This is a genomic window from Hymenobacter negativus (assembly GCF_016056375.1).
GTDB classification, from domain to species: domain Bacteria; phylum Bacteroidota; class Bacteroidia; order Cytophagales; family Hymenobacteraceae; genus Hymenobacter; species Hymenobacter negativus_A.
The window spans coordinates 229,038-344,380 of the sequence record NZ_JAEDAE010000004.1 but is presented as its reverse complement, the minus strand read 5'-3'; the positions used below and the strand labels follow the sequence as shown (position 1 = coordinate 344,380).

Sequence of the window (115,343 nt, the reverse complement as noted above, 5' to 3'; positions counted from 1 at the left end):
TTCCTAGAGCCCACCGTGTTCGAAAACCTTCCCTTCGACTGCCGCACCAACCAGGAGGAAATCTTCGGCCCCGTGGTTACCCTCACGCCCTTCGACACCGACGAGGAAGCCCTGATGATGGCCAACAGCACCGACTACGGCCTTTCCGCCACCCTCTGGACGCGCGACTTGCAGCGCGCCCACCGCGTGGCCCACCAGCTGCACAGCGGCATCGTGTGGGTAAACACCTGGCTGCACCGCGACCTGCGCACGCCCTTCGGCGGCATGAAAAATTCCGGCGTGGGCCGCGAAGGCGGCTTGGAGGCGCTGCGGTTTTTTACCGAGGCGCAAAACGTGTGCGTGAAGCTTTAGAATTCAACGCCCGCATATACTTCAGCCAGTGGCACCTGGCAGGCTATGCTGCTCAAATCCAGCACGGCGCTCATGTCGCGGGTTTCGGTGAGCACCCAGCGGCCCAGGTCGTCCAGCGTGTGTAGCTCGGCATGAATGGATTGGGCGTCCAGTGTCAGGTACTGGCGCAGGCTGGGCACCTGGCGATAAAGCATGAATTTCTCACTGCGGTCGTACTGGCTGGTGGTAGGCGACAGCACTTCCACCAGTAGCGTGGGGTTCAGCAGCGTGTCGGGTTTTTTTTCTTCGTTGAATTCCGGCTTGCCGCACACCACCGTCAGGTCGGGGTACACGAAGGCGCTGCCGCTCATGATTTGCAGGCGTTGGTCGCTACCTACTACCGAGCAGCCCTTGCCGCGCAATCGGCTGCCAATTTCGATGGTCAGGTTCGCGCAAATCAGGTTGTGCGCGTAGCCGGCCCCGGCCATGGCGCGGATTTCGCCCTGAAAATATTCGTGTTTGAATTCCGCCTCGCGCTCCAAGCGTAGGTATTCTTCGGGCGAAACGTGGCTGATAGGTTCGGTTTGGAAGGCGGGCTGAGCCATAATACAAGCACAATAAGGGAATTACCCAAAAGTACGAAGCCAACCCCGCCCTTGTCCTTACCTTTGCGGGCTGAACCGCTTGACTGCCCCGAATGCCCCACGCCACCCCCGATTATTACGCCCATCCCACGGCCATCCTCGACGAGGGATGCCAGATAGGCCGGGGTAGCCGCATCTGGCACTTTTGCCACGTGTGCGCCGGGGCCGATATCGGCGAAGACTGCAACCTGGGCCAGAACGTATTTGTGGCCGACGGCGTGACCCTGGGACGTAACGTGAAGGTGCAGAACAACGTGAGCCTGTACGGCGGAGTGGTGTGCGAAGACGACGTGTTCCTGGGGCCTTCGGTGGTGTTCACCAACGTGAAAAACCCGCGCAGCGCCGTGCCCCGCAAGGGCCCCGGCCAATACCAGACCACTTACCTGGAGCAGGGCGTTACCATTGGGGCTAATGCCACCATCGTGTGCGGCACGCGGCTGGGCCGCTACGCCTTTGTGGGCGCGGGCAGCGTGGTCACGCATGACGTTCCGGCCTACGCCCTCGTATACGGCACGCCCGCCCGCCCGCAAGGCTGGATGAGCGCCTACGGGCACCGCCTCACTTTCGACCAGCACGGCCACGCCACCTGCCCCGAAAGTGCCGAAAAATATGAACTGAGTCCCGACGGCCGTGCGGTTCGTCCGCTGGGGCACACTACTAATAAGTTGCCGAAAATCAGCAACTAACCGTGAAAATTAGCAACTGAACATTACGCTCGTGTACGACCAACTATTGCGCAAAGAGGCCACCCTGGCCGTCATCGGCCTCGGCTACGTGGGCCTTCCTATCGCCCTCGAATTTGCCAAGCAACTCAAGGTGATTGGCTTCGACATCAATGCCGGCCGTGTGGCCCAGATGAAAGAAGGCATTGACCCCAGCGGCGAGCTGGATAAAGAAGCATTCGAAGGCTGCGACATCACCTTCACCGATTCGCTGGAAGTGCTGCGCCAGGCGCAATTCTACATTGTGGCCGTGCCCACGCCCATCGACGAGCATGCCCAGCCCGACCTGAAGCCCCTGCTTGGCGCGTCCGGCTCGGTAGGCAAAGTGCTGAAAAAAGGCGACTACGTGGTGTTCGAAAGCACTGTGTATCCCGGCTGCACCGAGGAGGACTGCATTCCGGTGATGGAGCGCCTCTCGGGCCTGAAGTTTCCGACCGATTTCAAGGTCGGCTACTCGCCCGAGCGCATTAACCCTGGCGATAAAGAGCACACCCTCACGCGCATTGTGAAAGTGGTGAGCGGCTGCGACGAAGAGTCGCTCGATACCATTGCCAAAGTTTACGAGCTGGTGGTGAAGGCCGGCGTGCACCGCGCCAGCAGCATTCGCGTGGCCGAGGCCGCTAAAATCATCGAAAACACCCAGCGCGATGTCAACATCGCCCTGATGAACGAGCTGTCGATGATTTTCGACCGCATGAGCATCAACACCTACGAAGTGCTGGAAGCTGCCGGCACCAAGTGGAACTTCCTGAAATTCTCGCCCGGTCTGGTGGGCGGCCACTGCATCGGTGTCGACCCGTACTACCTGACCTACAAGGCGAAAGAACTGGGATACGACGCCAAGGTGATTCTTTCGGGCCGCACCACCAACGACAACATGGGCGCATACATCGCCCGCAAAACGGTGCAGATGATGATTAAGAAGGGCAAGGATGTGGCCAAAAGCCGCGTGCTGGTGATGGGCGCTACATTTAAAGAGAACGTGGAGGACATCCGCAACTCCAAGGTGGCCGACGTAATTCAGGAGCTGAAAAACTTCTCGGTGAATGTTGACATCATCGACCCGCACGCTGATTCGAACGAGCTGCACCACGAGTACGGCTTCCGCTTGACCCACAACGACGACGTGCGCAACGACTACGACGCCGTGATTGTGGCCGTGAGCCACGCTCCTTACGCATCAAAAGACGAAGCGTACTTCCAGTCCATCACCTCCGACAATGCGGTGCTGGTCGACATCAAAGGCCTGTACCGCGGGAAAATGAAGGACCTGCAATACTGGAGCCTGTAGTAATTGACTGAGCAGTATATGAGCAAGATACTCGTTACCGGCGGCGCCGGCTACATTGGCTCCCACGCGGTGGTGGCGCTCCAGCAGGCCGGTTACCAGCCGGTTATCGTGGATAACTTCAGCAATTCGGAAGAGTCGGCGCTGGCCGGCATCGAGTCCATTCTGGGCGTGAAAGTGCCAACGTACCGCATCGACTGCGCCGACGCGACGGCCTTGCGCGGCGTGTTTGAGACCGAGAACGATATTCAGGGCGTCATTCACTTTGCGGCTTACAAGGCCGTGGGCGAATCGGTAGCAAAGCCGCTGATGTATTTCCAAAACAACGTGGGCTCGCTGCTGACGCTGCTGGGCGTGATGGCCGAATTCAAGGTGCACAACCTGGTGTTCTCGTCGTCGTGCACCGTGTACGGCATTCCCGACGCGCTGCCCGTAACGGAAAATACGCCCACCAAACCGGCTTCGTCGCCCTACGGCCGCACCAAACAGATGTGCGAAGACGTGGTGCGCGACGTATCGGCCGCGCCGACCAACGAGCTGCACACCATTCTGCTGCGTTATTTCAACCCCATCGGCGCCCACGAATCGGCCAAGATTGGTGAGCTGCCGCTGGGCGTGCCCAACAACCTCGTACCGTTCATTACCCAGACGGCGGCCGGCATTCGCGAGCAACTGACCATCAACGGCGGCGACTACGACACCGTGGATGGGACCAACATCCGCGACTATATCCACGTCGTGGACCTCGCCAAAGCGCATGTAGTGGCTGTACAACGCCTGCTGGACCGCAAAGGCAGCGAAACGGTGGAAACCTTCAACGTGGGCACCGGCCACGGCAACTCGGTGCTGGAAGTGGTGCAAACCTTCGAGCGGGTGAGCGGCCAGAAGCTCAACTATCGCATCGGCCCGCGCCGTGCCGGCGATGTGCCCGCCATCTACGCCGACGCCACCAAGGCCGCGGAAGGGCTGGGCTTCAAAACCGAAACTTCTCTGGCGGATTCGTTGGCCAGCGCCTGGAAATGGCAGCAGGCATTGGCTAAGAAATAAATAGATTATATAGACCTCGGCGGCGCATGGCGCGCCCGAAAAACAAGCAACACCATGAAAATCCTCATCACTGGCGGCGCCGGTTTCATTGGCTCTCACGTAGTTCGGCTCTTCGTAACGAAATACCCGAACTATCAGATTATCAACCTCGACGCGCTGACCTACGCCGGCAACCTGGAAAACCTGCGCGACATCGAGAATGCCTCGAACTACAAGTTCATCAAAGGCGACATTGCCGACCAGAGCTTTATCGACCAGCTGTTTGCCAACGAGGAGCCCGATGCGGTAATTCACCTTGCGGCCGAGTCGCACGTGGACCGCAGCATCACCGACCCAATGGCTTTCGTGAAAACCAACGTCATTGGCACGGTGAATTTGCTGAATGCAGCCCGCCACCTGTGGCAGCCCGGCGGTTACGACGGCCACGTGTTCTACCACGTGAGCACCGACGAGGTGTACGGCTCGCTGGACTTCGGACCCGAGATGTTCACTGAGGAAACCAGCTACGACCCCCGCTCGCCCTACTCGGCTTCGAAAGCCAGCTCCGACCACTTCGTGCGGGCCTGGCACCACACGTATGGTCTGCCCATCAAGCTGAGCAACTGCTCGAATAACTACGGCCCCAACCACTTCCCCGAGAAGCTGATTCCGCTGGCCATTCACCGCCTGCGCACCGGCCAGCCGGTGCCCGTGTACGGCAAAGGCGAAAACGTGCGCGACTGGCTCTTCGTGAAAGACCACGCCACGGCCATCGACGCGGTGTTCCACAAGGGCAAAAACGGCGATACCTACAACATTGGCGGGGTGAACGAGTGGCAGAACCTAAAGCTCATCGAGCTGCTCTGCGACGTAGTGGACGAGAAAACCGGCCAGGCGCAGGGCACCTCGCGCAAGCTCATCAAGTTCGTGACCGACCGCGCCGGCCACGACATGCGCTACGCCATCGACTCCAGCAAAATCATGAACGAGCTGGGCTGGAAGCCGTCCGTAACCTTCGAGCAAGGCCTGGCCCAAACCGTGGACTGGTACCTCGCCAACGAAGAGTGGCTCAATAGCGTAACGAGCGGCGCGTATCAGGAATACAACGCGAAGCAGTACGCGGGGCGCTAGCGCTTTAATTAAGAGTTAAAAGTTAGGAGGTAAGAGTTGATACTATAAGCAACTCAAGCTGCCAGGACTCAACTCTTACCTCCTACCTTTTAACTCTTAACTCGACGAAGTGTACGAACACCCTTTTCACGAGCAGCCGCTCGATAACCTGACTTTTCTCGTGACTGGCGGCGCGGGCTTCATCGGTTCTAACATCGTGGAGTACCTGCTGAAGTACGGCGTGAAGAAAGTGCGGACGCTGGACAACTATTCCAACGGTTTCCGCAAGAACCTGGCGCTATTTGCGGGCGATTCTCGCCTGGAAATCGTTGAGGGCGATATCCGCGACGCCGCCACCTGCGCTGCGGCCTGCGAAGGCGTGGACGTGGTGCTGCACGAAGCCGCGCTTGGCTCGGTGCCGCGCTCCATCAAAGACCCGGTGCTGACCAACGACGTGAACGTGGGCGGCTTCGTGCAGATGCTGACGGCCGCCAAGGACACTGGCGTGAAGCGCTTCGTGTATGCCGCTTCGTCCTCAACTTACGGCGACCACCCCGGTCTGCCCAAGGTGGAAGACCGCATCGGCAAGCCGCTCTCGCCCTACGCCGTGACGAAATATGCCAACGAACTGTACGCCGACGTGTTTGCCAAAACCTACGGCATGGAAATCGTCGGCCTGCGCTACTTCAACATCTTCGGCCCGCGCCAGGACCCCGGCGGAGCCTATGCAGCAGTGATTCCGCTGTTTATCGATGCCATTCTGCGCAACGAGCCGCCCACGCTGAACGGCGACGGCGGCCAGACCCGAGACTTCACCTTCGTGGAAAACTGCGTGGAAGCCAACATCCGCGCCGCGCTGGTGCAGAATCCCGAGGCCCTGGGCCAGGTGTACAACATTGCCGTGGGCGACCGGACTTCGCTGGTGCAGATGTACGACATCCTGCGCGAAGAAGCCGGTTCGGATTTGGCTCCGAAATTCGGCCCCAACCGCGCCGGGGATATCCGCGATTCCCTGGCCGATATCTCGAAGGCTAACCGGTTGCTGGGCTACCAGCCGCAGGTACGCATTCGTGAGGGGTTGAAGAAGACGCTGGAGTGGTTCAAAGCCAATCAGGAGTTTATTCAGGAGCGTAACTAAATCATTGTCATGCTGACGAAGGAAGCATCTTATCACGGCTGCCTGCGTCAGAATTACTAACCCACTGCGGCGCGAACGTGATAAGGTCCTTCGCTGCGCTCAGGATGACAGAAGTACTATGAAAGGAATTATCCTCGCCGGCGGCTCCGGCACCCGCCTGCACCCGCTCACGCTGGCCGTATCGAAGCAACTCATGCCCGTGTACGACAAGCCGATGATTTATTATCCGCTGTCGATTCTGCTGTCGGCAGGTATTCGGGAAGTGCTGATTATCACCACGCCTCACGACCAGGAGCAGTTCAAAAAGCTACTTGGCGACGGCAAAAGCCTGGGCTGCGATTTCCAGTACGTGGTGCAGGAGGTGCCCAACGGCCTGGCTCAGGCTTTTGTGCTGGGCGCTGATTTTATCGGTACCGATAGCGTGGCCCTGGTGCTCGGCGACAATATTTTCTACGGCGCTGGCTTGGAAGAACTGCTGAAATCGAACAACGACCCGAAGGGCGGCGTGGTGTTCGCCTACCACGTGCACGACCCCGAGCGCTACGGTGTGGTGGAGTTCGACGCCGATAAAAGAGCCCTTAGCATTGAAGAAAAGCCGGCCAAGCCTAAGAGCAACTACGCCGTGCCCGGCCTTTATTTCTACGACAACGACGTGGTGGAAATTGCCAAGAACCTCGAAATGAGCCCCCGCGGCGAATACGAAATCACGGACGTGAACAAGGAGTACCTGCGCCGGGGCACGCTGAAAGTGGGCATCCTCGGCCGCGGCACGGCCTGGCTCGACACCGGCACGTTCGAAAGCCTGATGCAGGCCGGCGAATTTGTGAAGGTGATTGAGCAGCGCCAGGGCCTGAAAGTGGGCTCGATTGAAGAAGCCGCATACCGCCAGGGCTTTATTGACGCCGACCAACTGCGCGCCATTGCCGCCCCGCTGCGCAAAAGCGGCTACGGCGACTACCTGATGAATCTGCCCGAGCAGCTACTGATGGAGGGGTAGTCGGCTGTCGTTGCGAGGCGAAGCCGAAGTAATCCGTCCTGTGCTCAGCGACCAGCCTGATAATGTGAAAAGCCCCGACACTACATAGTGCCGGGGCTTTTTGATGAAAGGGTGTGTCTGGATGTGATAGGTCGGATTAGCTACGCTGAACTTCGTTTGCCGCGCTTCACTACGTTTCGCTCGCAATGACAGGCGATGTCCTATGCCTTACTCGTCTAGGTACTGGTGCACAAACTTGATGGCCATGCTGCCCTCGCCCACGGCGGAGGCTACGCGGGCCATAGCCCCGGCGCGGCTGTCACCAGCTGCGAAAATGCCGGGTACGCAGGTTTCGAGCAAGTAAGGCTCCCGGTCTTTTTTCCATACTTCGGCGTAGCGCGGGTCAGTCACGAGGTCGCGGCCGGTGAGAAGGAAGCCCTTGCCGTCGCACAACACCTGGTCGCAAATCCATTCGGTGCTGGGTTTGGCGCCGATGAAAACAAACAAGGCGCGAGCCGGGCGTTTTTCGACGGTCCCGTTCACGTCTACCATCACGGCTTCGAGGTGGTCCTGGCCGCAGGCTTCCTTGATTTGGGAATGCGGCAAAAGCTCAATATTGGGCGTAGTACGAATCTGCTCAATAAGATACGCCGACATGCTGGCAGCCAAATTGGCGCCGCGAATGACGATGAACACCTTGCGGGCGTAGGTGGCCAGGTACATGGCTGCCTGCCCGGCCGAATTGCCGCCGCCCACAATGTACACGTCCTGCTCGTCGCAGCTGCGGGCTTCGGTGCGGGCCGCGCCATAATACACACCCGCGCCGCTCAGGCGCTCCATGCCGGGCACGTCGAGGGTGCGGTAGCTCACGCCGGTAGTGAGGACCACAGCTTTGGTGCTGATTTCGCGGCCGTCGCTCAGGGTCAGGACTTTGTAGCCGTCCTGAATGCAGAGGTCGGCCACTTCCTGCGGTGCCAGAAACTCGGCCCCGAGGCGCACGGCCTGGGTCCAGGCGCGGAAAGCCAGCTCGGCCCCGCTCAGGCCGGTGGGGAAGCCCAGGTAGTTTTCGATGCGCGAGCTGGTGCCGGCCTGCCCGCCGGGCGTCTGCCGCTCCACGATGAGGGTTTTGAGGCCTTCGCTGGCCCCGTACACGGCAGCGGCCAGCCCAGACGGCCCGGCGCCCACCACCACCACGTCGTACAGGTCCTGCAGGGGTTGGTTGGCGATGTTCAGGTGCTCGGCCAGGGCGGTTTTGGTGGGGTTGGCCACGGCTTTGCCGTCGGCGCAGATAATCAGTGGTAAGTCACTAGAGGTGAAGCCGCGGGCTTTTACTAACTCTTTGGCTTCGGGGTTGGTTTCGTAGTCGAGCCACTGGTAGCCCACCATGTAGCCGCTCAGGAAATCCTTGAGTTCGTGCGAGAGCGGCGACCATTGAAAACCGATGAGCCGGATGCCGCCAAACTTGGGCTTGTGCGTGACCTGCCAGGCAGTGAGCAAATCGTGCAGAATCGGATAAAGCAGATTTTCGGGCGGGTCCCAGGGCTTCATCAGGTAGTGGTCGAGCCGGGCCGAGTTGATGGCGCGCACGGCGGCTTCGGTATCGGCGTAGGCTGTGAGCAGCACGCGCTTCGCATCGGGAAAAAACTCGCGCGAAGCCGTAAGCAGCTCCACGCCTTCTAGCTCGGGCATGCGCTGGTCTGCCACGATGAGGGCCAGCGGCTCTTCCTTTTCGTGCAGCTCCTTAACGGTCGTGAGCGCCTCGGGGCCGGAGTTCACGCGCAGAATGCGGTAGTCCTCGCTGAACTCCTGGCGCAGGTCGCGGGCAATGGCGGCCAGCACTTGCGGGTCGTCATCAACAGCGAGGATTATGGGTTTTTTGTCGGGCATGATGGAAGGGCTGAGTTAATTAGCGACTGGCAGCCAAGCGCAGAATTCGGTGCGGCCGGGTTCGGAATGGACTTCCAGCCGGCCGTTGTGCTGGCGGATAATCTGCTGCGCAATATCGAGGCCCAGCCCGGAGCCGTCGCCGGCCTGCTTGGTGGTAAAGAAGGGCTCGAAGATGTGCGGCAGCACGTCGGCCGGGATGCCGGTGCCGTTGTCAATCAAAAATACGCGCACAAAGCCGCCTTCCCGCTGGGTGCGGATGGTAATTTCACCGCCCTGCGCGGGCAGTGCATCAATGGCGTTATCAAGTAGATTGGTCCACACCTGGTTGAGGCTGCTCACCTGCCCGCGAATGGACGGCAGGCCGGACGCGAAATCGCGGACAACCCGAATATTCTTCTGCCGCAGCTGGAAGCCCAGGATGTTGAGCGTGCTTTCTAGGCCAGCAGTGACGTCAATGGGCTCGAAACCGCTGGCCCGGTCCATGTGCGAGTAAGTTTTCACATCGGACACCAGCTTGCTGATGCGGCTGCCGGCTTCCTGCACATCGTGCACCAGCTGCATGGTGGTGAGCTGGCCTTCAAGCCAGGCAAACGCGGCCGGGCGGGCGGCGGGCGGCAGTAAATCGGCCACGGTGGCCAGGGCGGCGGGCGTCACGCCGGCTTCGAGCAGAGCCGGGGCCAGGTGGTAGCCATTGGGCACGTTGTGCGATGCGAGCCAGTCGGCCAGCTCGTCTTCGCGGTCAGCGCGGGCCAGGGCGCTTTGCGGGGGCTGGGCCTCGGCGCTGGGCACGGCCAAGCCGGTGAGGGCCAGCATGGCTTCGGGCGAAGGGCAGTGGCTCACCAGCTCCACAAACAGCGCTGGCTTGGCCCCCACGCGGTTGGCCAGGGCCTGGGCGGCGCGGGCAATGGCGGCGGCGGGGTTATTCAGCTCGTGGGCCAGGCCGGCCGAGAGCTTGCCCAAGGCGCGCAGCTTGTCGTCGCGCTCCTGGCCGCGCACCTGGTCGCGGCTGCGGTCGTTCATGATGCCCACCAAGCGTTGCACCAGTTCGGGGCTGGTTTGCTCCAGGGCGGGGAAATGGTCGCGGTGCAGCAGGTAGAGTACCGTTTCGCCGGCCGCCACGCCCTGGCCGGCAATGATGCGAAGGCGCGAGTAGGGCAGCACCCCGGATACCTGGGCGGTATCAATCCGGAATATTGGGTCGTGCTGGGCACCCTTCACGGCGTAGAATTGAATACCGCCCTGCACCACCGCCGTCATAAATTCGGCGGGTGCCCCGGGCTCGAAAATGGTTTCGCCGGCGGCATAGGTGCGGCCTTCGCCGTGCGCTATCAGCCAGGCCAGCGTATCGGCGGGCAGGCCGGCGAAGGCGGTGATGGTGGAGAGGTCGGCGGTGGTGAGCGTAGTAGAAATAGCCATGTTTGAATAACCCCGGGGCAGGCGGAAAGTTGGTGCGGGCCAGTGCGGGGCCGGGTGTATTTTCGCCAATTCGTTAAGTCGAAGCCGTGCTGCAAGCGGGTTCAATAGTATTTGTTCTGATGAAAGAATTTCTGCAAAAAACCTCCCGCCTGCTCGCGGCCGGACTGCTGACCGCCGGCAGCGTAACGGCTGTGCACGCTCAGCGTCCGGCGCGGGTAGCCACCCGGGTCGACTCGCTTCGCGCGGCTCGCAACGCACCTATTACGTACTCGCCGGTGGTGTTTACCATGGTTAGTGGCAAGCAGGTACGCGGTTACGTGACCAGCTACGACCTGTTCATGCACGACAAAGTGGAATGCTACGAGCAGCCACCCAACCAGCTGCCGCCTCCGCCCATGAAGGAGATGGCCGTGGAGCGCATCAAAACCATGGTAGTGGAAGGCCACACCCTGGATGCCCTCACGAAAAACGGCAAGCCGCTGGGCATGCTGGCCGAAAACATGACACCCGCCGCCGGCGCCAAAATCTACGGCTACTCCATCACCAAAGCCAATATGTACATTCCCATTCCGCTGCTGGTAGGGGCAGCATTCATCCCGGTGGGGTCGCACGATAAGTATTTCTGGTACGTGCAGCCGGCCGGGGGCATTATCCAGGAAGTGCCCCGCTCCGACAAGGCGTTCGCCACACTGATGGCCACCGCCTTTGCCGATTACCCGGAGCTGGCGGCCCGCGTCCGGCAACAAGCTCCCAATGCCGGCTACAAGAATATGCCGCAGCTGGTGTGGGATTACAACGCGCACTTTACCGGGGGTAAATAGCCCATGCAAACCCATTAACCAAGCAACTTTTTCGGGCAGATTGGCCTTGTAATCACAACCTATTAATCCCCGGAATCTACCCCTATGGCCAAAGCCAGAACCGTCTTTTTCTGCCAGTCCTGCGGCGCCCAATCGGCGAAATGGATAGGCCGCTGCCCTGTCTGCGGCGAGTGGAATACCTACGTCGAGGAAGTTGTTCAGAAAGAAACCGCCGCTACCACCACCGGCCAGTGGAAGCCCGCCAGCACCGTGCCCGGCGGCAGCCTCACCAAAGCCGCCAAACCGGTTCCGCTTAACAGCATTCAGGCCGAAGACGAGCCCCGGATATTGACCCCCGACGGCGAGCTGAACCGCGTGCTCGGCGGCGGCATGGTGCCGGGCTCCATCACCCTCATCGGCGGCGAGCCGGGCATTGGCAAAAGCACGCTCATGCTCCAGATTGCCCTCAGCCTTAGGAATATGAAAGTGCTGTATGTGAGCGGTGAAGAAAGCGAATCGCAGATAAAAATGCGGGCCGAGCGCATGGCCGACGGCCAGCATTCCGGCTGCTACATTCTGACGGAGACGAACACCCAGAACATCTTCCGGCAGATTGACCAGGTGCAGCCCAACATCCTTGTTATCGACTCCATTCAGACCATGCACTCCACGCTGGTGGAGAGCGGGGCGGGCAGCGTGAGCCAGGTGCGCGAATGTACCGCCGAGTTCCTGAAATTTGCCAAGGAAACCAGCACGCCGGTCCTGCTCATCGGCCACATCACGAAGGACGGCAGCATTGCCGGCCCCAAAATTCTGGAGCACATGGTGGATACCGTGTTGCAGTTCGAGGGCGACCGGCACATGAGCTACCGCATCCTGCGCACCACCAAAAACCGATTTGGAAGCACTTCGGAGCTAGGAATTTATGAAATGCAGGGCGACGGCTTGCGGCAGGTGAGCAACCCCTCCGAAATCCTGCTTTCGCAGCGCGGCGAGAGCCTGAGCGGCATGGCCATCGGGGCCACGCTGGAAGGAAACCGCCCGCTGCTGGTGGAAGTGCAGGCGCTGGTTTCGCCCACGTCCTACGGCACGCCGCAGCGCAGCAGCACGGGCTTCGACGCCAAGCGCCTGCAAATGCTGCTGGCCGTGCTCGAAAAGCGCGCCGGTCTGCGCCTGGGCCAGCACGATGTGTTCCTGAACATCGCCGGCGGCCTGCGCCTCGACGACCCCGCGCTCGACATGGCCGTGTGCGCCGCCGTGGTCTCCTCCCTCAACGACCTGCCCATTCCCGGCAACGTCTGCCTAGCCGCCGAGGTAGGACTGAGCGGCGAAATCCGGGCCGTAAGCCGCCTCGACCAGCGCCTTGCTGAGGCCGAGAAACTCGGCTTTCAGCAGATGTATGTGTCCCAGTTTAATGGCAAGGGATTGGATTTAGCCCGGTTTGGCTTAAAAGTACACGCCGTGAGCCGGCTCGATGAAGTGCTGAACGGCTTATTCGGGTAGCGAAAAGCCGCTTGATTATCAGTCGGTGGCTGCAAAGGTTTGCAGTGGGATGGGCGTACATCACCTGGCCCGCCGCAAAAGGCCGGAATTTTGATTTGGATTTTATAAACGAAAAAGCCTTATCTTCGGATTGCTGATAGGCTTTTACCGCGAATGGCCTGGTAAACGGCGTCAGTTCTATCCATTGTCCAATTAGCTTCTGGAGTTGTTCCTAACTTCCCGACGCTGGTTTTTATTGTCATGAAATTATCTTTCGTCACTTGTGCGCGCCGGCTGGTCGGAGCGGCTTTGGTTTTGGCCCCGCTGCTGGGGCACGCCCAGGGCCGAACCACGGTGGTGGGTGCTGCCGCAAAAACGGCTGCGGTTGCGGCTGCTACCTCGGCGGGCACGGCTACGCTCACCGGCCGGGTGAGTGGCCCTACCACTGATTCCGTGGCGGTTTCGCTGCGCGAAAACCCGCTCGACCCCAAGGAAAAGCTGTTTCGGGTGCCGCTCAACGACAAGGGCGATTTCAAGATAGTGGTGCCCGTGAGCGGTGCCACCAAGGCCGACCTCGTGTACGGCGACGACGTGGCTCCGCTGTTTCTCGACCCCGGCACCGACATGGACGTGCGCTTCAAGGGCAGCGATATGTCGGGCACGCTGCGCTTTAAGCCCAACGACGTGCCTTCGGGCTTTGCTACCAAGCTGCGCAACCGCTCGAACCTGACCGACGAGCAGCGCCACCGTCAGCAAGCCGCCAACGCCAACAACTACCTGGTAGAAGCCGATGCACAGTTTGTGGAAAACGATGGTTTCCAGGTGCTGCCCGATAACATCCAGCTCTACGAAGCCCCGTTCCTGTCCTTCCTAGAGTACCGCCGCAAGCACGAATACGAGTTTCTGGAGGACCACGCAGCCAAGCAGTCGTTTACGCAGGAATTTTACAATTACGCCCACGCCGAAGTGGTGTATGCCTACGCCAACGATAAGCTCACTTTCCAGGACCTGCGCGAGCAGGTGGTGAACACCGAAGGCCGCCTGAAAATGGCCCCCGACTACTACAATTTTCTGCGTGAGCCGGGCCTGCTAAACGAGCCCAACGCCGTGCAGAGCGAGCTGTACCACGAGTTTCTGCTCAACTACGTGCACTTCACCGTGAGCCAGGACCACCACCAGCGCTCCGACCCCGATTTTTACCCGGCCTGCTATGCGCTGGCCAGCAAAAAGCTCTCCGGCCCGTCGCGCGCCATCATTCTGGGCCGCGTGCTGCAGGAGTCGTTCCGGTTCGGGCACGTGAAGCAGTCGGCGGCCATGCTGGCTGATTTCCGCAACTACGACCCCAAAAATCAGTATTATCCCACCCTGCAGGCCGATTTTAATCAGCACAAGGATTTCGCCATCGGCGCGCCGGCGCCCGATTTCAAGCTGCCCTCGGCTACTGGCGACACGGTGCATCTGCACGACTTCGCTGGCAAGCTGGTGTACCTCAACTTCTGGAAAAGCACCAACGGTCTATGTCTGCGCGACCTAGCCTACGCCCAGGAATTGATGCGCAAGTTTGAAGGCAAGAACATCACCTTCATCAACATTGCGCTGGATGAGAACGAGCAGGCTTGGAAGCAGCTGGTGACAGTGAAAAAGCTGCCCGGCGTGCAGGTGCGCGTACCCGGCGGCGGCCTGCGCTCGATGGTAGCCAAGGAATACGCTTTGCAGGAAGTGCCCACGTATATGCTGGTTGGGGAGGACGGTACCTTCCTCAATACCAAGCCCAAGCGCCTGAGTAGCCGCGCCGCCGTGGATGAAATCAATCAGTCGTTCGGCAAAGCTAGCACCTACACCAGCGCCATCGATTTCCCGGCTACCAAGAAGTAGCTACCGCATTCCTTGTCATCCTGAGCGTAGCGAAGGACCTTGTCGCGTCAGAGAAGCCGTTAGAACAATTCTAACGCTAACTGTTCTGACGTGACAAGGTCCTTCGCTACGCTCAGGATGACCTATTTTTAGCGCTTTCGTTTTCTTCCTATGTCCGTGCTCACCGATAGCCTCAATGTTTTGTCGAAAGCCACCCCACTGCGGGTCTGGAATGCAACGCAAATCATCGGCTCTTATATCTTGAGCAAGATTACGGGCAAGGCCCGGCTGCGTGGCCTGCCCATGGCGCTCAGCTTCGAGCCCACTACCAGCTGCAACCTGCGCTGCCCGGAGTGTCCCAGCGGCCTGCGCTCATTCACGCGGCCCACGGGCATGCTGCAGGGGGAATTGTTCAAGAAGACAATTGACGAAGTGGCCAGCCGGCTGTGGTACCTAATTTTCTATTTCCAGGGTGAGCCGTACCTGCACCCGCAATTCCTGGAGTTGGTGAAATACGCGGCCGACAAAGGCATTTACACCGCTACCAGTACCAACGCCCACTACCTCAACGACCAGAACGCCCGCAAAACGGTGGAAAGCGGCCTCGACCGTCTCATCATCTCCCTCGACGGCACCACACAGGATGTGTACCAGCAGTACCGCGTGGGCGGCAAACTGGAAAAGGTATTGGAAGGTACCCGTAATGTGGTGAAATGGCGCAAGGAGCTGAAGTCGAATACGCCGCGCATTATCTTCCAGTTCCTGGTAGTGCGACCCAATGAACACCAGATTGGCGACGCCAAGCAGCTGGCCGAAGCGCTGGGTGTTGACGACGTGTGGTTTAAAACCGCGCAGATTTACGACCACGCACAGGGCTCGCCGCTCATTCCCACCATCGACTATTATTCGCGCTACCAGAACAATGGTAACGGTACCTGGAGCCTGAAAAACAAGCTGGTTGACCATTGCTGGAAAATGTGGCACTCCTGCGTCATTACCTGGGACGGCCTGGTGGTGCCCTGCTGCTTCGATAAAGACGCAGAATACCGCCAGGGCGACCTCAAAACCGAAACATTCCGCCAGCTCTGGCGCGGCCCCAGGTATCAGCAGTTTCGTGGCAGCCTCCTCAAGGGCCGCGACCAGATTGAGATGTGTCGCAACTGCTCGGAGGGCACTAAAGTCTGGGGGTAATTTAGAGTTAACGGTTAGGAGTTAAGAGTTGACGTTCTGCCAACTCTTAACTCCTAACCGTTAACTCTTAACTCTACTTGTCCTTCTTCGTCAGGTTTTTGCCGAGGTCTTCGACCTGTTTGAGGAAGTCGTCGGTATCAGAGTCAGCATAGGTGCCGTAGGCATTCGAGATGGTGCCACGGGTGCCGTCGCTGGCCTCAATGGCGTAGAGGACGGACATATCATCGGGGTCGCTTTCGCCCTCGAAGCGGTAAAAATCCACGATGGTCACTTCGTCAGGAGCGTAAGTCTTGTTGGAGTCGCTGCCGATGGTATGCAGGCGGCCATCCACGACGTTGAAATCCTGGGTGAAGCCGTCCTTGGTCAGTTTGCTCTCAACGTTGACAAGTGACCGTTCTTCTTCTTTGTCCTGCATGGCGGTGGGGTGTTTGGGTAAGGATGAAGCGGGGCGAGCCAGCTCAAATGCCAACCGCCCCCGCTCCGGCTATACGCAGCCAGGGCGGGGGCGGGTTATATCAAACCCATAGAAAAAATGCGGAAATGCTATGCCTCAGCGGGCCGTGCTATTTGGCGGCGGCCCGCGCCTCAATGGTGCGTTGCAAGCTGTCCACATCGAGCTGCCCGCAGGCGCCGCCGCAGCCCTTGGCGCAGCCAGCCGCCGTCTTGCTGAAAAACGCCCGGTAGAAAATGCGGCCCACGTAAAACGCCGCCGCGATGAACAGCGCGCCAATCAGCAGGTACTGAATTTCGACGGAGGTAATGGCAAGCAGGAGCATGGTGGGTAAACCGAGTAGAAAAAAGAATAGTTTGCACCCGTCTGTCATCCTGAGCGCAGCGAAGGACCTTATCACGCTCCCAACGCATTGTTTAGCGGTGGTAAGGTCCTTCGCTGCGCTCAGAATGACAAACGATGCGAGTGAACCGACTACTGCCAGAACTCGCCAATTGTCGCCTGCATCTCGCGATGAATCAGCCCATTGCTGGCCACTATTTCGCGACCAAACAGCGGGTCGCCATCCACCAGAAACTGGGTGACGTGGCCGCCCGCCTCGCGCACCAGCAGGATGCCCGCCGCCACGTCGTAGGAGTTTAGGTTGAATTCGAAGAAGCCCTCACAGCGCCCGGCGGCTACGTAGGCCAGGTCGGCGGCGGCGGAGCCCAGGCGGCGCACGCCGTGGCTGCGGGTGAAAAACGCCCCAAGGATTTGTAGGAAGGCATCCATCTTGCCGAAGTCCTTGTAGGGAAAGCCGGTGGCGATGAGCGAGCTGTTCAGCTCGGCTACGTCGGTGACGCGGATGGGCTGGTCGTTGCAGAACGCGCCGCCGCCGCGCACGGCCCGGAAGCTCTCGTCGCGGCCCACCTCGTGCACCACGCCTACCACCAGCTCCCGGTGCTGCGCCAGCGCCACGCTGATGCAGTACACCGGCAGGCCGTGCACGAAATTGGTGGTGCCGTCAAGCGGGTCGATTATCCAGACGAATTCTTCGGTGTGGGCATCGGGGCCGGCGGTGCCTTCCTCGGTGATGAAGCCGGCTTCGGGCAGCAACTGGCGCAGGCCGGCCACAAGGCGGCGCTCGGTTTCCTGGTCCACATAGCTCACAAGGTCGTGCAGACCCTTGTGCTCAATCTTGGCGCGGTCGAACGTAGCAGCTTCTTCGCGAATGAATTCGGCCGTGCGGCGGCACAGGGTGGCGAGGTCGTGGGATAGTTGGGTGAAATTGAGGGGCATGTGAACTGAAACAGAACAATGTAGAGACGCGCATTTGCGTCTCGTCGTTGAACGAGAAAAGATTGATTACTTACGTAGCACAAGCCGTTCAACGACGAGACGCAAATATGCGTCTCTACAGCTCCACACTACTTTTCCGCTGCCAGCCCATCACAATAGCCCACACCAATAACAGCACCGCCAGCGCCTGCGCGCCGCGCCCAATCAGTTCGCCGAAGCGCACATAAAACGTCACCTCGTCATTGAGGTGCACCGTAGCGCGGCTGGCGGTCGGAATCCAGGCTTTTTCGCGCTGCGTAATTTCGCCTTTCTGGTTGATGAAGCCGGTGAAACCGGTGTTGGCCGAGCGAGCCAAATCGCGGCGAGTTTCGATGCAGCGCAGCTGGCCGTAGCTTAGCAACTGGCGGTAGCCGGGCGAATCGTGCCACCAGGCATCGTTGGTGACGAGGCCCAGCAGCGTGGCCCCGTTGTGGGCGTATTCGCCGATGAAGTCGCCGTAGATGGATTCGTAGCAGATAACCGGGGCCACGCGCAGGGCCGGCACGTTGGCCGGCGCGGGGTACACGGTGCGCTCGGGCTGGCTGCCCACGCTGCCCACAGTGCCGCCCAGGTCGATGTGCGAGATGAGCGAAGCCAGCACGGGGGGAATCTTCTCCACGCCGGGCACGAGACGCGATTTGTGGTAAAACACCACGGGCGCGGTAGCATCGGCGAAAAAGGCACCGGTATTGAAGAAATCGTAGTAGCCGAGGTCGTCGCGGTAGCGGGCAGTTTCGCTGGCTGCCTCCTTGCTGGGGTAGGAGCCGAGGGTGGTGATGCCCGTGAGCAGCGCCACGCCGGGGTGCCGCCCCAGCCACTCGCGCACGCGGCGGATTTTGGGGTTGCTTTCGAAGGTGTTTTCCCAGTAGGGTTCCTCCAGCGCGGTTTCGGGCCAGAGCACGAGGCGCGTGGCGGGCGTGAGGTGCTGCTCAGAAAGCTGCATCAATCGCGTGAGCTGCTCGTCGTAGGGAATGAACTTGGGGCCGCCCTCAAATTTTTCCACATAAGGGTCGAAGTTGGGCTGGACCACTACCACCTCGGCCGTGGGGCCTTTTTCGGTGTAAGCGGCCCCAATGAGGTACGACAAGCCAATTGGCAAGGCGATGGCTAGTAAAGGCACTGCCAACGAAGTCCGCAGTTTAATAAACGAACCGGCCGCCGCCTGAATATTTGTCGGCATTTCCGTTTCCTGAAGCCCGGCGGCTGACTTCGTGTAGAAGGTGGTCACCGTTAAGCGCTTTAGCACCTCGTTGAAAAACAGCAAGTTCACCACCCACACCCACACCGAGCCGCCCAGAAAGCCCGTGTACTCGTACCACTGCACCCACTGCGGCGCGGCCGCGAAGCCGTTGCCCAGCGTGAGCCAGGGCCAGGTGATGTCCCAGTGCAGGTGCAGCTGCTCAAACGCAATCCAGTAGATGGGCAGCGACAGGTAGCCCCAGCGGTTGCCCAGTCGCTTCTTGGTCTGGCGAAAGGCCATGAGCGGCAGGCACATCAGCAGCGCATTGAGCACCACGGCGGCAATGCCCGCGGCCAGGTCGGCGTAGCTTACCCACCAGGTGGTGAGGGCGTTCCAGAGTACCAGCATCAGGTAAGTGCTGGCAAACACGCGGCCTTTGCGGGCCCCGGTCAGTGTGAGCTGCCGCTCCAGCAGCAGGTAGGGCACCCAGCCGATGAGCAGCAGCGGCGCCAGCCAGGCCGTGGGCCACGGCGCCCAGCCGCCGCTTAGCAGCAACGCGCCCAGCACGGCCAGCACCAGCGGCTGTTGCAGCAGCGGGCTAGTCCTCGTAGGCGGTGTCATCGTCGTCGGCAGCGCGGCGGTAACGGTCTTCGCGGCCGGGGCGGGGCTCGCGGGGGGGCGGGGCAAGGTTTCCTTCGACGACAACGACAATTTCTCCTTTAATAGCGGTCCGGGCCGCGAAATCAGCCTCCAGGCTGGCCAGCGTGCCGGTCACGGTTTCTTCAAATAATTTGGTGAGCTCGCGGCTGACCGAAGCCGGCCGCGTCGGCCCCAGCACTTCGGCCAGTTGGCCCAGGGTTTTCACAATGCGGTGCGGCGACTCGTAGAAAATCATGGTTCGGGTTTCCGAAGCCAATTGCTGCAGGCGCGTTTGCCGGCCCTTTTTCACCGGCAAAAACCCCTCGAACGTGAACCGCTCGGCCCCAAAGCCTGATTTCAACAGCGCTGGTACGAAAGCTGTGGCGCCCGGCAGGCACTCCACGCCCAGGCCCCGCGCCAGGCACTCGCGCACCAACAGAAACCCGGGGTCGGAGATTCCCGGCGTGCCGGCGTCGGAGACAAGGGCCATGGTTTCGCCTTTCTCCAGGCGGTCCAGCAGGCGCGGCACCTGCTGGTGCTCGTTGTGCAGGTGGTAAGAGAGGAGGGGCTTTTTGATGTTCAGGTGCTGCAGGAGGCGGCCGCTGGTGCGGGTGTCTTCGCAGAGCACGGTGCCCACTTCGCCCAGCACGCGGATGGCCCGAAGGGTAATATCTTCCAGATTGCCAATGGGCGTGGGCACGAGGTACAGAACCGTGTTGGGCATGGAGCAAAGGTAGCGGGTTGGTGGAATGAGGAGCCGGGAGCGGCTCCTCATTCCTCATTGAGCGAAGCGTGATACCGCGCCGCCACGGCATCAATGGCCGCCGCCAGCCGGTGGTCGCGCGGAGTCACGGTGTTGCCCGCGTCGTGGGTGCGGAGGCGGAATTCCACCACATTGTATTCGTTGCTGAACCACGGATGATGGTCGAGCCGCTCGGCCTCGGCAGCCACTTCGGTGAGAAAGGCGAATGCCGTTTTGAAGTTGCTGAACCGGAAGCTGCGACGCAGGCTATTATCGATGTTGTTCCACATGAGTTTAAGGCAGGAGGATGGGGGGAGGAGGGCAAGGGGCGGACAAGAGCCAGGCACAACCCTAACGGCCAAACCAAAGTAAACCAATCCCACACACTTCCCGCCCTCATACCCCCATACCCTCATCCCCTAAAAACATGGCCATCGACCCCAACAACCGCCCCATCCGCGTTATCAACGACGACACGACCAACGAAGAAATGGAGGCCGGCCACCACATTCCCAACGCCGACCCGCCCAAGAATGAGGCAGCGCGCGGCGGCTTTGGCAACCGCGACGGCAAAGAAGGCTTCGGTTCCGACACCGCGGGCGGCGAAACCGCCGTGGGCGTGAACGAAACCGCCGACAACATGAGCCCGCCCAAGGACAACATGCGCTCGCAGGACGAGGGCCGCGACGACCGCGCCAACCAGGACATGCCGCCCCTCGACGATTACACCGACACCATTGTGCCCAGCGGCCGACCCGTCGATGAGCTCGACGTGCACGACTTCCGTCCCGGCGTGGATGAGATGTTGAACCCCAATTCCCGGGTGGGAATGGGCCAAATGGAGCCCCGCCCGATACAGCCCATTACCGGGACCGATACCAACGCCGAACTCACCGACCCCAACGCGGTAGACTCGGCCATCGACCAGTAAATACCCCGGCCGTCGGCAGGGTTTTCCTTTTTCTCCACCTTAATTTTCTTTCGCTATGTCTACGCACCATAATGACCAGAAAACCGGCGAACATCCCGATAAGCGCAACTTGGAAGGCAAACCCAAAGCCGATGCGCTGCCAGTAAACTCCGCCGACGACCAAGCCGAGGACCAACTCGAACAGGATGCCCTCGATGCCGGCCAGCGCCACCCCAACCGCAGCCACGACAAGCCTGACCTGGACAAGCCGGCCTACGGCGGCGGCCACTAGCCGCGCCAGTGTGGCGTAAGTTGCTAATTAAGAAGAAACGTCATGCTGAGCGAAGCCAAGCATCTCTCCCGCGCAAGTAATCTATTTACTATTGCGGTGAAGATGCCCCGGCTCCGCTCAGTATGACGTTCTTTTTGTAAATCGCCAATCTCCGACAACTTTGAGCCGCTACGCCACTACCGACCTGCACGGCTGCCTGCACACTTTTCGCTATTTGGTTGAAGAAGAACTCAACCTTAGCCGGAAAGATGAGCTGTACCTGCTGGGCGACTACGTGAACAAAGGCCCCGACAGCCGTGGCGTGCTCGACTACCTGATGTGGCTGCAGGCCGCCGGCTACCAGGTGCACTGCCTGCGCGGCAACCACGACCAAGCTCTGCTCGATGCCGCCCGCCACCGCTGGCGCTGGGACTGGCTGGGTCCCCGCGGCCGCCTGCCCACGCTGCGCAGCTTCGGCGTATCGCGCCTCTCCGACATCCCCGCGCCCTACCTCAACTGGCTGGCCACGCTGCCTTACGAGATTGAGCTGCCCGATTTCATGCTCGTGCACGCCGGCTACAACTTTGCCCTGACGCCCGCCGAGATGCGCCAGGACCACAGCACCATGCTCAACACCAAGAGCTACGTGTATGACCCCGTGCGACTAGGGGGGCGCCGCCTGCTGCACGGCCACGTGCCCACCCCCACGGCCCAGGTGCGCGCCAAAGCAGCCCTGCACCCCGGCGCACTGGGCCTCGATACCGGTTGCGTGTACCGCCACAACCCTGAGCTGGCCCACCTCGCCGCCCTCAACCTCGACACTTGGAAACTGACCCTGGTGCCCAACCGCGAGCCCGCCTACACCATTGGCAAGCGCTAGCTCCGGCCAAACACGGATACTGTCGTTCCAAACCGCCTCTGCCCGCCTCGGTAGAGGCGGTTTTGCATTATGACTATATGGAGGAAGCAGTTTTGTAGATGCATGGGTGAGGGTATGATATTTTTGGCTTTGTCGATATTTAAATAATTATAAAATATGGGTTTGTGCTCGGCGATGTGCTGTACGTTTTATAAATGCTGGCTTGATTTATTAAAAGAGGCAAATAATTGAAATGATAAAAAAATAATGTCACCAATATTTGATATTGATAGGATGATAAGCAGAAAATAGCACTCAATTTGCATTATGCCTTTGAGCAATTGATTACGTCGTTGCGAAGCGTGGCAGGCTAGTTTACGTTTGATAAATTCTATTTGTGGTAATTGCTCATAGGGTGCGAGACCTGTGTCGGTTGGGCCAGGATTAAGGCTGATAATATGGTTATCCAAGGTTCGCGTTATGGGCGCCAGTTACGCAGGACCAGATGAACGCCGGGTAACTCGTCAAAAAGATTTCCTCATTTTTTATTCTGCTATATGAAACACTTCGTCTCCTCTTTTCCCCAGGCGCATACATTCGGGACGTTGCCGGCGCAGCCGTGGTGGGTGCGCCGACGTTGGCAGTTGGTAGGCCTGCTGCTGAGCGCCTTGCTGCTGCTGGGTGTGCGGGCGCAGGCCGGCGTCATCATCACAGTGGGCAGCAGTGGTAACTATTCCACCATTGGCGCGGCACTGGCGGCCGTGCCCTCGCCGCTGCCGCAGCCCTACGAGCTGCGCTTGCTGGATGCGGCGTACACCGAAGACGTGCTGCTGACCAAAACCGGCACCGCCGAAAACCCGCTCATCATCGAGCCGGCGGCGGGCGTCAGCACCGTGCTTACGGGCACGCTCACCTTTGGGGCGGGCAGCGCTTTCACCAGCCTCAATGGCAACAACGGCACCATCTCCCGCGCCCTCACGCTACGCCAGCCCAGCCTCTCGGCCCCAGCTGTGGTGTTTGGCAACGACGCTTCCAACAATGAGGTGCGCGAGGCCATCGTGCTGGGTTCGAACACGCTGCTAACCAGCGGCGTGGTGGTAATAGGCAGCGGCCTGACCAGCGGCAACGACAACAACACCATCATTCAGAGCTTCGTGGGCAATGCCGACCCGGCCCTGTTGCCCGCCAATCTGCTCTACGCCGCCGGCGCGGGCGGCGGCACCAACGACAACTTCAGCCTGCTGAACAGCCAGCTATTCAACTTCAGCCGCACCGGGGTGCTGGTGGGGGCTGGCAACGGCGACCAGTGGACCATCAGCGGAAATAGCTTTTACTACAACGCCACAGCCGTGCCCATTACGGCCCAGACAGCCATCGAGTTCCGGCCCGGCTCCGGGGCCAACGGGGCGCTGGTGAGCAGTAATTTCATTGGCGGGCGCACGGCCGGGGCCACCGGCGGCATCTGGGAAAACGCGGGTACCCAGAACTTCAAGGGCATTGTGCTGAGCTGCGGCAACAGCACCACCCTCACCAACCAGGTGAGCGGCAACACCGTGCGCCAGGTGAGCCTGACCGGCGCGGGCAGCAGCGCCGCCCTCACGGCCCTGGGCGTGGCGGCGGGCCGCGCCGAGCTCACCGGCAACTCCGTCACGAACGTGACCAACACCGGCACCAGCGGCGTGAACAGCCTCGTGAGCCAGGCCACTACCATCCTGAACTCGTTTTCGGTGAGCAGCGGCCAGCTCATGGTGGTGGAAAACGGCCTGACCGTGGTGCTCGGCGACCTCACCAACGCCGGCATCCTCAACCACACGGGGGGCGACATTCTCATCAACGGCAACTTCACCAACACCGGCACCTTTGCCCAGACGCTGGGCGACCTGGAGGTGAAGGGCAACATGCTCAGCACGGGCCAGTTCACCTGTTCCACGGGCAAGGTGAAGCTGACCGGAGCCGGCAACCAAACCGTGAGCGGCGGCCTCTACTTCAACCTGGAAGTGAACGGCGGTGGCGTGAAAACCTTCACCGACGACGCCGAGGTGTACAATGGCGTGCAGATGCTGAGCGGCATCCTGGCCACAGGCCCCTACCGCCTCAAGATTGACCCGTTGGCCAACCTCTCCGAAACCGACGCCAGCTACGTGCTGGGCCGCGTAGACGTGCGCCGCCTGCCTGCCGAGGGCGTGCTTGAAGACTTTGGGGGCGTGGGCCTGACCATGCTACCGGCCGTGGGCTCCACGCTGCCGGGCCTCACGCAGGTGACGCGCATCACGGGCTCCGCGCCGGTGGGCGTGGCCGGCCACCAGGGCATTCTGCGCTACTTCGATATCAGCGCGCCCACCATCACGGGCCTCAACCTGGGCCTGACCATGAGCTACTTCGCCCACGAGCTGAACGGCATCACCCCATCCAACCTGCGCTTTTATAAGTCGGTGGACAACGGCGTGACCTGGCAGAACAAAGGCATCAGCAGCGCCGGTAGCGGCTTTGCCACGCTAAGCAGCGTGAACGGCTTCTCGCGCTGGACGCTGGGCGACCTCACCGCGCCGCTGCCGGTGGGCCTCACCGCCTTCCGGGCCGAGCGCCAGGGCAATAACGCCGTCCTCACCTGGGCCACCGCCACCGAGCAGAACAACTTGGGCTTCGGCCTCGAAGTCTCGACGGATGGCCACGCCTTCAAGCAAATCGGCTTCGTGGCCGCCGAGGGCAGCAACAGCAGCGCCCCCCGCGCCTACCGCTTCGTGGATGCCGCCGAGGGCAAGGCCGGCCCCCGCTACTACCGCCTCCGCCAGGACGACCGCGACGGCACCGCCCACTACTACGACCCCCAGTTGCTGCGCTTCGACGCGGCCCCGGCCACGCTGGCCGCCTATCCCACGCAGTTCGGCCCCGAGCTGACCGTGGCCCTGAATCACCCCACCGCCACCACCGCCACCCTGCGCCTGCTCGATGCCATGGGCCGCGAGGTGTGGCGGCAGGAGCAGGCCCTCGCGCCCGGCGCGGCCCCCGTGCGGGTGCAGCCCATCTGCGCGGCTGGCCCCTACGTGCTTACGGCTACCGTGGGCGGGCAGGTGTTGCGCCAGCACGTGGTGAAAGACTGAGGCGAGGGCCGCGCCCCGCGCGTTTCCGCCTGTTTCCCGGAGCCCCGGCTGCGTTTGCGGCCGGGGCTTCTTGTCGAAGTTAAATCTGGTGAAACTTCTGAATTTGGCGGCGCTGCATCAGGTCAGCGCACCCTATTGCCCGTCCAGCACGCCCGCCGCCACCGCCCGGTGGGCCGAGGCGCGGTAGGGACTGAGCGAGTCGGCGGCTACGGCGCGGAGGGTGGCCAGGGCGGGGGCCAGCTCCTGGGCCTGCCAGTAGGCCATACCGAGATGGTAGCGGGCGCGGCGGGCCAGCTCGCTGCCGGAAGCGGCGCTGTCGTCGCTCACGCGGCGCAGGTAGAGCTGGGCGGCGTTGCCCTGGCCCTGGCGCAGCAGCATCAGGCCGCGCAGGTAGAGCAGGGTGTCGGCGCCCACGTTGCCGGGGTTCACGCGGCCCAGCGAGTGCAGGGCGGCCGGGTAGTGGCCAGACTGGTACTGGTCGAGGGCTTCGGCCAGCAGGGGGCGGCTGTGCAGCAGGCCGGTGGTCACGGCGGGGCCGGGGTCGGGCTGGTAGTAGGCTTCCCAGCTGCGGGCGGGGCGGGCCGGGCCGGGGCGGCCCAGGTACCAGGAGGCCACGCCGGCGGCCAGCAGCAGCACCGCGCCCACGGTGCCCCACACGGCCCAGCGGCGCTGGCGGCGCTGGGCCAGGTGGTGGGCGCGGGCCAGCGCGGTGCCGCGCTCGTTCATGCGGTCGTCGAGGGCTTGCAGGCGCTGGCGCAGGGTGTCGTGGCCGGCCGCCCAGCGCAGGTCGGCGGTCAGCTGCTCGTAGGCGGCGTGGGCGTCGGCCAGGGCCTCGTCCTGCTCCAGCCGCAGCTCGAAAGCATCCTGCTCGGCCGGGCTCATCTGGCCGTCGGCGAAGCGTTCGAGCTCATCGAAGTAGGGGCGGAGGTCTATGGGCACGGGGCGAAGGGGAAAGAGAGTGTGGGAGGAGACGATTAATTAAAAGCCCGTCATGCCGAGCGCAGCGAAGCATCTTTACCGCAATAGTAATCCAATCGATTCAACGAAGCGGTAAAGATGCTTCGCTGCGCTCGGCATGAGGGATGTTTTCCGTTGTGCTTGTTTCGTTCAGCCTCCTCACGCCACCTCGCCCGTTATCGGCTCATAGCCGCCGCGCACCAGGTCGTATAGCTTGCGCAGGCAGGTGCTTTTCTGGCGGCGGGCCACGGTGGCGTTAGGAAAGCCCATTTTGCCGCCCATCTTCTCGAAATGGTAGCCCCGGAAGTAGAAGTAGGTGAGCACCTGCTGGCAGTCGGTGCTGAGCTGGTTGAACTGGGCCAGCAGGCGCTGGCGGCGGCTGGCCTCGGCGGCGGGCAGGGGCTGGTGGGCGGGCACCTGGGCCGCAATGCGCTCCTGGGCCATGCCGTAGAGGTAGGCGCGCAGGTCCTCGGGCATGCGGGTGATGCGGCCGTCGGCCACGTGGTCGTAGAAATCGAGTAGTGTGTCTTGCAGCAGGCCGTGGGCCTTGTCGGGCGGCAGCCGGTGCTTGCGCTGCGCCCAGCGGGCAAACAGGTGCCGGCTGCGCTGGTAAAAGTCAATCAGAAATTTCTGATTGCCGATGCGCAGCTGAGTAAGGGTTTCGGCAAGAGGAGTGGACATAGCAGACAGTAAAGGCCATAGCAAGTAACGACGGAAATGGGGAATAAGGGATAAGGGTAAGAGGGAATAGGGCAAAGGGGTACTTGTCGTCCTGAGCGCAGCGAAGGACCTTCTCATTACAGAATGGTTGGCTGCAATCCAATTGGCGCAACAGTGGTAAGGTCCTTCGCTGTGCTCAGGATGACAAGCACCCCTATCCCCTCCTCGCGTATTCCCTATCCCTTATCCCCCCTTACCTTTACGTCCATGCAAACAGCCGCCCCCGCCCGCCTCCTCGATACCGCCGTTTTCGACCTCATCGCGCAGGAGAAAACCCGCCAGACCCACGGCCTCGAACTCATCGCCTCCGAAAACTACGTGTCGGAGCAGGTGATGGCCGCTCAGGGCTCCGTGCTCACCAACAAGTACGCCGAGGGCCTGCCCGGCAAGCGCTACTACGGCGGCTGTGAAGTGGTGGACCAGGTGGAGCAGCTGGCCATCGACCGCATCAAGCAACTGTTTGGTGTGCAGTGGGCCAACGTGCAGCCCCACTCCGGCGCCCAGGCCAACGCCGCCGTGATGCTGGCCTGCCTGCAGCCCGGCGACAAAATCCTTGGCTTCGACCTCTCGCACGGCGGCCACCTCACCCACGGCTCGGCCGTGAACTTCTCGGGCAAACTCTACCAGCCCAGCTTCTATGGGGTCGAAAAAGAAACCGGCCTCATCGACTGGAGCAAAATCAAGGAAACTGCTCGCCGCGAGCGCCCCAAACTGATTATCTGCGGCGCCTCGGCCTACTCGCGCGACTGGAACTACAAAGCCCTGCGCGAAGCCGCCGATGAAGTGGGCGCCCTGCTGCTGGCCGACATCTCGCACCCCTCGGCCCTCATCGCCACGGGTTTGCTCAACTCGCCCTTCGAGCACTGCCACATCGTGACCACCACCACGCACAAAACCCTGCGCGGCCCGCGCGGCGGCCTCATCATGCTGGGCCAGGACTTCGACAACCCCTTCGGCCTGAAAACCCCGAAAGGCGAAATCCGTCCCATGTCGGCCCTGCTCGATTCGGCCGTGTTCCCCGGCACCCAGGGCGGCCCGCTGGAGCACGTCATCGCCGCCAAGGCCGTGGCCTTCGGCGAGGCGCTGACCGACGACTTCAAAACCTACACCCAGCAGGTGGCCCGCAACGCCCAGGCCCTGGCCAAAGGCTTCGTGGGCCTGGGCTACGACATCATTTCGGGCGGCACCGACAACCACCTCATGCTGATTGACCTGCGCTCGAAGGGCCTCAGCGGCAAGCTGGCCGAAAACACGCTGGTGAAGGCCGACATCACCATCAACAAAAACATGGTGCCGTTTGATGACAAGTCGCCGTTTGTGACCAGCGGCATCCGCATTGGCTCGGCCGCCGTAACTACCCGCGGCCTGGGCGAAACCGACATGCACCGCATCGTGGAGCTGATTGACGAAACCCTGATGAACCACGACAACGACACCCGCATCGGGCAGGTGCGCCAGCGCGTGAACACCTGGCTACAGGACTACCCGCTTTTTGCGTAGGTTTTTACGTATAGGACTAAATCGTTTGTCATCCTGAGCGCAGCGAAGGGCCTTATCACCGCTAAACGGTTTGCAGTAATCCAGCTGCTGCGAGCGTGATAAGGTCCTTCGCTGCGCTCAGGATGACAAACGGTTTTATCCCCTTCCCTTTAATTTCCCCGTTCCTCTTCCGTGCAACCTCAACAAACAAACTCCTCGGGCGACCAGCACGAAATGTCCTTCATCGACCACTTGGAGGCGTTGCGCTGGCACATCATCCGGGCGGCTATTTCGGTGGTGGTGTTTGCCACCGGTGCGTTTTTCGCCAAAGACTTCCTGTTTCACACCCTGATTCTGGGCCCTTCGCGGCCCGATTTCTGGACCTACCGCATGTTTTGCAAGTTCGGGCAGTGGGTGCACGCGCCCGATTTGTGCATCAACGACGTGGGCTTTGTGATTCAGAACCGCGAGATGAGCGGGCAGCTCACCATGCACATCAGCACGTCGTTCATCGTGGGCATTCTGCTGGCGTTTCCGTATTTGTTCTGGGAAATCTGGCGCTTCGTGAAGCCAGGCCTCTACCCGCATGAGCGGGCCAACTCGCAGGGGGCCGTGTTCTTCGTGTCGGTGCTGTTCATTTGCGGGCTGCTGTTCGGCTACTACATTGCCGCGCCGCTCAGCATCAACTTCCTGGCCGGCTACGTGGTCGATGCCAGCATCGAAAACCAGATTGACATGCAGAGCTACCTGAGCACGCTCACCACCATGAGCGTGTCGTGCGCTTTCGTGTTCGAGCTGCCTATGATTGTGTTCTTCCTAGCCAAGGCCGGCATCGTGTCGCCCGAAATCATGCAGACCTACCGCAAGCACGCCATTGTGGTCATCCTCATCATTGCGGCCGTTATCACCCCGCCCGACATCTCGGCCCAGATTATCGTCACCATTCCCATCCTGTTGCTCTACGAGCTCAGCATTCACATTGCCCGCGTGGTGCGCCGCGGCGACGCCGCCCGCCTCAACGCCAAGCTGGCCCGGCAGGCCGAGCGCGACGCCGCCCAATAACAAGCGCTGCCAGTAGCCGGGCTGATGGCCGTGCCGTTGGCCTGGCAGTTCGTTGAACTGCTGTGTTAAAAATTGTATCATCGTGCCCAGAGTCCATTTTTGGAGTTGGCAGCCCGTAGAATTAATCAGATAAAATCAATTGTTATCCCGCCTGTGCGCCTTTTATACCTGGCGTAGCGTTTCAAATTGGGAATATATGGTCATGCTGAAATAGCATTAAAGCGTGAAAGTTAACGGCGCAGTGCTTATCTTTGACTAGCACTATGCAGCCATTTATGACGCGGCCCGGTTTTTTGCTGAGATGGCTGATAGCCCTGGGGCTGCTGGTGCAATTAGTGCCTGCCCAAGCCGGGGCCGTTGTGCCGGCCAGCACCGAGGTTTTGCGCCGGCAGCTGGCCACCCGCCTGCCCGATACCACCCGGCTGCGCCTGCTCACGGCCATGTGCTACCGGCTGCACGACGAGCAGCCCGCCCGTGCCCTTCCCTACGGCGAGGCTGCCGTGGCCCTGGCCCGTACCCTGCCCGCCGACGAACAGGAGCCCGGCCTGCTGCGCAGCCTGCTGAGCTTGGCCAGCTGCTACGCCAACCTATCCAACGGCCCGGAGACCCTGAGCCTGCTGAACGAAGCCGAAGAGCTGGCCCGCACCCAGCATGACAGCGATGCCCTGATGCGCGTGTACACCGCGCAGGGCAGCATCTACCACGAGCGGGGCGACTCCACCACGGCCTGGCGGCACTACCAGCGGGCGCTCCAGCTCAGCCAGCGGCCCGGGGTGAGCGGCCATACCCGCATGAAGCTGCTGGGCAATGTGGGCAGCCTGTTCTTTTTTCGGCGGCAGGTGACGCAGGCCTTGCATTTCGATTCGCTGGCGCTGGCTTTGGCCCGCCGCGAAAGTGACTCCACGGCCGAATCGACCTACCTCTCCAGCCTGGCAACTTACCAGATGCAGCTGGGCCGCCTGCCCCGGGTGAAACGGCTGCTCACGCAGGCGCTGGCCATCAGCCGCCGCCAGCACGCAGCCCGCAACCAGGCCGAGCAGCTGATTCTGTTTGCGATGTACTACATCCAGACCGACCAGCCCGACCGGGCCGACGCCGCCGTGCGCGAAGCCCTGAGCCTGGCCCGCCAAAGCGGCTACCTGGAGCGCGTGCTCGACGCCTACAGCATTCTGGCCGCCGAAGCCGCTGAGCATGACAAGTACCGCGAAGCCTATGAGTGGAACAAGCGCTACGTGGACCTGAACGACACCCTGAATAATCGTCAGACCATGCAAACCCTGGCGGCGGCCCAGGTCAGCTACGAAACCCAGGAGCGCGCCCGCCGCCTGCGCCAGCTCACGGCGCAGCAGGCCGAGCAGGGCTGGCACAACCGCGTGTTGGCGGCCGCCGTGGCTATTCTGGCGCTGGGGCTGCTGGTAGCCGTGTACCTGCACCGCAACCTTCGCCGCAGCCGCGCCGCCCTGGCCGCCAATAACCGCGCCCTGGAAAAAGCCTCCGAGGAGCTGCGCGCCGTGGCCGTGTTCAAGGACAAGCTCTACGCCATCGTGGCCCACGACTTGCGCGGCCCAGTCACGGCCTTTGCCGGCGTCACCAGCCTGATTGACTCGTACATTGCCCAGAACGACCAGGCCGGCCTGGCCCGGCTGCCCGCACTGGTGCGCCAGGCCTCCGACAGCCTCAACCACTTGCTCGACAACGTGCTGAACTGGGCCGTGAGCCAGACCGGCGAGCTGGACTGCCGTCCCGCACCCTTGCTGGTCACGGAACTGTTTGCCGAGTGCCAGGCCCTGTACCAGACCACAGCCGCCGCCAGCTGGCAGCACATCACCATGGCCGCCCCGCCCGATTTGCGCCTGCTGGCCGACCGCAACATGACGCGCACCATCCTGCGCAATCTGGTGGGCAACGCCTTGAAATTCATGCCCGCCGGCGGCCACGTGCACCTCGAAGCCGCCCGCGACCCCGATGACCCCCGCATGGTCCTGCTCAGCTGCACCGATACCGGGCCGGGCATGAGCGCGGCTACCGTGTCGTCGCTCATGAGCGGTCCGGCGCTGCCCGAGCCATCACCCGTGCCCCAGGCTACCGGGCTGGGCTTAGGCTTGGCTTTGTGCCGGGCCTTTGTGCACCGCCACGGCGGCACGCTCGTGATTCAGAGCCGCCCCGGGGCGGGGACTAACGTAACGGTGAGTTTGCCAGCGGCGAAGTAGTGGATTGGCGGGTTAGTGAATTGGTGGGTTGTTACGGCTTCGTTCGCAACAATAATTCACCCATCCACTAACCCGCTAATATGCCGGTTACCAGATAACCACCCGCGTCGAATCGGAGCGGTAGAGCTTCTGGCCGGGCTTGATGCCAAAGGCTTCGTAGAAGGCGGGCACGTCGGCCATCGGGCCGTTCACGCGGTACTGGGCGGGCGAGTGCACATCGGTGAGCAGTTGTGAGGCCAGGCTTTCGTCGCGCACGTGCATCTGCCAGCCCAGGGCATAGCCCAGGAAATAGCGTTGCGTGGGCGTGAGGCCGTTGATTTTCTTGCCTTCCTTGTACTGCTTGGTTTTCTTGAAAGCATCCAAACCAATGACGATGCCGCCTAGGTCGGCAATGTTTTCGCCGGCCGTGGCCTTGCCGTTGATGTGCAGCGAATCCAGCAGGGTGTAGCCGTTGAACTGCTTCACGATGCCGTTCACACGCTCATTGAAGCGCTTGCGGTCTTCTTTGCTCCACCACTCGTGCAGGTTGCCGTGGGCGTCGTATTGGCTGCCTTCGTCGTCGAAGCCGTGGGTCAGCTCGTGGCCGATGGTGCTGGCCCCGGCGTAGCCATACACCAGCGCGTCGTCGGCATCGGCATCGAGCAGGCCGGGCACGGCAAAGGCCGCGGCAGGCAACACAATTTCGTTGTTAGAGGAATTGTAGTAAGCGTTATAAGTTTGGGGCGTCATGTCCCACTCGGTGCGGTCCACGGGCTTGCCCAGCTTGTTCAGCTGGTAGTTGTACTGCCACTCGTTGGCGCGCATCACGTTTTCGGCCAGCGAGCTGCGGTCAATTTTCAGGTTCGAATAATCTTTCCATTTGTTGGGGTAGCCTACTTTAGGCGTGATTTTGTGGAGCTTATCCAGAGCCACCACTTTGGTAGGCGCGCTCATCCAATCCAGTTTCTGGATGTGCTGGGCGAAGGCTGCCACCATGTTTTTCACCAGCGTATCGTAGCGAGCTTTGGCCTCGGGCTTGAAGTATTCCTTCACGAAAAGCTGGCCCAGTGCATCGCCCAGGGCGTTTTCCTGCATATCGAGCACCCGCTTCCAGCGCGGGCGAATGGCCGTGGCCCCGCGCAGCACCGTGCCGTAGAAATGGAAGTTCTCATCCACGAACGGGCGGCTGAGTGTGGGCGCAAACTCGTGGGCCACGTGCCAGGCGAGGTAGGCTTTCCAGGTATCGACCGGCTGGGTTTTCAGGAGCTGGCCCACGGTCTGGTAAAACTCGGGCTGGCCCACAATCACCGTATCCGTTTTGGCGCTGCCCATCTGCCCGAGCCAGGTTTTCCAGTCGATGCCGGGCGTGAGCTTGTCGAGCTGCGCAATACTCATTTTGTGGTAGTTGGCGTAGGGGTCGCGCAGGGCTTCAAGCTTGCGCGAGGACTTGGCCAGCGTGGTTTCCAGGGCCATTACTTTGGCGGCGTTGGCCTGGGCCGTGGCGGCGTCCTGGCCCAGCAGCTTGAAGGTATTGGCGACGTGCTTCAGGTACTCGGCGCGGATGTTTTTGGTGCGCGAGTCGGTGTTGAAGTAGTAGTCGCGGTTGGGCAGGCCCAGGCCCGCCTGACGCAGGTAGAGGGCCATTTTGTCGCTGTTCTTATCGTCCTGGCCCACGCGCGGGCCGATGAGCGCATTCACGCCCAGCGGAATTTCGTGGGCGATGACGCCCGGCACTTCGGCCACCGTTTTCATTGCCGCGATGCGGTCCAGTTCCGTTTTCAGGGGCGTGGCCCCCAGCTTATCAGCCTTCACCGAATCCATGCCCACGGCCCAGAAATCGCCGATTTTCTGTTGATTGCTGCCGGCCGTAGCCTTGGCGTCGGCGGCCTCAATGCTGGTCTGGCGCAGGCGGGTGTAAATCTCGTCCTGCACCTTTTTGCCGATGCCCATATTGCTCTCCGAGGCCGGAATGGGGTTGTTCTTCAGCCAGGTGCCATTGGCGTAGGTGAAAAAGTCGTCGCCGGGAGCCACGGTCGTGTCCAGGGCCGCGTGCAGGATGTCGGGCTTATCGGCCGTGCTGGCCGTTTTCAGGGAGTTCGAGGGGCAGCCGGTGACGGCCGCGGCCAGCAGAGGAAGCAAGAAGAGGGGTTTTTTCATGCGGGAAAAACGGCGGCGTTTGATGATGAAGTGAGTTGCAAAGTCAGGCCATGAGCCAGCAAGCAAAGTTGGCAGGCAACGACAATTACCAATCTACAAAGGATGCTTGTGTGCCCACTGAGTTTAGGAGGACATTACTAAATTATTTTTCGATTAAACAATTCTAACAATGAATATTGATAGTATAATTTGCATATTTGGTTCATGAAGCCGTATCCATTGGTTGCCTGCCTGTTATTCGCGCTAAGTGTTGCTTCCTGTGAGACGGACGAACACATTTATATTTCGGATAAGCTGAAGTTCGGGAGGGTCGCATCAGAGGAATTTCAGTACGCCACTGATGCCGCGTGTACGAATGCCGCAACTAAATACAACAAAGGAGACAAGCCAATTCCGGTAAGTACCGCCCCATTGGCCTATTCCTTTAAAGATAGGAGGTGGCTCCTTGGTAAGAAGTATGAGGTACGCTTCATTACCCAGCCTTCGGTGCAACCGGACGGAAAGAAAATCCCCTATTTCGAAATAGATGGGGGCTCTGAAACCGATGATGCCTCGAATGCCGCCATTATCGGGGCCGCAATTCTTGAACTAAAGCAAAAGGGGGCTACAATCATCCAAGACACGGTTCTGGACAGCCCGATTAATGGAAAAAGGGCTTGGCGAGTTGTGATGCATACGGATACCCCGATTAATGACAAAGACAATAAGTTTACTCAGGTAAAAGATGATTTCGGGATGATTATAAATCCTCCTTATCCTCCATAAGTTGGGGTAGAAGGATGGATTTGCACTTCTGTATCGCGCACGCTTAGCATTTTTGCCCGTGAGGTGCTGGCTTATTTTATTTTTCAGTTGTGTCTTGCGGCCCGGGTTGCTGATAGCGCAGCCGCGCACCGCTGACAGCCTACAAGCGGTATTGCGGGCTAGCCCCCGCCCCGACACCACGCGCGTGCGCCGGCTGCAAGCCCTGAGCCAGGCCTTGTTTATGGACGACGCGCCCCGGTCAACGGCGGTTCTGGAGCAGGCGCTGGCCCTGAGCCGCCAGCTGCGCGATTCCGTGGGAATGGGGCAGGAACTGCTGGGGCTAGGCACGCGCTATCGCCGCCGGGCCGACTACGGCCGCGCCCGGCAGCGCACGCAGGAGGCGCAGGCCCTGTTTGCCACGCGCCGCGACATGGTGGGGCTGGCCAATACGTTCCTGCAGTGGAGCCTGATTGAGAACGAGCAGGCTAACCCCGCGGCCGCGCTGCGGGCGGCGCTCCGGGGGCTGACCTACGCCGAGAAGTCGCGTAACCTGAAGATTGTAAACCGGACGCGGGTGGCCATTGGCGGGGTGTATGTGCAGCTCGGTAATTATCAGGATGCGCTGGATGTGCTGCTGCCCATTTTTCGCAATGCTGCTGCGTTGCGCGATGAGCACATGGTGGCCTCGGCCCTGAATATGGTGGGCAATTGCTACCGGCAGCTCAACGACCAGCCCAAAGCACTGCGCTACCTACGCCGCTCTGTGCAGCTGAACCGCAAAACGGGCGATGTGCTGAACGCGCTTAGCGACGAAATCAGGCTGTCAGAGCTGTACGCCGGGCAGGGCAAATTGCCGCAGGCCCTGTACTACGCCACCCAAGCGCGCGCCGAGGCCAAGGCCACCAAAGACAATTACAACCTGCCGCCCGCCGAGCTGGCCGTGGCGCGGGTGTACCTGCTGCAGGGCCGCACCGACAGCGCCGTGGCGCTGGCCGAACACGCCTTCACGCTCAGCCAGCCGTCGCGCAGTAACGAGAATCTGCGCAACGGCAGCGACATTCTGGCCCAGGCATACGCGTGGCGCGGCGACTTTGCCAACGCCTACCGGTACCAGCGGCTGTGGGGGGCGTACAAGGATTCGGTGGCGGGCATCGAAACCCAGCGCCGCACCAGCGCCCTGCGCTACGGCTACGAGCTGGCCCGCAAGCAGGACCAGATTGCGCTGCTCACCCAGCGCCAGCAATTGCAGGAACAGAAGGCCCACCAGCAGCGCCAGGAAATGCGCGGCCTGCTGGCCGGCTTGGCGGGCCTGTTGCTACTGGCCGGCCTGCTGGCCCGCAATATTTTCCTCAAGCAGCGGACCAACCGGGCGCTAAACGAGAAAAACGAGCAGATTGCCCACCAGCGCGACCGCCTCGACCAGGCCCTTACTAAACTGAAAGTGGCCCAGAGCCAGCTGGTACAGAGCGAGAAAATGGTGGCCCTGGCCGCCCTCACGGCGGGCGTGGCCCACGAAATCCAGAACCCGCTCAACTTTGTGAATAACTTCTCCGAAGTGAGCCTGGAAATGCTGGCGGAGCTGGAGGAGGCGCGGCAGGAGCCTACCCGCGACCCTGAGCTGGAGGCCTCGCTACTGGATGATTTGAAACAGAACCTGCTCCGCATCAACCAGCACGGCGGCCGGGCTGCGGGCATTGTGCGCGGCATGCTGGAGCACGCCCACGCCGACCCCGGCCAGCGCCAGCCCGTCGACCTGAACGACCTGGCCCAGGACTACCTGCGCCTGGCCTACCACAGCCTGCAAAACACCCACCGCGACTTCACCGTGGCCCGCACCCTCGACCTGGACCCCGCCCTGGGCCCCCTGCACGTGGTGCCACAGGAGCTGGGCCGCGTGCTGCTCAACCTGTTCACCAACGCCTTCTACGCGGTGCACCAGAAGGCCCTGCTGCTGGGGCCGGCCTACACGCCCTCGGTGCGGGTGCGCACCCGGCGCGTGAGCGGCGGCGTGGAGCTGCATGTGCGCGACAACGGCACCGGCATCGCCCCGGTGGTGCTGGACAAAATTTTTGACCCCTTCTTCACCACCAAGCCGCCCGGCGAAGGCACCGGCCTGGGCCTGTGGCTGAGCTACGACATCATCACCAACGGCTACGACGGCACGCTCACGGTGCGCTCCGAAGAAGGCGCTTTCACGGAGTTTGTGGTGACCCTGCCGCAGGACCAAGGGATGCCTGTAGTTGCGGCGGTCGCTGGTGCATCGGAAGAGGCGTAATGAAAAACACAAAAGCCCGTCATGCTCAGCATGACGGGCTTTTGTGCCAAATGCCGCCCTTACAGAATAAAGCGGGTGCTGAGGAAGCTGCTTTCCTGGCCGTCCACGATTTCGTTGAAGAGGTGCTTGTTGGCCTCGGTCTGCTTGGTGGCTACTACGGTGCGGATGCTGAACGAGCGCAGCGCGTCGTACACCGAGAGGGTTCCTTCGGCCGAGTCCTTGCGGCCGGTGAAGGGGAAGGTGTCGGGCCCGCGCTGGCACTGGGCGTTGATGTTCACGCGGCTCACCTGGTTCACGAGCTGGTCGATGAGGTCGGCCACCTCCTGCGATTCCGAACCGAAAATGCTCACCTGCTGGCCGTGGTCGGAGTCGATGATGTACTGGATGGCTTTGTCGACGTTGGCGAAGGAGGCCACCGGCACCACCGGGCCGAACTGCTCCTCGCGCCACACCTTCATGCCGGCCTTCACGGGGAATAGCAGAGCGGGGTACACCAGCGGGCCGGCCGTGGTGCCACCGCCTTCGTTCATCACGCGGGCGCCCTGGGCCTGGGCATCGGCAATGACTTCGGCCAAATAATTGGGTTTTTGGGGCTCGGGCAGGGGCGTGATGTTCACGCCCGCGTCCCAAGGCATGCCGGGTTTCAGCTTGTTGATTTCGGCGGCGAAGCGCTGCACGAAATCTTCGGCAATGCTTTCGTGCACCATAAACAGCTTGAGCGCGGTGCAGCGCTGGCCGTTGAAGCTGAGCGAGCCGAGCACCGATTCCTTCACGGCCACGTCCAGGTCGGCATCGGGCATGACGATGGCCACGTTCTTGGCATCGAGCCCGAGAATGGCGCGCAGGCGGTTGCTCTTGGGGTGCATTTTCTTGAGCGAATCGGCCACGCGGCTGCTGCCGATGAGCCCCAGCGCGTCAATCTTGCCCGAGGCCATAAGGGCCGGTACCACCGCGTTGCCGCGCCCGTACACGGTGTTCACCACGCCTTTGGGGAAGGCTTCGGCAAAGGCGGCCAGCAGCGGGAAGTGCAGCAGGGTGCCGTGTTTCGGAGGTTTGAAAAGGACCGTGTTGCCCATGATGAGGGCCGGAATCAGCATGCAGAACGTCTCGTTCAGCGGGTAGTTGAAGGGGCCCATGCAGAGCACCACGCCCAGCGGCGAGCGCCGAATCTGGCCGATGATGCCTTCGGTGATGGTGAAGCGCGACGAGTCGCGGTCCAGGTCCTTGAGAGCGTTGATGGTGGCATGGATGTAGTCCACAGTACGGTCGAACTCCTTCTCCGAGTCAACCGTCGACTTGCCGATTTCCCAGAGCAGCAGCTTCACGATTTCGGCCTTGCGGGCCACAATGAGGCGGGTGAATTTCTCGACGGCCGCGATGCGTTCGGCCACGCTCAGCATGGGCCACTCGCCCCGGCCGAAGTTATAGGCGCGCACGGCGGCATCGAGGGCTTTGAGGGCTTCGGCCTCGTCAAGCAGTGGGTAGGAACCGATGACGCGGGGCGCGAGCGAGCCGTCGGGCCGGCGCTCAAACATGGGCGAGACGACTTCCTGGGTGGGGCCGGCCCACTCGCGCAGCTCGCCGTCGAGCAGGTACTGGCGCTGGTGCAGCGGCTCGGCGAGGCGCCAGGCTTCGGGAATGGCCGCCGCGTCGGGCGGAAAGAGTTGGGTCAGGGTTGAGGTGCTTACAGCCATGGTAATGGGCAAAAAGTGCGGTGCGAACCTACGCAACAGCGTATGGGTACGGAAATATTGGCCCGCCGTGCTGATTTCGGCCCCTTCTCACGGGAACGTTTGCGTACCGCGCATGCCCCCGAAAACCGCTATGTTTCCGGCGAAATTATTTTTCTGCTCATGTCGCTACGCCTCCTGCTTTTGCTCAATTTCGCCGCTGCCGCCTACCTCACCGGCCTCATCTGGACGGTGCAGGTGGTGCATTACCCCAGCTTTGGCAAGGTGTCAAAGGAGGCGTGGGCAGCCTTTCACGCGGCTCACACCCGCCGCATGAGCTACGTGGTGATGGCCCCCATGGTGCTGGAGCTGGGCCTGGCCATCTGGCTGGCCTGGGCCGGCCGCACCGCGCTGCCCCACGGGGCCGGCTGGTGGAGCCTGGGGCTGGTGGGGCTGGTGTGGGCGGCCACGTTCTTCATCGCGGTGCCCTTCCATAACCGCCTCGAACAAGGCTACGACTACATTGCCATCGACGGCCTCACGCGCACCAACTGGCTGCGCACGCTGGCCTGGACGGCGCGGGCCGGGCTGCTGGGCTGGCTGCTGATATAGAGAAGCAATATTTTGCGTCTCGTCGTTAGGGCGATACAATGCGGACACGGTTCTAACAACTCAACGACGAGACGCAAAATATTGCGTCTCTGCATCCCTAACAGGCCCTATTTGCCGGCCCTGCTCTTCTCCCGCGTGGCCTTAAACTCCGAGCCATTCTTCCAATTCGGAAAAGTGGTTTCGCTGGCCAGCTGCTGGCCTACGCGGAACATGAAGCGGGCATCTTCGGCCGCGCCGCGCAGGTCCCAAGCTGGGTCGAACTGGTCGGCGGGCTGGTGGTAGGCTTTCTCTTCGAAGTCTTTGCGCTGCTTTTCGGCGAAGGCTTTGCCGTGCAGGCGGCTGTCGAACTGCCCGCTGGCGTAGAGCGCCGGAATGCCCACTTTGGCGAAGCTGAAGTGGTCGGAACGGTAGAAGCTGCCGGTTTCAGGGTGTTGAAAAGGGATGACGTAGCGGTTCTGCTCCTTAGCGGCGGCGCGGGCGTAGTCGTCCAGATCCGACTGCCCGTAGCCCACGATGGTCACATCGCGCATCGGCCCGAAGGCCAGCAACTCGTCCATGTTAATATCAGCAACCGTGCTGGCCACCGGAAACAGCGGGTGCTGGGCGTAGTAGTCCGAGCCCAGCAGGCCCTGCTCTTCGCCCGTCACGGCCAGGAACACGATGCTTCGCTGCGGTTTTTCCTTGGCCTGCTTGAAGGCATTGGCAATGGCCAGCAGGCCGGCGCAGCCGCTGGCGTTGTCGAGCGCGCCGTTGTAAATCGAGTCGCCCGCAATGGGCTTGCCAATGCCCAAGTGGTCCCAGTGCGCCGAGTAGATGATGTACTCCTTCGGGTGGGTGGTGCCTGGCAGCACGGCCACCACGTTTTTCGAGGTTTTGCGCGTGATTTTGTTGTGGATAGTGGTGCTCAGGCGCAGGTTCATGGCCCGGCCGCGGAAGCCGGGGCGGTTGGCAGCGGCGTAGGCTTCGTCGTAGTTCTGGCCGGCGGCCGTGAAGAGGCGCTTGGCCGCGTCGAGGGTCATCCAGCCTTCGAGGGCCACTTTGCTGGCGCCGTGGTCGGGCGTCTGGGGGTGCAGCTTGGCCCCACCGTTGCTGCTTTGCACCACCGTCCAGGGGTAGGAGGCGGGCTGGGTGTCGTGGATGATGAGCAGGCCGGTGGCCCCGTGGCGGGCGGCCTCCTCGTATTTATACATCCAGCGGCCGTAGTAAGTCATGGCCTTGCCCTTGAACATGGTGGTGTCGTTGCCCGCGTTGCCGGGGTCGTTGATGAGCACCACCACTGTTTTGCCTTTCACATCGAGGCCGGCGTAGTCGTCCCAGTTATACTCGGGGGCCGTCACGCCGTAGCCGGCAAACACCAGCGGTGAATCCTTGATGCTGACCACTGGCTTTTCCTGCTCGGTCAGGAACATAAAATCCTGCCGGTACTTCAGCTGCAGGGTCTTGCCGTTGCCCGTTACCGTCGCAATCGAGTCGGGCTGGCCCGCAATTTCCACCAGTGGCACCGCCTGGAAATACGAGCCATTAGCCCCCGGCTGCAACCCCAGTTTTTTAAACTCCGAAGCCAAGTAAGCCGTGGCTTTCTCTTCGCCCGCCGTGAACGGCCGTCGGCCCTGAAACTCATCCGAAGCCAGCACCTTGATATGATGCGCCATGAGGGCGGGCGTGATGCCGTCGTTGGGAGCTGGCACGCTGGCGGTATCAGTGGGCGCAGCTTCGGTTTGGGCCGTGGTTTGGGCCGTTTCCGACGACGAGGTTTTGCCCTGGCAGCCCGCCAGCAGCAGGCCCGCGGCGGCCGGCACCAGCCAGCCGCTCAGTATTGGTAAACGCATCGGTACAGAGAGTTACCCCCGGCCGCGACGCCGGAGCTGCCTACAGCCGGGCAAAATGCTCGGCCGCAATCCGCGCGCCTTCTTCGGTGCAGATGCCCCGAATGTAGTACAGGAAAATGCTGCGGAAAACTTCGCGCATGTTGTAGCGGTCGGGCGGGAACACCTGCGGGTTGAGCAGCATGTTCAACTGCTCCACAATAATCTTGGTAACCAGCTGAATGTTAATGTCCGAGCGGAACATTCGGTTGCGAATGCCGTCATTCAGCAGCTGTTGAAGCTGCGGAGCCGAGTAGGTGTTTACGTTGTCCATGGCCGCTTCCCACGTCTTGGGGAACCCAGTTTGCAGGTCGACGTAAAATTGACCCGGCACGGCGGCCAAGTCGCGCAGGCCCAGCTGCAGCAAGCCGTACAGGCGCTCCACGGCCGACGAGTATTGGGCAAACAATTCCACGTGTTCGCGCTTCTGGCGCTCTATGTCGGCCAGAATGGCGTGGTGCACCAACAGCTCGCGGCTGGGAAACTGGGCCGCCAGGTCGGCCTCGGTGGTGTGCAGGGTGGTGGCCAGTACGGCATCGGGCGCGGTGTGCAGGCCGTAGCGGTAAAAGACCGGCATGGCGGCTTCCAGAGAAGCCGTCGGCAGCGTAAAATCAGGCATCCAGGGAAAGCGTAAGTCTGTTTTCAGAAGGGAAAGTGCGAGCGAGAGGGGGGCTGGCGTCGGGCCGAACGCTGTCGCGCCGGTTAGAGTGCCCCGAGCAGAAAGAAAAATAGCAGTTGCGTGATGTACACCAGCGGCACCAGCGGGTTGCGCTTGGTGAAGGTGGTGCGGTTGAACAGCATCTGCAAGATACAGGCAAAGATGAACCAGTCGCGGAAATTTTGGAACGGAATCACGCCCGCCGACCAGTGCCAGAAATCGAAGCGCCCGGCCACCGGCTCCAGGCAGGCATCGAAGCCCACCATAAGCCCGGCCGCCAGCAGGATGCGCGGCAGCTCGCCCAGCGGCAAGTAGCGCACCAGCATGCCGCATAGGTAGGTGAGCACCAGCCAGTTCAGGCCAATCATCGGCGGTACGCCTTTGAAGGGCTGGGCATCGAATAGTTTAAAGCCCAGCGTATCGCCGTAGGTGTAGTGCCCGAAAAACCGGCCCGTGTTCACGCCCACAAACTCGGCCCCGAAACCCAGCAGCACCACCGTGAGGCAAAAGCCCCAGAAGCTGGCATCGCGCTTCGGCTGGAACCACAGCAGCAGCAGCGCCGTGAGCCCCAGCGTGAGCGGCGTAAAGCGCAGGTAGAAATCGGGGTTTTGGGAAAAAGCCAGCCCCACAAAACCGGTGAAATGAAACAGCAACACCAGGCCCTGGGCCACACGCAGCCGGCGGTTAGTCGCGGCCGGGAGCGGCTCGGTGTAGTCAACCATGGAGGGAAAGCGGAATAAGGAAAAGGGGATAGGTCGGCAATGGAAATCAGGAAGTTGAGCAATCGCAACAATATTCGGTCGCCGCTCCCTTTTCTTATTCCCTATCCCTTATCCCTCATTAATTAAAGACGAAACGATTTTGGCCGACAGCAGGCACAGCGGAATACCGCCGCCCGGATGCACCGAACCACCGCAAAAGTACAGCCCTTCGAGCCGCCCCGAAAAATTGGGGTGCCGCAGAAAGGCCGCCAGCGCGTTGTTGCTGGAACTACCGTAAAGCGCCCCGCCAAACGACGAGGTATCGGCGGCAATGCCGGGCGGCGTCCAGATTTTTTCGGTGGCAATCAGCGGCCTGATGTCGGTGCCCAATGCCTGGCTCAGCTTACGCAGCACGGCGGCGCGGGTTTGCTGGGTGAGGGCCGGCCAGTCCTGGCCCTGGTCGTGGGGCACGTTCACCATCACAAACCAGTTTTCGTGGCCGGGCGGGGCATCGGTAGGCGTTTTTTTGGAGGTGATGTTCACGTACACCGTCACATCATCGGCCACGGTTTTCTGCTGGAAGATGGACTTGAGTTCCCGCTGGTAATCAGCCGAGAAGAAAATGTTGTGCAAATCCAGCTCGGGAAATTCGCGGCTGATGCCCCAATAAAAAATCAGCGCCGATGAGGAACGGGGCTGGCTTAGGGTGCGCTCGGGAGCGGGCTCGCGGGGCAGCAGGCGGCGGTAGGTAGGCACCACGTCCATGTTGCTCACCACGCGGCCGAAGTCGTACACGTCCTGCGCTGTGCGCAGACCCGTCACGCGGCCATCAGCCACGATAATTTCCTCCACGGCTTCGTTGTAGCGGAATTTCACGCCGAACTCGGTGGCCAGCCGGTTCAGGCTTTCGGCAATGGCATAAATGCCGCCTTCGGGGTAAAAAGCGCCAATGCCGTGCTCCAGGTGCGGAATCATGCTCAGCGTGGCCGGGGCTTGGTAGGGGTCAGAGCCATTGTAGGTCGCGTATCTGTCGAATAGTTGCACGAGGCGCGGGTCATTGCCAAAGGCCTTTTCGTGGCGCTGGTGCATGGTGCCCAGCAGGCCTAGCTGCGGCAGGGCGGCCACAGCTTTCAGCGTTTCGGGGCTGAAATAGGTGCCGGCTTTGTGCAAAGACTTGTGCAGGAAGGTACCCGCTGTAGCATCATACGCCCGCCCGGCGCGGGCCAGAAACTGCGTAACGGCCGCCGCTGGCGTGCCTAGTTTCTCTTCCACCTCAGTCGCAAATTTCGTCGCCTCAGCCCAGGCCGTAAGTTGAGTGCCATCGGCAAAAAAGTAGCGGGTGATGGGGTCGAGCCGCTCGTAGCGGAAGTAGTCGGCGGGTTCGCGCTGGGCCAGCCGGAAAATATCATCCACCAGCTGCGGCAGCGTAAATAAGGACGGCCCGGCATCGAACCGGTACCCGCCGGGCAGCGCAAACTGGTGCATCTTGCCTCCGAATGTGGCCCCGGCCTCAAATACCGTCACGGGGTGCCCGGCCACCGCCAGCCGCGCCGCCGTGGCCAGCCCCGCAATACCCGCGCCGATAACGGCCACCGGCTGGCGGGAAGGTGCTATTTTGATTTTCTTTCTGAACACTGGACTGCTAACCGCCGCAGCGGGGGGAGAAGTTTAGCCGAAGCGGCCAAAAATAAAGCGGCGCTCCGGAGCGAACATTTGCTGTCTACTCCGGAGCGCCGCTTTATTTCTTAAGTCAGCTTATTCCACGGCCAGTACCAGCCCTTTCAGGTACGCACCTTCCGGATGGAATAGGCTCACCGGGTGGTCGGCGGGCTGGGTGAGGCGGTGCAGAATGCGCGCCGGCCGGCCCGCTTCGATAGCCGCCGCCAGTACCGCGCCCTCAAATAATTCGGGGCTAACAACTTGCGAGCACGAGAACGTGAACAGCAGCCCGCCGGGCGCGAGGTGCGCAATGCCAGCCATGTTCAGGCGCTTGTAGCCCATCAGGGCGGCGTGGCGGGCGCCCATGTGCTTGGCAAAAGCAGGCGGGTCGAGCACCAGCAAATCGTACTGGGCCGAGTGGTTTTTGAGGAAGCCCAACACGTCGTCGGGGTAGGCGGCGTGACGGTCGGCGTGGTTTGATAATTCGGCGTTGCGCTCGGTGAGGGCAATAGCTTTTTTGCTCGAATCGACGGAGTGAACCAGCTCAGCGCCAGCCTCCAGCGCATATACCGAGAAGCCGCCGGTGTAGCAAAACGTGTTGAGCACCTTGCGGCCCGGCGAGTAACGGGCCAGCAGTTCGCGGTTGTCGCGCTGGTCGATGAAGAAGCCGGTTTTCTGCCCCGTTTCCCAATCCACGGCAAACTGATGGCCGTTTTCGGTTACAATATGCTCGCGGCCCGAGCTTTCGCCAAACAGGTAGCCATTCTGAGCGTCGGGTACGGCGTTGCCGGGCACGGTTTCGGCGCTCTTATCGTAAATGGCGCGCAGCTTATCGCCGAACACCACTCGCAGCGCGGCCGCGATTTCAGGCCGCGCGCGGTACATGCCCACGCTGTGGGCCTGCACCACGGCCGTGTCGCCATACACATCGATGATGAGGCCGGGCAGGCCGTCGCCCTCGGCGTGCACCAGCCGGAACACGTTGGTATCGGCCGTGCCGGTCAGGGCCAGGCGCTGGCGCAGGCGGTAGGCATTGCCCAGCTTGCCTTCCCAGTACTTGGCCGTCGGCAATTCAGCTTCGGGGCCAAAATCCAGCATGCGCACGGCAATGGAGCCGCCACTGGAGAAATGGCCCACGCCCAGCAGCTCGCCGTTGCTGGCTTCTACGCGCACGGGTTCGCCCTCGCGGGGCTCGCCCAATACGCGGGCAATGGCGCCCGAAAACACCCAGGGGTGGCGGCGGCGCAGGCTGTGGTCTTTTCCGTTTTTGAGGACGATGGTGGCGGGGTTCAGCATAGTTTGCAAAGGTACGGCCCCGCGCCGGGCCGGCTGGTTCCGCCTACCGGAACCAACGCCGGTAAATGGGCCGCCGCCAGGCAAACTGCGCCCACATGGCTGGGTATATCACCACATCGAGCAGGCGCGAAGCCGTGCGGTATTCCAAGGCATCCACAATCACGCTGCCGCCCTTGGGGCCGGGCTGAATAAGGTGGCGGTGCCGCCAGAACCGCAGCGGTGGCGGCAGAATCTGGCCTTCATCCACGAAAAAATGAGTGCCGTCGGGCTGCACGCCGTCGTCCACAATCAGCGAGGTCCACGGCAAACGCTTCACCAGTGTATCAAGCTCAATTTCAACCCGGTCGCCCGTGCGGCAGCCATCGAACCGAAGCAGCCGCAGCCGCGGAAACGGCGGGGCCAGGGCCACAAATAATTCGCGGGTGAAGCCAGCCATGACCGCGGCCGGGGGCTGCGTAACGGCGGTGCGTAAGGTGACGTGCATGAGCTTTGCTAACCTCGGCCAGTGGCGGTTTACCCCAGCAGTTCCTCAATATCCTCGCGGGTGAGATGCTTAATTACCGCCTCATCGGTGGCAATAAGTTCACTCACCAGCGCCAGCTTGCGGCGCTGCAGGGCCAGGATTTTTTCCTCCACCGTGTTCTGAGTGATAAACTTGTAAGTGAACACCGGGCGCTGCTGACCGATGCGGTGGGCGCGGTCCACGGCCTGGGCCTCCACGGCGGGGTTCCACCACGGGTCGAGGATGAAGACATAGTCGGCGGCGGTGAGGTTGAGGCCCACGCCGCCGGCTTTGAGGCTGATGAGGAAAATTTTCAGGTCTTCGTTTTCCTGAAAGCGCGCCACTTCGGCGGGCCGGTCGCGGGTAGCACCGTCGAGGTAGGCGTAGTGCATCTGCCGTTCATCAAGCGCCGCCCTCACCAATGACAAGTGCTGCACGAATTGGCTAAATACCAATACTTTGTGGCCTTCGGCTACCACGTTGCGAATCATGCGCAGCACTTCGCGCAGCTTGCCCGATTCGTGGGTGTAGTTTTCGTCGGCCAGGCGTGGGTGGTTGGCAATCTGACGCAGGCGCGTGAGGCCCTGCAGCAGCAGAAACTGCGTGCTGGCCGGGCCGTGCTCGTCGAGGTTACGCAGGATTTTATTGCGGTAAAAGCTCTTGGTTTCCTCGTAGGCGTGGGCCTGCTCGTCCGTCATCTGGCAGTAGCTTAGCTGCTCGGTTTTGGCAGGCAGTTCCTTAGCTACCTGTGCTTTGTGCCGGCGTAGGATGAACGGCTTGATGAGGGCGTGCAAGCGGCGGGTGCGGCCTTCGTCCTGGTCTTTCTCAATAGGCTTGAGGAATTCCTTGCGGAAAAACGCCTGCGTGCCTAGCAGGCCCGGGTTGATGAAGGACATCTGCGACCACAAGTCCATCGTGCTATTCTCCACCGGCGTGCCCGTGAGGATGAGCCGGTGCTTGGAATGCAACTGCCGCACGGCCTGCGAGGTGGTGCTCGACGGGTTTTTGATAGCCTGCGATTCATCCAGAATCACGTAGTCGAACTTGTAGCCGGCCAGTAGTTCGGTGTCCAGCCGCACGATGCCGTAGCTGGTCAGCACCACGTCGTAGTCGGCGAAGCGGTCGGGGTTTTTGTCGCGGTAGGTGCCGGTGTAGGCCAGTACGCGCAGCTCGGGTGTAAACTTCTGAGCTTCATTCAGCCAGTTGAAAACCAACGAGGTAGGCAGTACCAGCAGCGAGGCCGCGCCCTGCGCCTCCCCGCTTTCGCGACGGTGCTGCAGCATGGCCAGCGTCTGAATCGTCTTGCCAAGCCCCATGTCGTCGGCCAGGCAGCCGCCGAAATGGTAGTCCTGCACGAAGCGCAGCCAGTTGTAGCCGGCCTTCTGGTAGGGGCGTAACTCGCCCAGAAACCCGGCAGGCAGCGGGTGGTCTTCCACTTCGGCAAAGTCGCGCAGCTTTTCCAGCTTGCGGCCCATGCGCACGGTGGCCAACTCATTGCTTTGCAGGTCGGCCACCAGGGCCAAGTGGTGGCGGCGCAGGTTGAGTCCGTCCTCGGTTTCTTCGCCGAAAGCAAACAGCTCTAGGTAGTCGGTAAACCACTCGTCGGGGATGATGGCAATCTGGCCGTTGGGCAGTTTGAACTCGCGCCGGCGCTGCAGAATGTGCCCCCGAAGCCGGATAAACGGCACTTCAATGTCGCCGAAGCGCACCGTGCCGCGCACATCGAACCAGTCGCCGGCTTCCTGAATGCCCACCTGCACGCTGGTTGGGCCAATGAAGTAGTTTTTGGTAGCCGTAGCGGCGGCTTCCACCGTGTAGCCCAGCTCCGTGAGGGCCGACGAGTTGTCGTGCAGCCACTTGAAGGCTTCGGCTTTAGGCAGCGAGGCGTGGCCGTTGGCCACCACGAGGCGGCGGGCCTGCAGCTCTTCCACAGTGGCTTGCTCCTGCTCCGGGTTGCGCAGCAGGCGATGGAATACGTAGCTGTCGGCTGTTTTTTCGAGGTGCACGCTCACGGGCTTGCTGGTGCCCAGCGGCATGAGGTGCGGGCCGTAGCGAAAGCTCAGCTCGAAATGAATCTGCTCGGTTTCGGCCCCGGTGAGTAGCGGCGCAATGGGCTTGGGCAGCGGAATGCGGCCCCGGCGCGGCGGGCCGGGCGGCCGCACGGGTGCTTCGGGCGCGGGCAAGGCGGGCTGGGCGTCGCTGAACGTGAGCCGCGGCCGCGCCACGTAGCGCTCCGAACGAATGTCAAAGCCCCGGGCGTGCACCTCGAACGCCTCCATGAGCGGGGCCACGAACTTTTGGAAATAGCTTTCCTCCACGTTGCGGGGCACCACAATAAATTTCTTCTTCAAAAACGGCAGCAACTTCTTGCCGTCCACCTCGGTGCGGAAGGAGTAGAGCAGGTCGTTGAGCAGCAGCCAAGCTGGCTGCAGGCACACCAGTACCGCATCTTTGTATTGAAAATCAAGCTTCTGCCCTTGGTACTGAATGGTGGGGAAGTAATGGGTGCCCTCCTCGTTGCGACGGAAATGGAAGAGGATGGATGCCTTGGCCGGGGCCATACCAATTTCCTTCCAGGTCGGCTCGCCGTCGCGGCCCATGATGAAAACCTGCTTGCCCGCCAGCCGCGCCAGAATGCCGGCCATGCGCGTTTGCACGTACTTGGAAATAACCTCCTGAAGTGGTTTGTCGCCCTTTTCGGCGTTGTAGGTCTTGAGGAAAAACTCGGCCGTGGCAATCTTGCGGGGCCAGAATTCTTTCACCACTGTCTCCTGCTGAATCTGGTCGCAAAGCTCCACCAGCTCGAAGTCGGTGGCATCGAGCCCGGCCGCGAATTCATGGGCATTTTTCCCCGAAACGGTCTGGTGCTGAAGCGTTAGCTGGCCGCGCGGGCCGAGCTGGACCACGTAGGCCGCGAACAAGTGGCCCAGGAACTCGTGTTCGAAGAGCGAGTAGACGATTTGAAACGGTTCAGCGGTAGATACTTTCATAGCCGGGCACGCGGAAAGCGCAAGGTAGGGCAGAAAGCGGAAATTAGCGTAGCCGAGCTTTGCTGCCAGGGGCGAATGTTAGCCCCTTACGACATAAAAACTCCCAAGATACCGGAAATTCGATAAACGCTATAAATTCTCTCGCAAGTCCAACTTGCTCGCATTCAGCGCCGGGCGAATGCTCACGGCCAGCGTGATGAGGATGATGGAGAGGCAGGTAAAAATCAGGTCCGAGGCCTGCATTTTTACGGGGTAGGCGTCCACCACGCTCGTGGCCATGCCCATGCTCACGAAGCCGAACCTCTGCTGCAGCCAGCACAGCGTGACACCTAGAATGAGCCCGGTGGCCGCGCCCACCAGCGCCACAATGGCCCCCACGTACAGAAACGTGCGCCGCACCGTCTTCTGGCTAGCGCCCATGGCTAGCAGCACCGCAATATCCTTTTTCTTATCGATGACCAGCATCGAGAGCGAGAAAAAGATGTTGAGCGAGGCAATGAGCAGGATGAGCGTGAAGGTGATGAACACAAACAGCTTCTCCACTTTGATGGCCTTGAACAGGCTGACGTGCTGTTCGTCGGAATCCTGCACCTTAAAATCGGGCCCAAGCTGCTTGCGCAGCTGCTCCTTCACCTGCTCAATCTCGAAGCTCTGGCCCACCTTCACGTAGAGGGCCGTGCGGCGGGTGCCATAGCCCAACAGGCGCTGGGCAAAGGCGAGCGGCACGAAAATGTAGCTGTCGTCGATGTGCTGCTCGATGAGGAAGACGCCGCCGGCTGTCAGGTTCTGCTCGTTGAAGGCATTTTCGGGGTTGAAATCGAGGGTCTTTTTGCCGGGCGTGTTGCGCGGGTACAGCAGGCGCATGGGCGCCAAGCGGTTGTTGAGCGTGATGCTGAGCTCGTGCTGCACGCCGGCGCCCACCAGGGCCAGCTCCAGGCTGTCGCGGCGCAGGCGGTGGTCGCCTTCGCGGATGTTGGCATCAATCTGGCTCTGGCCAAAGTAGTTATCCGAAAGACCGCGCATTTTCACCACCATCTGGCGGTCGTGGTATTGCAGCAGGGCGTTGTCCTCGATTACCTCCGTGAGCAGGGCCACGCCAGGCGTGTTTTCCAGCTTCATCAGGAAGGTGCGGTCGACGGGGAAGGCCTTGCCTTTGGCGGCGGAGATGACAAGATTAGGGTCTGACTTGCCGTAGAGCGTACGCACCAAATCCTCCAGCCCGTTGAACACCGACAGCACGATAATCAGCGCCATGGTGCCCACCGCCACCCCAATCATCGAAATGTTGGAGATGATGGTGATGATGTTGCGCTTGTTCTTGGAACGGAAGTAGCGCCGGGCAATGAGGATGGGTACGTTCATAAATCACGGATTCGTCGGATTTCACGCGGTTTGGGCGGATTTCGTGGACGACTCCTCAGGTGATAGGAGGGTGGCTGCGCAGGAGTTGCGAACGGAAAGCTACGCTAACGGAGCTGTAAATGGAAAGTTGACAGAACCCAACGAACAGATAACGGCCCCAAAACCCAGCGAATCCGCGCCAAATCTGACGGAATGAGGTTAGGCGCAGCCAATCCGTGATTTATTTCCAGGCTTTCACAATAAGGCCCGTGCCGGAGTCGTGCGCTGTGCGGGCGTCAAACCAGTTCAGCAGCAGGCAGAACGGGAACACCACGGCATAATAGAACGGCAGTACGATGAAAAATGCGCGCGACTTGCCCAGCATCAGAATAGGGTATTTCATGCTCAGGCGCCACGAAATCTGGCCCGGCTCGCCGTAGCTGTAGCGGGCCTCGATGCGCTCAAAACCTGCGGTGCGCAGCTTCTGCTGAATCTCGCGGATGTTGTAGCCGTCGCGCACGTGCTCTTCGATGAAGCTGGTTTCGCCGTCATCGTGCACGTCGGAGCCGCCCTGGTCGCTGGGAGTCGAAATCAGCAGCATGCCGCCGTCTTTCAACGAAGCGTGGATGTTGCGAAACACTTCCACGTCTTCCAGAATGTGCTCCATCACATCGACGGACAGGGCCAAATCGAAAGAATTCGGCTCCTGATACAGCACCAAATCCTGCACGGCAAACTGCACGTTCTTGCGGCCAATCTGGCGGAAGAACTGGTTGGAGTCGGCCACCTGGTCGTCCTTCACGTCCACGGCCAGGATGTTCCACTTCGAACTCAGCCCGCTCAGCCAGTAGGTGTATTGCCCGTAGCCGGAGCCGGCATCGAGGATGTGCAGGGGCTCCTGGGTACGGCCTTTGGCCCAGCGGCGCAGCTCGCGGTGCACGTGCCAGGTGCGCAGCAGCAGCAAGTCGAGCAAATGATAAAACAGCCGGCGCAGCCACGGCGTGCGGTTGAATACCTGGCCGAGCGTCTTCTTGATAGGGTCGTAGTACAAAAGAGTGACTGAGTGAGGGAGTGACTGAGTAACGAGTGGCTGAGTGAGGGAGCAACTGAGTGGCTGTTTAAATCATCACTCAGTCACTCCTTCACTCAGTTACTCATTGTTGAAAAGGCGCGGGCGGGCGGGCTTGTCGTCGTCCGAAGAGTCTTCCTTCGGAGCTTCCGGAATATGGAGCGTGCCGAGCACCTGGTCCATATGGGCCGCATAAGCGGCGCTGTCGTCGTGGAAAAAGATGAGCTCGGGCACTACGCGGGCTGTTTTGCGGATGCGCTTGGCCAGGGCGTGGCGGATTTCCTTGGCGTTATCCTTAATGATTTCGAGGCGCTCGTTGGCATCATTGCCCAGCAGCAGGCTGAGGTACACACGGGCCTGGCCCAGGTCGGGGGTTACCTTCACCATGCTGATGCTGGGGGCCAGCCCGCCGCCAAACAGGTGTGGTAAGTCGCGCTGCAATACGGCCGCGAGCTCCTGTTGCAGGAGGCTGGCCATTTTTTGTTGTCGTTTGCTATCCATAATGACTAGCAAAGGTACGGGATAGGGGAGAAGGGTGTAGGGGATAGGGAATAAGGAAAACGGGATAGGGCCTTCAGCAGGGTTAGGCCGGCGAGTCCATTGCCAGTCAGTGGCGGCAGAACGCATCCTCCCGATACCTTTGCCTTCTCCCATTTCCCTTATTCTCCCGCGCTTTGCTTCGCTTTTTTAAAAGCTCGTTGTCCACGCAGCTGCTGGCCTTGGTGCTACTGGTGCTGGCGCTGCGCCTGCCGCTGCTCTGGCTGGGCCTGCCCCTGACGGCCGCCGAGCTCCGGGCTTTGCTGGTGGGCGAGCGGCTGCACGGCGGGGCCATGCCCTACCGCGACCTCTACGACGGCACCGCGCCGCTGGCCGCCGCCGCCTTCGCCGCCCTCGATGCCGTGCTGGTGCGCCCCGTGTGGCTCTACCGCATGGTGGCGCTGGGGCTGCTTTTTATTCAGGCCTTGCGCCTGAACCTGGTGTTCAACCGCTACGACGTGCACCCCGAGCGCGGCTACGTGGCCGCCCTCACCTACCTGCTGGTGGGCAGCGTGAGTACCGATTTGGATGCTCTCTCGCCGCTGCTGCTGGGCAATACCTTCATCGTGTTTGCGCTGAGCGCGCTGCTGCCCACCTCCCGCGAGGGCTACGACAACCGCCGCCTGTTCCGGGCCGGGTTTCTGATTGGGCTGGGCGCGCTGTGCTACCTGCCGCTGAGCCTGTTTGTGATAGTGGGGCTGTTTGCGGTGGTGATTTTCGCAGCCAACTCTTTCCGCAGCTCGTTGCTGCTGCTGTGCGGGTTTTTCTTCCCATATGCGTTGGTGGGCACGTTTTTCTTTTACACCGATGCGCTGCCGGGTTTCGTGCAGTTTCACTTGCAGCCGGGCCTCACCGACCTCATAGCCAGCGGCTTGCCCGCCGGCCTGCAGCTGCGCCTGCTGATTGTGCCCATGCTGGTACTGGCGCTGGCGCTGCTGCGGTCGTTGGGCACGTCGCTGGGGCTGGTGTTCCAGGTGAAATTCCGCCAGATGATGCTGGTGTGGCTGGCCGTGGCCGCCGTGGCCGCCGCCGTCGAGCGCGGCGCGGCCCCTGGCGCACTGGTGCTATTGCTGCCGCCGTTAGCGTATTTTAGCCTGTTCTTATGGCAGCGCAACCGCCAAAGCTGGTTGCTGGAGCTGTTGTTGCTGCTCATCATCAATGCCGTGGTAGTGCTGCGTTACCGCGCCCATGTGCCACGCCTCGAAAGCCTGCTGCACATGCCTGCCGAAAGCCGCTTCGGCCTCGAGCCCGACCCGCGCTATGCCGCCCTGCGCGGCCAGACGCTCCTAATCCTCGGCCCCGACGACCGCGCCTACTTCAATAACCACCCCGCCACGCCCTACCTCGACTGGACCTTGTCGCAAGTTGATTTTGGCCACCTCAACGAGTACGCCGCTGTGGTGCGCGTAGCCCAGAAAATGGGCCCCACCCCGCCCACCTACCTGCTTGACCAAAGCCGCTCAGTGCCCCGCCTGAAGCAATTGTTGCCCAGTATCTTTAGCGCTTACAAGCCAACGGACACGCCTGGCCTGTATAAACGGAAATAAGGGCTACACCCAGCACCACGCCTTGGTGCGCCGGTCTGTGGGCAGGCTGCGCAGAAAAACGGCCAGCGGCTCCAAATCCGTGAGTAGGGAGGTGAGGGTGATGACGCGGCCATCATATAAGCGCAGCGTCAGGTAGTCATATTTCGCCCAGAACGTGCGGCGGGCGCTACACGTCACGCGCTCCACGCGGGCCAAATCCCGCCGCTCAAAGGGCACCCGCTGCCCGGCCTCGTACACCTCAAACCGATTGTCGACGGGCTGAAAAACCAATGTAGTTTCGTGGTTTATCACCCAGTAGCGCAGGTGCAGCAGCAGCGCCGGTCCGCTCAGGGCCAGCGTAAATAGCATGAACCCCGCCGTAAGCAGCCACTCGAAGGTACTGGCTTCGGCCCCGCTCATGGCTACGGCGGGCAGCACGCTCAGCCCCGCGCCCAGCGCCAGCAGCGGCCAGAACAGCAGCCGCAGCTGCCGCGCCGCCGTGCTCTGGTACACGTAGGTGCGCTTCGAAAACAGCCCCGTGACCCAGCGCGCCGCCCCCAGCACCAGAAAAATCACCACTGCCGCTTCAAGCAGCGGGCGAAAAAAAGTTGATTTCATGCTTAAAAACCCGGCCCCGCGCTAGGCTTGCACCTGCACCCAGGCTTCGCCATCGGTGTGCGCCCGCAGGTGGCCGAAGGGCTCCAGCGCCAGCCCGTGCTTGGCAAAAATGGCTTCCACGGCCGCGCGGCCGCTGGGCTCCACGCACACCAGCAGGCCGCCTGACGTTTGCGGGTCGCACAACCAGGCGCGCTGCTCGTCCGTCACCGGGCCAATTTTATGGCCGTAGCTGGCCCAGTTGCGGCCCGTGCCGCCGGGCACGCTGCCCTGCTTCAAATAGCTTTCGGCCGCCGCAATGCGCGGCACTTTGCTGAAGTCAATTTCGGCCGTCAGGTGGCTGCCTTCGCACACTTCGGCCAGGTGCCCGAGCAAGCCGAAACCAGTCACGTCGGTCAGGGCCGTCACGGCGGGCAGCTTGCTCAGCTCCGCGCCAATTTTATTCAGCTGCATCATCTGGGCCGGCGCAATGTTGGCGTCCTCATCCCGCAACAAACCCTTTTTCTGGGCCGTCGTCATAATGCCCACGCCCAGTGGCTTGGTCAGGAATAATTCTGAGCCCGCCGTGGCCGTATCGTTCTGTTTCAGGTCTTTGATATCAACCATGCCCGTCACCGCCAGCCCAAAAATGGGCTCCGGCGAGTCGATGCTGTGCCCGCCCGCCAGCGGAATTCCCGCCTCGGCGCAGATGCTGCGGGCTCCTTCCAGCACGCGGCGTGCCACCTCGGGCGGCAGCTTATCCACGGGCCAGCCCAGCACGGCAATGGCCAGCAGGGGCCGCCCGCCCATAGCGTACACGTCCGAAATGGCATTGGCCGAGGCAATGCGCCCGAAATCATAGGCATCATCCACGATGGGCATGAAAAAGTCGGTGGTTGAAATCACCGCCTGGCCCCCGCCGATGTCGTACACGGCCGCATCGTCGCGGCTGGCATTGCCCACCAGCAGTTTTTCGTGGTGCGGCTGGGCAATGCTGGTGTGCAGCATCTGGTCGAGCACGGCCGGCGCGATTTTGCAGCCGCAGCCCGCGCCGTGGCTGTATTGGGTGAGCTTGTATTCCATGAGGTACGTATGTCTGGCGAAGGCACAAAAGTAAGCGGGCGGTCCACCCGGGCCGCCCGCCGCCATTCCGGCCAAAAATCAGCGCTTAGCTTACTTGATAGATACCGGCAATTCTACATTCTCCCAGCGCAGCACCAGGGCCTTGGGCGTCACCTCATACGCCAACCGCTCGGTCACGGCTGCCGTTTTGCGGGGCGTCACCATCACGCGCAGCGCGTCCTGCTTCTCGTCGTACTTAAACGCACCCCACTGGTTCGGCACCTTGTTAAAGATGGCCGTCCACGGCCCACTCTCGGCCGGAATCACAAAAAAGCCGTACTTGCCCGCCGGCAGCGGCTTGCCTTCCACCGTCACCGCTTTGCTGAATTCCACCGTCGTGGCCTCGTTGGCCCCGGCGCGCCACACCTTGCCATAAGGCTCCAGCCCGCCAAAAATCTTGCGGCCTTTCACGCCCGGGCTGCTGTAGTTCACCGTCACATCCGCCGCACCAATCTTGCCGGTAGCGGTGGCCGCCGGGCTGGGCTTCGCGGCATCTTTGGCGGGCGCCGGCATGGTGGCGGGCGTCGTCTGGGCGTGTGCAGCGGTGCCGGCCAATGCCAGTGTCAGGCCGAAAGCGGCAGAGCGAAGGTTCAGGAGTGATTTCATGATAATTAAAGGCTGAAAATGAGAGTGAATGTGGCCGTGAATATCGGCTGCCGACTCGCAAACTCCGCACCAGCCGTTACGGTTTACTAAAGACGCAACTTGCCGCCGGAGTTGCAGCCGGTACCGATTTCAAATACAGACCCTGTGCACCCCCTAGAATGGCTCAGGTTCTGCGGCCTCGCTTGGGCATACCGGCCCCATCTTGCATTCCGTAGCCAATTGTCGTACCTTTGCCCCGAAGTTGGTATTCAATCTGATAAAGAGGGGACGCGCAGTCCCCTCTTTTTTTGCCCGCTTTTTCCAAATCCTATGCGTTTCGACCGTAACCTGCTGCTGGAAATGCTCCACGACGCCATCGGCGCCGAGGAGCTGTTCGTTGTGAGCCTCACCGTGTCCGATTCGGTGCTGCCCAAGGTCACCGTCACCCTCGACGGCCCCAACGGCCTCGCCATCCAGTCCTGCGCCACCATCAGCCGCCGCCTGGGCCGCCGCATTGACGAACACTACGGCGAAGAATCCGCGTACTCCCTCGAAGTCACCAGCCCCGGCGCCGACCAGCCCCTCACCGACCCGCGCCAGTACCCGCGTCACATCGGCCGCTCGCTGGCCCTGAAGCTGAACGACGGCACCGAAAAAACCGGCGTCCTCACTGCCGCCACCCCCGAAGGCGTGGAAATCGAAGAAGTTATCAAACAGAAAACCAAGAAAACCACCCTGCCCGCCGCATTTTATTCCTTCGGGGACATTAAAGAGGCCAAGGTTGTTATCTCTTTCAAATAAATACAGTTCTGCCTCTATGAATAGCCACGAACTCATTGAATCCTTCGGCGAATTTGCCCGGAGCAAGAACATCGACCGGCCCACGATGATGAGCATCCTGGACGACGTGTTTCGCACCATGATTCGCAAGAAGTACGACCAGGACGAAAACTTCGACGTCATCATCAACCCCGACAACGGCGACCTCGAAATCTGGCGCAACCGCGAAATCGTGGACGATAACTCGGAGGATATCTGGGACCACGACAAAATTCCGCTGGCCGAAGCCCAGAAAATCGAACCCGACTTCGAAGTGGGGGAATCCGTAGCCGAAGGCGTGAAGCTAGAGGATTTCGGCCGCCGCGCCGTGCTCATGGCCCGCCAAACGCTGATTCAGCGCGTGAAGGACCTCGAGCGCGACAACCTGTACCAGAAATACAAGGACCAGGTGGGCGAAATCGTGACCGGCGAAGTCTACCAGGTATGGAGCCGCGAGGCCCTCATCATGGACAAGGACGACAACGAGCTGGTGATGCCCAAGGGCGAGCAAATCCCCAAGGACCGGTTCCGCAAGGGCGATACCGTGCGCGCCGTGGTGCACCGCGTGGAAGTAATTAACGGTACGCCGAAAATTATCCTGTCCCGTGCCGCGCCCGCTTTCCTCGAGCGTTTGTTCGAGCTGGAAGTGCCCGAGATTTACGACGGCCTCATCGTCATCAAAAACGTGGTACGCGAGCCCGGCGAGCGCGCCAAAGTTGCCGTAGAAAGCTACGATGAGCGCATCGACCCTGTGGGTGCCTGCGTGGGCATGAAAGGCAGCCGCATTCACCCGGTGGTGCGTGAGCTCGAAAACGAGAACATCGACATCATCAACTACACCGATAACCTCGAACTCTATATTGCGCGGGCACTATCGCCGGCCAAGGTGGGTTCTATGAAGATAAACCAGGAAAACGGCCGGGTTTCCGTATTCATGAAGCCCGACCAGGTGAGCCTGGCCATTGGCCGCGGTGGTGCCAATATCAAGCTGGCCAGCCGCCTGGTGGGCATGGAAATCGATGTGTTCCGCGAAGCCATTGACTACGAGGAAGACATTTCGCTGGACGAGTTCCAGGACGAAATCGAGCCTTGGGTGTTGGCCGAATTGAAAAAAATTGGTCTGGACACCGGACGCGCCGTATTGGCCGTGAAGAAAGACGACATCGTGCGCCGCACGGAGTTGGAAGAGGAAATGGTGGACGATGTGTACCGCATTATCCGCCAAGAATTTGCCGACGACGAAGACCTCGACGAGAGCTCGCTGGAAACGGCTAAAAACAGCGCTACCGCTAGTAAAAACGCCGGTGCCGCCGACGAAGAAGCTGCCGTAACGCACGCCTCGGCCACCGAAACGGCCGCTGAACACACGCCCCTGGCTGATGCCACCGAGGACAAAACCACGACCACGACTGAGGAAGCGGGCGCGAGCTCTCCCGCCGAGCCAGCCCAATGACGGCCGCGCGGCCGGTACGGCAAGGGTAACAAATCGAGCCAGCAGGCGCGGTTTGTGCCCTGCTGGCAAGATTTAATGTAATACCTTTGCAATTAGAAGCGTATCGTACGCGAGAAAAGATAGAATGGCGGAAGCAACCCCGAAACGGCTACAACAGGCGGCCAAAGACCTGAATATTGGAATGGACAGGGTGGTAGAAGCCCTGGCCAAAAAAGGTATCCAAGTAGAGAACAAGCCGACCACGAAGCTCACCGGTGAGCAAGTGGCCTCGCTGGAGAAGGAATTCGCCGCCTCTGCCCACGACCGTCAAGAAGCCCAGAAAGTCATTCAGGCCAAGCGCCAGAGCGACCTCGACGCGGCTCCGAAACCGGCTGCCCCAGCCCCGCGCCCCGCGCCGGTCGCTACGCCTGCCCCGGCTCCCAAGCCAGCCGCACCGGTTGCGCCAGTTGCCGCTGCTCCGGTGGTAGCTGCGCCAGCCCCGGCTGCTCCCGCAGCGCCAGCAGCCCCTGTGGCCGCTACTCCGGCTCCTACGCCGGCAGCCGAAGCACCCAGCGTACCTGGACTGAAGGTGCTGGGCAAAATTGAGCTGGATAGCAAAGGTCGAGTGGTTCCGCCCCGGCCGGCTACGCCGGCTCCTGCGCCGGTAACTGCGGCGCCTGCTCCGGCCGCACCAAAAGCGGAAGCTCCCGCAGCTCCAGTTCCTAAAGTTGAAGCTCCGGCTGCTCCAGCACCGGTTGCTGCTCCCGTAGCCCAGCCCGTCGCAAAAGCCGAGACGCCAGCCGCCGTTGCTCCGACTGCGCCCGCCGCCCCGGCAGCTCCTGCGGCTGCTTCGGCAACTCCTGCTGCTCCGACCCCCGCAGCCGCTGTTCCAGCCGCTCCGGCTGAGCCTACGGCCACGCCCGAAGACACCAGCACCATCGTTGCCAAGTCGGACACGCTGAAAGGCCTGACCGTGCTCGGCAAAATTGATTTGTCGTCCATTAACAACGACCGGCGTGGCCCAGGTGGGCGTGGCCCCCGTCCCATTGCTTCGTCGGATGTGAGCAAGCGCGGCCTGCCCGCTGGCCCCGGCCAGAAGAAGCGCACACGCCTGCCCGGCCCTCCTGGCAGCACTACTTCGCCCCCCAGCCCCGGCTACCAAGGCAACCGCCCCGCCGGCGCTCCCGGCCAGGGTGGTGGCTACCAGGGCAACCGTCCCGGTGGCCCCGGGCAGGGCAACCGCCCCGGCCAGGGTGGCAACCAGCGTACCGGCCAGCCCGGTCCGAAACCGAATGCACCGGCGCTCACGCCTGAGCAGGCTGAAAAGCAGATTCAGGAGCAGATTAAGGCCACTTTGGCCAAACTCGGAGGCAACAAGGGCGGCAACAATCAGAACCGCGCCAAGTACCGCCGCGACAAGCGTAGCATGCTGGCCGAGGACCGCGAGGCCCTGCGTGCGCAGAACGAGCTCGACGCCAAGACCCTCAAGCTCACCGAATTCATCTCGGCCAATGACCTGGCCTCGCTGATGGACGTGAACGTGAACGAGGTTATCAAGGTGTGTCTGAGCATGGGCATGTTCGTGTCCATCAACCAGCGCCTCGATGCCGAAGCCATTACTGTGATTGCCGACGAGTTTGGTTTTGACGTGGAATTCCTGTCGGCCGAAGAAGAGGAAATCAGCATTGATGCCGGCGACGCAGAAGAGGATTTGCGTCCGCGCGCCCCCATCGTGACTATCATGGGCCACGTCGACCACGGCAAAACGTCGCTGCTTGACTACATCCGCGATGCGAGTGTAGCCAAAGGCGAGGCCGGTGGTATCACGCAGCACATTGGTGCCTACGAGGTACGCACGAAGTCGGGCCAGCCCATTACCTTCCTTGATACGCCTGGTCACGAAGCCTTTACGGCTATGCGTGCCCGTGGTGCCAAGGTGACGGATATCGCCATCATCGTGGTGGCAGCCGACGACTCGGTAATGCCGCAGACCAAGGAAGCCATCAACCATGCGCAGGCCGCCGGGGTACCGATTATCATCGCTCTCAACAAGATTGACAAGCCTGCGGCCAACCCCGAAAAAATCCGCGAGGAGCTCTCCCAGATTAATATTCTGGTAGAAGAATGGGGCGGTAAATACCAGAGCCAGGAGGTTTCGGCCAAATCGGGCATTGGCGTTGAAGACTTGCTGGAAAAGGTGCTGCTGGAGGCCGAATTGCTTGACCTGAAGGCCAACCCCGACCGTGGTGCCATCGGTACTGTGATTGAAGCCTCGCTGGACAAAGGCCGTGGCTACGTGACCACCGTGCTGGTGCAAACCGGCACGCTGAGCGTGGGCGACGTGATTCTGGCCGGCCCGCACTTCGGCCGTGTGAAAGCCATGACGGACCACCGCGGCAAGAAAATGAAGTCGGCCCCGCCCGCCACGCCGGTGCAGGTGCTCGGCCTCACCGGTGCCCCGCAGGCCGGCGACCGTATCCAGGTAATGGAGACGGAGCGCGAAGCCCGCGAAATTGCTACTCAGCGCCTGCAGCTGGCCCGCGAGCAAACCATCCGCACCAAGAAGCACATCACGCTGGACGAAATTGGTCGCCGCCTGGCTATCGGTTCGTTCAAAGAGCTCAACATCCTGGTGAAGGGCGACGTGGACGGTTCGGTGGAAGCTCTTTCCGACTCGCTGCTCAAGTTGAGCACGCCGGAAGTGAAGGTAAACATCCTGAGCAAAGGGGTGGGTGCCATCTCCGAAAGCGACGTGCTGCTGGCTTCGGCTTCCGACGCCATCATCATCGGCTTCCAGGTGCGGCCCTCGCAGAGCGCGCGCAAGCTGGCTGAAAACGAGCAGATTGACATTCGCCTGTACTCCATCATTTACAATGCCATCAACGAGGTGAAGGATGCCATGGAAGGCATGCTGGCCCCGACGGTGCAGGAAGTGGTGGTGGCCAACGCTGAGGTGCGTCAGGTATTCAACATCACGAAAGTGGGCACCATTGCCGGCTGTATGATGACGGAAGGCACTATGACCCGCAAAACCAAGGTGCGGGTGGTGCGCGACGGTATCGTGCTACACACCGGCGATATTCAGGACCTCAAGCGTTTCAAAGACGACGTGAGCGAGGTGCGCCAGGGCTACGAGTGTGGTATCTCTATCAAGGGCTTCAACGAGTTGCAAGAAGGCGACAACATTGAGGGCTTCGAAGAAAAGGAAATCAAACGCACGCTGTAATTTCAGCATCATTGATAAAAGCAAAAGTGGCGCAGGCTTCGGTTTCCGAAGTTTGCGCCACTTTTGCTTTTAGTCTTAACATCAACAATGGAAAATTCTGCTGAGAACGAAGAGCCACAGAGCTATTCGGTTCAACTCCGCCTGCGGCGGGTGACGTATGAAGATTCTTACGTAGCCGTGCCGATTGACGAGAAGGTATTGCTCCGGCACGAGGATGGTACCGATAGAATTGACTTTGAAAAACTTGTGGCCGAAGCCATACGCATCAGCAACGTGCCTGGTACAGACTGGCAGGTAGAAAGCCGAGAAATTGACGCACACCCGACGCAAGCGGCACGACCGGAAAACCGGGGAATTGTGGACAGCTTCTTCCTATCGAACGAGCAATAAAAAATCTCCGGCACTTGAGGCACCGGAGATGAGTAAAATAAGCCGAATGAATCCGTGGTCTAGAAAAACAGGAATTTGTGTTTGGTTTTGTGCTTGTGTACCAATGGCTTGCCGGCGGGGTTGGAACTGCCGGGGGTGTGGCCCGAGCCGCGCTTGCTCACGTAGCCGGGCTTGCCGGGCGAGGCCTTGAACTTGCGCACCATGAAGCCACTGCCGCTACGGTTGGAATCGAACTGACGCTCGGGACCGTGGGCACCGAAGCTGGTGTTGCCGGTGCGGGCCTCCAGAAGCTCAAGCTGCTGGTCGCGCTTCACTTCGTCGGGCGTCATGGCGGCGCGGCGCTGGTTGCGGGCCAGCTCTTGGGCGTTGGTGGCCGAGGTGACGCGGGCACCTTCTTCGCTGGTGGCTTTGCCGGGCATGGGGAAGGCGGGCCCGGTCTGGGCGTGGGCCGCCGAAGCAGCTCCAAAACTCAGGCCGCCAAGAAGTGCGGCAACAAACAATACTTTCATAGGGCGCAATGGGGTGAGGGGAGCAGGATAGCGGCCTAACGATTGAGCGAAGTGGGTGGTTCAATGCGGGCATTCAAAAGGAAGGCCTGCGGCGTTAGGTGGCCCCTAAGTTCGCAACTTATTTTGAATCGAACAATTAACTGGTTTGAATAAAACGACTGGTTGAAGCAAAAAAGCGAAAACCGTGGCCTGCCACTCGGCAAACCACGGTTTTTTCTGGTTGAACGGAACGAGCGGCTTAGGCGCGACCAGCGCGCAGCGAGTCGCGAATTTCGGCCAGCAGGAGCTGGTCTTTGGTAGGAGCAGGCTCGACGGCCACAACTACTTCGGCGGGCCTCTTGAAACGGTTAGCCAGCTTCACTACCCAGAAGATGACGAAGGCGATGATGAGGAAGTAGATGACGGCATTGATGAAGTTGCCGTAGGCGATGGTGGCGGCTTTGGCATCCTGGGCGGCTTTCAGGGTGTCGTAGTGCTTGCCGTCGAGGGTAATGAACTTCTCGTTGAAGTTGATACCGCTGGTGAATACGCTGAGAATGGGCATGATGATGTCGTCGGTGAGCGAAGACACGATTTTGCCGAACGCACTGCCGATGATGACACCGACTGCCAGGTCGAGCACATTGCCTTTGGAAATAAACTCCTTAAATTCGGAAACAAAGCCCATAGTAGTAAGGGGGTTAGGTGTGAAAAAAGAGTAGGTATGGCGCTAAAGCTACCTATTTAAATTCAAATAGCTATACCTGATTGCCGGGGCAAAGCTGGCTGGTTTTGGCTTGGGCCGGCCGATGCTTTCGTTCGGAAAGGCTGCCGAGACGTTGAACCAGGGCACTAGCCCGACCAGCACGGGGCGGCGCATGTCCTATCTTTGGCGCTGCCAACCGCATTTCGGGGCTTCTTCTCTGCTTATGTCTGCTTCTTTCGAAAACCTGCTCTACGACCTAGACGCCGCCAGCGGCATCCTCACCATCACCATCAACCGGCCCACCAAGCTCAATGCGCTGAACGCAGCCACCATCGCCGACATCGACGCGGCCGTGCAGCAAGCGCTGGCCGAGCCGCAGGTGCGTGGCATTATTCTGACGGGCAGTGGCGAGAAAGCCTTTGTAGCCGGCGCGGACATTGCGGAGCTGGCGGCCCTCACGCCGGAGCTAGCCGGCCGGGCCTCACTGGCGGGACAGGAGGCGTTTGCGCGCATTGAGGCCAGTCCCAAACCGGTGGTAGCAGCCGTAAACGGCTTTGCGCTGGGCGGTGGCTGCGAGCTGGCCATGGCCTGCCACATGCGCGTAGCATCGGACAATGCCCGGTTTGGGCAGCCGGAGGTGAACCTGGGCCTGCCCCCCGGCTACGGCGGCACTCAGCGCCTGCCGCAGCTTATCGGCAAGGGCAAGGCCATTGAACTGCTGCTGACTGCCGATATGGTGAAGGCCGACGAGGCCCTGCGCCTGGGCCTGGTAAACCACGTAGTGACGCCGACCGAGCTGCTGCCCTTCTGCACGCAGCTGCTGACCAAGATTCTGGGCAAAGCACCGCTGGCCGTGGGCCTGGTTCTGGACTGCGTGAACGCACACTACGCCAAAGGTGCCGATGGCTACGAAACCGAAGCGAAGGCTTTCGAACAGGCTTTCAACACTGAGGATTTCAAAGAAGGCACCACGGCATTTGTGGAGAAGCGCCCAGCGGTGTTCACTGGTAACTAATGCCGATGGTGGTTACGGTAAAGGAGAGGGTATTTACCTGGACCAGTGTACTGCCATTGGTATCAGCTGTTGCTCTTGGAATTTATCTGCGATTGCACCACCTGAACTTGCTCCATACAACAGACGTGAGTCAAAATGGGAGAGGCCGGTTCACCGACTATAAAGCGTTGTACGAGGTAGCTTATTTCGGGCCTTTTCTATTGCTTCTCCTGATAGGCCCGTGGTTAGTGGCGTTAGTCGGAATCGCATTGGAAACGCGTAAAATGCCTAGACTGGGGCTTTTAATGATGGCCAGTGGTGTCATCTTGTATTGCCTTATAGGTTATTACGACCGTGATGGATTTGCTTGGTTTATCTACTAGGCTGCCTTTTCTTTTGAATACAGAATGAGTGTAGCCAAAAAGTTAGCCTCCCAAACGGCCGTGTATGGCGTGAGCAGCATCGTGGGCCGGGTGCTCACGTATCTGCTGGTGCCGATATATACGGCGGCGTTTTCGGCGGCGGAGTACGGGGTAGTGACAGGGCTGTACGCCTACGTGTCGTTTCTGAATGTGGTGTTTACCTACGGCATGGAAACCACGTTTTTCCGCTTCGCCAACCGGGCGGGTACCGACCGCAAGGAGCTGTACGACCGGGTGCTGAGCCTGCTGCTGGTAAGCACGGCCGGCCTCACGGTGCTGCTGATGCTGCTGGCGCGCCCGCTGCTGAGCCTACTGGAAATTCCGCCCGGGCACGAGCAGTATGCGGTGTGGGTGGCCTTGATTCTGGGGCTGGATGCACTGACGGCCATCCCGTTTGCGCGGCTGCGGCTGGAGAATAAGGCGCGTAAGTTTGCCGGTATCAAGCTGGCCGGCATCATCGCCAACGTGGCGCTAAACCTGTTTTTTATCGTGCTCTGCCCGGCCGTGATGAGCGGTAAGTGGCTGGCCTCTTTGCAACCGCTGGTGGCGCGGGTGTACGACCCCGCCATGGGCGTGGGCTACGTTTTCCTTTCCAACCTCTTTGCCAGCGGCCTCACGCTGCTGCTGCTGGGGCGCGAGCTGCTGGACTTCCGCTTTCGCCTGAATCTGTCGTTTCTGCAGCCGTTGCTCAGCTATGCTTTTCCGCTGATGCTGATGGGGCTGGCCGGCATGGTAAACGAAACGCTGGACCGGATTCTGCTGCCCAAGTGGTTGCCGGATAATTTCTATCCCGGCCAGAGCAGCCTTACAGCGGTGGGCATTTACGGCGCGTGCTACAAGCTGAGCATCTTCATGTCGCTGGTTATTCAGGCGTTCCGCTACGCGGCCGAGCCATTCTTCTTTGCCCAGAGCACGGAGAAGAACTCGCCAGCCACGTTTGCCATGATTTTGAAGTGGTTTACGCTGTGCTGCGCGGTCATTTTTGTGGGCATCAGCCTGAACGTGGAGGATTTTGGGCAGTTGTTTCTGCGGAGGCCGGAGTATTTGCAGGGATTGGTGGTAGTGCCCATTCTGCTGCTGGCCAACCTGTTTCTGGGCGTTTATTACAACCTGTCGGTGTGGTTTAAGCTTACCGATAAGACGTACTATGGCACCTACATCGGGGCGGGCGGCGCGGTGCTCACCATTGCCCTCAACTTCGTGCTGATTCCGCTGCTGGGCTACCTGGGCTCGGCCATTGCCACGCTGGCCTGCTATTTTACGATGGCCATTCTGTGCTGGCGGCTGGGCGAGCGGCACTTCCCGGTGCCGTATCCGGCGCTGCGGTTGGGGCTGTGGCTGGTGTTTGCGGCAGGACTGGTGGCGCTGGGCTGGTGGGTGCAGCCGGCGGGCTGGTGGGTGCGCCACGCCTGGCACGCGGGCCTCACGGTAGCCTTCCTGCTGGCGCTGTATGGGGTGGAGCGGCCCCGGTCCGCCGTGAGCATTGCCCAGGGGTAGCGGCACGGCTTGCAATCCTGCACGGTAGTTGCCGGGGCGAGGAGGCCCGGCCGGAATATTTGTCTTTTATGTAGAAATGCTTTATATCACCTTGGAATTGTTTTCATTTGTGGCCTACCCAATCCCTTTCCATAATGAAAACTTACCAAGACGACAAGTACGAGAGCTTTATGGCCGACCTACTTGCCTCGTGGCCCGTGCTAACGGCCTTCACATACCATTTCTCTTGTTCTCGTCTAATAGCTACAACTTCTGTTGATACATTTCGTCGGGGCCTATGGCTATGGTGCCGCGTAGCGCTGGCCCTGCTTGGGGGCGGCAGTTATGCAGCCTCCGCTGCTGGTTTACCGCCCTCTGCCAAGCCGCGAAAGGCTTACGACGCCGCTGTGGTTGCCATTCACAGCTACGGCAAACTGGCCACGCTGGCAGCGCAACCTCATATAGTGCAGGCCATGGTGGCCAACACGGGCTCAATGCTTATGGAAGATGTACACGTAACGTTGACCGTGACAGGAGCCAATACTTTTACCGATACCAAAACGTTGCCATTTCTGCCTATGGGTAGCCCGGTAGCGGTTGTGTTCAACGCCTATCCTGGCATACTGAACCCCGGCACCAACTTGGTGACGGTAAGCGTGGCAGACGACGACGACTGGTCCAACGATGCGCTCAGCATTACGCAGGTGGTGTCGACCAACCACCTCGCGTATGTGGACACCACAGCAGCACTCAATACCACCGGGGTCAGTGCGGGCGCTATGGGCGGGGCCTTGGCGGCAAAATTTACCATACCCTCGACAGCCAATTACCTCAGCAGCATCCGGGCCACGTTTGCGGCCACCACAGCGGGGGCTACTCACTTCCGGGTCGAAATCTATAGCCCTGGACCCAACGGGCTACCCAATGCGCTGCTCTATACCTCGGCCACGCAAACACGGCCGGCGGGAACTGGAACCGTAAGTGTGACTCTGCCCACCGTGCAAGTGGGTGGTGGGTTCTACGTGGTCCTGCGGGAGCTTGACAACGGCTTAGCGCTAGCCACCCAGCCCGAGGAGCCGGTGCGGCCCAACAAGTTTTATTACCAAACGGCGAACGGCCCCTGGACCGTAAGCAGTTCGCAAACCCGCTGGGCGCTAGAACTGGTCCTGACGACTTCGCCGTGCCCCCCACCCACTAATCTGGTGGTGAGCAGCACTACCCCCACTACGGCCACGCTGACCTTTACAGCCCCCACCGCCGGCGTGGGGAGCTACGAAATCATCTACACCGATGAGCTATCCGCCGGTGGGGCCTTGGTGAGGGCCACTGGCTCGCCGGCTACACTGAGTAGCCTGGTGCCCAACGTGGCCTATTGCGCCACCATAAACTCTTGGTGTAGCGGGGGCTATACCAGTCCATTGGCGGGGCCGGTATGTTTTACCACGCCTTGCGTGAGCACGGCGGCGATGCCCTATTTCGAGAACTTCGACGCGGTATATCCCTCGGTACTGCCCTGTGGCCTCACAGTGCTCAACGCCAATAACGACGGCAGCACTTGGAAAGTGGTGGCCAACAATCCCAACTCGGTCCCCCAAGCGATGCGCTACGGCTACAGCGTTGCCGGCAAGCGCGCCGACGACTGGTTTTTCACGCCGGGCCTGCCCCTCACAGCCGGCACTACTTACCAACTCCAATTCAAGTACCGGGGCTTTGGCATGCCCTACCCCGAGGCGATGGAAGCGAGAGTGGGCCGTGCTGCCACCCCGGCCGGGCAGTCTACGGTGCTGTTTTCTAATACGCAAATCACCAACGCGAATTATGTAACAACTACGGCCGGCATCGCCGACGACCAAGTTTCCAGCTTCACGCCCACTGTTAGCGGCCCCTATTATTTTGGTTTTCACGTCACCAGCCCTGCCAGCTCCTATTACCTCTATGTAGACGACATTGAACTCGTTCCTACCGGTACTGGTCTAAGCACGGGCAGTCACGTCGTTGATGGCTTCCGGGCCGAGGTCTCACCAGTTCCCTTCAGCGAGCGCCTGACCGTGACGGTGAATGCGCGGCAGGCAGGGCCGCTACACCTGCTGCTGAACGATGCTGTGGGCCGCGTGGTGCGCGAAACTATCGCCGCCATACCCGTCGGGGCCAGTGCCGTGCCTCTGCCTGGGGCTAACACCCTGCCCGCTGGCGTTTACCTACTCACCGTGCAACAGGGCGGCAGTACCCGGGTTATTCGGGTAGCGCGCGAATAACTCCAGTGGAGGTAGGGTAAGCATAGGGGCGTTCCTATCTTTGGCGCGCTGGCCCACCTAAGAACTGTTACCCGCCTATGCACATCCCTGTTATCAATCATTCGGGCCACCCGCTGCCCGAATACCAAACGCCCCACGCCGCCGGTCTCGACCTGCGTGCCCACCTGCCCGAAGGTGCTATCACGCTCGGACCGCTGGAGCGCCAACTCATTCCCACGGGTTTGAGCCTGGAAATTCCGGTGGGTTACGAGGCCCAGGTGCGCCCCCGCAGCGGCCTAGCCGTGAAACACGGCATCGGCATCGTGAACAGCCCGGGCACGATTGATGCCGACTACCGGGGCGAAATCCGGGTGCTGCTGGTGAATTTATCCAATGAACCCTTCGTAGTGAACGACGGCGAACGCATTGCCCAGTTGGTAGTTGCCAAACACGAAACCATCAGCTGGCAGCCCGTTGAGACGCTGAGCGCAACCCAACGTGGCGCGGGCGGGTATGGAAGCACAGGAATTGGCTAAATCCTGAAACGCGCCTATATTTCTTCAAAAAAGTAATTCTCACCTCACAATATTTCCACTGTGAAAATCATCGTCCCGATGGCCGGCATGGGCAAACGCATGCGCCCCCACACCCTCACCGTTCCCAAGCCGCTCATTCCCATTGCGGGCAAGCCCATTGTGCAGCGCCTCGTGGAGGATATTGCCAAGGTCTGCGGCGAGCCGGTGGACGAGGTGGCTTTCATCATCGGCCGCTTCGGGTCCGAGGTAGAGAAAAACCTGGTGAAAATTGCCGAATCGGTAGGCGCCAAGGGTACCATTGTGTACCAGGACGAGCCGCTGGGTACGGCCCACGCCATTTTGTGCGCAAAGGAGAGCTTGACCGGTCCGGTGGTGGTGGCGTTTGCCGATACCTTGTTTAAGGCCGATTTCACGCTGGATTCCAGCGTGCCCGGCACCATCTGGGTGCAGAAAGTGGACGACCCCAAACCCTTCGGCGTGGTGAAACTAAACGAGCAGGGTCAGATTACGGAATTCGTGGAGAAACCGCAGGAATTCGTGTCGGACCTGGCTATCATCGGCATCTACTACTTCCAGGACGGCGAATACCTGCGCAGCGAGCTGCAATACCTGCTCGACAACGACATCAAGGACAAAGGCGAGTACCAGCTCACCAATGCCCTCGAAAACATGAAGAACAAGGGCACCGTTTTCGTGCCCGGCCGCGTGACCGAGTGGCTCGACTGCGGCAACAAGGATGCCACGGTGTTCACCAACCAGCGCTACCTGGAGTATTTGAAAGAGCGCGGCGAGTCGCTGGTGCACGAATCGGCTAAAATCACCAACTCCGTCATCATCGAGCCGGTTTACATCGGCGAAGGCGCTATTATTACCGATTCGGTAGTAGGGCCGCACGTTTCGCTGGGCACCAGCGCCAACGTGCGCGACTCGCGTTTGTCGAACTCCATCGTGCAGCAGTCGGCTTCGGTGCTGAACGCGGTTATTACCAATTCGATGATTGGCAACTTCGCTACCGTGGCCGGCACCCCCGACGACTTGAGCCTCGGCGATTATAACCAGTTGCGGGTGTGACATTTTAAGTCCGAAATGCGTTAGCACGACGCGGCCTTCTTGCGGGGGCCGCGTCGTTGGCTTTTATTCCCCGTAATTTCGTGGGCCGGGCCTCAGGTCCGGTTTTCTTGTGTATGCGTCAAGTTGTTCTAAGTCTGCTGGTTTGGGTGGGGCTGACGGCCCCGGGATACGCACAGGCCCCGTCAGGGGCACCTGAGCCGCCGGCCAAGCTGAGCCGCCGGGAGCAGCGCGTGCTGGAAAAAGAACAACATGAACTGGAGAAGCGGGTGGCCGAGCTCCGTGCGAAGCGTGCCACCATGCCGGGCCTCTCAGAACGGGAGAAGGAGCAGAGCGAGGCGCTGTTTGTGGAAGGCGTGAAGTATGTGATGCTGGAGGATTATCCCAAAGGCCTCGAAAACCTGCTGAAAGCCTACTCGATGCGCCCTGACAACGCGGCCATCAACTACAAGATTGCCGAAGCCAACCTGCTGAGCGGCAACCTGCGCGACGCTACCAACTACGCCGAAGCCGCCACCCGCCTCGACCCGCAGAATGCCTACTATTACCTGCTGCTGGCTCAGGCACAGGCCAGCCAGAAGCAGTACGATGCGGCCACCAAAACCTACGCCACGCTCATCAAGCAGGTGCCCAACTCGGGTAGCTACCTCTTCAACCTGGCCGACCTGTACCTGGCCCAGAACCACCTGCCCGAAGCCCTGACCACGCTGGACCAGGCCGAAAAGGAATTTGGGCAGGTGGATGAGATTTCCTTCAAGAAGCAGCAGATTTACCTTAAGCAGAACAAGCTGGACTTGGCGCTGGCCGAGGGCGAAAAGCTCATCAAAGCCAACCCGACCGAAGCCCGCTACGTGCTGGCCCAGGCCGAGATGTACGCCAGCAACAACCGCCTGCCCGATGCCGTGCGCGTAACCCAGCAGGCCCTGCGCCTCGACCCCGACAACCCCCAGGCCCACCTGATACTGTCGGAGGTGTACCGCCAGCAGAAGCTTGATACCGAGGCCGACCAGCAGCTGCGTCAGGCCTTTGCTAGCCCCGCGCTGGACATTGATGCCCGGGTGCGCATTCTGGTGGGCTACATTAAGCAGCTGCCCAGCCCCAAGGAGCCCACCAACCAGTTGGTGCGTGACCTGGCGGCGGCCACCGTCAAGAGCTACCCCAAGGATGCCAAGGCCTACGCCATATCCGGCGATGTGCAGACCCTGACCGACCACAAAAAAGAGGCCCGCAATACCTACCTGCAAGCCTTGCGCTACGATAATTCCAAGTTTCAGGTGTGGCAGCAGGTGGTGCTGATTGATGCCGAGCTGAACCAGACTGACTCGCTGCTCGTGCATTCGGGCCGGGCACTGGAGTTGTTTCCGAATCAGTCGTCGCTATGGTTCTACAACGGCGTGGCCTACGTGCTGAAAAAGCAGCCTCAGAAAGGCGTGAAAGCCCTGGAGCACGGCCGCAAGCTGGTGGTGAACAACGCGCCGCTGCTGGGCCAGTTTGATGCGCAGCTGGGCGATGCCTACCACGAGCTGCACGAATACGAAAAGTCGGATGCGGCCTATGAATCGGCGCTGGTGAGCGACCCGGACAATGTGCAGGTGCTGAACAATTACAGCTACTTCCTGTCGTTGCGGGGCGAAAAACTGGACAAGGCCAAGCAGATGTCGGGCAAAGTGGTGAAGCAGTTCCCTGACAACGACACCTATCTGGATACGTATGCCTGGGTGCTGTATAAGCAAAAGGATTATGCCGGGGCCAAGACTGCCCTGGAAAAAGCGCTGCAAACCAGCAAAGACGGCTCCATCATCGAGCACTACGGCGACGTATTGTTCCAGCTCGGCGAAAAGGACAAAGCCGTGGTAGAATGGCAGCGGGCCCACAAAATTGGAGGCACTTCCGACCTGCTGGAGCGAAAATTGAAAGACCACAAACTGTATGAATAAAGTCACTTTGCTGCTGGCCCTGGGGCTGCTGGGCAGCTGCGCCCGCAAGGCCGTACCCACTACCACGTCGGCGGCCGGGCCGGGTACCTCCACCGTTGCGATGGAGCCGGCGCTGCCCTCGGTGAAAGCGACCAATACCACCTTCACTTACCTCAATGCCAAGGGGAAAGCCCAGGTAAACCTGAAGGGGAACAAGCAGGGCGCCAACCTGTCGTTGCGTATGCGCCGCGACAGCATCATCTGGGTGTCGGCGGGTTTGGCGGGCATTGAAGGCGTGCGGGCTGTGCTCACCCACGACTCGGTGCGGGTGATGAACCGGCTCGATAAAACCTACTTCTCGGGCGGCTACGACTACCTGAGCAAGCTACTGAACGTGCCCGTGAGCTTTGCCCAGATGCAGGCTCTGCTGCTCGGCGACTACCTGCCCGCGCCCAGCGGCACTACGCCCAAAGTGGCCACCGAAGAAGCCGGCCGCCAGCGCGTGAGCTACCCCCTGGCCGATGTACTGGTGGAGCGCCTGCTGCAAGCCGGCACCGGCCGCGTGCAGCAGCTCAAAATGAGCGACGAAGCCACCAAGCGCAACCTCACCGTCGATTACACCGATTTTCAGCCGCTCGAGGACGCCGGTTTGCCGTTTGCGCATTCCACTTTTATTCAGGCGCAGCAGCCGGCGGCGGGCGTGGTCACGGCCGCTATCAACTACAACAAGGTGAATACCGGCCGCGAGCGGCTAACGTTTCCGTTTGCCGTGCCCAAGGGCTTTCGGCGCATCAGGTAGCGGGGGCGCAAGCGCGATGGCGCGAAACTGATTCGGGGCAACAATTAACAACCACTCACCCGATTACCTTTGCCCCGCCATAGTAGTGGCGGGTTTTGAATGGCGCACGTTGAATAAGCAGGTAGTACAGGCTGAGAAAGCACTTGTTTCGGAAGTAAAAGCTGGCGCGCTGGCCCTTCGCGGCCGGTGGTGGCTATTCGTGCTGCTGGGCTTGCTGCTGGCCGGGCCAGCGGGTGCCCAGCACCGCAAACCCAAACAGACCGCGAAATCGGCTCGGCAACCTGCCAAGCCGAGCCGTAGTGCAAAACAGCCCGTTCGTACCCGCACAAAAGCTGCGGCCAGCACCCGGCCAGCCCGCGCCAAAAGCAAGGAGCAGCTGGAACGCGAGCGCCAGGCCAACCTCCGCCAGATTCAGCAAACCAGCCAGGCCCTGAACCAAACCCAGGAAAAGAAAAAGGTGAGCTTGGGCCAGCTGCACGTCATCACCGAAAAACTGACCGAGAAAAAGCAGGTTATCCAAGGGATTTCGACGCAGCTGCACGGCATTGAAACCAACGTGCACCAGACCGCCAAGCAGGTTATCCAGACCCAGCAAACCCTAGCCCAGCTAAAGGCAGAATACGCCCGGCTGCTTTACACGGCCTCGAAAACGTCCAATGCCTTCAACCGGCTGATGTTTTTGTTCGCCTCGGAGTCGTTCAACCAGTTTGCGCTGCGGCTGCGCTACATCCGGCAGTACACCGAGGAGCGGCAGCGGCAGGCGGCCCGCATCATGGGCACGCAGTACCGGTTGCACGAGCAACTGTCGGGCCTCACCAAGCAGCAGCAGCGCAAAAGCAGTCTGCTCAACAGCCAGCTGGCGGAGAACAAGAACCTCATTACTCTCAAATCAAAAGAGGATGAGATGGTGCAGCAGCTCAGCCAGCAGGAGCAGGGCCTGCGCCAGGAGCTGGAGGAGCGCCGCCAGGCCGTCAACCGCCTCGACAACCTGATTGCCGAGCGGGTGCGGGAGGAAATAGCCCGCGCCGCCCGTGCTGCCCGCCTGGCCGCCCGCCGCGAAGCCGCCCTGGCCGCCGCCCGCGATGCCCGCCGCGCCGCCGCTGCCCGCAACAATGCCAGCGGTAACGCCGGCCCCGCCCGCACCCGCCGCAACGAAGAAACCGCAAGTTCCGAATCCAGCTCCGACGCCAATAACGACACGGCCAACCCGGAAATGGACGCGCCCGAAACGGCTGCCGAAGCCGCCGCCGACCGTCGCGCCGTGCGCATTGCCCTCACGCCCGAAACGGCGCAGCTGTCGTCGTCGTTCTCGGGCAACCGGGGCCGGCTGCCCTGGCCCGTGAGCCGCGGCTTCATCAGCCAGCACTTTGGACGGCATCCGCACCCGGTACTGAAAAACGTGACCGTGGAAAACCGGGGCGTGGATATTCAGACCGCGGCCGGCGAGGCCGTGCGGGCCTGCTTCGATGGCAAAGTGCAAACCGTGACCAACATCGCGGGCATGAACACCATTGTCATGATTCAGCACGGCGACTTCTTCACGGTGTATGCCAAGCTGCGCTCCGTGAACGTGAGCGTGGGCCAGCGCGTGAGTGCCCGCGACGTTATCGGCACGGTGGCGACGGATGCCGAGGGCACGTCCGAAGTGCAGTTCCAGGTATGGCACAACTCGTCTAACCTGAACCCGGAAAACTGGCTGGGCCACCGCTAACAGGCAGAGTCGATTCAAGCCTGTACGGCCGAAGATGACAGGCTGGCTCTAACCAAACCGGCCTAAAATAAAAAAACACCGCGCAAAGCACGGTGCCTTTCTGAGCTATGAAAACAAACTTAGCTGTCGGCAGCAGCGGCTACTAGCCTGCTGCAACCGATAACCGTATCAAATATGCAGGGTGGGGTGGCCCTTTAGCTGGATAATTCGGCGAAGGAGGCCATTGGCGCGGCGAACGTCGGCTTTGCCGGGGTCTGAGGTTCGCAGGGCCGCTTGGGAAGCCTTAAACCAACGTGAGCCGATTGAGCAGCCCTGCCTTGTAGGAGCTGCCAATGGGCACGCGCATGGGCGTCCGGGTGGGGCCGGTGCTGGCACTACCATCGAGCAGGGCTGCATCGGCCTCAATGGCCACAATTCGGTCGAGCCGCACAATGTACTTGCGGTGAATGCGGGCGAAGTCTCGGCCGGGCAGCTTGGCTTCAAAGTCCTTCATGGTGCCGTACACGGTGAGGCGCTCGCGGGTGGTGTGCAGGTTCACGTAGTCGCCAAGGGCTTCTACGTATTGCAAATCGGCGGTAGCCACGCGCACTAGGCGTTGGTCCTGCTTCACGAAGATTTCGGCGCGGCCGTTGGTGAACAGCGAATCGCCGGTGCTGTTGGCCATGCGCAGCACGCCTTCCATCTTTTGGCGCTCGTCTTCGAGCTGGGCGCGCACGCGGCGCAGCTCCATGTGGGCCATCACCTGGCGGGCCAGCACGCGCAGCGCCTCGCGCTGGTCGGACGTGAGCTGCCGCGGCACGGTGTCGAGGGTGCACAGTGTGCCCAGGGGCTGGCCGTCGGGCGAAAGCAGGGGCGCACCGGCGTAGAAGCGGATGTTAGGGTTGCCCGTTACCAGCGGGTTATCGGCAAACCGGGGGTCGAGGGCCGCATCGGTCACTTCGTACACATCGGGGGCCCGCATGGCATACTGGCAAAAGGCATGCTCGCGGGGCGTTTGCCGGGCTTCGAGGCCCACGCGGGCTTTAAACCACTGCCGCTCGTCATCAATCAGCGATACCAGCGACATGGGGGTGCCGCAGATAAAGGCCGATAGCTGCGCCAAATCATTGAATACCTGTTCCGGGTCGGTGTCGAGGATATTATAGCTATAGAGCGTTTCCAGACGTTCGGGCTCGTTTACCTGCCGTAAGGGCAGGGCGGCGGAATTTGTGGTCTTGGATGATTTCACAACTAATTGGGTTAAGAAAGTACAGTCTAACTCACTCGAAATGAGAAAGCCCGGTTGAAAGGAACAACAAAGCTAATTGGTTGCGACAAGAAGAAGATACAATGCCGTCCAACCATGACACTTGCCCGTTAAACCCCGGTAAATTATCCCCCGAAGCCGCGCTTCATCATCTAAACAGCTCTATCGGGTATCTTTGATACTCCAAAAGGCGTTCGGCTGCGTATATCCTCTTTTCTCACCCCTCACTGGGCCCAGGTGCCCCCCTATCCATGCTTCACTCCCTGTTTCTGATTGGCAGCTTCGGCACAACCGAAATGCTGCTTATTCTATTCGTAGTTATTCTGTTATTCGGCGCCAAGCGTATTCCGGAGCTGTTTCGGGGCATGGGCCAGGGCGTGCGCGAGTTCAAAGACGCCAGCACCAAGCCGGAAGACCAGCAGCCGCAGTACCGCGACCAGCCGGCTCCGCCCTACCAGCAGCAGTACCCGCAGCAGGGCTACCCCCAGCAGGTGCCCCCCGCGCAGGGCTACCCGCAGCAAGGCGGCTATTCCCAGCAGCCCCAGCACAACCAGTATGCACAACCCGGCCAGCCTGGCTACCAGCAGCCCGCCCCACCGGCCTACAACCCCAACGACCCCAACCAGCAGCGCGGCTAAGCCGCGGCCCGGTTCTTTTATTTATCCAGATTTAACGCGTAGTTAGAAATCATGCAAACCCCACTCATCCTATTTCTGGGCGACATCGGCGGCTCGGAGCTGATGCTGATAATGGTTGTTATCCTTATTTTCTTCGGAGCCAACAAAATTCCGGAGCTGGCTCGGGGCCTTGGCAAAGGCATCCGCGAGTTCAAGGACGCTAGCACGGAAATTCGCCGTGAGTTTGAGCAGGCCGGCCAGCCCGGGCAGCCCAACTACAACCAGCAGCCCAACCCCAACTACGCCCCCCAGAACCAGTACCCCACGCCCCAGCCCTATGCCCCGGCTCCGGCTCAGGCAACGGAACCCGGTTCCGGGTTCGACCCGTGGGCTACGCCCGCCGCGGCGGCTGTAACCACCGCTCACCCCGAGCCCACCAGTTACCCCACGGCCGATGCGCCTTATGTGGCCCCCTCGCTGCCACCTAACCTGGCCCCCGAAGGTACCCAGCCCCGGCAGCCCTATATTCCGGCCAACCCCGACGCTTAAGTCCTGAATCGGTCACCTAAAATCTGCAAATAGTTTGAAGCGTTTTCAGTCTTTATCCGAAGTTCGTAGCGAGCTGACGGCGGGCACCACGTCCTGCCGCCAGCTCGTTGAGTATTACCTGGGCAACATCGAGCGCCAGAACCCCACCCTCAACGCTTTCTTAGAAGTGTGGCCCGACGAGGCCCGCGCCCAAGCCGACGCGGTGGATGCCCGTCTGGCCGCTGGCACGGCCGGCCCGCTGGCCGGCATGGTCATCGGCATCAAGGACGTGCTGGCCTACGCCGGCCACTCGCTGCAAAGCAGCAGTTTGATGCTGGATGGCTTTAAGTCGCTCTACACCGGTACGGCCGTGCAGCGTTTGCTCGATGCCGATGCCATCATCATCGGCCGCCAGAACTGTGACGAGTTTGCCATGGGTGGCTCGAACGAAACCTCGTATTTTGGTCCTGCTCGCAACGCGTTGGATTCCAGTCGCGTGCCCGGCGGCTCGTCGGGTGGCTCGGCCGTGGCCGTGCAGGCCGATATGTGCCTGGCTTCGATTGGGTCCGATACGGGCGGCTCGGTGCGCCAGCCGGCCGCATTTTGCGGTGTGGTGGGCTTCAAACCGACGTATTCGCGCATTTCGCGTTACGGGCTGGTAGCTTTCGCTTCGTCGTTCGACCAGATTGGTCCCATTACCCGCTCGGTAGCCGATGCCGCCTTGCTGCTCGAAGTAATGGCCGGCCCCGATGGCATGGACAGCACCGCCAGCCAGCGCGAAGTGCCCGCCTACAGCCAGCAACTCACGCCTGCCGCGCACTACCGCATCGGCTACATTGCCGACGCTGTGAACAGCGAAGGCCTGAATCCCGAAATCAAGGCGGCGATGGAAGCCCAACTCGACTCGCTGCGCGGCCAGGGCCACGTAGTCGAGGCGGTGGAGTTTCCCTATCTCGATTTCATGATTCCGACCTACTACATCCTCACCACTGCCGAGGCCAGCTCCAACCTGGGCCGCTTCGATGGCGTGAAGTACGGCTACCGCGCCCCGGATGCCACCGACCTGGAGTCGCTCTACAAAAAGAGCCGCGCTCAGGGCTTTGGGGCTGAAGTACAGCGCCGAATTCTGCTCGGCACCTTCGTGCTCAGCGCCAGCTATTACGACGCCTACTACACTAAAGCTCAGCGTGTTCGTCGCCTGATTAAGGAAAAAACCGACGAGCTGCTGCGCCAGTACGATTTCCTGGTGCTGCCTACTACTCCCACCACGGCCTTCAAAATCGGGGAGAAACAGGACCCGGTGAGCATGTACCTGGCCGATATTTTTACGGTGCAGGCGTCGTTGGCGGGTGTGCCCGCCATTTCGGTACCGGTAGGGGAGGATGCGGCCGGCTTGCCCATCGGCTTGCAGGTGATGGCCGGCGCTTTCCGCGAGGCGGAGTTGCTGGCTTTTGCCAGTGCCCTCACCGAAGAAGTAGTGGCTTAAAGCTTATTATTTAGGCGCTGAGCGGCGTATCGCCGACTGGTTGCATAGAATGCCCCGGCCTGCTGGCCGGGGCATTTTTGTTGGCAGGTCAGCCAGAAAGCGGTGGGCTGCGTATCAGAACTTTTTTGAGAGTATCTCTACAAGTTCTTTACCTATGTTCTATCTTAGTGCTATGAAGCAAGGGTTTAAGCAAGCGAAAACCTATCGGCCCCGCCCTTTGTGGCTGGGGTTGGCGCTGCCTTTTCTGTTGTTACAGGGCACCGCTGCCAAGGCGCAGCAAATGCCGCAGCGCGATTCGACGGGCCGGGTAATTTCCACAATGCCAGCGCTGTTAGGCGACACCGTACGCGTGCGCCTGGAACTGCAGCCCGATTCGTTGGTGGCCGTGCCCGTGACGCCCGGCGTCATCGACTCGGCCCGGCTGGAGTGGCTGCGCACGCCGCCCACCATGCGCGACCTGGTGTGCGACCGCGTGGGCTGCTTCGAAACCGAAGCCCCGCACCAGTTCAACAACTCGGTGATGGCCTACGTCACCCTATTCACGGCCCGCAACCGCAGCTACATGCAACGCGTGCTGGAGCGCGAAAACCTGTACTTCCCGATTTTTGAGAAATACCTGGCGCAGTACAACCTGCCCCTCGACCTGAAATACCTGGCCGTGGTGGAGTCGGCCCTAATTCCGACGGCTAAGTCGCCAGTGGGCGCTACTGGCCTGTGGCAGTTCATGGGCCCCACGGCCGGCGACCTGCGCTTGAAGCGCGACGAATGGATTGACGAGCGCATGGCCCCCGAAAAAGCCACTGAGGCTGCCTGCAAGCACCTGCGCTACCTCTACGGCGTATTTCACGACTGGGAACTGGTACTGGCTGCTTACAACTGGGGCGCGGGCAGCGTGCAGCGCGTGATGCGCCGCACCGGCAAAAAGACGTTCTGGGACTTGTATCCGCACATGCCAGCCGAGACGCGCAACTACGTGCCCACGTTCACAGCCATCATGTACAGCATGAAGTACGCGGAGGCCCACGGCCTCCGCACGCCCACGCTGCGCTACCAATACGCCGAGCCGATGGATACCCTCAGCCTGCGCGGCCGGGCCTTCGACCTGCGCCGTTTGAGCCGGGCCTGCGGCTACGAGGATTCGCTCTACCTCACGCGTTTCAACCCGGAGCTGCGACGGGCGGCGCTGCCGGCCGGCTACCGGCCCTACGTGGTACGGTTTCCGGCGGCAGCGGCCGTGCATTTCGGCGATGCTGACCGTAATACGCTGCTCGATTATTGCCAGCCGGCTACCGAATTGCCCCGGCCGCTGGCCTTCCTGCCGCCCCGCCTCGACGGTGTGGAGCCGTGGGTGAACCGCTCGCTGCTGGCTGCCACCACCGGCCCACGGGCCGAGTCCGCTGAAGCTGCGCCCCGCTTCCGGCGTGTGCCGCACAAGGTGAAGCGTGGCGAAACCCTGGCCAGCTTGGCCGAACGGTTTGAAGTGAGCCAGAGCCAGTTGCGGCGGTGGAATGAACTGCCCAAAGGCCGGCCCCTGAAGCCTGGGCGCGAGTTGGTGGTATTTGTGCCCATTCCAACGGCGGCTCCCAGCAAGGCGATAGAAACGGTAGTGGTACCCACCGTTGCGCTGGCTCCGGCCGCGCGCGTCCGCCCGACGGTATCGGATGAGGAAGCGGCTGCCCGCCGCGAGCAGGCCGAGGCTAACGCCCGCGAAGTAGCGCGGCTGCAGGAGCTTGCCAGGCAGGAAAAACTACAGGATGTGCGCCTGGCCGCCATCAAGCAGCGGCAGGCGGTGCAGCAAGCCGCCGCAGAGGCACAGGCCCGGATTGCGGCCCGCCGCCTGGCGCAGACGCAAGCCGCCGAAACCAAGCGCAGCGAAGCCAAAACCACCGTTGCAGCATTAGCGCCGGAAGCCGACGAAATAGACGAACCGACCTCAGCTACCGACGCCGAAATCGGCCCTTACACCGTGCGTAAAGGCGACAACCTCACCAAGCTGGCCCGCGAGCATAACGTCACCGTGGCTCAGCTAATGGCGTGGAATAAAATGAGTTCGACGGACGTGGTGTTGGGCCAGCGGTTGGTATTCCGTGCGCCCGCCGGGGCAGAAGAAGCCAGCGAAGCACCGCGTAAATCGACTAAGTCGACTGCACTGGCGGCCGCTGCCAAGCCAGCCAGGACGGAAAGCCGACTGGAAACGCATAAAGTCCACTTGGTGCAACCCGGCGACACGCTGTTCAATATTTCGCGGCGCTTCGGGGTGAGCGTGCAAACGCTGCGCGAATTCAACCACTTGGCTTCGGATGAGGTGAAGCTGGGCCAGAAGCTGCTGGTGCCGCAGGGGTAGGGCGCCATCGCGGACAATAAATTAAAAAGTAAACCCGGCCTTGCTGCGCTTTTCGCGGTAATTTCGCCTTAGACGGCCGCGCTGCCCGCGCGGCCGTTTTCATGTTTGAAGAATTCCCGATGCTCAAAATAAACAAGCAAGACGCCCTCAACTACCACTCGCAGGAGCCCGCCGGCAAGCTCGAAGTGGTGCCCACCAAGCCCATGAGCACCCAGCTCGACCTCGCGCTGGCCTACTCGCCCGGCGTGGCCGAGCCCTGCAAAGCCATTGCCGAAAACCCCGACGATGTGTACAAATACACCGCCAAGGGCAACCTGGTGGCCGTTATCTCGAACGGCACGGCGGTGCTGGGCCTCGGCAACATCGGCCCCGCCGCCAGCAAGCCGGTGATGGAAGGCAAGGGTGTGCTGTTCAAAAAGTTTGCGGGCATCGACTGCTTTGATATTGAGATTGACGCTACCGACCCGGACGAGTTTATCCGCATCGTGAAGTCGTTGGAGCCCACGTTTGGCGGCATCAACCTGGAGGACATCAAGGCGCCCGAGTGCTTCCGCATCGAAACCGAGCTGCGGGAGAAGATGAACATTCCGCTGATGCACGACGACCAGCACGGCACGGCCATCATCACCTCGGCCGCGCTGCTGAACGCGCTCGAAATCGTGGGCAAGAAGATTGACGAGGTGAAGCTCGTGGTGAGTGGGGCGGGCGCGGCGGCCGTGTCGTGCCTGCGCCTGTACCTGGCGTTGGGCCTCAAAAAAGAAAACATTGTGGTGTTTGATAAGGACGGCCTCATCCATGAGCGCCGCACCAACCTGGCACCCATTCAGATGCAGTTTGCCACCAACCGGGCGGTGAACAATCTCGAAGAGGCCATGGAAGGCGCCGACGTGTTCTTGGGTTTATCGGCGGCCAACGTGCTGCCCGCCGGCCTGTTACTGAAAATGGCCGATAACCCCATCGTATTTGCCCTGGCCAACCCCGACCCCGAGGTGAGCTACCAGTTGGCCATGGCTACCCGCGACGACCTGATTATGGCCACCGGCCGCTCCGACCACCCCAACCAGGTAAACAACGTGCTGGGCTTCCCCTACATTTTCCGGGGGGCGCTGGACGTGCGCGCAACCGAAATCAACGAAGCCATGAAGCTGGCCGCCGTGCACGCCCTGGCCGAGCTGAGCAAGGAGCCCGTGCCCGAGATGGTGAACAAAGCCTATGGCGATAACACGCTGGCCTTTGGTCGTAATTACTTGATTCCAAAGCCGCTCGACCCACGCCTCATCACTACTGTGAGCCCAGCCGTGGCTAAGGCCGCGATGGAAAGCGGCGTGGCCCGCGTGACGATTGAGGACTGGCACGCCTACGAGGACCAACTCCGCGCGCGCCTCGGCGTGAACCAAAAACTGATGAACCGCATCACCTCGGCGGCCCGCGCCAACCCCAAGCGCGTGGTGTTTGCCGAAGCTGATAACTACAAGATTCTCAAAGCCGCTCAGATTTTGCAGGACGAGGGCGTTTGCATGCCCATTCTGCTGGGGCCGCAGGAGAAAATCGAAGCCATTGCCCGCGAAAACAGCCTCGACCTCGAAGGCTGCGAAATCATCAATATTCTGAAGCAGGACGCCAAGCGCGATGAATTCGCCAACCTGCTGTACCAGAAACGGCAGCGCCGCGGCATGACGCTCTACGAAGGCCGCCGCCTGATGCGTGAGCGCAACTACTACGCCGCCATGATGGTGGAAACCGGCGAGGCTGACGCCTGCATCACCGGTCTCACCAAGGACTACGGCAAGAGCATTATCCCTTCGCTGCAGGTTATTGGCACCGAGGATGGCGTGAAGCGCGTGTCGTCGATGTACATCATTCAGCACAAAAAAGGCCCGTACTTCTTCGCCGATACCACGGTGAACATCAACCCCACGGCTGAGGAAATGGTCGAGATTATTGGCCTCACGGCCCGCGCCGTGCGCTTCTTCGACGCAGTGCCGCGCGTGGCCGTTATCAGCTACTCCAACTTTGGCTCGAACGCCGGGCCACTGCCCGAGAAAACCCGCCGCGCCACCGAGCTGGCCAAACAGCGCTTCCCCGACCTACTCATCGACGGCGAGATGCAGGCCAACGTGGCCCTGAGTCCTGCGCTGCTGCAGGAGCACTACGGCTTCTCACCACTGGCCGAGAAAGGCGCCAATACCCTGATTTTTCCGAACGTGGAGTCCGGTAACATTGCCTACAAGGTGCTGCAGGAAATCAGCGGTACGGAGGTAATCGGGCCAGTGCTGATGGGCATGCGCAAGCCGGTGCACATTCTGCAGCTCGGCGCGAGCGTGCGCGACATCGTGAACATGGCCGCCATTGCGGTGGTGGACGCCCAAACGGGCAGCCGGGCGCTGTAAAGCAGCCGCTGAATACAGTCCGAACGTCATGCCGGGCGTAGCCGAGGCATTTTGCGTGCAATAGTAAACCTCCTTCGATTGGATTGCTGCTGTCCGCGGGATGCCTCGGCTACGCCCGGCATGGCCGTTTTGTGGGGCCTACTTTTACGGCCTCATATCTTCTTCATTTCACCCAATATTTTTGGCCGAAAAGCCAGTAAATTTGGGAGATAAAAACTGGAAACTAGTGTTGCCAAAGCAGCATTATTATCCCTCTCTTCCTTCTTTCGTTGGCTTATGATTGCCTACCTCGACGGTAAACTCGCATACAAAGACGCCACCCTCGCCATTGTCGACATTCTTGGCATCGGCTATGAAGTCCGCATCTCGCTGGCCACCTATTCCAAGCTTCCGGCCGAGGGTGCGGCCACCAAAATCTACACCTACCAGCACATCAAGGAAGACGGGCAGACGCTCTATGGCTTCCTCGACCCCAACGAAAAAGCGCTGTTTATGCAGTTGATTTCGGTGTCGGGCATTGGGCCGGGCACGGGCATTGTGATGGTGAGCAGCATGAGCGTGGGCGAAATCCGCGACGCCATCGTGAACGAAAACGTGCGCGCCATCCAGGCCATTAAAGGTGTGGGGCCGAAAACGGCCCAGCGCGTGATTTTGGAGCTAAAAGACAAGCTACGCAAGGACGAACTGCTGGCCAAAGCCGGCGTTGATACCGTGCCACTGGCCCGCCAGCACAATACGCACCGCGCCGAAGCGTTGCAGGCCCTGGTGACCCTCGGCTTTGCGCGGGCCGCTGCCGAGAAACAGCTGGACCAGATTCAGCACAAACACGGTGGGGAGCTGAGCGTGGAGGAATTGATTAAATTTGCTTTGAAGTCGCACTGAGTCGTGACGCGGGTTTTTAGCCCGCGTCGTTGCACGGGTTGCCTCAGCTGGCTTGCTATTGTATTTGAAATGCCGTGCCTGACGCGGGCCGTTTGGCCGGCGTCATTATCCACCTATCCTGCTTGAAATCCGGACAGAAATTACTCCCCACTTCGGTTGTTGTGGTTGCGTCGTTGCTGGCGTGGTGGGCCCAGGCCGCACCCATTGCCGGCCGGCGCGCGACCGGCCTGTGGCTACGCGCCAGCCGGGCCCTGGCCGCCGATACGCCCCGACCCATCAAGGCACTGGCGGATACCACGGGCCCGTACAAACCGAGCCGCCGGCCCCGCGTGCGGGCGCATGACCGGCCGGGCAGCCCCTTTGGGCCACACCGCCGCGAATCGCCGCTGGTGTTGCCCTTGCCCAAGAACGTAAAACTGAACGTTGCGGTTGACGACAGCCTGAAACAATTCGACGTGAAGGAAACCGTTGGCAAGGACGTTGATTACCGCGACCCCAGCTTGCTGAGCTATAAGCAGTACACGGAATTTCAACGGCGTCAGGCTATTAGTGACTATTACCGACAGAAGGCCAAGGGCGGCATTACGGGGCCGACGGCGGCGCCCGGCACGGCCCAGGCCCAGCGCCTGATTCCGAAAATTTACATGGGGCCGATTGCCAACCGGATTTTCGGGGGCAGCTACGTGGATATCCGGCCGGCAGGCTCGGTCACGCTCAAGTTTGGAGCGCGCTTCAATAAAAACGAAAACCCGGCTCTGACCCTGCGCCAGCAGAGCGTGGGCGACTTTTTGTTTGAGCAGAACATCAACGTCAACCTGTCGGGGGCCATCGGCACCAAGCTCAAGCTGGTGTTCAACTACGACACCAAGGCCGCGTTCGACTTCGACAACCAGATGAAGTTCGACTACGCGGGCGAGGAAACGGACATCATCCGCAAGGTGGATTTGGGCAACGTGAGCCTGCCGCTCACCAACTCGCTGGTGCAGGGCGGGCAGAACCTGTTCGGCATCAAAACCCAGATGCAGTTTGGCAAGCTGGGCGTGACGGCCGTGGCCGCCACCGTGCGCGGCACCGCCGACGAGGTGCGCATCCAGAACGGGGCGCAGAGCCGGCAGTACGAAATCAAAGCCAGCCAATACGAGAAGGACCGGCACTTTTTCCTGGCCCAGTTCTTCCGCGACCGGTACGACCAGGCCCTGCGCAGCCTGCCCACCATCCAGAGCCAGATTACCATCAACCGGCTGGAGGTGTACGTGACCAACGACAACCGCACCACCGAAAACCTGCGCAACGTGGTGACGCTGATGGACTTGGGCGAGCCGTTCCGGTTATATCAGGGCAAGTACCGCACCGGTAATCCTACTATCCAGTCGCCGGCCAATAACCCGGCCAACACCGAATTTGCTACCCTGACTGCTGCTGGCGCTACGCGTGACAATATTGCGGTCGACGACTTTCTGCAAAGTCCCGCTGGCCAAGGCCTGACCAAGAACGTGGACTTTGAGCGCGTGCGAGCCCGCAAACTTGATACCCGCGAGTACACCTTCAACGCCCAGCTTGGCTACCTGAGCCTGAACACCGCCCTGCTGCCCGACCAGGTGCTGGGTGTGAGCTTTGAGTACATCTACAATGGCAAGACCTACAAGGTGGGCGAACTGTCTGGCGACTACAACAACGTGACGCCCGACCAGGTCATCTTCCTCAAGATGCTGAAGGCCAGTAACCCCGGCGTGGGCATTGCCAACCCGGCCCTGAACCCACAGAACCCCAACCTGCTCACGCTGAACACGCCGACCTGGGATTTGATGATGAAAAACATCTATCCTCTGAACGCCTCGCAGCTGCAGCGCGACAACTTCCAGCTGCAAATCATTTACAAGGACGACGCGACGGGCGTGGACTTGATTTCGCTGAAGGAAGGCGCGCAGGTGACCAACCGGCCGCTGGTGGAGGTGCTTAACCTCGACCACGTTAACTCCAACAACGACAAGATTCCGGACGGCAACTTTGACTACTTCCCGGGCATCACAATTGACCCTGAACTGGGCAAAATCATCTTCCCGAACGTGCAGCCGTTCGGCTCGTTCCTGCAAAGCAAGTTTGCGGGCGAGCAGCAGCTGATTGATAAGTACGTTTACAACGAGTTGTACAACCAGACCCAGAGCGACGCCCAGCAACGGCAGGAGAAGGACAAGTTCTTCCTGCGAGGGCGCTTCCAGGGCGGGGCGGCTTCAGATGAGATTAATCTGCCGGGAATTGGCATTGCGCAGGGCTCGGTGCGGGTGCGCTCAGGCTCGACGCTGCTCACGGAGGGCACCGACTACCAGGTGTTTTACGACCAGGCCAAGGTGAAAATCCTGAACCCGGCCTACCTGAACTCAGCCAATGAGCTGCGGGTTGAATTCGAGAAAAATGCCCTCGTGCAGGTGCAGCCGCGCAAGCTGCTGGGCGTGCGCCTCGACTACCGCCTGAACAAGGATGTAACCATTGGCGGTACGGCCCTGCACCTGCTGGAAAACCAGGCCCCGGGCATTAACCGGGTGAACATTGGCGACGAGCCGGGCAACAACACCATCATCGGCCTCGACGGCAGCATTCGGAAAGACAGCCGGGTGCTGACCAAGTACCTCGACATGCTGCCCTTTGTGTCGACAAAGGAGATTTCGACCATTGCCTTTAGCGGTGAGTTTGCCAAGCTGCTGCCGGGCCGCTCGCAGCTGGGCAACGGCGAGAATGGCGTGTCGTACATCGACGACTTTGAGAATGCGCGCACGCCCTACACCCTGGGCGGGCTGGCGTCTATTCCGGCCTGGCGGCTGGCTTCTACGCCGCTGCCCATCAAGAACAGCTCGGTGGGCGGGCTGCCCTACAACTACCAGCGCGCCAAGCTGGCCTGGTACACCGTGGACCAGAGCTACTACACGGGCGGCGCCAGCGTGCCGGGCAACATCGGGGCCAACGACCTGCTGAACCACTACACCCGGGGCATCAAGCGCGACGAGGTATTCCCAAACAAGGACCTGGGCTCGACCGGCAACGGCTTCGAATACAGCTTCGACCTGGCCTACTTCCCCAGCGAGCGCGGCCCGTACAACTACAACCCGAACGTAGACAACAACGGCAAGAAGTTTACGAACGGCGAGCGGCCCGAAGACAAGTTTGCCGGCGTGAGCCGGGCCATCACCTTCGATACCGATTTTGACAACGCCAACATCGAGTATCTGGAGTTCTGGATGATGGACCCCTTCCTGAAGAGCACCAACCCCAACGCCCCGGCCGCCCGGGTGAACATCACCGACCAGGACGGCAACGACAAGGCCAACGTGACCGGCGGCGACTTCGTCATCAACCTGGGCAACGTGAGCGAGGACGTGCTGAAGGACGGCAACCAGCACGAGTTTGAGAACGGACTGCCCGTGACCAACGACCCGCAGGACGTACAGGACAACACCAACAACACGGTGTGGGGTCGCGTGACGCGCCAGCAGTTCCTGACCGATGCCTTCAACGCCGCCCCCGGCGCCCGCACGGCGCAGGACGTGGGCCTCGACGGCCTGAGCGACGACAACGAGAAGAATTATTTCAGTAATTACCCCTCCACGCTGGGCACGGTGGCCCCGGTGTACGGCACGCTGCCCGACCCCTCGGGCGATGACTTCCGCCACCACCTCGACCCGAGCTACGACCAGAACAACACCAAAATTCTGGGTCGTTATAAGAACTACGACGGCTACGACGGCAACTCGCCCGAAAACAGCCAGCTCAGCTCCACTGCCTTTCCTGATAAGGAGGACCTGAACCGCGACAACGTGGTGCAGGACGTGGAGCGCTACTACGAGTACAAAATGTCGCTGCGGCCCGGCGGTCTTGCTGTTGGCTCAAACTACATCATCGACAACGTGAAGAATAACGTGAACGGTGAGGAAGTGAACTGGTACCTGTTCCGTATTCCGATTCGGGAGGGCTACAAGGTGCAGGGCAATGGCGGCAAGGACTTCGGTTTCAAGTCCATCCGTTTCCTACGTATGTACATGACCAACTGGCAGGACCCCGTAGTGCTGCGCCTGGTGCAGCCCCAGTTTGTGGCCAACCAGTGGCGCCGGTTCCTGTACCCCATCGTGGATTCGCGCCAGGGCAACACCGCTCCGGGCGGTACCCTCACCGATGCCGATGCCTTCAACATCTCGACGGTGAGCGTGGAGGAAAATGGCATTGCCGTGGGCAACGCAAAAATCCCTTACGTGTCGCCGCCCGGCATTCAGCGCGACAAAGAGTACGGCAGCAGCAGCACCTCGCGCCTGCAAAACGAGCAAAGCCTGCGCCTGGCCGTGGTGAACCTGCGCGACGGTTTTGCCAAGGCTGCCTACAAGAACATCACCATCAACATGCTGCGCTACAAGCGCCTGCGCATGTTCCTGCACGGCGACTCGGACGACCCCACCACACTTAGCGGCGACGTGCAGGCTTTCCTGCGCATCGGCACCGACTACAGCCAGAACTACTACCAGTACTCCTTGCCGCTGAAGCTGACCGCCGTGGGCGACCAGACCCCTGATGGCGTGTGGCCCGTGGAAAACCGCATCGACGTAGGCTTTCAGGACTTCATCGATGCCAAAGCCAAGCGCAACCAGAGCGGTGCGTCGCTGCTGATTCCCTTCACGGTAACGTTGGATAACGGCGCGACCATTACGGTGGTGGGCAACCCCGACTTCTCGGCGGTGCAGGGCGTGATGCTGGGGGTGCTGAACCCCACCGACCCCAGCACGGCTGAGAAAACCGTGAACCTATGGGCCGATGAGTTTCGCGTGTTCGACTTCGAGCAGCAGGCCGGCTACGCCGCTACTGCTCGCCTCAACGTGAAGCTGGCCGACGTGGCCAACGTGACGGCCACGGGCAGCTTCACCAGCGTGGGCTTCGGCGGCTTGCAGGACAAAGTGCAGCAGCGCTCCGTGGACGACGTGTTTCGCGGTGACCTGAACACAACCGTGGCGGTGGAGAAATTCCTGCCCCCGCAGCTGAACCTGCGCCTGCCGGTGCTGCTCCAGGTGGGTCGCGAAAGCCGCTCGCCGCTCTACGACCCCCTCGACCCCGACACCAAGCTGGAGCAAAGCCTGCAGAAATTCAAGGACCCGATAACCAAAGAGATAAACACGGCTGCCCAGGCCGAGTACCGCAAAAAGGTTATCGACCAGACCACCAGCCGCAGCATCTCGGTGCTGAACGTGCGCAAGGAGCGCGCCCTGCCCAAACCCGGCGCCCTGCCCGCCAAGCCCAAGCCCTGGGACATCGAAAACGTGGCCCTGAGCTACTCGCTCACGGACCGCCTGCACTCCGACATCCGCACCGACCGCGACTACACTAAGGCCTACACCGCCGCCGTGGCCTACGTGTACCAGACCACCCCCAAGAACTACACGCCGCTGGCTAGCATCAAGGCCCTGGACAACCCGTACCTGAAGATTTTCCAGCAAATCAATTTCACGCCGCTGCCCTCGCGCTTCTCGTTCCGCACCGACATTGACCGGCGCTATAACGAACGGTTTCTGCAGCGCGTGCTGAACCCCGGCGAAGTGCCCAGCACCGACGGCATCGCGCCGGTGGTGCAAAAGTCTTTCTTCATCAGCCGCATCTACGACCTGAAGTGGGACTTGACCAAAAGCCTGATTTTTGACTACACCGCTACCAACCGGGGCGTGGTTGATGAAGGTACGGGCCGGACCATCGGGGTGAGCGACGATGCCATTCGCAACCGCAGCCAGCTGCAGCAAAACCTGCTGCGCGGCGGGCGCACCGTCAATTTCAACCAGACGGCCGCGCTCACCTACCGGCTGCCGCTCGATAAATTCCCGCTCACCGACTGGCTGAGCGCCGACACCCGCTATGCCGCCACCTACAGCTGGCAGGCCGCCGCTCAGGGCCAGCGCGCCCTCAACAACCCCACCAGCGAAACCGATACGACGACTTACCGAATCAACGTCGGCAACACGATTCAGAACAACGCCGAAATCAGCGCCAACGGCAAAATTGACCTCGTGAAGTTGTACAACAAGGTCAAGTTTTTGAATATCATCAACAACGCGCAGCCGCCCCAAGGCCGGCCCGCGTCCATGCGGGCCAACCTCGGAGATGCCGCAGCGGCCAATCGGCCCGCTCCGGCCGCCGATACAACCCGCGAAAAGCTGCGCTTCGTGAAAGCCGTGCTGCGCTCGCTGATGACGGCGCGTTCCATCAACTTCACTTTCAGCCGGTCCAACGGCACGCTGCTGCCCGGCTACCTGCCCAAAACCAAAGCCTTTGGCCTCGATGAAACGTTTACGGCTCCCGGCCTGCCTTTCATTCTAGGCCAGCAGCCCGGCCTGCAAACCCTTTACGACCGGGCCAGCAGCAACGGCTGGTACACCGACCGGAGCGAGTTCCTGAACACGCCGTTGAGTTCACTGCTCACGCAGACCATCACCCTGCGCACGGCCCTGGAGCCGTTCCGCGACTTTAACATTCAGGTAGATGCACGCCAGCAGAAAGTACAGAACCTCGATGCCTACTACCGGCACACCGTGGATGAGCAGACGCTGATTCCGCTGCGCGATGCTAATAACAACTATCTGCCCATCGTGCCCCAGACGCTGGGTTCAGGCTCGTTCCAGACGTCCACCGTTACGATTCAAACGTTGTTCGGCGACCTTGGGGCCAATGGCGAGACGTCGAAGGCTTTCCAGCGTTTTGTCGATAACCGCCTGATTGTGCGTAATAAGCTAGCCGTGGCCAACCAAAGCCCCAACGGTACCTACGGCTACAACTCGCAGGACGTACTGGTGCAGAGCTTCATCGACGCCTACCACGGCCGCTCCTCCGACGGCTACCAAGCCAAGGAGTTCAGCCCCTTCGCCATGATACCGCTGCCCAACTGGCGCGTCGACTACAACGGCTTTGCCCAGCTGCCACTTATCAAGCAGTATTTCAGCTCGTTCACGCTCAACCACGCGTACTCATCCATTTACAGCATCGGCAGCTATACTACCACCAACACCTACTCGGCCGAGCCCAGTTTCGGCTCGCCGGGCAGCGCGCCGGCTAACCCCTTCCAGGTGAATGCCAGCAACCAGTACCTGCCTTATTACGTGGTGGGCCAGGTAAGTATTGTGGAAACGCTGGCTCCGCTCATCGGCGTCAACTTCCAGACCGTGAGCAAGGTAACCGGCCGAGTGGAATACCGCACCAACCGCACCGTGGCCCTAAACATCACCAACGCTCAGGTCACCGAACTATCGACCAAGGAGTTTGTGGTTGGCTTCGGTTACGCCACCAACAGCCTCAAACTGCCCTTCAAGGTGGGCGGCGAGCAGCGCGTGCTGAAAAACAACCTCACCGCCCGTCTCGACCTGAGCATCCGCGACAACATCACCATCCAGCGCAGCATCATCGACTCGGCCGACCCCGGCAACACGCAGGGCCTGGCGCCGTCGGTTGGCCGCGCCCAGGGGCAGATTACCAACGGCTCAAAAACCTTCCAGTTGCGGCCCACCATCGATTACCTGCTCAACACCCGCCTCAACCTGCAGTTCTACTACAGCCAGACCATCACCACGCCGCGCATCAGCAACGCCTTCCGCAACTCCAACACCGAAGGCGGCATCCAGCTGCGCTACAGCCTGACGCAGTAATGGTGGATTGGTGAGTTGGTAGAATTGATGGGTTGGCAAAGTTCACTGCGTACTTTTGACCGGCAACTCCACCAACTTGCAACTTCACCCATCCACTACTCCACCAACCCACCATCTTATGAACCTGCCCGCCACCCTGCACTACACCAAGGACCACGAATGGATTCGCGTTGAAGGCGATGTTGCCTACGTGGGCATCACCGACCACGCGCAGAAAGAGCTGGGCGACATCGTGTACGTCGACATCGACACGCTTGACAAGGACGTGGCCCAGCACGAAGTATTCGGCACTGTGGAAGCCGTAAAGACGGTCTCGGACCTGTTCAGCCCCATCACCGGCACCGTGCTCGAAGTGAACGAAAAGCTGGCCGACGCCCCCGAAACCGTGAACTCGGACCCCTACGGCGACGGTTGGATGGTGAAAATCTCCATCGCCAAGCCCGAGGAATTGAGCGGACTGCTCAGCGCCGAAGCCTACGGCGAGCTGGTGGGTGCCTAAAAAACTAGCACGGCTTTGGCTTGTGCGCCGCGATGCCTGATTTCGTCCAATCCAAGCCAACACCCCCGCTACCCCGTTCCCGCCGCCCCTACGCCGCTTTGCCGCTGCTGTGGGCCGCCGTGGTGCTGGTTCTTACCCTTACCCCTTCTGATGAAATGCCGCGCACGCCCGTGTGGGAGCTGCTGTCATTCGACACAGCTGCCCACGCGGGCGTGTTTCTGGTTTTGGCGGGGCTAAGCTGGTTCTCGCTGCACCGGCAGAACCGCTGGCCCGTGCTGGCCCGCCACACCGGCTGGGCCGTGCTGGCCGGCAGCATCCTGTTCGGAGCCATCATCGAAGTGTTGCAAATGACCATGAAGCTGGGCCGCCACGGCGATTGGTCGGACTTATTGAGCGACGGCATTGGCGCGGCGCTGGCCGTGGGCGTAGCCGCCGCCTGGACGGCCCGCCAAGCAAGCCGCCGCGTCCGGCCGCTGGCCAGCGGGCCGTGGCTGGTGTTAGCCGCTGCTGCCACGCTCAGCGCCGCTCCGCTGCCCGGACGGGCGCAGAATGCGTTGCTGATTCGGGCCCGCGCCCGCCGCACCATCAAAGCCCTGGCCGCCCCCAGCATGTACGGCCGCGGCTACGTGAAGCAGGGCGAACACCTTGCCGCCGCCTACCTGCGCGAGCAGCTGGCTCAACTCAAGCTAGCGCCCCTGGCCCCCAACTACACGCAGCTCTTCACACTGGATGTAAACACGTTTCCGGGCCGCGTAAGCGCTTCCATTAAAGCCGATGGCCCCGCCGGCAAGATGACCAGCTGGAAGGCCGGCACCGCCTGCATCGCCGCGCCAAACTCGGGCACCGGCACTGCCAAGGGCCGCCTCCTGCTGCTCGATACGCTGGTGTTCACCAAAGCCTCGGTGCAGGCCCGCTACCTGCGCACGCAGTGGGCTGGCCGCATCCTGCTGCTGCGCGCCGCCGATGCCAACCGCCTGCCCACGCTGCCCGCTGCCCTGCGCCAGCGCCTGAACTCCGCCGCCGCCTGGATAACGGTGGTGCCCAAGCTCACCGCCTCGCTGGCCGCCGAGCAAATGCCGCAGCCCCGCGTGGAAGTGCTGGCCGAAAAGGTGCCCATGTGGCTCGATAAAGCCATTTTCGGCGATACTGCCACCGGCGCGCCCCAAGGCCGCACCGTGTGGAGTACCGTGCGCGTCGAAGCTCAGCTTCAGCACAACTACCCGACCCAGAATCTGGCCGCCGTGGTGCGCGGCTCCATCCGACCCGATTCCTTCCTCATTGTGTCAGCCCACTACGACCACCTCGGCATGATGGGCAAGGACGTGTATTTCCCGGGCGCCAACGACAACGCCAGCGGCGTGGCCCTGCTTCTGGAGCTGGCCGCCCACTACGCCAAGCCCGAAAACCGCCCGGCCTACTCCGTAGTCTTTCTGCTTTTCGGGGGCGAAGAAGCTGGGCTGCTGGGCTCCAGCTACTTCGTGGCGCACCCGCTGGTGCCGCTCAAAAGCATCAAGTTCCTGTTCAACCTCGACCTGCTGGGCACTGGCGAGCAGGGCGCTACCGTCGTCAATGGCAAGCTGCTGGAAGCACCTTACCGCCGTTTGGTAGCCATCAACGAGGCCCATCATTACTTGCCCGCCTTGGGTGCCCGCGGCCGCGCCGCCAACTCCGACCACTTTCCCTTCTCCGAAGCGAAAGTGCCGGCGTTTTTCATGTATACGCGTGGCGGCAGCGCCGCCTACCACGACGTGAACGACCAGCCCAAAGCCCTGTCGCTGGCCGGTTTTGCTGGTGCGTTTGGACTGGTGCGCGACTTTCTGAACGAAGAAGGCGCGGTCCCGGCAGCAAAAAAATAGTCGGTGGCCGAACTCACGTTCAACCACCGACTACGGTACTGATTTGCAGGGATATTAACCTTTTGCTTTCAGCGAAAGCATGATTTGCTTGGCGATGGGCTCCCACTCGGGCTTCTGACGGTCAGCACAGTTAAAAGTGCAAATCATCAGCTTGCCCTCCACGTCGGTGAAGAACACCAGCGTATATACCTCGTGGCCCATTTCGGGCTTCATGAATTCGAGGTAGCCCACCTTGCGGTTGTTGATGTTTTTCACACCATCACCGAACCAGGTGGCGTCCTTGTATTGCTTGTGATAAGTCTTGCCAAACGAAGCGGAGTACACGTCCACCATGTCCTGGTCGGCGTCGTTGTCGCTGTAGTTGAAGGCGAGGCTGATGAGGTTGTTATTGGTGAAGATTACGCTCGGGCGGCTCTGGGCTTTGGCGTAGGCGAAGTCCATCTGCTGCTCGGTCATTACCTCAAAGCCCTTGGGAATGAGGATTTCAACCCGCTCGCTGAGCACCCGCTTCTTGACAAGTTCAATTTCAGATGCGGGACGCGCAGCCGTTAGTAAAAGTCCCAGAATACAGAGTAAAAGTGTAGATTTCATACTAATGGGGGATAAGGGGTTGGTAACTAACTGCCTATTTGTAAACCCAAGTTAGATACAATAATCAAATATCCAACTTTGAACGAACAAATATTGTCATTTTTTTTTAAATAACGGTTGGGTCGATAATAAAGTTAACAATAAACGCCTAGAAATCGAGCGGTTGAAGGCATTGTGGCTCAGATGCTGTGCCTACGCAACTTTCCGGCCACGTTGTAAAAGGGTCATTATCAGATTTCAAAAATAAATGGTATAGTCCAATTCGGCGGGTGTATTTTCGGTCAATTGAACCTTTTGCTGGGCGAACGATGAGCCCGCTAAGACCAACATGACAGACTTAAACGCCCGGGTCGGTTTAAAGAATATTATTCAGCTGCTCTTTTATTTTTTCCAGCTCCTCCTTCATGCCCACCACTAAATGCTGCACGGTGGCATCGTTGGCCTTGGAGCCGATGGTATTTATTTCGCGGCCAATTTCCTGGGCCAGGAAGCCGAGCTTTTTGCCCACGGCCTCGTCGGGCTGCAGCACGGCCTGCTCAAAGTAGGCGAGGTGAGCGGCGAGGCGTACTTTCTCTTCGGCAATGTCCAGCTTTTCAATATAGTACAGTACTTCCTGCTCGAAGCGGGTGGCATTGAACTGCTCGTGGCTGGTAAGCTCGGCCAGGTGGCCGGCCAGGCGCTGGCGCACGTGCTCGATGCGGGCGGGGTCGTGCTGCTCTACGGCGGCCAGCTGCTGCCGGATGGTGGCGATGTAGCCCATGATTTCGGCGGTAAGGGTGTGGCCCTCATCTTGCCGAAACTGCTGCATGGCGGCTAGCGCCTGCATCAGCAGCGGCTGGAGCTCAGCCCAGGTCACGTCTTCGGCCACCGGCTCGGCGTCGCGTACCTCGCTGGCGCTGGGGATGACACCGGGCAGGCGTAGGGCAGCCAACAGGGTTTCCTCGCCGGTGGGCAGGCCCAGGCTGTCGGCCACGGCCTGCAGCTCGTGGTAGGCGGCCACCAGGGCTTCGCGATTGAGAGTGGCGGCGGCGCGAGCGGTAGCGGGGCGCACAAAATCGAGGTTGAGGTTGACTTTGCCGCGCAGCAGGGCTTTGGCCACTGTGTTGCGGATTTCGAGCTCGTGCGACAGCAGAAAGCGGGGCAGGCGCAGGGTCAGGTCGAGGGTTTTGGAGTTGAGCGACTTGACTTCGAGGGTGGCAGAGTAGGCGTCGGTTTCGCGGTGGGCCTGGCCGTAGCCGGTCATGGAGAGGAGCATCCGAAAGAGAATAGCGGTGAGCGGGAAACAAGGCCACAAGGCACGGCCGGTGGTTGCGGCTGCAAAGAAACGGCATGCGCGGCGGGTGTAGAGCCGCGGGGCTTTTTGCCTTTCAAAAAGGCGAAAAAGGCCGCAAAAGTAGTAGCTCCCGACGGCCCACAAAGCCCTGAAATCAGGCCGTAACAATAGGACAATATGCGGGCTACGATGCCGTAATAAGGCCCCGGTAATTTTGCTTCATCTAACCAACATGAAGTGTATGCGGTATTATCTACTCGGGTTTTTGTGGTTGTTTGCGAGTGGGTTAGCTTTTGCGCAGCCGGGCACGCTGGCCGGCAAAGTGACCGACAAGAAGACTAGTGAAGGCGTAATCGGAGCCACGGTGCTGGTGACGGGCACCACCTTGGCCGCCCCCGTGAACGTGGACGGCAGCTACACCCTGCCGCTGGAGGCGGGCACCTACAACATCACGATGACCTACGTGGGCTACAAGCCGCTCACCTTTGCTGGCATCACCATCAAAAGCGGCGCAACCACCACCCTGAACGGCACGATGGAGGAAAGTGCCACCAGCCTGACCGAGGTGACCGTGACCGGCGTGAAGCAGACCGGTACCGAAGTGGCCATGATTCAGGACCTCAAAAAAAGCGAGGTAGTGGTGAGCGGCATGAGCAACGACCAGATTGTGAAAACTCTGGACCGCGACGCGGCCGAGGTGGTGAAGCGCATTCCGGGCGTGACGATTCAGAACAACAATTTCATCGTGATTCGCGGCCTGGCCGAGCGGTACAACACGGTGCTGCTGAACGACGCCCTCACGCCCTCGGCGGAGGTGGATACCCGTTCGTTTTCCTTTGACATTCTGCCCAGTTCGGTGATTGACAGGGTGCTGATTTTTAAGTCGGGCGCGCCGGAGCTGCCGGGCGAGTTTGGCGGCGGCGTGGTGAAGGTGTACACCAAGAACTCGGTGCTGGAGAACACGACCAACTTCACCGTATCGGGCTGGGGCCGGGCGGGCACCACGTTCCAGAATGGCTACCAGCAAAGCTCGCGCAGCCCCACCGACTGGCTGGGCTTCGATAATGGCTTGCGCAAGGTGCCCGGCTCCATCGGCGACCAGCCCTACGACAGCAACGCCCCGCTGAACCGTGAGCAGCTGCAGCAGGCCATCGGCGGGCTGCGCAACGAGTGGAAACCCACGCTGACGACGGCCATGCCCGATTTGCGCGCCTCGCTGGGCCTCACGCGCAAGTTTGAAATAGGCCGCGTGTACGTGAGCAATGTGACGGCGGCTTCGTACTCGAATACGCACGAGCAGTACAACGTGCTCCGCCAGCGCCTGGAAACCGGCAGCGGCTCTTATATCTACAACTACAACGACTTACGTTCGCTCTCGGCTAGCCGCCTGGGCGTAATTCATAACTGGCAGGCCCGCCTGAACGACCACAACCGCATCGACTTCCGCAACTTCCTGAATCAGTACGGGACCGACGAAGTAGTGCACCGCACGGGCACGGACTACGCGCAGGGCGGCAACGGCCGCGAGCGCGACAATTACGCCCTGCACTACCAGAGCCGCACCATCTACTCGGGGCAGCTGGGCGGCAGCCACGACGTAGGCGCGGCCAACAATGCCACCGTGACCTGGGCCACGGGCTACAACTACGTGTTCCGCGACGAGCCCGACTACCGCCGCTTCCGCACCGGCCGCGACGTGCCCAACCCCGGCGAGCCGCAGAAGCCGTTTCGGGTGGAAATTAGTCAGGTGGGCTCACAGCAGGACAATTCCACCTATTTCTCGAAGCTCAAGGAAAACACCTACATGGCCAGCGGCCAGTGGGAGCAGCGCCTGCCGGGCCGCGACTCGACGCGGGCCAACCAGTACAAGCTGCGCGCGGGCTTCTACACCGAATATAAGGAGCGCAACTACGCCAGCCGCTTTTTCTCCTACGTGCCCGGCAACGAGGAATTCCATAACTACGGCCTCGATACGCTGTCCATCGACAAGATTTTTGCGCCCCAAAACCTCGACCCCAAAACCGGCTTCGTGCTGAAGGAAGGCACCAGCGACAACGACAGCTACCGCGCCGACAACACGCTGGTGGCCGGCTACCTGAGCGCCGTGGCCCCGATTTCGGACAGGCTCAATATTTCCGGGGGCGTGCGGCTGGAGTATAACCGCAAGTTTCTGCGCTCGGGCAGCCCGCTCACGCCGGCCTATGAGGAGAAGCGCTACTTCCTGCTGCCTTCGCTGAATGCTACGTATAACTTCAACGACCGCAGCCTGTTGCGCCTGGCTGCCAGCCAGACGGTGAACCGTCCGGAGTTCCGCGAAATCGCCAACTACTCGTACTACGATTTCACCAACAACGCCAACATCAAGGGCAACGACACGCTGCGCACGGCCAAAATCTATAACGCCGACCTGCGCTACGAATTCTACCCCTCGAAGTCGGAAATGCTGTCGGTGGGCGTGTTCTACAAGCACTTCACCGATGCCATCGAGCAGGTTACCAACATCACCAACGGCTCGACGCTGGACCTGGGCTACCGCAACGCCGCCAGCGCCTACGATGTGGGCGTGGAAGTGGAGGCTCGCAAAGGCTTGGTCGACCTCACCGAAAATACTTTCCTGCGGCACATCTCCTTCGTGCTCAATGCCTCGGTGGTGAAAAGCCGGGTGACGCTGGTGAGCGGCGACGACAAGTCGGTAGACAATAACCGGCCGCTGCAGGGCCAGTCTCCCTACGTGGTGAACACCGGTATTTTCTACCAGGACGATGAGCGGCGCTGGCAGGTGTCGGCGCAGTACAACGTGATTGGGCCGCGCATCCTGTTTGCCAGCAGCAACAGCCAGAACTTTTCGGTATTCGAGATGCCGCGCCACGTCATCGACCTGGCTGTGACCAAGGGCATCGGCCGGCACCTCGACCTGCGCCTCGGCATTCAGGATTTGCTGAACCAGTACACCCGCCAGTACTACGATTCGGACCGGAGTGGTGGTATCACGAGTGCCGACCGGGGCGCGTTCGGGCGCTTCCGCCGGGGGCAGTATTCCACGGCCGGCCTCACGTATAAGTTTTAACCCATTCCACATTTCGCCTGCTTACAAAGCCCGCCGTGCGCCCCGCATGGTGGGCTTTTTTATTAGCTGCTATCAGGCATCAGCAACACGATATGATAACACGGCTCTAACCCAATGGTAACCCTGAATGGAGCCGGTTGGAGGGCTGCTGACCAGACCTTTGCACCGGTAATCACCACTGCTTTATCACGCGCCAATTTACCCCGATACCTATGAAAAAGATTGTACTCTCTGCCCTGATGGCCCTGGCTGCGGTAGCAGCTGCTGCCCCACAGGCCCTGGCCCAAACCACCTGCCCCGCCGCCCCTACGCCCATCGTAGTGTCGGGCAGCATCACGGCCAATACCACCTGGACCAACAACAACATTTACCTGCTGCAAGGCTTCGTGTTTGTGGAAGCAGGCGCGACGCTCACCATCCAGCCGGGCACCATCATCAAGGGCGACCAGGCTTCGAAGGGCACGCTCACCATCAAGCAGGGTGCGCGCATTGATGCCCGCGGCACGGCCACTCAGCCCATTGTGTTCACCTCGAACCAGCCGGCCGGCTCGCGGGCGCGGGGCGACTGGGGCGGGCTGATTATCCTGGGCCGCGCCACCCAGAACATTCCCGGCACGGCCGCCCAGCCGCTGCCCAAAATTGAAGGCGGCCTCACCCCCGATACCTACTTCGGCGGCAACGACGACAACGACAACTCGGGCACGCTGCAGTACGTCCGCATCGAATTCCCGGGCGTGGCCTTCACCACCGATAACGAAATCAACGGCTTGACGCTGGGTGGGGTAGGGGCCGGCACCACCATCGACCACATCCAGGTGTCGTACTCCGGCGACGACTCCTACGAGTGGTTTGGCGGCGCGGTGAACGCCAAGTACCTCATTGCTTTCCGCGGCATCGATGACGAGTGGGATACCGACAACGGTTTCCACGGCAAGGTGCAGTTTGGCGTGAGCCTGCGCGACCCCAACGTGGCCGACGCCTCTGGCTCCAACGCCTTCGAAAGCGACAACGACGCTAATGGCTCGAACAACTCGCCCCAGACCTCTGCCATCTTCTCGAACATGAGCAACTTCGTGGCCCCCACCAGCGGCACGCTCAACACCAACTACAAGCGCGCCATGCACATCCGCCGCAACTCGGCGCTGAGCATTTTCAACTCGGTGGTGGCCGGCTACCCCGTGGGCCTGCTGCTCGACGAAGGCACCGCGCCCTTCTCGGCCACCAACTCGGCCGTGAACGCCGCTGCCGGCACGCTGGCCCTGAAAAACAACGTGTTTGCCGGCTTCGCCCGCAACGCCGTGGCTACCCGCGTAAACGGCAGCACCTACAACGTGAAGCAGTTTCTGGGCGCCAACAACGACACCACCTCCACGGTGGCTTCGCTGAGCCTGAACGCCAACAACTTCAACCTCACGGCTCCCGGCTTCGTGCCGGCGGCTACTTCCCCGCTGGGCAGCGGCGCTTCCTTCACCGATGCCAAGCTGAGCAATGCCTTCTTCACGCCCGTGACCTATCGCGGCGCCTTCGCCCCGGCTGGCACGCCTAACGCCGACTGGACCGCCGGCTGGACCAACTTCAACCCACAGATTACCTGCTACAACCTGGCCGGCCAGACCCTGGCCGCCAAAGCGCCCGCTAATAAGTCGCTGGAGCTGGGCATATACCCCAACCCGGTAGCCGGCGCGGGCAAGCTCTCCTTCACGGTAGCCACGGCCACCACCGCCACGGTGCGCGTGCTGGATGCCACTGGCCGCCTGGTGGCCACGGTAGCGGCCGGCCAGAAGCTGGCCGCCGGCCCGCAGCTCATCGCCCTGCCCGCCGGCCTGAAGCCCGGCCTGTACATGGCCACAGTAGCAACCGCCGAGACCACGCAGTCGGTCCGCTTCGTGGTGGCGCAATAGTCCAAGTGTCACTCCAACGCAGGAGGAATCTGGTCAACGGTTTTACCTAGGTTTCTCCTGCGTCGGAATGACAAGATGATAATTAAATACGTTATATATGTGCTGTTTAGGTAATATTATTCCTGAGTTAAAAGCCTGTTCCATTTGTGGGGCAGGCTTTTTTGCTGAGCGGAAGCGGCGTTGGTTGTTGCCTTATTGTTACGAACCAGTCTGAGGCGTAACAATTTCATGAATCAATCTTCATGTTACCCCCTTGGATACCGCCGGAACTTTGTGGCTCAAACATTCCCCCTTCATCATGAAGTATGTTATTGGAGTGCGAGCTGCTTGTTTCAGCTTGCTTTTTCTGGTCATTCAACACCTGGCTTCGGCGCAGGTAACAACGTCCGCACTGAGCGGAAAAGTGACTTCCGACAAGGGCGAAGACCTCATTGGCGTGACCGTGGTGGCCACCAACCTGCCCACCGGCACCAAGCGCGGCACCGGCACCGAGCCCGACGGCCGCTTCACCATTCCGAACCTGGCTCCTGGCGGCCCCTACGAGGTAACCGTAACCTACGTAGGCTACAAGGAACAGACCGTCAGCAACGTGTACCTGACGCTGGGCAACACCACCCGCCTCAACTTTGTGCTGGCGGCCGAAGCCCAGGCCCTGAACGAAGTAGTGGTGGTGGGCAACACCCAGGCCACCAAAACCGGCGCCGGCACCAACGTGGGCAGCGCCGCCATTCAGCAGCTGCCCACCATCTCGCGCAGCATCACCGACTTCACGCGGCTGGACCCACGCAACTCGAATAACTCCTTCGCGGGCAGCTCGTTTCGCTACAACAACATTACCCTGGATGGCGCCGTGAACAACGACGCCATTGGTTTTTCGCCCTCGCTGGGCGGGCAGAGTGGCAGCAGCGGCCTGCCCGGCGGCTCAGCCCGCGCCAACCCCATTTCGCTCGATGCCATTCAGGAAATCCAGGCCTCGGTGGCGCCTTACGATGTAAAGCTGGGCAACTTCACCGGCGGCTCGATTAACGCCGTGACGCGCTCCGGCACCAACGAATTCACGGGCTCGGTGTACGGCTACGGCCGCAACCAGGGCGTGACCGGCCGCAGTATCGACGGCAACGAATCGAAAATCGGCTCGGCCTACCACGACTACCAGACCGGTTTCCGGGTGGGCGGCCCCATTGTTAAGAACAAGCTGTTCTTCTTCACCAACGCCGAAATTGCCCGCCGCACCGAGCCGCAGTTCTACGCCGCCGGCACGCCCGGCTCGCCGGTGACCACGGATTTGGCCCAGGCCATTGCCGGCAAGCTGAGCAACTACACGGTGAAAAACGCCGACGGCTCGCTGGGCACCGCCAGCTACAACGTGGGCGAGTACGGCAACTACAACATCCACGCGAACAGCAACAAGATTTTCGGTCGTATCGACTTCAACCTGAACGATAAAACCAGCATTGCACTGCGCCACAACTACATCACCTCGGAAGCTACCAACCTGGAACGGTCGGGCAGCTTGTTCAAGTTTGGCTCGCAGGATTTCACCCAGCACAACGTGCAAAACTCGACGGTGCTGGAAGCGAAAAGCAACTTCAGCAGCAAGTTTGCCAACAACCTGATTCTAGGCTACACCAACATTCACGACTACCGCGACCTGCTGGGCGGCCAGGCCAACCTGTTTCCGGCCGTGCAGATTAACAACGTGGGCACGTCGGTAGGCAAAGGGCCGGGCGCGTCTGACTACTACTCGGGCTCGAACCAGATTCTGCTCGGTTCCGACCGTGAGGCCAGCATTTTCAACACCCGCCAGAAGACGTTTGAGCTCACCGACAACTTCACGTACTACGTGGGCGCGCACGCCCTCACGCTGGGCACGCACAACGAGTTCTACCACATCGACTACGGTTTCATCAACTCCTGGAACGGCCGCATCGAGTACAACAGCGTCAACGACTTCCTGGCCGATAAGCCGAACCGCATTCGGGGCACTTACAACAACGGCACGGTGGGCGACAACTCCTACCAGTACAACTACAACAACCCCTCGGCGGCTTTCAACATCAACTTCTACAGCGCTTACCTGCAGGACGAGTGGAACGTGACCGACCGCCTGAAAATCACGCCCGGCGTCCGCTTCGACATCGCCTCGCTGCCCACCAAGCCGTCCCTGAATACGGCCCTGGTGAACAACCCGCAAAACGACGCCAAAACCTTGAACCAGACCTACTCGCACACGCCCTGGGCCGACCTGAACAACAACTACCTGGGCCAGGTGCAGTTCTCACCCCGCCTGGGCTTCAACTACGACGTGAAGGGCGACCAGTCGTTTGTGATTCGTGGCGGCTCGGGCATCTTTACCGGCCGTGTGCCGTTTGCCTGGTTTGGCTACGCTTATTACAACAACGGCGTGAACTTCAACTCGGTAGACTACAACGGCACCGATGGCAAGGGCATTCAATCGTCGGGCAACACGGGTGTTAAAACCATCTACCTGAATACGAATCCGAACAATATCTACGGCCAGCTGCCCATCGCCAACTACAACCCCAACAACCTGAAGGGCAGCCCCACCGAAGTAAACCTGGTGGACAACAACTTCAAGATGCCGCAGGTGTGGCGCTCGTCGCTGGCCTTCGATTTCAAGCTGAAAACCGGCACCCGCTTCTCGGTGGAAGGCCTCTACACCAAGACCTTGCAGGACGTGCAGTTTGAGAACATCAACCTGAACGACAACGTGACTTACCTGGCCAACGGCCCCACGCAGAGCCCGGTGTACGCCAGCGGCAAGGTGAATTCGGGCTTCTCGAACGCCTTCTTCCTCACCAACACCCAGAAGGGCTACCGTTACCAGCTCACCGGCTCGGTGGGCCAGACCATCAATAACCTGGTAGATGCTTCGGTGGCCTACACCTACGGTCAGAGCAAGGACATCAGCAACGGCATCCGCAACTCGCCCCAGAGCAACTGGGAGCTGAACCCGGCCCTGAATGTGAACAACCCCGCCCTGGCCTACTCCAACTTCGACCTGCGCCACCGCGTCGTGGCATCCCTCAACCTACACAAAACCTTCGCCCAGCGCTTCACCGGCTACTTCACTTCGGTGCTGACGTATGCCAGCGGCTCGCCCTACACCTGGGTCTACAACAACAACTTCTTCGGCAACGGCCAGCAGAACGTGCAGCTGGCCTACATCCCGACTTCGGCGTCTGATATCGTGTTTGTGACCAAAGGCGCCGTTGCGCCGGTGCCCGTCACCAACCCCAATGGCTACGGTGTGGATGCCTCCGGCGCCCAAAGCGCCGCCTTCAACAGCTTCGTGGATAACGACAGCTACCTGAAAACCCGCCGCGGCCAGTACACCGAGCGCAACGCCGGCCGCACCCCCTGGAACAACCAGGCCGACGTGCGCCTGATGTTGGACGTGAAGCTTGGCAGCCTGGAGGCTAATGCCGCCGGCATCGTGCCCAAAGCCCACACCATCCAGGTGTCGCTGGACATCATCAACTTCGGCAACTTCCTGAACAGCAGCTGGGGCCGTCAGTACTTCGTACCCAATACCTTCAACTCGACGCTGGGCACCGGCCTCACGCAAGTGGGCTATGCCGATGCCGCCGGCACCATTTCGACCAGTTACAACGCCACCTCGTTCAACCGCCCGGCCTTCACCTACGGCGCGCCGGCTACTTATTCCATCGACCAGCTGGCCTCGCGCTGGCAGGGCCAGCTGGGCATGCGCTACTCGTTCTAACGCCTTTGGCTTAATGAGGAGTGAAGAATTAGGGTTTGCCTGATTCTGGCTTTGCTCACTTTCTCAACGCGGCCGTTCCATTGTGGAACGGCCGCGTTTTTGTGCGAGGCAAGGCCGTACTTTGCTTTGAAAAAATGGTAAGCTGGAATTGAAACGGATGTGTAATAAGTTGCTGGCGCTGCTGATTTGCGCGCTGATTTATTCCAGTGCCGCCGCGCAAAACCGCCCTGCAGAAAAGCTGCTGGGGTATGACGTTCGGCTATATGAATATGGTCCGGCTTGGAAATTGGCTCAAGCTGTTAAACACCAGCAAATCGGACGCATCAAGCGGTTGCTGGCTGCTGCTCCGGCGCTGAGGAATTATCAGGAGCCGCAGTTTGGTCAAAGCCTTTTGTTCTTTGCCGTTTACACGCATTGTTACCGGGCTGCACAAGCATTATTAGAAAGCGGGGCCGACCCCAACCAAGCCGATTTCATGTACGGCCATACGCCTTTGATTGAGGCCGCTAACATTTATGAAACATCTAAGTTTGTTAAGCTGCTTCTGGAGCATGGGGCTAATCCGAATCTGGAATCTCAGCCAGCGGATAAAACCAAAGCCACGACCACTCCCTTAATAACAGCGGCTTCTACACGATTGGAAAGCGTAAAGTTGCTTATTGATAAAGGGGCGGATATTAACCACGTCACGGCTATTGGCTATAACTCAGCTTTGCATAGTGCCTTGAGTGAAAGAATGCTAGACATCAGTCGTTATCTCATCATCGATAAACAGGCAGACTTTACTGGTATCTTCAACGTGACTGTGCAAAACGATACGCTGCGAATAGGCAACATGCTGAAAATCTTAGTCTACCCACTGGAGTCCAAAGAATGCATGCAAAAGATGGAGCTAGTGCATTATTTGGAAGCGCGTGGAATAGATTACCGGAGTGCGTCTGTGCCCAAGCACTATTATCAGAGTTATTCCAAAGAGTTTCTGGAAAAATACTAGCCGCCGAAGCTCTAAACAAGTCGTCATTCATTATCCAATTGCCCAGAATAATCCACCTTCCCAAGTGGTACCCCAACCGCTACGACGACCAGGACGGCGACTTCGTGGCGCGGCACGTGGCGGCCATCGCGGCGCACGGTGGGGGCGTACCCGGCGGGGCGGAAGTGGCGGTGCTGTTTGCGGCGGTGGCGCGCGGGCCGCTGCCGGGTTTGATTGAGGCCGATGAGGATTTCAGCGGCGCGTGGCCCACGCTGCGCTACTACTACCGCGCCGCGCCCACCGGCCTGGGCTTGGTTGATAAGCCGCTGAAGCTGCTGCTGTATTTCTGGTGTCTGCTGCGCGGCTACCGGCGGCTGCGGCGGCACTGGGCCGGCCAGCGGCCCGATTTGGTGCACGTGCATGTGCTGCTGCGCACGGGCTTATTTGCGTGGGCGCTGCGGGCGGTGCGCGGCATCCCGTTCATCGTCACGGAGCACTGGACGCTGTATTTGCCCGGGCGGGCGAGTGGTATTTCATGGCTGCGCCGGGTGCTCACGCGGGCAGTGGTGCGGCGGGCGGCGGCCCTGCACACCGTATCGGATGGGCTGCGGCGGGCCATGGCCGCGCTGGGCTTCGTGAATCCGCGCTCTGTAGTCATCGCCAACGTGGTGGATACTGAGCTTTTTCATCCTGAGAAACCAATCCCCCAGTCCACCAGCCCACCAAACCACCAACCCACGCTGCTGCACGTTTCGGCTTTTCACGACCAGGTGAAGAACATCTCCGGCGTGTTGCGGGTGGTGGCACGGCTGCGCACCGCCCGGCCCGGCCTGAAATTGCGCATTGCCGGCTACGGCCCCGATGAGCAGATGCTACACGCCTATGCCTCCGAACTGGGCCTGCTAACCGACAGCACCGTGAATTTTCTGGGCAAGCTGCCGCACGAGGCCGTGGCTGCCGAGATGGCTCAGGCTACCGCGCTGGTATCGTTCAGCCGGGCCGAAACCTTTGGCTGCGTGCTGCTGGAGGCGCGGGCCAGCGGCTGCCCGGTGGTGGCCACCCGCACCGGCGGTGTACCCGAGCTGTTTCAGCCCGAAAACACCTTTGGTCTGCTGGTAAGTTCGGATGATGAAGCGGCGCTGGAAATAGCTTTGCAACAGTTGATTACCGGCAATATTCGTTTTGAAGCAGCACAGCTGCGGGCCGATGCTGCGGCGCGGTGTGCCCCGGCTGCGGTAGGGCGGGCGTTTGGGGAATTATATCGAAAAGTATTAAACGAGTAATAAAAGTACAGAATCGGTACAAAAGCCGGCTTTCCGGCCTCGTTAGCATCATGCGCCTTCCATTTCGGCCAGTCCTTTCTTTGGTATGATAAAGCGCATTCTCCAGCATTTTGCGGCACGGGTGCTTACGGCGGGGCTGAGCTTCGCGGTAGTTTGGCTCACGGCGCGGTACCTGGGGGCGGCGGGCCGCGGGCAGGTCAGCCTGTTTGTCACCGATGTATCGGGGCTGGCGCTGCTGGCCGGGCTGGTGGGCGGCTCGTCATTGATATACCTGGTGCCGCGCCGCAACGTGTGGCTGCTGCTGCTGCCCGCCTACGGCTGGGGCGCGCTCGTGAGCCTGGGCGGGGCGGCTGTTGTGGGCCTGCTCCGGCCGGTGGGACTGGCCTATGTGCTGCACCTCGGAGCAGTAACGCTGGTGCAGGTGCTGTTGTCTATCAACGTGTTTCTGCTGCTGGGGCGGCAGCGGGAGCGGACCTATAATGTGCTCACCACCGCGCAAGCCGGGCTGCTGGCTGTGGCGCTGGCTGTGGCGTTTGGGCCGTGGCGCTGGCTTTCCATTGAGGCCTATTACTGCGCCAACTACATGGCCTACGGGCTGCCCTGGCTCATCAGCACGGCGCTGCTGCTGCGCTTACCCGATGCCTGGGGCAGCCGGCGCATTCGCCGCCGGGCGGCAGCCCGCGAGCTGGCCCGCCACAGCCGGGGCGCGCACCTGAGCAACCTGCTGGCCTTCGCCAACTACCGCTTCAGCTACTACGCCGTGGTGTATTTGGCCGACACGCGGGCGCTGGGCATTCTCTCGGTGGGTGTGGCGCTGGCCGAAGCCATCTGGCTGATTCCGCGCAGCACCGCCCTCATCCAGTACGTGGCCCTAGTAAATGCGCCCGACAAGCGCGAACAGACCCACGCGGCCCTGCGCGGCAGCCGGCTCACCCTACTAGCTACGGCCGTGGCCGTGCTGGTGCTCGGCGCTGTACCAGCTGGGTGGCTAGCCGCCATTTTCGGGCCGGAGTTTGGGGCGGCGCACGGCGTAATCATGGCACTGGCCCCCGGCATTTTCATCAACGGCGCCGGAATGCAGGCTAGTACCTACTTCGCCGGCACGGGCCAATACGGTATCAACAACCGCGCTACGCTGCTGGGGCTGGCCGTGACGGTACCCGCGTGCTTGGTGCTGGTGCCGCAGCTGGGCATTGTGGGCGCGGCCCTGAGCATGTCGGCTTCCTACGCGGCGGGCGTGCTGTACCTGGTGGGGCGCTACCGGCGGGCCATCGAGGCAACCTGGGTGGACATTTTGCCGGGCTGGGCCGATGTGCGCTGGCTGTGGCAACGGCTGGTTCCGCACACCTAATTCCCGCTTATTACCGCCGCACTTCTACCCATCCCTTCAATTGTTGTCCATCGGGGTAAGTAATTAAGTAGTAGTAAACACCATCAGGCTGACCGTCGGCATTCCATTCGTCGTGGTAGGCCGCGGCCTCGAACACCTTCTGGCCCCAGCGTGAAAATATCTGGAGGCGGGGCGCACAACCGGGACCGAGCTGGAGGGTCTGGTTCTTGCCATCGCCGTTGGGCGTGATGATGTTGGGCACCTTGCGTTCTTTCACTTCCACGGGCGGCGTGGTTGCCGTGGTTTCGCAGCGGTCCAGGTTGTAGCGCAGGCGCAGGCGGGGCAGGTAGCTACCGGGGTTGGTGTAGGTGTGCGTGGGGCTCAATTCGGCCGATTGCGTGCCATCGCCAAACTCCCAGACTAAGGCGGGCGTCGAGGAATTACTGGAGCTAGCCAGTGTGAAGCGCAGCGTAAGCGGAGCCAGACGGTTTTCGGGGCAGGCCACGGGCTCCCAGCCGGCCTGCACCAGCGGCACGGGCGCCACCGATATGCGCCGGGTGGCCGTTCTGGCCCCCGAGCAGGTGGTGCTCGCAACGGTGTACGTTAGCGTAGCGGTGCCCGTGAAGCCGGCTGGCAGCGTAAAGTTGAAGCCCGCCGCCACGCTGCCCGTCACGCCCGGCCCGCTGAAAATACCCCCCGCCGGCGTGCCACTCAGCCGAATGGGTTGCGTACTGCCGGCGCACAGCACGGTATCGGCCCCGGCCGTGAGCGGGGCCAGCACCGTGATGCGGCGGGTGCCGGTGCTGGTGCACAGGCCGGTGCCTGGCACCGTGTAAGTCACGGTGTTTACACCCACCAGCGCGAGCGTCGGCGTAAAAATGAAGCCGGTGGCTACACTGCCGCTCACGCCCGGTCCCGTGAACGTGCCGCCCGCCGGGGTTCCCACCAGTGGCACCGGCCCGCTCGTGACGCACAGCGCCTGCGCCGGGCCAGCGTTGGCAATGTTGGGCTGGAAATTGAGCACAAAGGCGGCATTGTTGCAGCCGGCCGCCCCACCGGTCGTTCCGCTGTTGTTGGTAGTCGAATACGTATTCGCTTCGGGTGGAATGGGAAAGCCGGTGTAAGAAAAGCACGAACAAACCGACTGATAAACAATGCCACGCGGGTCGAAGCGCGAGGTGCCGCCGTCCACGTGCTCGCCTTCGGCGTTGGGGTCTACGTTGCCGTAGTAGGTGCCGTAGCTCAGCGACGTAAGGCCGGCCGAAAACTGCGCCAGGTAAAAGTCGTTGCCATCGGTGTTGGACTGAAGCGCGTCGGAGGTCAGGGGCAGGCGGGTGGTGCTGCCGTTGCCCTCCTGGTAGGGGCTGGCAGCTGGGAAATCGGGCAGGTAGCGGCCGTTCACCATGCCGCCCCAGCCACACACGTACACCCGGTCGCAGCGGTCGACGAGGAAGGCCGTGGGGTCGAGGCTCACCCGGCCCACATTGTCAGGGTCGAGGCTGCCGAAGGAGGTGGTGAGCAGGCTCTGGTTTAGGTTGGCATCGAGCTTTTGAATGAACTGCGTGCCATTGGCCGTGTGAAACAGGCCGGGTGTGGTGGGGAACTGGCCCAAGGTCTGGCCCAGCAAGTACACCCCACCATCGGTCCCGACCTGCAGAAAATAGGCCTGGTCGTAGTCAGTCGTGCCCACGTAGGTAGCACGCAGCACGCTGGTACCTGCCGCCGCAATACGTACCGCAAAGCCGTCCACATCGCCAAAAGCAGTGGTGCGAAAAGCCCCGGCCGTGGCCGGAAAATTGGTGCTGGTGGTGCCGCCGGCCACGTACACATCGCCGCTGGTGGGCTCCAGCTGAACGGAATAAGCGGCATCGGCCCCGGTGCCGCCCAGGTAGCTGGCCCAGGTCAGGGCCGTGAGGTTGGGCGCGAGCTTGCACACCACGCCGTCGGAAGTGCCGCCGTGGTAGCCGCCCGTCAGGCCCCGCGCCACCGGGAAATCGGTCGAAGCCGTGTGCGAGGCGATGTACACGTTGTCGGCCGTATCCACCAGAATATCACCCCGAAAAGGGTCGCCGTAGTTGTGCACCAGCTGTTTTTGGGTCATGAACGGCGAGAGATTGGGATTCAGCGGCAGTACGCCGTCGTTGCCACTGCCGCCCAGGTAGGTGGAGCCCACCAGGGCCGTGGCGTTAGCGTTCAGGCGGGTCACCACCAGGTCCGAGCCGGTGGGCAGGTCATACGGCGGGCCAAAACTGCCAAACGGCTGCGCCGCCGTGCCGCCGCCGAAGGTGCGCTGAATGGCCCCGGCCGTGGTGGGGTAGTTGCCGGAGCCCGTGGAGCCCAGCACCAGCAGCTCGCCCTGGCTATTCACCACCAGGCTGTGCGGAAAATCGGCCCCGCTACCGCCGATGTAGGTGGCCCACACCCGCGCCGCCGGCCCGCTCACGCCGGTGCTGTACTTGATGATGGCAATGTCGATGAGGCCCGCAAACGTGGTTTGGAAAGCGCCCGGGCTGGCCGGATAGCCCGCCCCAAAGGTGATGCCGCCCGAATACAGGTTGCCTTGCGCGTCATAAGTCGCGGTGAAGCCCCAGTTATCTGCTATCGAGCCGGTGTAAGTCGCAAACACGACTATCGGGTCGATGGTTAGCGGGCGAGACGTGTCGTAGCGGCCCAGGGCAAAATGGACGGTGCGCCCGGCCAGCACGTAGCGGCAGGCCACGGCCTGGCGCCGGCCGGCGGCATTGGTTTGCCAGGCCTGCGGGGCGCGCTCGGTGAGGTTGCCGATGCTGGTTTTCACCAGCAGGTTGCCCTCGCCGTCCAGGGTCAGGCCGTCGGCCCCGTCGTGCCGCAGGCCAATGGCGGCGGGATTAGCTCCCGGGGCCAGCGTGAAATCGTATTCCAGGTGCTGGTCGGCGCTCTCGTACACTCGCGCCCCGATGCCGGGCCACAGTCCGGCGTAGCGCAGCTCGCGGTAGCTACGCACATCGGCAGCCCAATGCTTAGAGTCGGCCCCGAGGAAGTAGCTGCGGTGCTCGGTGGTCGGGGTTTCGGCCGTGAGCAGGGCAGGAGCAGCGTTTTCGAAGTGCAGGGTGAGGGCGTGGCCCCGCACGGCTTGGCTGGCCGGGGGCTGGTCGCCGGGGGCGTGTCGGCCGTGGTGCGCCCGCGCGTCATCGGCCAGCAGGGCGAAGGTCAGGCCATCGGCTTCGGCGAAGAGGCGGCCGCCGGGCAGGGCCGCCGCATAGCGGGCATGGGCATCCCACTGGCCTTTGTTCTCGATGAACTCCAGCGTGCTCGTAGTGTGCTCGTCATACCCATTTGTCTGGGCAAAACCGCTGAGCCCCAACAGCAGCCCCAACCCCAGAAGTAGCAATTGCTTCATGCGCGCTGATTGAAAAACAAAGTGTTGGTGAGTACGAATAAAACACCGGCAAGTGGCCGGCCCCGGGCAAAATATTCAGCCAGTCCAGCCTTATCGGGCCCGTTGCTACCGCCGCACTTCCACCCAGCCTTTGAGCTGGTGGCCATCCGGATAGCTGGCCAGGTAGTAATATACGCCGTCGGGCTGGCCCTCGGCGTTCCAGTCGTCGCGGTAGGCGGCGGCCTCGAACACCTTCTGGCCCCAGCGCGAAAACACATGCAAGCGGGGCGGGCAGTCGGGACCGAGGCGGAAGGTCTGGTTCTGGTTGTCGCCGTTGGGCGTGATGATGTTGGGGATTTTGCGCTCTTTCACTTCCACGGTGGGCAGGGTAGTTTGGGTTTCGCAGCGGCCCTGGTTGTAGCGGGTGCGCAGGCGGGGCTGGTAGCTGCCGGGCGTGGGGTAGGTGTGCACGGGGCTGATGTCGGTTGACTGCGTGCCATCGCCAAATTCCCATATCACCCCGGTGTACGTCACGCTGGAAGTGCTGGCCAGCCGGAAGCGCACCGTGAGCGGGGCCAGTCGGGTTTCGGCACATATTTCGGGCGCCCACGATGGCACCACATCCGGTACCGGGGCAATGGATATGCGCCGGGTGGCCGTGCCTGTGCAGCCCACATTGGCCACCGAATACGTCAGGGTGGCGAAGCCAGTGAGCCCGGCCGGCGCAAACTGGAAGCCGGTGGCGGGGCTACCCGTTACGCCCGGCCCGGTCCAGGTGCCGCCCGCCGGGCTGCCGCGCAGCCGGAATGGGGCAGTGCTGCCGGGGCAAAGCACCGTATCGGCCGCCACCGCCACCACGGGCACTCCCGCCACCACCACGCTCATCACGGCCGAAACCGTGCAGGGGCTGTCGCCAGCCGTATAGGTCAGTGCATAGGTGCCCACCAGCCCCGGCGGTAGCTGGAAATAATAGCCCAGGCCATCGAAGCCCACGCCCGGCCCGCTCCAGTAGCCGCCGGCCGGCGTGGCCACCAGCCGCTGGCGCGTGAGCGAGGCCGTGCACAGGGCTGGCAGCAGCGTGAGGCTAATAACCGGCGTGGGCACCACCGTGAAAACGACGCTGCTGCTGGCCGTGCACGATGCCGCCGTGGTTGGAGCCATTGTGGTAGCGGTGTACACCAGCGTATTGGCGCCCGCCAGCCCGGCGGTCGGGGTAAATACGAAGCCCGTGGCGGGGCTACCCGTCACGCCCGGCCCCGCCCAGGTGCCGCCCGCCGGAGTGCCCATCAGGGCTACGGCTGGCCCCGGCGTGCACACTCGCTGCGCTGCTCCGGCCGATACGAAGGCCACCCGCACCTGCTGCGCAATTGCCACGGTGCAGCCATTAAAGTAAGTATAAGTCAGGGTGTGGGTGCCTGCGCCAGCCACCATGGGGTCGAAAGCGCCGTTCACAACCCCGGGCCCGCTGAAAGTGCCGCCGGCCGGGGTGCCCGACAGGGTGACCCGGGACAGCACCGGGTCCGTAACCGCCCGGCAAAATACGCCCGTGCCCACCGGCGCAAACGTGACTGTGGGCGGGCTGCCCACCGTGATGCGGCGGGTGCCCACTGTGGTGCAAGTGCCCGTACTGGCCACGGTGTAGGTGAGGGTTTGCACTCCCAGCAGGGCGATTGAAGGTGTGAAGACAAAGCCCGTGGCTACGCTGCCGCTCACGCCCGGCCCGGTCCAGACGCCGCCGGCCGGCGTGCCCACCAAGCTTTGAGGGCCGGCCGTGGCGCACACCTGCTGGTCGGTGCCGGCGTTGGCAATGTCGGGCTGGAAGTTCAGGACAAAAGCCGCATTGTTGCAGTTGCTGCTGCCGTTGATTGTCGAAAAAGTATTGACGCCGCCCAGAATTGGAAAGCCCGAGCCGCTGCAGGAGCACACCGCCTGGTACACCACACCGCGCGGGTCGAAGCGGGCCGTGCCGCCGTCCACGTGGTCGCCGGTACTGCCGTTGCGGCCGTAGTAGGTGCCATAGGCCAGCCCCGTGAGGCCGGCTGTGAACTGCGCTAAGTAAAAGTCGCTGCCATCGGTGGAGGGTTGAATAGCCCCGGATGTGATGGGCAGGCCAAACGTCGAGCCATTGTTGCCCAGGTAGGAAACGCCGCTGCTCTGGTTAGCCCCGCCGCCCCAGCCGCACACGTACACTCGGTCGCACTGGTCCACCAAAAAAGCGGTGGGCGAGAGCGAAATGCGGTTGGCATTGCGGGAATCGGTGCTACCGAAGGCGGTAGCAATCAGGCTGCTGCTCAGGTCCGATGCCAGCTTTTGCACGAAAAGGGTTCCGTTTGTGGTGCTAAATGCGCCCGGGGTGCGGGGAAAAGTGCCCAGGGTCTGGCCCATCAGGTACACGCCGCCATCGGAGCCCAGTTGCAGAAAGTGGGCTTGGTCGTAGCCGGCCGTGCCCACGTAGGTGGCCCGGCTCAGGCTGAGCCCATTGGCACTGATGCGGGCCGCGAAGCCATCGACGTAGCCGGGGGCGGCCGGCTGGTAGCTGCCGGCCGTGGTGGGAAAGTTGGTGCTGGTGGTGCCACCGGCCACGTACACCTCGCCGCTGCCGGGCGCTACCTGCAGGGAGTACGCCGCATCGGCCGCGCTGCCGCCCAAGAAGCTACCCCACACCAGGGCCGTCAGGGTAGGGTTGAGCTTGAGCACCAGGCCATCGGTGGCCCCGCCGTGGTAGCCGCCGGCCAGGCCCCGCGCCACCGGAAATCCGGGCGAGGCCGTGTGCGACGCCACGTACACATTATCAGTTGCATCCAACGCAATGTCACCCCGGAATGAGTCGCCGTAGTTATTCACCAGCTGGGCCACCGTCGGAAAACGGTCGAATGCTAAAAGCCCGTCGTTTTGGCTGCCGCCCAAGTAGGTGGAGCCCACCAGGGCCGCGCCAGCGGCATTGAAGCGGGTTATCACCAGGTCGGAGCCATTGGGCAGGATGCCGGTGCTGCCGGAGCCGTAGGGGTCGGCGGCGGTGCCCCCCGCAAAGGTGCGCTGAATGGCACCGGCCGTGGTGGGGTAGTCGAGACTGGAGGTGATGCCTAGCAGCAGCAACTCGCCTTGGCTGTTCACCACCATGCTGGTGGGGAAATCGGCGCTGCTGCCGCCCAGGTAGGTGGCCCATACCCGCGCCCCCTGCCCGCTCGCGGCGGTGTTGTATTTGATGATAGCAATGTCAATGAGGCCCGCAAAAGAGGTGCGAAACGCGCCCGGGCTGGCCGGGTAGCCCACCCCAAACACGATGCCGCCCGAATACAGATTACCCTGCGCGTCATAAGTCGCCGTGAATCCCCAGTTATCGGCCGTCGAGCCGGTATAGGTCGAAAACACCACCACCGGGTCAATGGTCAACGGCTGCTGTCGGTCGTAATTACCCAGCGCAAAGCGAACGGTGCCATCGGCCGCCAGCCGGTAGCGGCAGGCCACCGGGCGGCGCTGGCCGGCCGCATCGGTCTGCCAGGCCTGCGGGGCGCGCTCAGTGATGCGGCCCACGCTGGTTTGCAGCTGCAGGTTGCCTTCGGCGTCGAGCTGCACCTTATCGGCTCCGTCGTGGCGCAACACAATGGCCGTCGGGTCGGCTCCGGCGGCCAGCTCAAAATCGTATTCCAATTGCTGGTCGGCGCTTTCGTACACTTGGGCATCCACACCGGGCCATAGTCCCACGTAGCGCAGCCGGTGGTAGCCGCGCACATCCCGGGCCCAGTGTTTTGGGTTGGCTCCCAGCAGATAGTTGCGCCGGTCAGCGGTGGCTTCGGCGGGCACCAGCTGGGCGGTAGGGGCTGCGCCCACAAACCGCAGCGTCATGGCATGCCCCCGAATGAGCGAATCGGCCGGGGCAGCGGGCGCATTAGCCGGCTCGGGGTGGGCAGCTGCGCCGTGGTGGGCCAGGGCTGGCGCATTAATTAGCGCAAAGGTGAGCCCATCGGCCTCGGCAAAGAGGCGGCCGCCGGGCAGCGCGGCGGCGTAGCGGGCGTGGCCGTCCCATTGGCCTTTATTTTCGATGAATTCGAGCGTTGGGTTGGCCGGAGCCGGAGGAGTTGCAGGCTGCGCATGGGCCGCGATGGGCGGTTTGCTAAGCAGTAAGGTGGCCGCTAAGGGTAGCAGTAGCTTCATGAAAGAACGGGAAAGGAATTGGAACTGGTAAAGATAAAGGGCCGCGCTGCCGAACGCCGGGCTGCACATTTTGGGCGGATTGCCCGCCGCCGCACCCATTGGAGCGGTTCCATTTTCTGTTTCAGTGCCGCGCTTCGTGGGCACCAAATCGCCCTACCTTTGCGTTGATGCCGCGAAAATATCCCGTGCGATTCATGCGTATTATTAGTCTGTGGCTCCGGCCGCTACGCTTTCTGGCTATGGCCCCGCTGCTGCTCACGCTGCTGCCATGGGCCTGCACCCGCAAAGCCGTTTCCT

82 protein-coding genes and 1 pseudogene (2 of these 83 cut by a window edge) are annotated in these 115,343 nt (G+C 61.2%); 50 read left to right on the top strand and 33 right to left on the bottom strand.

All coding sequences use genetic code 11. From position 1 onward, the window contains the following. A protein-coding gene (locus tag I7X13_RS11995; RefSeq protein ID WP_198075662.1) for an aldehyde dehydrogenase crosses the window boundary here: on the top strand, positions 1 to 351 show its 3' portion. 1,092 nt of this gene lie to the left of the window's left edge; the window shows 351 of its 1,443 coding nt (coding positions 1,093-1,443); the start codon falls outside the window, past its left edge; the stop codon is at positions 349 to 351. On the opposite strand, the gene I7X13_RS11990 is transcribed toward I7X13_RS11995, so the two are convergent. Then, a complete protein-coding gene (locus I7X13_RS11990) occupies positions 348 to 935 on the bottom strand; it encodes a Uma2 family endonuclease (RefSeq protein ID WP_198069480.1) in 588 nt (195 codons plus the stop codon). The two genes, I7X13_RS11995 and I7X13_RS11990, sit on opposite strands and share 4 nt — an antisense overlap. Positions 936 to 1,027: 92 nt before the next feature. Here I7X13_RS11990 and I7X13_RS11985 point away from each other — a divergent pair, with 92 nt between their 5' ends. The 6 genes from I7X13_RS11985 to rfbA all read left to right on the top strand — a co-directional run bounded on the left by I7X13_RS11985 (position 1,028) and on the right by rfbA (position 7,255). After that, positions 1,028 to 1,660, top strand: a complete 633-nt coding sequence (locus tag I7X13_RS11985) for an acyltransferase (protein ID WP_198069479.1) — start codon at positions 1,028 to 1,030, stop codon at positions 1,658 to 1,660. Positions 1,661 to 1,691: 31 nt separating this feature from the next. Next, the gene (locus tag I7X13_RS11980) at positions 1,692 to 2,987 is read left to right on the top strand and encodes a nucleotide sugar dehydrogenase (RefSeq protein ID WP_198069478.1); all 1,296 of its coding nucleotides are present in this window, start codon (positions 1,692 to 1,694) and stop codon (positions 2,985 to 2,987) included. Between the two features lie 18 nt (positions 2,988 to 3,005). Continuing rightward, a complete protein-coding gene (gene galE, locus I7X13_RS11975; protein ID WP_198069477.1) occupies positions 3,006 to 4,031 on the top strand; it encodes a UDP-glucose 4-epimerase GalE in 1,026 nt (341 codons plus the stop codon). Between the two features lie 54 nt (positions 4,032 to 4,085). Beyond that, the gene (rfbB, locus tag I7X13_RS11970) at positions 4,086 to 5,141 is read left to right on the top strand and encodes a dTDP-glucose 4,6-dehydratase (protein WP_198069476.1); all 1,056 of its coding nucleotides are present in this window, start codon (positions 4,086 to 4,088) and stop codon (positions 5,139 to 5,141) included. A gap of 109 nt (positions 5,142 to 5,250) precedes the next feature. Further along, positions 5,251 to 6,258, top strand: a complete 1,008-nt coding sequence (locus I7X13_RS11965) for an SDR family oxidoreductase (protein WP_198075661.1) — start codon at positions 5,251 to 5,253, stop codon at positions 6,256 to 6,258. Between the two features lie 118 nt (positions 6,259 to 6,376). Next, positions 6,377 to 7,255, top strand: a complete 879-nt coding sequence (rfbA, locus tag I7X13_RS11960) for a glucose-1-phosphate thymidylyltransferase RfbA (protein WP_198075660.1) — start codon at positions 6,377 to 6,379, stop codon at positions 7,253 to 7,255. A 207-nt stretch (positions 7,256 to 7,462) separates the two neighbouring features. Here rfbA and I7X13_RS11955 read toward each other — a convergent pair whose 3' ends face one another. Both I7X13_RS11955 and I7X13_RS11950 read right to left on the bottom strand, forming a co-directional pair. Next, positions 7,463 to 9,121: an FAD-dependent oxidoreductase gene (locus I7X13_RS11955; RefSeq protein ID WP_198075659.1), complete on the bottom strand. Its 1,659-nt coding sequence runs from the start codon at positions 9,119 to 9,121 to the stop codon at positions 7,463 to 7,465. 15 nt (positions 9,122 to 9,136) lie between these two features. Beyond that, entirely contained in the window at positions 9,137 to 10,537 is a 1,401-nt protein-coding gene (locus I7X13_RS11950) for an ATP-binding protein (protein ID WP_198075658.1), read from the bottom strand. Between the two features lie 119 nt (positions 10,538 to 10,656). Between I7X13_RS11950 and I7X13_RS11945 the strand changes: the two genes are divergently transcribed. The 4 genes from I7X13_RS11945 (at position 10,657) to I7X13_RS11930 (ending at position 15,864) form a co-directional block, all read left to right on the top strand. Next, the gene (locus I7X13_RS11945; RefSeq protein ID WP_198075657.1) at positions 10,657 to 11,358 is read left to right on the top strand and encodes a hypothetical protein; all 702 of its coding nucleotides are present in this window, start codon (positions 10,657 to 10,659) and stop codon (positions 11,356 to 11,358) included. An 84-nt stretch (positions 11,359 to 11,442) separates the two neighbouring features. After that, on the top strand, positions 11,443 to 12,840 hold the full coding sequence (gene radA, locus I7X13_RS11940) for a DNA repair protein RadA (RefSeq protein ID WP_198069470.1): 1,398 nt from the start codon (positions 11,443 to 11,445) through the stop codon (positions 12,838 to 12,840). A gap of 240 nt (positions 12,841 to 13,080) precedes the next feature. After that, positions 13,081 to 14,694: a TlpA family protein disulfide reductase gene (locus I7X13_RS11935; protein ID WP_198069469.1), complete on the top strand. Its 1,614-nt coding sequence runs from the start codon at positions 13,081 to 13,083 to the stop codon at positions 14,692 to 14,694. Between the two features lie 150 nt (positions 14,695 to 14,844). Further along, positions 14,845 to 15,864 (top strand): SPASM domain-containing protein, encoded by a 1,020-nt coding sequence (locus tag I7X13_RS11930; protein ID WP_198075656.1) that lies wholly within the window; start codon positions 14,845 to 14,847, stop codon positions 15,862 to 15,864. A gap of 73 nt (positions 15,865 to 15,937) precedes the next feature. On the opposite strand, the gene I7X13_RS11925 is transcribed toward I7X13_RS11930, so the two are convergent. From I7X13_RS11925 to I7X13_RS11900, 6 genes are all read right to left on the bottom strand, one after another. Further along, a complete protein-coding gene (locus tag I7X13_RS11925) occupies positions 15,938 to 16,279 on the bottom strand; it encodes a hypothetical protein (protein ID WP_198069467.1) in 342 nt (113 codons plus the stop codon). A gap of 148 nt (positions 16,280 to 16,427) precedes the next feature. Then, on the bottom strand, positions 16,428 to 16,640 hold the full coding sequence (locus I7X13_RS11920) for a hypothetical protein (RefSeq protein ID WP_198069466.1): 213 nt from the start codon (positions 16,638 to 16,640) through the stop codon (positions 16,428 to 16,430). 149 nt (positions 16,641 to 16,789) lie between these two features. Further along, on the bottom strand, positions 16,790 to 17,593 hold the full coding sequence (locus I7X13_RS11915; protein WP_198075655.1) for an inositol monophosphatase family protein: 804 nt from the start codon (positions 17,591 to 17,593) through the stop codon (positions 16,790 to 16,792). A gap of 115 nt (positions 17,594 to 17,708) precedes the next feature. Next, a complete protein-coding gene (gene lnt / locus I7X13_RS11910) occupies positions 17,709 to 19,433 on the bottom strand; it encodes an apolipoprotein N-acyltransferase (RefSeq protein WP_198075654.1) in 1,725 nt (574 codons plus the stop codon). Beyond that, positions 19,411 to 20,175 (bottom strand): 16S rRNA (cytidine(1402)-2'-O)-methyltransferase, encoded by a 765-nt coding sequence (gene rsmI / locus I7X13_RS11905; protein WP_198075653.1) that lies wholly within the window; start codon positions 20,173 to 20,175, stop codon positions 19,411 to 19,413. The genes lnt and rsmI overlap by 23 nt, the downstream gene beginning before the upstream one ends. Positions 20,176 to 20,222: 47 nt before the next feature. Next, complete coding sequence (locus tag I7X13_RS11900) at positions 20,223 to 20,483, bottom strand: 4a-hydroxytetrahydrobiopterin dehydratase (RefSeq protein ID WP_198069462.1); 261 nt, start codon at positions 20,481 to 20,483, stop codon at positions 20,223 to 20,225. 137 nt (positions 20,484 to 20,620) lie between these two features. On the opposite strand from I7X13_RS11900, the gene I7X13_RS11895 reads away from it, so the two are divergent. The 4 genes from I7X13_RS11895 (at position 20,621) to I7X13_RS11880 (ending at position 25,334) form a co-directional block, all read left to right on the top strand. Beyond that, positions 20,621 to 21,124 (top strand): hypothetical protein, encoded by a 504-nt coding sequence (locus tag I7X13_RS11895; protein ID WP_198075652.1) that lies wholly within the window; start codon positions 20,621 to 20,623, stop codon positions 21,122 to 21,124. A gap of 55 nt (positions 21,125 to 21,179) precedes the next feature. After that, positions 21,180 to 21,395: a hypothetical protein gene (locus I7X13_RS11890; RefSeq protein WP_198069460.1), complete on the top strand. Its 216-nt coding sequence runs from the start codon at positions 21,180 to 21,182 to the stop codon at positions 21,393 to 21,395. A 160-nt stretch (positions 21,396 to 21,555) separates the two neighbouring features. Then, positions 21,556 to 22,254, top strand: coding sequence for a metallophosphoesterase family protein (locus I7X13_RS11885; RefSeq protein WP_198075651.1), 699 nt, complete (start codon positions 21,556 to 21,558; stop codon positions 22,252 to 22,254). Positions 22,255 to 22,790: 536 nt separating this feature from the next. Further along, positions 22,791 to 25,334 (top strand): autotransporter outer membrane beta-barrel domain-containing protein, encoded by a 2,544-nt coding sequence (locus tag I7X13_RS11880; protein ID WP_198075650.1) that lies wholly within the window; start codon positions 22,791 to 22,793, stop codon positions 25,332 to 25,334. Positions 25,335 to 25,466: 132 nt separating this feature from the next. Here the strand turns inward: I7X13_RS11880 and I7X13_RS11875 are convergent, their stop codons facing one another. Next, positions 25,467 to 26,273, bottom strand: a complete 807-nt coding sequence (locus tag I7X13_RS11875) for an anti-sigma factor (protein WP_198075649.1) — start codon at positions 26,271 to 26,273, stop codon at positions 25,467 to 25,469. Between the two features lie 177 nt (positions 26,274 to 26,450). Continuing rightward, positions 26,451 to 26,972 (bottom strand): RNA polymerase sigma factor, encoded by a 522-nt coding sequence (locus I7X13_RS11870; protein ID WP_198069455.1) that lies wholly within the window; start codon positions 26,970 to 26,972, stop codon positions 26,451 to 26,453. A gap of 246 nt (positions 26,973 to 27,218) precedes the next feature. Here I7X13_RS11870 and I7X13_RS11865 point away from each other — a divergent pair, with 246 nt between their 5' ends. The 3 genes from I7X13_RS11865 (at position 27,219) to I7X13_RS11855 (ending at position 31,762) form a co-directional block, all read left to right on the top strand. Then, entirely contained in the window at positions 27,219 to 28,511 is a 1,293-nt protein-coding gene (locus I7X13_RS11865; RefSeq protein ID WP_198075648.1) for a serine hydroxymethyltransferase, read from the top strand. A gap of 171 nt (positions 28,512 to 28,682) precedes the next feature. After that, positions 28,683 to 29,552 (top strand): twin-arginine translocase subunit TatC, encoded by an 870-nt coding sequence (tatC, locus tag I7X13_RS11860; RefSeq protein ID WP_211532056.1) that lies wholly within the window; start codon positions 28,683 to 28,685, stop codon positions 29,550 to 29,552. 263 nt (positions 29,553 to 29,815) lie between these two features. Then, positions 29,816 to 31,762 carry a sensor histidine kinase gene (locus tag I7X13_RS11855; RefSeq protein ID WP_198069453.1) on the top strand — a complete coding sequence of 649 codons (1,947 nt, stop codon included), beginning with the start codon at positions 29,816 to 29,818 and terminating at the stop codon, positions 31,760 to 31,762. A gap of 87 nt (positions 31,763 to 31,849) precedes the next feature. Here I7X13_RS11855 and I7X13_RS11850 read toward each other — a convergent pair whose 3' ends face one another. Continuing rightward, positions 31,850 to 33,898, bottom strand: a complete 2,049-nt coding sequence (locus I7X13_RS11850; protein ID WP_198075647.1) for a M13 family metallopeptidase — start codon at positions 33,896 to 33,898, stop codon at positions 31,850 to 31,852. A 204-nt stretch (positions 33,899 to 34,102) separates the two neighbouring features. On the opposite strand from I7X13_RS11850, the gene I7X13_RS11845 reads away from it, so the two are divergent. Together I7X13_RS11845 and I7X13_RS11840 are read left to right on the top strand one after the other, a co-directional pair. Next, the gene (locus I7X13_RS11845; protein WP_198069451.1) at positions 34,103 to 34,663 is read left to right on the top strand and encodes a hypothetical protein; all 561 of its coding nucleotides are present in this window, start codon (positions 34,103 to 34,105) and stop codon (positions 34,661 to 34,663) included. Between the two features lie 94 nt (positions 34,664 to 34,757). Continuing rightward, positions 34,758 to 36,917 carry a tetratricopeptide repeat-containing sensor histidine kinase gene (locus tag I7X13_RS11840; protein ID WP_213019066.1) on the top strand — a complete coding sequence of 720 codons (2,160 nt, stop codon included), beginning with the start codon at positions 34,758 to 34,760 and terminating at the stop codon, positions 36,915 to 36,917. Between the two features lie 59 nt (positions 36,918 to 36,976). On the opposite strand, the gene I7X13_RS11835 is transcribed toward I7X13_RS11840, so the two are convergent. Continuing rightward, on the bottom strand, positions 36,977 to 38,611 hold the full coding sequence (locus tag I7X13_RS11835; RefSeq protein WP_198075645.1) for an NADP-dependent glyceraldehyde-3-phosphate dehydrogenase: 1,635 nt from the start codon (positions 38,609 to 38,611) through the stop codon (positions 36,977 to 36,979). Positions 38,612 to 38,770: 159 nt separating this feature from the next. On the opposite strand from I7X13_RS11835, the gene I7X13_RS11830 reads away from it, so the two are divergent. Beyond that, positions 38,771 to 39,199, top strand: coding sequence for a hypothetical protein (locus I7X13_RS11830; protein WP_198075644.1), 429 nt, complete (start codon positions 38,771 to 38,773; stop codon positions 39,197 to 39,199). Positions 39,200 to 39,306: 107 nt separating this feature from the next. Here I7X13_RS11830 and I7X13_RS11825 read toward each other — a convergent pair whose 3' ends face one another. From I7X13_RS11825 to I7X13_RS11780, 10 genes are all read right to left on the bottom strand, one after another. Continuing rightward, entirely contained in the window at positions 39,307 to 41,028 is a 1,722-nt protein-coding gene (locus I7X13_RS11825; protein ID WP_198075643.1) for a M28 family metallopeptidase, read from the bottom strand. A 40-nt stretch (positions 41,029 to 41,068) separates the two neighbouring features. Then, positions 41,069 to 41,683 (bottom strand): TetR/AcrR family transcriptional regulator, encoded by a 615-nt coding sequence (locus I7X13_RS11820; protein WP_198069445.1) that lies wholly within the window; start codon positions 41,681 to 41,683, stop codon positions 41,069 to 41,071. Between the two features lie 83 nt (positions 41,684 to 41,766). Continuing rightward, on the bottom strand, positions 41,767 to 42,444 hold the full coding sequence (locus tag I7X13_RS11815; protein WP_198075642.1) for a carotenoid biosynthesis protein: 678 nt from the start codon (positions 42,442 to 42,444) through the stop codon (positions 41,767 to 41,769). A gap of 108 nt (positions 42,445 to 42,552) precedes the next feature. Then, positions 42,553 to 44,058 carry a 1-hydroxycarotenoid 3,4-desaturase CrtD gene (crtD, locus tag I7X13_RS11810; protein WP_317191567.1) on the bottom strand — a complete coding sequence of 502 codons (1,506 nt, stop codon included), beginning with the start codon at positions 44,056 to 44,058 and terminating at the stop codon, positions 42,553 to 42,555. 120 nt (positions 44,059 to 44,178) lie between these two features. Then, entirely contained in the window at positions 44,179 to 45,375 is a 1,197-nt protein-coding gene (locus I7X13_RS11805; protein WP_394368588.1) for a class I SAM-dependent rRNA methyltransferase, read from the bottom strand. A gap of 46 nt (positions 45,376 to 45,421) precedes the next feature. Beyond that, on the bottom strand, positions 45,422 to 45,862 hold the full coding sequence (locus I7X13_RS11800) for an SRPBCC family protein (RefSeq protein ID WP_198069442.1): 441 nt from the start codon (positions 45,860 to 45,862) through the stop codon (positions 45,422 to 45,424). A 29-nt stretch (positions 45,863 to 45,891) separates the two neighbouring features. Further along, a complete protein-coding gene (locus tag I7X13_RS11795) occupies positions 45,892 to 48,870 on the bottom strand; it encodes an SNF2-related protein (RefSeq protein WP_198069441.1) in 2,979 nt (992 codons plus the stop codon). A 129-nt stretch (positions 48,871 to 48,999) separates the two neighbouring features. Next, a complete protein-coding gene (locus I7X13_RS11790) occupies positions 49,000 to 50,232 on the bottom strand; it encodes an ABC transporter permease (RefSeq protein WP_198069440.1) in 1,233 nt (410 codons plus the stop codon). A 220-nt stretch (positions 50,233 to 50,452) separates the two neighbouring features. Beyond that, positions 50,453 to 51,262: a class I SAM-dependent methyltransferase gene (locus tag I7X13_RS11785; protein ID WP_198069439.1), complete on the bottom strand. Its 810-nt coding sequence runs from the start codon at positions 51,260 to 51,262 to the stop codon at positions 50,453 to 50,455. A gap of 99 nt (positions 51,263 to 51,361) precedes the next feature. After that, positions 51,362 to 51,781: a ribosome-binding factor A gene (locus I7X13_RS11780; protein ID WP_198069438.1), complete on the bottom strand. Its 420-nt coding sequence runs from the start codon at positions 51,779 to 51,781 to the stop codon at positions 51,362 to 51,364. A 173-nt stretch (positions 51,782 to 51,954) separates the two neighbouring features. Between I7X13_RS11780 and I7X13_RS11775 the strand changes: the two genes are divergently transcribed. After that, positions 51,955 to 53,364, top strand: a complete 1,410-nt coding sequence (locus I7X13_RS11775; protein WP_198075640.1) for a hypothetical protein — start codon at positions 51,955 to 51,957, stop codon at positions 53,362 to 53,364. A gap of 3 nt (positions 53,365 to 53,367) precedes the next feature. Here I7X13_RS11775 and I7X13_RS11770 read toward each other — a convergent pair whose 3' ends face one another. From I7X13_RS11770 to I7X13_RS11760, 3 genes are all read right to left on the bottom strand, one after another. Next, positions 53,368 to 53,961: a hypothetical protein gene (locus I7X13_RS11770; protein ID WP_198075639.1), complete on the bottom strand. Its 594-nt coding sequence runs from the start codon at positions 53,959 to 53,961 to the stop codon at positions 53,368 to 53,370. A gap of 21 nt (positions 53,962 to 53,982) precedes the next feature. Then, positions 53,983 to 55,020 (bottom strand): selenide, water dikinase SelD, encoded by a 1,038-nt coding sequence (gene selD / locus I7X13_RS11765; RefSeq protein WP_198075638.1) that lies wholly within the window; start codon positions 55,018 to 55,020, stop codon positions 53,983 to 53,985. Between the two features lie 90 nt (positions 55,021 to 55,110). Continuing rightward, positions 55,111 to 55,665, bottom strand: coding sequence for a DUF2911 domain-containing protein (locus tag I7X13_RS11760; RefSeq protein WP_198075637.1), 555 nt, complete (start codon positions 55,663 to 55,665; stop codon positions 55,111 to 55,113). Between the two features lie 309 nt (positions 55,666 to 55,974). Here I7X13_RS11760 and I7X13_RS11755 point away from each other — a divergent pair, with 309 nt between their 5' ends. The 4 genes and pseudogenes from I7X13_RS11755 (at position 55,975) to I7X13_RS11740 (ending at position 61,511) form a co-directional block, all read left to right on the top strand. Continuing rightward, positions 55,975 to 56,445: a ribosome maturation factor RimP gene (locus I7X13_RS11755; protein WP_198069434.1), complete on the top strand. Its 471-nt coding sequence runs from the start codon at positions 55,975 to 55,977 to the stop codon at positions 56,443 to 56,445. 16 nt (positions 56,446 to 56,461) lie between these two features. Beyond that, positions 56,462 to 57,694, top strand: a pseudogene (gene nusA, locus I7X13_RS11750) (transcription termination factor NusA); the annotation flags it as partial. A gap of 346 nt (positions 57,695 to 58,040) precedes the next feature. Further along, positions 58,041 to 61,121 carry a translation initiation factor IF-2 gene (gene infB / locus I7X13_RS11745; RefSeq protein ID WP_198075635.1) on the top strand — a complete coding sequence of 1,027 codons (3,081 nt, stop codon included), beginning with the start codon at positions 58,041 to 58,043 and terminating at the stop codon, positions 61,119 to 61,121. Between the two features lie 87 nt (positions 61,122 to 61,208). Next, positions 61,209 to 61,511, top strand: coding sequence for a hypothetical protein (locus I7X13_RS11740; protein WP_198075634.1), 303 nt, complete (start codon positions 61,209 to 61,211; stop codon positions 61,509 to 61,511). Between the two features lie 59 nt (positions 61,512 to 61,570). On the opposite strand, the gene I7X13_RS11735 is transcribed toward I7X13_RS11740, so the two are convergent. Further along, positions 61,571 to 62,020 (bottom strand): hypothetical protein, encoded by a 450-nt coding sequence (locus I7X13_RS11735; protein WP_198069432.1) that lies wholly within the window; start codon positions 62,018 to 62,020, stop codon positions 61,571 to 61,573. 238 nt (positions 62,021 to 62,258) lie between these two features. After that, positions 62,259 to 62,687: a large conductance mechanosensitive channel protein MscL gene (gene mscL / locus I7X13_RS11730; protein WP_198075633.1), complete on the bottom strand. Its 429-nt coding sequence runs from the start codon at positions 62,685 to 62,687 to the stop codon at positions 62,259 to 62,261. Between the two features lie 241 nt (positions 62,688 to 62,928). Between mscL and I7X13_RS11725 the strand changes: the two genes are divergently transcribed. From I7X13_RS11725 to I7X13_RS21500, 8 genes are all read left to right on the top strand, one after another. Next, on the top strand, positions 62,929 to 63,720 hold the full coding sequence (locus tag I7X13_RS11725) for an enoyl-CoA hydratase/isomerase family protein (RefSeq protein ID WP_198075632.1): 792 nt from the start codon (positions 62,929 to 62,931) through the stop codon (positions 63,718 to 63,720). Between the two features lie 386 nt (positions 63,721 to 64,106). Then, positions 64,107 to 65,618 (top strand): lipopolysaccharide biosynthesis protein, encoded by a 1,512-nt coding sequence (locus I7X13_RS11720; protein ID WP_198075631.1) that lies wholly within the window; start codon positions 64,107 to 64,109, stop codon positions 65,616 to 65,618. Between the two features lie 386 nt (positions 65,619 to 66,004). Beyond that, entirely contained in the window at positions 66,005 to 67,852 is a 1,848-nt protein-coding gene (locus I7X13_RS11715; RefSeq protein WP_198075630.1) for a choice-of-anchor J domain-containing protein, read from the top strand. Positions 67,853 to 67,929: 77 nt separating this feature from the next. Next, on the top strand, positions 67,930 to 68,367 hold the full coding sequence (dut, locus tag I7X13_RS11710; protein ID WP_198069427.1) for a dUTP diphosphatase: 438 nt from the start codon (positions 67,930 to 67,932) through the stop codon (positions 68,365 to 68,367). A gap of 60 nt (positions 68,368 to 68,427) precedes the next feature. Further along, complete coding sequence (locus tag I7X13_RS11705) at positions 68,428 to 69,438, top strand: sugar nucleotidyltransferase (RefSeq protein ID WP_198069426.1); 1,011 nt, start codon at positions 68,428 to 68,430, stop codon at positions 69,436 to 69,438. A gap of 113 nt (positions 69,439 to 69,551) precedes the next feature. Continuing rightward, entirely contained in the window at positions 69,552 to 71,372 is a 1,821-nt protein-coding gene (locus tag I7X13_RS11700) for a tetratricopeptide repeat protein (RefSeq protein ID WP_198075629.1), read from the top strand. Further along, positions 71,365 to 72,150 (top strand): DUF4292 domain-containing protein, encoded by a 786-nt coding sequence (locus I7X13_RS11695; RefSeq protein ID WP_198075628.1) that lies wholly within the window; start codon positions 71,365 to 71,367, stop codon positions 72,148 to 72,150. Before I7X13_RS11700 ends, I7X13_RS11695 begins: the two co-directional genes overlap by 8 nt. An 85-nt stretch (positions 72,151 to 72,235) precedes the next feature. Next, positions 72,236 to 73,861 (top strand): murein hydrolase activator EnvC family protein, encoded by a 1,626-nt coding sequence (locus tag I7X13_RS21500; protein ID WP_317191566.1) that lies wholly within the window; start codon positions 72,236 to 72,238, stop codon positions 73,859 to 73,861. Between the two features lie 283 nt (positions 73,862 to 74,144). On the opposite strand, the gene I7X13_RS11685 is transcribed toward I7X13_RS21500, so the two are convergent. Then, a complete protein-coding gene (locus I7X13_RS11685) occupies positions 74,145 to 75,089 on the bottom strand; it encodes a GAF domain-containing DNA-binding protein (protein WP_198069423.1) in 945 nt (314 codons plus the stop codon). A gap of 269 nt (positions 75,090 to 75,358) precedes the next feature. Here I7X13_RS11685 and I7X13_RS11680 point away from each other — a divergent pair, with 269 nt between their 5' ends. The 9 genes from I7X13_RS11680 (at position 75,359) to I7X13_RS11640 (ending at position 93,370) form a co-directional block, all read left to right on the top strand. Continuing rightward, a complete protein-coding gene (locus I7X13_RS11680; RefSeq protein ID WP_198075627.1) occupies positions 75,359 to 75,745 on the top strand; it encodes a Sec-independent protein translocase subunit TatA/TatB in 387 nt (128 codons plus the stop codon). A gap of 51 nt (positions 75,746 to 75,796) precedes the next feature. Beyond that, on the top strand, positions 75,797 to 76,273 hold the full coding sequence (tatA, locus tag I7X13_RS21930) for a Sec-independent protein translocase subunit TatA/TatB (RefSeq protein ID WP_198075626.1): 477 nt from the start codon (positions 75,797 to 75,799) through the stop codon (positions 76,271 to 76,273). A gap of 34 nt (positions 76,274 to 76,307) precedes the next feature. Further along, on the top strand, positions 76,308 to 77,738 hold the full coding sequence (gene gatA / locus I7X13_RS11670) for an Asp-tRNA(Asn)/Glu-tRNA(Gln) amidotransferase subunit GatA (protein WP_198075625.1): 1,431 nt from the start codon (positions 76,308 to 76,310) through the stop codon (positions 77,736 to 77,738). 319 nt (positions 77,739 to 78,057) lie between these two features. Then, the gene (locus I7X13_RS11665; protein ID WP_198075624.1) at positions 78,058 to 80,082 is read left to right on the top strand and encodes a LysM peptidoglycan-binding domain-containing protein; all 2,025 of its coding nucleotides are present in this window, start codon (positions 78,058 to 78,060) and stop codon (positions 80,080 to 80,082) included. Between the two features lie 119 nt (positions 80,083 to 80,201). Then, a complete protein-coding gene (locus I7X13_RS11660) occupies positions 80,202 to 82,472 on the top strand; it encodes an NADP-dependent malic enzyme (protein ID WP_198069695.1) in 2,271 nt (756 codons plus the stop codon). Positions 82,473 to 82,748: 276 nt separating this feature from the next. Continuing rightward, positions 82,749 to 83,354 carry a Holliday junction branch migration protein RuvA gene (gene ruvA / locus I7X13_RS11655; protein WP_198069418.1) on the top strand — a complete coding sequence of 202 codons (606 nt, stop codon included), beginning with the start codon at positions 82,749 to 82,751 and terminating at the stop codon, positions 83,352 to 83,354. Positions 83,355 to 83,515: 161 nt separating this feature from the next. Continuing rightward, positions 83,516 to 91,015, top strand: a complete 7,500-nt coding sequence (gene sov, locus I7X13_RS11650; RefSeq protein WP_317191565.1) for a T9SS outer membrane translocon Sov/SprA — start codon at positions 83,516 to 83,518, stop codon at positions 91,013 to 91,015. Positions 91,016 to 91,133: 118 nt separating this feature from the next. Next, a complete protein-coding gene (gene gcvH / locus I7X13_RS11645; RefSeq protein WP_198075623.1) occupies positions 91,134 to 91,514 on the top strand; it encodes a glycine cleavage system protein GcvH in 381 nt (126 codons plus the stop codon). A gap of 32 nt (positions 91,515 to 91,546) precedes the next feature. Beyond that, the gene (locus I7X13_RS11640; RefSeq protein WP_198075622.1) at positions 91,547 to 93,370 is read left to right on the top strand and encodes a VanZ family protein; all 1,824 of its coding nucleotides are present in this window, start codon (positions 91,547 to 91,549) and stop codon (positions 93,368 to 93,370) included. Positions 93,371 to 93,424: 54 nt separating this feature from the next. On the opposite strand, the gene I7X13_RS11635 is transcribed toward I7X13_RS11640, so the two are convergent. After that, positions 93,425 to 93,961 (bottom strand): hypothetical protein, encoded by a 537-nt coding sequence (locus tag I7X13_RS11635; RefSeq protein ID WP_198069415.1) that lies wholly within the window; start codon positions 93,959 to 93,961, stop codon positions 93,425 to 93,427. Between the two features lie 355 nt (positions 93,962 to 94,316). Continuing rightward, positions 94,317 to 95,216 (bottom strand): YicC/YloC family endoribonuclease, encoded by a 900-nt coding sequence (locus I7X13_RS11630; protein ID WP_198075621.1) that lies wholly within the window; start codon positions 95,214 to 95,216, stop codon positions 94,317 to 94,319. 259 nt (positions 95,217 to 95,475) lie between these two features. Here I7X13_RS11630 and I7X13_RS11625 point away from each other — a divergent pair, with 259 nt between their 5' ends. The 6 genes from I7X13_RS11625 to I7X13_RS11600 all read left to right on the top strand — a co-directional run bounded on the left by I7X13_RS11625 (position 95,476) and on the right by I7X13_RS11600 (position 107,554). Further along, positions 95,476 to 98,301: a TonB-dependent receptor gene (locus I7X13_RS11625; protein ID WP_198075620.1), complete on the top strand. Its 2,826-nt coding sequence runs from the start codon at positions 95,476 to 95,478 to the stop codon at positions 98,299 to 98,301. Between the two features lie 212 nt (positions 98,302 to 98,513). Further along, a complete protein-coding gene (locus I7X13_RS11620; protein ID WP_198075619.1) occupies positions 98,514 to 100,202 on the top strand; it encodes a T9SS type A sorting domain-containing protein in 1,689 nt (562 codons plus the stop codon). Positions 100,203 to 100,500: 298 nt separating this feature from the next. Continuing rightward, positions 100,501 to 103,947: a TonB-dependent receptor gene (locus I7X13_RS11615; RefSeq protein WP_198075618.1), complete on the top strand. Its 3,447-nt coding sequence runs from the start codon at positions 100,501 to 100,503 to the stop codon at positions 103,945 to 103,947. 157 nt (positions 103,948 to 104,104) lie between these two features. After that, positions 104,105 to 104,941 (top strand): ankyrin repeat domain-containing protein, encoded by an 837-nt coding sequence (locus tag I7X13_RS11610; protein WP_213019065.1) that lies wholly within the window; start codon positions 104,105 to 104,107, stop codon positions 104,939 to 104,941. A 38-nt stretch (positions 104,942 to 104,979) separates the two neighbouring features. Next, positions 104,980 to 106,203 (top strand): glycosyltransferase, encoded by a 1,224-nt coding sequence (locus I7X13_RS11605; protein ID WP_198075616.1) that lies wholly within the window; start codon positions 104,980 to 104,982, stop codon positions 106,201 to 106,203. 85 nt (positions 106,204 to 106,288) lie between these two features. Continuing rightward, the gene (locus I7X13_RS11600) at positions 106,289 to 107,554 is read left to right on the top strand and encodes a lipopolysaccharide biosynthesis protein (RefSeq protein WP_198075615.1); all 1,266 of its coding nucleotides are present in this window, start codon (positions 106,289 to 106,291) and stop codon (positions 107,552 to 107,554) included. A gap of 10 nt (positions 107,555 to 107,564) precedes the next feature. Here I7X13_RS11600 and I7X13_RS11595 read toward each other — a convergent pair whose 3' ends face one another. Then, positions 107,565 to 110,912, bottom strand: a complete 3,348-nt coding sequence (locus I7X13_RS11595; protein ID WP_198075614.1) for a DUF7948 domain-containing protein — start codon at positions 110,910 to 110,912, stop codon at positions 107,565 to 107,567. 105 nt (positions 110,913 to 111,017) lie between these two features. After that, a complete protein-coding gene (locus I7X13_RS11590) occupies positions 111,018 to 115,046 on the bottom strand; it encodes a DUF7948 domain-containing protein (protein WP_198075613.1) in 4,029 nt (1,342 codons plus the stop codon). A 194-nt stretch (positions 115,047 to 115,240) separates the two neighbouring features. Here I7X13_RS11590 and I7X13_RS11585 point away from each other — a divergent pair, with 194 nt between their 5' ends. Continuing rightward, positions 115,241 to 115,343: the beginning of a toxin-antitoxin system YwqK family antitoxin gene (locus tag I7X13_RS11585; protein WP_213019064.1), read on the top strand. The gene runs 953 nt beyond the window's last position; only the first 103 of its 1,056 coding nucleotides appear in the window; its start codon is at positions 115,241 to 115,243; its stop codon lies beyond the right edge, outside the window.

Bases quoted from the DNA above. Each gene is read 5' to 3' on its own strand.
- I7X13_RS11665 (WP_198075624.1), top strand. From the start codon at position 78,058: ATGCCAGCGCTGTTAGGCGACACCGTACGCGTGCGCCTGGAACTGCAG.
- I7X13_RS11755 (WP_198069434.1), top strand. From the start codon at position 55,975: ATGCGTTTCGACCGTAACCTGCTGCTGGAAATGCTCCACGACGCCATC.
- I7X13_RS11870 (WP_198069455.1), bottom strand. From the start codon at position 26,972: ATGTCCACTCCTCTTGCCGAAACCCTTACTCAGCTGCGCATCGGCAAT.
- galE (WP_198069477.1), top strand. From the start codon at position 3,006: ATGAGCAAGATACTCGTTACCGGCGGCGCCGGCTACATTGGCTCCCAC.
- I7X13_RS11590 (WP_198075613.1), bottom strand. From the start codon at position 115,046: ATGAAGCTACTGCTACCCTTAGCGGCCACCTTACTGCTTAGCAAACCG.
- I7X13_RS11630 (WP_198075621.1), bottom strand. From the start codon at position 95,216: ATGCTCCTCTCCATGACCGGCTACGGCCAGGCCCACCGCGAAACCGAC.
- I7X13_RS11815 (WP_198075642.1), bottom strand. From the start codon at position 42,444: ATGGTTGACTACACCGAGCCGCTCCCGGCCGCGACTAACCGCCGGCTG.
- I7X13_RS11925 (WP_198069467.1), bottom strand. From the start codon at position 16,279: ATGCAGGACAAAGAAGAAGAACGGTCACTTGTCAACGTTGAGAGCAAA.
- I7X13_RS11700 (WP_198075629.1), top strand. From the start codon at position 69,552: ATGCGTCAAGTTGTTCTAAGTCTGCTGGTTTGGGTGGGGCTGACGGCC.
- I7X13_RS11850 (WP_198075647.1), bottom strand. From the start codon at position 33,898: ATGAAAAAACCCCTCTTCTTGCTTCCTCTGCTGGCCGCGGCCGTCACC.
- I7X13_RS11825 (WP_198075643.1), bottom strand. From the start codon at position 41,028: ATGCGTTTACCAATACTGAGCGGCTGGCTGGTGCCGGCCGCCGCGGGC.
- I7X13_RS11920 (WP_198069466.1), bottom strand. From the start codon at position 16,640: ATGCTCCTGCTTGCCATTACCTCCGTCGAAATTCAGTACCTGCTGATT.
- I7X13_RS11760 (WP_198075637.1), bottom strand. From the start codon at position 55,665: ATGAAATCACTCCTGAACCTTCGCTCTGCCGCTTTCGGCCTGACACTG.
- I7X13_RS11695 (WP_198075628.1), top strand. From the start codon at position 71,365: ATGAATAAAGTCACTTTGCTGCTGGCCCTGGGGCTGCTGGGCAGCTGC.
- I7X13_RS11830 (WP_198075644.1), top strand. From the start codon at position 38,771: ATGTCGCTACGCCTCCTGCTTTTGCTCAATTTCGCCGCTGCCGCCTAC.
- mscL (WP_198075633.1), bottom strand. From the start codon at position 62,687: ATGGGCTTTGTTTCCGAATTTAAGGAGTTTATTTCCAAAGGCAATGTG.
- I7X13_RS11915 (WP_198075655.1), bottom strand. From the start codon at position 17,593: ATGCCCCTCAATTTCACCCAACTATCCCACGACCTCGCCACCCTGTGC.
- infB (WP_198075635.1), top strand. From the start codon at position 58,041: ATGGCGGAAGCAACCCCGAAACGGCTACAACAGGCGGCCAAAGACCTG.
- I7X13_RS11845 (WP_198069451.1), top strand. From the start codon at position 34,103: ATGAAGCCGTATCCATTGGTTGCCTGCCTGTTATTCGCGCTAAGTGTT.
- I7X13_RS11950 (WP_198075658.1), bottom strand. From the start codon at position 10,537: ATGGCTATTTCTACTACGCTCACCACCGCCGACCTCTCCACCATCACC.
- tatA (WP_198075626.1), top strand. From the start codon at position 75,797: ATGCAAACCCCACTCATCCTATTTCTGGGCGACATCGGCGGCTCGGAG.
- gcvH (WP_198075623.1), top strand. From the start codon at position 91,134: ATGAACCTGCCCGCCACCCTGCACTACACCAAGGACCACGAATGGATT.
- I7X13_RS11595 (WP_198075614.1), bottom strand. From the start codon at position 110,912: ATGAAGCAATTGCTACTTCTGGGGTTGGGGCTGCTGTTGGGGCTCAGC.
- I7X13_RS11895 (WP_198075652.1), top strand. From the start codon at position 20,621: ATGGCCATCGACCCCAACAACCGCCCCATCCGCGTTATCAACGACGAC.
- lnt (WP_198075654.1), bottom strand. From the start codon at position 19,433: ATGACACCGCCTACGAGGACTAGCCCGCTGCTGCAACAGCCGCTGGTG.
- I7X13_RS11855 (WP_198069453.1), top strand. From the start codon at position 29,816: ATGCAGCCATTTATGACGCGGCCCGGTTTTTTGCTGAGATGGCTGATA.
- I7X13_RS11725 (WP_198075632.1), top strand. From the start codon at position 62,929: ATGTCTGCTTCTTTCGAAAACCTGCTCTACGACCTAGACGCCGCCAGC.
- I7X13_RS11780 (WP_198069438.1), bottom strand. From the start codon at position 51,781: ATGGATAGCAAACGACAACAAAAAATGGCCAGCCTCCTGCAACAGGAG.
- I7X13_RS11935 (WP_198069469.1), top strand. From the start codon at position 13,081: ATGAAATTATCTTTCGTCACTTGTGCGCGCCGGCTGGTCGGAGCGGCT.
- I7X13_RS11610 (WP_213019065.1), top strand. From the start codon at position 104,105: ATGTGTAATAAGTTGCTGGCGCTGCTGATTTGCGCGCTGATTTATTCC.
- I7X13_RS11930 (WP_198075656.1), top strand. From the start codon at position 14,845: ATGTCCGTGCTCACCGATAGCCTCAATGTTTTGTCGAAAGCCACCCCA.
- radA (WP_198069470.1), top strand. From the start codon at position 11,443: ATGGCCAAAGCCAGAACCGTCTTTTTCTGCCAGTCCTGCGGCGCCCAA.
- I7X13_RS11800 (WP_198069442.1), bottom strand. From the start codon at position 45,862: ATGCACGTCACCTTACGCACCGCCGTTACGCAGCCCCCGGCCGCGGTC.
- rfbB (WP_198069476.1), top strand. From the start codon at position 4,086: ATGAAAATCCTCATCACTGGCGGCGCCGGTTTCATTGGCTCTCACGTA.
- I7X13_RS11900 (WP_198069462.1), bottom strand. From the start codon at position 20,483: ATGTGGAACAACATCGATAATAGCCTGCGTCGCAGCTTCCGGTTCAGC.
- I7X13_RS11820 (WP_198069445.1), bottom strand. From the start codon at position 41,683: ATGCCTGATTTTACGCTGCCGACGGCTTCTCTGGAAGCCGCCATGCCG.
- I7X13_RS11990 (WP_198069480.1), bottom strand. From the start codon at position 935: ATGGCTCAGCCCGCCTTCCAAACCGAACCTATCAGCCACGTTTCGCCC.
- rsmI (WP_198075653.1), bottom strand. From the start codon at position 20,175: ATGCCCAACACGGTTCTGTACCTCGTGCCCACGCCCATTGGCAATCTG.
- I7X13_RS11955 (WP_198075659.1), bottom strand. From the start codon at position 9,121: ATGCCCGACAAAAAACCCATAATCCTCGCTGTTGATGACGACCCGCAA.
- I7X13_RS11620 (WP_198075619.1), top strand. From the start codon at position 98,514: ATGAAAAAGATTGTACTCTCTGCCCTGATGGCCCTGGCTGCGGTAGCA.
- I7X13_RS11790 (WP_198069440.1), bottom strand. From the start codon at position 50,232: ATGAACGTACCCATCCTCATTGCCCGGCGCTACTTCCGTTCCAAGAAC.
- I7X13_RS11985 (WP_198069479.1), top strand. From the start codon at position 1,028: ATGCCCCACGCCACCCCCGATTATTACGCCCATCCCACGGCCATCCTC.
- I7X13_RS11835 (WP_198075645.1), bottom strand. From the start codon at position 38,611: ATGGCTGTAAGCACCTCAACCCTGACCCAACTCTTTCCGCCCGACGCG.
- rfbA (WP_198075660.1), top strand. From the start codon at position 6,377: ATGAAAGGAATTATCCTCGCCGGCGGCTCCGGCACCCGCCTGCACCCG.
- I7X13_RS11865 (WP_198075648.1), top strand. From the start codon at position 27,219: ATGCAAACAGCCGCCCCCGCCCGCCTCCTCGATACCGCCGTTTTCGAC.
- I7X13_RS11640 (WP_198075622.1), top strand. From the start codon at position 91,547: ATGCCTGATTTCGTCCAATCCAAGCCAACACCCCCGCTACCCCGTTCC.
- I7X13_RS11615 (WP_198075618.1), top strand. From the start codon at position 100,501: ATGAAGTATGTTATTGGAGTGCGAGCTGCTTGTTTCAGCTTGCTTTTT.
- selD (WP_198075638.1), bottom strand. From the start codon at position 55,020: ATGGAATACAAGCTCACCCAATACAGCCACGGCGCGGGCTGCGGCTGC.
- dut (WP_198069427.1), top strand. From the start codon at position 67,930: ATGCACATCCCTGTTATCAATCATTCGGGCCACCCGCTGCCCGAATAC.
- I7X13_RS11635 (WP_198069415.1), bottom strand. From the start codon at position 93,961: ATGAAATCTACACTTTTACTCTGTATTCTGGGACTTTTACTAACGGCT.
- I7X13_RS11660 (WP_198069695.1), top strand. From the start codon at position 80,202: ATGCTCAAAATAAACAAGCAAGACGCCCTCAACTACCACTCGCAGGAG.
- I7X13_RS11945 (WP_198075657.1), top strand. From the start codon at position 10,657: ATGAAAGAATTTCTGCAAAAAACCTCCCGCCTGCTCGCGGCCGGACTG.
- I7X13_RS11890 (WP_198069460.1), top strand. From the start codon at position 21,180: ATGTCTACGCACCATAATGACCAGAAAACCGGCGAACATCCCGATAAG.
- I7X13_RS11625 (WP_198075620.1), top strand. From the start codon at position 95,476: ATGCGGTATTATCTACTCGGGTTTTTGTGGTTGTTTGCGAGTGGGTTA.
- I7X13_RS11795 (WP_198069441.1), bottom strand. From the start codon at position 48,870: ATGAAAGTATCTACCGCTGAACCGTTTCAAATCGTCTACTCGCTCTTC.
- I7X13_RS11740 (WP_198075634.1), top strand. From the start codon at position 61,209: ATGGAAAATTCTGCTGAGAACGAAGAGCCACAGAGCTATTCGGTTCAA.
- I7X13_RS11600 (WP_198075615.1), top strand. From the start codon at position 106,289: ATGATAAAGCGCATTCTCCAGCATTTTGCGGCACGGGTGCTTACGGCG.
- ruvA (WP_198069418.1), top strand. From the start codon at position 82,749: ATGATTGCCTACCTCGACGGTAAACTCGCATACAAAGACGCCACCCTC.
- I7X13_RS11880 (WP_198075650.1), top strand. From the start codon at position 22,791: ATGAAACACTTCGTCTCCTCTTTTCCCCAGGCGCATACATTCGGGACG.
- I7X13_RS11735 (WP_198069432.1), bottom strand. From the start codon at position 62,020: ATGAAAGTATTGTTTGTTGCCGCACTTCTTGGCGGCCTGAGTTTTGGA.
- I7X13_RS11770 (WP_198075639.1), bottom strand. From the start codon at position 53,961: ATGAAATCAACTTTTTTTCGCCCGCTGCTTGAAGCGGCAGTGGTGATT.
- I7X13_RS11680 (WP_198075627.1), top strand. From the start codon at position 75,359: ATGCTTCACTCCCTGTTTCTGATTGGCAGCTTCGGCACAACCGAAATG.
- I7X13_RS11720 (WP_198075631.1), top strand. From the start codon at position 64,107: ATGAGTGTAGCCAAAAAGTTAGCCTCCCAAACGGCCGTGTATGGCGTG.